The organism is Thioclava sp. JE_KL1 (assembly GCF_009296265.1).
Taxonomy (GTDB): Bacteria; Pseudomonadota; Alphaproteobacteria; order Rhodobacterales; family Rhodobacteraceae; genus Thioclava.
The window spans coordinates 225,928-337,119 of the sequence record NZ_WBJS01000004.1 but is presented as its reverse complement, the minus strand read 5'-3'; the positions used below and the strand labels follow the sequence as shown (position 1 = coordinate 337,119).

General features: G+C 64.9%; 111 protein-coding genes and 1 riboswitch (2 of these 112 cut by a window edge). Of the genes, 59 read left to right on the top strand and 52 right to left on the bottom strand.

What is annotated here, in order from left to right; genetic code table 11:
* A protein-coding gene (locus F8R15_RS09455) for a hypothetical protein (protein ID WP_078570942.1) crosses the window boundary here: on the top strand, positions 1–483 show its 3' portion. The gene continues 291 nt to the left of window position 1, outside the view; only the last 483 of its 774 coding nucleotides appear in the window; the start codon falls outside the window, past its left edge; it ends in the stop codon at positions 481–483.
* Between the two features lie 86 nt (positions 484–569).
* On the opposite strand, the gene F8R15_RS09450 is transcribed toward F8R15_RS09455, so the two are convergent.
* Positions 570–1,571 (bottom strand): Fe(3+) ABC transporter substrate-binding protein, encoded by a 1,002-nt coding sequence (locus F8R15_RS09450; RefSeq protein WP_253732504.1) that lies wholly within the window; start codon positions 1,569–1,571, stop codon positions 570–572.
* A gap of 231 nt (positions 1,572–1,802) precedes the next feature.
* On the opposite strand from F8R15_RS09450, the gene F8R15_RS09445 reads away from it, so the two are divergent.
* The 8 genes from F8R15_RS09445 (at position 1,803) to F8R15_RS09410 (ending at position 14,086) form a co-directional block, all read left to right on the top strand.
* On the top strand, positions 1,803–5,177 hold the full coding sequence (locus tag F8R15_RS09445) for a DUF2126 domain-containing protein (RefSeq protein ID WP_152844395.1): 3,375 nt from the start codon (positions 1,803–1,805) through the stop codon (positions 5,175–5,177).
* Between the two features lie 21 nt (positions 5,178–5,198).
* Complete coding sequence (locus F8R15_RS09440) at positions 5,199–7,634, top strand: circularly permuted type 2 ATP-grasp protein (protein WP_152844394.1); 2,436 nt, start codon at positions 5,199–5,201, stop codon at positions 7,632–7,634.
* Between the two features lie 4 nt (positions 7,635–7,638).
* The gene (locus F8R15_RS09435) at positions 7,639–8,517 is read left to right on the top strand and encodes a transglutaminase family protein (protein ID WP_152844393.1); all 879 of its coding nucleotides are present in this window, start codon (positions 7,639–7,641) and stop codon (positions 8,515–8,517) included.
* A gap of 220 nt (positions 8,518–8,737) precedes the next feature.
* Positions 8,738–10,336, top strand: a complete 1,599-nt coding sequence (locus F8R15_RS09430) for an ABC transporter substrate-binding protein (protein WP_078540627.1) — start codon at positions 8,738–8,740, stop codon at positions 10,334–10,336.
* A 160-nt stretch (positions 10,337–10,496) separates the two neighbouring features.
* Positions 10,497–11,504 (top strand): ABC transporter permease subunit, encoded by a 1,008-nt coding sequence (locus F8R15_RS09425; RefSeq protein WP_152844392.1) that lies wholly within the window; start codon positions 10,497–10,499, stop codon positions 11,502–11,504.
* Between the two features lie 5 nt (positions 11,505–11,509).
* Positions 11,510–12,409, top strand: coding sequence for an ABC transporter permease subunit (locus F8R15_RS09420; protein WP_152844391.1), 900 nt, complete (start codon positions 11,510–11,512; stop codon positions 12,407–12,409).
* 4 nt (positions 12,410–12,413) lie between these two features.
* Entirely contained in the window at positions 12,414–13,247 is an 834-nt protein-coding gene (locus tag F8R15_RS09415; RefSeq protein ID WP_078520872.1) for an ABC transporter ATP-binding protein, read from the top strand.
* Complete coding sequence (locus F8R15_RS09410; protein ID WP_078540628.1) at positions 13,244–14,086, top strand: dipeptide ABC transporter ATP-binding protein; 843 nt, start codon at positions 13,244–13,246, stop codon at positions 14,084–14,086. Before F8R15_RS09415 ends, F8R15_RS09410 begins: the two co-directional genes overlap by 4 nt.
* A gap of 367 nt (positions 14,087–14,453) precedes the next feature.
* Here the strand turns inward: F8R15_RS09410 and F8R15_RS09405 are convergent, their stop codons facing one another.
* From F8R15_RS09405 to F8R15_RS09385, 5 genes are all read right to left on the bottom strand, one after another.
* A complete protein-coding gene (locus F8R15_RS09405; RefSeq protein WP_152844390.1) occupies positions 14,454–15,221 on the bottom strand; it encodes a crotonase/enoyl-CoA hydratase family protein in 768 nt (255 codons plus the stop codon).
* Entirely contained in the window at positions 15,218–16,894 is a 1,677-nt protein-coding gene (locus tag F8R15_RS09400; protein ID WP_368731026.1) for an AMP-binding protein, read from the bottom strand. Before F8R15_RS09400 ends, F8R15_RS09405 begins: the two co-directional genes overlap by 4 nt.
* Positions 16,895–16,983: 89 nt before the next feature.
* Entirely contained in the window at positions 16,984–18,261 is a 1,278-nt protein-coding gene (arsJ, locus tag F8R15_RS09395; RefSeq protein ID WP_368731025.1) for an organoarsenical effux MFS transporter ArsJ, read from the bottom strand.
* Positions 18,258–19,256, bottom strand: coding sequence for an ArsJ-associated glyceraldehyde-3-phosphate dehydrogenase (locus F8R15_RS09390; protein WP_152844389.1), 999 nt, complete (start codon positions 19,254–19,256; stop codon positions 18,258–18,260). Before F8R15_RS09390 ends, arsJ begins: the two co-directional genes overlap by 4 nt.
* Positions 19,257–19,266: 10 nt before the next feature.
* Positions 19,267–20,106 carry a helix-turn-helix domain-containing protein gene (locus F8R15_RS09385; protein ID WP_152844388.1) on the bottom strand — a complete coding sequence of 280 codons (840 nt, stop codon included), beginning with the start codon at positions 20,104–20,106 and terminating at the stop codon, positions 19,267–19,269.
* A 474-nt stretch (positions 20,107–20,580) separates the two neighbouring features.
* On the opposite strand from F8R15_RS09385, the gene F8R15_RS09380 reads away from it, so the two are divergent.
* From F8R15_RS09380 to F8R15_RS09360, 5 genes are all read left to right on the top strand, one after another.
* Positions 20,581–22,521 carry a dynamin family protein gene (locus F8R15_RS09380; protein ID WP_152844387.1) on the top strand — a complete coding sequence of 647 codons (1,941 nt, stop codon included), beginning with the start codon at positions 20,581–20,583 and terminating at the stop codon, positions 22,519–22,521.
* Entirely contained in the window at positions 22,518–23,594 is a 1,077-nt protein-coding gene (locus tag F8R15_RS09375; RefSeq protein ID WP_152844386.1) for a dynamin family protein, read from the top strand. The genes F8R15_RS09380 and F8R15_RS09375 overlap by 4 nt, the downstream gene beginning before the upstream one ends.
* Positions 23,591–25,732 (top strand): dynamin family protein, encoded by a 2,142-nt coding sequence (locus tag F8R15_RS09370; RefSeq protein WP_078540636.1) that lies wholly within the window; start codon positions 23,591–23,593, stop codon positions 25,730–25,732. The genes F8R15_RS09375 and F8R15_RS09370 overlap by 4 nt, the downstream gene beginning before the upstream one ends.
* 13 nt (positions 25,733–25,745) lie before the next feature.
* Entirely contained in the window at positions 25,746–27,170 is a 1,425-nt protein-coding gene (locus F8R15_RS09365) for a GTPase (protein WP_152844385.1), read from the top strand.
* 206 nt (positions 27,171–27,376) lie between these two features.
* The gene (locus F8R15_RS09360) at positions 27,377–28,897 is read left to right on the top strand and encodes a bifunctional UDP-sugar hydrolase/5'-nucleotidase (RefSeq protein ID WP_152844384.1); all 1,521 of its coding nucleotides are present in this window, start codon (positions 27,377–27,379) and stop codon (positions 28,895–28,897) included.
* A gap of 278 nt (positions 28,898–29,175) precedes the next feature.
* Here the strand turns inward: F8R15_RS09360 and F8R15_RS09355 are convergent, their stop codons facing one another.
* Positions 29,176–29,643: an Lrp/AsnC family transcriptional regulator gene (locus F8R15_RS09355; protein WP_075774978.1), complete on the bottom strand. Its 468-nt coding sequence runs from the start codon at positions 29,641–29,643 to the stop codon at positions 29,176–29,178.
* Positions 29,644–29,757: 114 nt separating this feature from the next.
* Here F8R15_RS09355 and putA point away from each other — a divergent pair, with 114 nt between their 5' ends.
* Complete coding sequence (gene putA, locus F8R15_RS09350) at positions 29,758–33,177, top strand: bifunctional proline dehydrogenase/L-glutamate gamma-semialdehyde dehydrogenase PutA (RefSeq protein ID WP_152844383.1); 3,420 nt, start codon at positions 29,758–29,760, stop codon at positions 33,175–33,177.
* Between the two features lie 6 nt (positions 33,178–33,183).
* On the opposite strand, the gene modC is transcribed toward putA, so the two are convergent.
* The 7 genes from modC to F8R15_RS09315 all read right to left on the bottom strand — a co-directional run bounded on the left by modC (position 33,184) and on the right by F8R15_RS09315 (position 40,458).
* A complete protein-coding gene (modC, locus tag F8R15_RS09345) occupies positions 33,184–34,260 on the bottom strand; it encodes a molybdenum ABC transporter ATP-binding protein (RefSeq protein WP_152844382.1) in 1,077 nt (358 codons plus the stop codon).
* The gene (modB, locus tag F8R15_RS09340; protein WP_152844381.1) at positions 34,260–34,955 is read right to left on the bottom strand and encodes a molybdate ABC transporter permease subunit; all 696 of its coding nucleotides are present in this window, start codon (positions 34,953–34,955) and stop codon (positions 34,260–34,262) included. The genes modC and modB overlap by 1 nt, the downstream gene beginning before the upstream one ends.
* On the bottom strand, positions 34,952–35,701 hold the full coding sequence (modA, locus tag F8R15_RS09335) for a molybdate ABC transporter substrate-binding protein (RefSeq protein ID WP_152844380.1): 750 nt from the start codon (positions 35,699–35,701) through the stop codon (positions 34,952–34,954). Before modA ends, modB begins: the two co-directional genes overlap by 4 nt.
* Positions 35,702–35,839: 138 nt before the next feature.
* Positions 35,840–36,940, bottom strand: a complete 1,101-nt coding sequence (locus F8R15_RS09330) for a c-type cytochrome (protein WP_152844379.1) — start codon at positions 36,938–36,940, stop codon at positions 35,840–35,842.
* The gene (locus F8R15_RS09325) at positions 36,937–38,217 is read right to left on the bottom strand and encodes a c-type cytochrome (protein ID WP_172976195.1); all 1,281 of its coding nucleotides are present in this window, start codon (positions 38,215–38,217) and stop codon (positions 36,937–36,939) included. The genes F8R15_RS09330 and F8R15_RS09325 overlap by 4 nt, the downstream gene beginning before the upstream one ends.
* A 16-nt stretch (positions 38,218–38,233) precedes the next feature.
* Positions 38,234–38,887 (bottom strand): cbb3-type cytochrome c oxidase subunit II, encoded by a 654-nt coding sequence (locus F8R15_RS09320; protein WP_134332696.1) that lies wholly within the window; start codon positions 38,885–38,887, stop codon positions 38,234–38,236.
* Positions 38,884–40,458 carry a cbb3-type cytochrome c oxidase subunit I gene (locus tag F8R15_RS09315; protein WP_152844377.1) on the bottom strand — a complete coding sequence of 525 codons (1,575 nt, stop codon included), beginning with the start codon at positions 40,456–40,458 and terminating at the stop codon, positions 38,884–38,886. Before F8R15_RS09315 ends, F8R15_RS09320 begins: the two co-directional genes overlap by 4 nt.
* Before the next feature lie 630 nt (positions 40,459–41,088).
* Here F8R15_RS09315 and F8R15_RS21925 point away from each other — a divergent pair.
* Positions 41,089–41,418 carry a YidH family protein gene (locus F8R15_RS21925; RefSeq protein ID WP_368731024.1) on the top strand — a complete coding sequence of 110 codons (330 nt, stop codon included), beginning with the start codon at positions 41,089–41,091 and terminating at the stop codon, positions 41,416–41,418.
* 60 nt (positions 41,419–41,478) lie between these two features.
* Positions 41,479–42,324 (top strand): fumarylacetoacetate hydrolase family protein, encoded by an 846-nt coding sequence (locus F8R15_RS09305; protein ID WP_152844376.1) that lies wholly within the window; start codon positions 41,479–41,481, stop codon positions 42,322–42,324.
* Positions 42,325–42,385: 61 nt separating this feature from the next.
* On the opposite strand, the gene kdsA is transcribed toward F8R15_RS09305, so the two are convergent.
* The 3 genes from kdsA to F8R15_RS09290 are packed head-to-tail and all read right to left on the bottom strand — an operon-like array spanning position 42,386 to position 45,708.
* Positions 42,386–43,219, bottom strand: a complete 834-nt coding sequence (kdsA, locus tag F8R15_RS09300) for a 3-deoxy-8-phosphooctulonate synthase (protein WP_078570962.1) — start codon at positions 43,217–43,219, stop codon at positions 42,386–42,388.
* 37 nt (positions 43,220–43,256) lie between these two features.
* A complete protein-coding gene (locus F8R15_RS09295; protein WP_152844375.1) occupies positions 43,257–45,071 on the bottom strand; it encodes a capsule biosynthesis protein in 1,815 nt (604 codons plus the stop codon).
* Positions 45,055–45,708: an ABC transporter ATP-binding protein gene (locus F8R15_RS09290; RefSeq protein ID WP_078540654.1), complete on the bottom strand. Its 654-nt coding sequence runs from the start codon at positions 45,706–45,708 to the stop codon at positions 45,055–45,057. Before F8R15_RS09290 ends, F8R15_RS09295 begins: the two co-directional genes overlap by 17 nt.
* A gap of 155 nt (positions 45,709–45,863) precedes the next feature.
* Between F8R15_RS09290 and F8R15_RS09285 the strand changes: the two genes are divergently transcribed.
* Positions 45,864–46,445 carry a uracil-DNA glycosylase family protein gene (locus tag F8R15_RS09285; RefSeq protein WP_152844374.1) on the top strand — a complete coding sequence of 194 codons (582 nt, stop codon included), beginning with the start codon at positions 45,864–45,866 and terminating at the stop codon, positions 46,443–46,445.
* Positions 46,442–47,242 carry an SseB family protein gene (locus tag F8R15_RS09280; RefSeq protein ID WP_152844373.1) on the top strand — a complete coding sequence of 267 codons (801 nt, stop codon included), beginning with the start codon at positions 46,442–46,444 and terminating at the stop codon, positions 47,240–47,242. The genes F8R15_RS09285 and F8R15_RS09280 overlap by 4 nt, the downstream gene beginning before the upstream one ends.
* 21 nt (positions 47,243–47,263) lie before the next feature.
* Here F8R15_RS09280 and F8R15_RS09275 read toward each other — a convergent pair whose 3' ends face one another.
* The gene (locus tag F8R15_RS09275) at positions 47,264–48,172 is read right to left on the bottom strand and encodes a formate/nitrite transporter family protein (protein WP_152844372.1); all 909 of its coding nucleotides are present in this window, start codon (positions 48,170–48,172) and stop codon (positions 47,264–47,266) included.
* Between the two features lie 48 nt (positions 48,173–48,220).
* Complete coding sequence (locus tag F8R15_RS09270) at positions 48,221–49,198, bottom strand: Gfo/Idh/MocA family protein (RefSeq protein WP_152844371.1); 978 nt, start codon at positions 49,196–49,198, stop codon at positions 48,221–48,223.
* Positions 49,199–49,323: 125 nt separating this feature from the next.
* Between F8R15_RS09270 and F8R15_RS09265 the strand changes: the two genes are divergently transcribed.
* Positions 49,324–49,548, top strand: coding sequence for a hypothetical protein (locus F8R15_RS09265; RefSeq protein ID WP_152844370.1), 225 nt, complete (start codon positions 49,324–49,326; stop codon positions 49,546–49,548).
* A 97-nt stretch (positions 49,549–49,645) separates the two neighbouring features.
* On the opposite strand, the gene rpoH is transcribed toward F8R15_RS09265, so the two are convergent.
* From rpoH to F8R15_RS09250, 3 genes are all read right to left on the bottom strand, one after another.
* Positions 49,646–50,545: an RNA polymerase sigma factor RpoH gene (gene rpoH, locus F8R15_RS09260; protein ID WP_078520844.1), complete on the bottom strand. Its 900-nt coding sequence runs from the start codon at positions 50,543–50,545 to the stop codon at positions 49,646–49,648.
* A 178-nt stretch (positions 50,546–50,723) separates the two neighbouring features.
* Entirely contained in the window at positions 50,724–52,166 is a 1,443-nt protein-coding gene (gene cls / locus F8R15_RS09255) for a cardiolipin synthase (protein WP_152844369.1), read from the bottom strand.
* Positions 52,163–53,215: an RluA family pseudouridine synthase gene (locus F8R15_RS09250; RefSeq protein WP_152844368.1), complete on the bottom strand. Its 1,053-nt coding sequence runs from the start codon at positions 53,213–53,215 to the stop codon at positions 52,163–52,165. The genes cls and F8R15_RS09250 overlap by 4 nt, the downstream gene beginning before the upstream one ends.
* Here F8R15_RS09250 and F8R15_RS09245 point away from each other — a divergent pair.
* From F8R15_RS09245 to queF, 6 genes are all read left to right on the top strand, one after another.
* Positions 53,214–53,549: a DUF6476 family protein gene (locus F8R15_RS09245; RefSeq protein ID WP_152844367.1), complete on the top strand. Its 336-nt coding sequence runs from the start codon at positions 53,214–53,216 to the stop codon at positions 53,547–53,549. The genes F8R15_RS09250 and F8R15_RS09245 overlap by 2 nt on opposite strands.
* Positions 53,539–54,036: an rRNA maturation RNase YbeY gene (gene ybeY / locus F8R15_RS09240; protein ID WP_152844366.1), complete on the top strand. Its 498-nt coding sequence runs from the start codon at positions 53,539–53,541 to the stop codon at positions 54,034–54,036. The genes F8R15_RS09245 and ybeY overlap by 11 nt, the downstream gene beginning before the upstream one ends.
* Positions 54,037–54,224: 188 nt before the next feature.
* Entirely contained in the window at positions 54,225–54,965 is a 741-nt protein-coding gene (locus tag F8R15_RS09235) for a hemolysin family protein (protein ID WP_306461393.1), read from the top strand.
* Positions 54,966–54,983: 18 nt separating this feature from the next.
* On the top strand, positions 54,984–56,549 hold the full coding sequence (lnt, locus tag F8R15_RS09230) for an apolipoprotein N-acyltransferase (protein WP_152844365.1): 1,566 nt from the start codon (positions 54,984–54,986) through the stop codon (positions 56,547–56,549).
* 10 nt (positions 56,550–56,559) lie between these two features.
* A riboswitch (SAM-SAH riboswitch) is annotated at positions 56,560–56,609 on the top strand.
* A gap of 6 nt (positions 56,610–56,615) precedes the next feature.
* Positions 56,616–57,782, top strand: coding sequence for a methionine adenosyltransferase (gene metK / locus F8R15_RS09225; protein ID WP_078550123.1), 1,167 nt, complete (start codon positions 56,616–56,618; stop codon positions 57,780–57,782).
* 222 nt (positions 57,783–58,004) lie between these two features.
* Positions 58,005–58,466, top strand: coding sequence for a preQ(1) synthase (gene queF, locus F8R15_RS09220; RefSeq protein ID WP_152844364.1), 462 nt, complete (start codon positions 58,005–58,007; stop codon positions 58,464–58,466).
* A 99-nt stretch (positions 58,467–58,565) separates the two neighbouring features.
* Here queF and F8R15_RS09215 read toward each other — a convergent pair whose 3' ends face one another.
* Entirely contained in the window at positions 58,566–58,997 is a 432-nt protein-coding gene (locus F8R15_RS09215; protein WP_152844363.1) for a DoxX family protein, read from the bottom strand.
* Positions 58,998–59,192: 195 nt separating this feature from the next.
* On the opposite strand from F8R15_RS09215, the gene F8R15_RS09210 reads away from it, so the two are divergent.
* From F8R15_RS09210 to F8R15_RS09140, 15 genes are all read left to right on the top strand, one after another.
* Positions 59,193–59,639 (top strand): DMT family transporter, encoded by a 447-nt coding sequence (locus F8R15_RS09210; RefSeq protein WP_078570975.1) that lies wholly within the window; start codon positions 59,193–59,195, stop codon positions 59,637–59,639.
* A 33-nt stretch (positions 59,640–59,672) separates the two neighbouring features.
* Positions 59,673–60,419, top strand: coding sequence for a tRNA (guanosine(46)-N(7))-methyltransferase TrmB (locus F8R15_RS09205; RefSeq protein WP_078605546.1), 747 nt, complete (start codon positions 59,673–59,675; stop codon positions 60,417–60,419).
* Positions 60,420–60,478: 59 nt separating this feature from the next.
* Entirely contained in the window at positions 60,479–61,828 is a 1,350-nt protein-coding gene (gene aroA / locus F8R15_RS09200) for a 3-phosphoshikimate 1-carboxyvinyltransferase (RefSeq protein WP_078520832.1), read from the top strand.
* On the top strand, positions 61,825–62,334 hold the full coding sequence (locus F8R15_RS09195; protein ID WP_152844362.1) for a hypothetical protein: 510 nt from the start codon (positions 61,825–61,827) through the stop codon (positions 62,332–62,334). Before aroA ends, F8R15_RS09195 begins: the two co-directional genes overlap by 4 nt.
* Positions 62,331–62,939, top strand: a complete 609-nt coding sequence (locus F8R15_RS09190; RefSeq protein WP_078550135.1) for a d(CMP) kinase — start codon at positions 62,331–62,333, stop codon at positions 62,937–62,939. The genes F8R15_RS09195 and F8R15_RS09190 overlap by 4 nt, the downstream gene beginning before the upstream one ends.
* 9 nt (positions 62,940–62,948) lie before the next feature.
* Positions 62,949–63,515, top strand: a complete 567-nt coding sequence (locus tag F8R15_RS09185) for a hypothetical protein (protein WP_152844361.1) — start codon at positions 62,949–62,951, stop codon at positions 63,513–63,515.
* A 96-nt stretch (positions 63,516–63,611) separates the two neighbouring features.
* Entirely contained in the window at positions 63,612–64,217 is a 606-nt protein-coding gene (locus tag F8R15_RS09180) for a glutathione peroxidase (RefSeq protein ID WP_253732503.1), read from the top strand.
* Between the two features lie 196 nt (positions 64,218–64,413).
* Positions 64,414–66,093, top strand: coding sequence for a 30S ribosomal protein S1 (gene rpsA, locus F8R15_RS09175; RefSeq protein WP_078520828.1), 1,680 nt, complete (start codon positions 64,414–64,416; stop codon positions 66,091–66,093).
* A gap of 302 nt (positions 66,094–66,395) precedes the next feature.
* Positions 66,396–66,683, top strand: a complete 288-nt coding sequence (ihfB, locus tag F8R15_RS09170; RefSeq protein ID WP_075774953.1) for an integration host factor subunit beta — start codon at positions 66,396–66,398, stop codon at positions 66,681–66,683.
* A gap of 6 nt (positions 66,684–66,689) precedes the next feature.
* On the top strand, positions 66,690–67,046 hold the full coding sequence (locus F8R15_RS09165) for a lipopolysaccharide assembly protein LapA domain-containing protein (protein ID WP_152844360.1): 357 nt from the start codon (positions 66,690–66,692) through the stop codon (positions 67,044–67,046).
* Position 67,047: 1 nt separating this feature from the next.
* The gene (locus F8R15_RS09160; protein WP_152844359.1) at positions 67,048–67,728 is read left to right on the top strand and encodes a phosphoribosylanthranilate isomerase; all 681 of its coding nucleotides are present in this window, start codon (positions 67,048–67,050) and stop codon (positions 67,726–67,728) included.
* Between the two features lie 113 nt (positions 67,729–67,841).
* Entirely contained in the window at positions 67,842–69,074 is a 1,233-nt protein-coding gene (gene trpB / locus F8R15_RS09155; RefSeq protein WP_152844358.1) for a tryptophan synthase subunit beta, read from the top strand.
* A 139-nt stretch (positions 69,075–69,213) separates the two neighbouring features.
* Positions 69,214–69,747 carry a PepSY domain-containing protein gene (locus F8R15_RS09150; RefSeq protein ID WP_152844357.1) on the top strand — a complete coding sequence of 178 codons (534 nt, stop codon included), beginning with the start codon at positions 69,214–69,216 and terminating at the stop codon, positions 69,745–69,747.
* Between the two features lie 82 nt (positions 69,748–69,829).
* Positions 69,830–70,354 (top strand): hypothetical protein, encoded by a 525-nt coding sequence (locus tag F8R15_RS09145; protein ID WP_152844356.1) that lies wholly within the window; start codon positions 69,830–69,832, stop codon positions 70,352–70,354.
* Between the two features lie 30 nt (positions 70,355–70,384).
* Positions 70,385–70,942, top strand: a complete 558-nt coding sequence (locus tag F8R15_RS09140) for a LuxR C-terminal-related transcriptional regulator (RefSeq protein ID WP_083077119.1) — start codon at positions 70,385–70,387, stop codon at positions 70,940–70,942.
* Positions 70,943–70,946: 4 nt separating this feature from the next.
* Here the strand turns inward: F8R15_RS09140 and F8R15_RS09135 are convergent, their stop codons facing one another.
* Positions 70,947–71,840, bottom strand: coding sequence for a LysR family transcriptional regulator (locus tag F8R15_RS09135; RefSeq protein ID WP_152844355.1), 894 nt, complete (start codon positions 71,838–71,840; stop codon positions 70,947–70,949).
* A gap of 127 nt (positions 71,841–71,967) precedes the next feature.
* Between F8R15_RS09135 and F8R15_RS09130 the strand changes: the two genes are divergently transcribed.
* A complete protein-coding gene (locus tag F8R15_RS09130) occupies positions 71,968–72,372 on the top strand; it encodes a DoxX family protein (RefSeq protein ID WP_078520821.1) in 405 nt (134 codons plus the stop codon).
* A gap of 12 nt (positions 72,373–72,384) precedes the next feature.
* Positions 72,385–73,188, top strand: coding sequence for a VOC family protein (locus tag F8R15_RS09125; RefSeq protein ID WP_152844354.1), 804 nt, complete (start codon positions 72,385–72,387; stop codon positions 73,186–73,188).
* A gap of 44 nt (positions 73,189–73,232) precedes the next feature.
* Here F8R15_RS09125 and F8R15_RS09120 read toward each other — a convergent pair whose 3' ends face one another.
* The 3 genes from F8R15_RS09120 to F8R15_RS09110 form a co-directional block, all read right to left on the bottom strand.
* Entirely contained in the window at positions 73,233–74,297 is a 1,065-nt protein-coding gene (locus F8R15_RS09120; protein ID WP_152844353.1) for a 5-(carboxyamino)imidazole ribonucleotide synthase, read from the bottom strand.
* Positions 74,290–74,775, bottom strand: a complete 486-nt coding sequence (purE, locus tag F8R15_RS09115; RefSeq protein ID WP_078601327.1) for a 5-(carboxyamino)imidazole ribonucleotide mutase — start codon at positions 74,773–74,775, stop codon at positions 74,290–74,292. The genes F8R15_RS09120 and purE overlap by 8 nt, the downstream gene beginning before the upstream one ends.
* 101 nt (positions 74,776–74,876) lie before the next feature.
* The gene (locus F8R15_RS09110) at positions 74,877–75,095 is read right to left on the bottom strand and encodes a YdcH family protein (protein WP_078520817.1); all 219 of its coding nucleotides are present in this window, start codon (positions 75,093–75,095) and stop codon (positions 74,877–74,879) included.
* A 232-nt stretch (positions 75,096–75,327) separates the two neighbouring features.
* Here F8R15_RS09110 and F8R15_RS09105 point away from each other — a divergent pair, with 232 nt between their 5' ends.
* Both F8R15_RS09105 and F8R15_RS09100 read left to right on the top strand, forming a co-directional pair.
* Entirely contained in the window at positions 75,328–75,738 is a 411-nt protein-coding gene (locus F8R15_RS09105) for an Hsp20 family protein (protein WP_078540722.1), read from the top strand.
* A 23-nt stretch (positions 75,739–75,761) separates the two neighbouring features.
* Positions 75,762–75,989 (top strand): DUF1150 family protein, encoded by a 228-nt coding sequence (locus F8R15_RS09100; RefSeq protein WP_078520815.1) that lies wholly within the window; start codon positions 75,762–75,764, stop codon positions 75,987–75,989.
* A gap of 33 nt (positions 75,990–76,022) precedes the next feature.
* Here the strand turns inward: F8R15_RS09100 and F8R15_RS09095 are convergent, their stop codons facing one another.
* From F8R15_RS09095 to F8R15_RS09065, 7 genes are all read right to left on the bottom strand, one after another.
* A complete protein-coding gene (locus tag F8R15_RS09095) occupies positions 76,023–76,460 on the bottom strand; it encodes a paraquat-inducible protein A (RefSeq protein WP_152844352.1) in 438 nt (145 codons plus the stop codon).
* 36 nt (positions 76,461–76,496) lie between these two features.
* Positions 76,497–77,270 (bottom strand): DNA repair protein, encoded by a 774-nt coding sequence (locus F8R15_RS09090; RefSeq protein WP_216644118.1) that lies wholly within the window; start codon positions 77,268–77,270, stop codon positions 76,497–76,499.
* A gap of 127 nt (positions 77,271–77,397) precedes the next feature.
* Positions 77,398–78,144, bottom strand: a complete 747-nt coding sequence (locus F8R15_RS09085; protein WP_078520813.1) for an ABC transporter ATP-binding protein — start codon at positions 78,142–78,144, stop codon at positions 77,398–77,400.
* Positions 78,141–78,932 (bottom strand): ABC transporter permease, encoded by a 792-nt coding sequence (locus tag F8R15_RS09080; protein WP_078520812.1) that lies wholly within the window; start codon positions 78,930–78,932, stop codon positions 78,141–78,143. Before F8R15_RS09080 ends, F8R15_RS09085 begins: the two co-directional genes overlap by 4 nt.
* The gene (gene alr / locus F8R15_RS09075) at positions 78,929–79,978 is read right to left on the bottom strand and encodes an alanine racemase (protein ID WP_152844350.1); all 1,050 of its coding nucleotides are present in this window, start codon (positions 79,976–79,978) and stop codon (positions 78,929–78,931) included. The genes F8R15_RS09080 and alr overlap by 4 nt, the downstream gene beginning before the upstream one ends.
* 69 nt (positions 79,979–80,047) lie before the next feature.
* On the bottom strand, positions 80,048–80,776 hold the full coding sequence (locus F8R15_RS09070) for a hypothetical protein (RefSeq protein WP_152844348.1): 729 nt from the start codon (positions 80,774–80,776) through the stop codon (positions 80,048–80,050).
* Positions 80,777–80,796: 20 nt separating this feature from the next.
* Positions 80,797–81,552: an RNA methyltransferase gene (locus tag F8R15_RS09065; RefSeq protein ID WP_134332660.1), complete on the bottom strand. Its 756-nt coding sequence runs from the start codon at positions 81,550–81,552 to the stop codon at positions 80,797–80,799.
* A 100-nt stretch (positions 81,553–81,652) separates the two neighbouring features.
* On the opposite strand from F8R15_RS09065, the gene F8R15_RS09060 reads away from it, so the two are divergent.
* Positions 81,653–82,270: a thiamine phosphate synthase gene (locus F8R15_RS09060; RefSeq protein WP_078520808.1), complete on the top strand. Its 618-nt coding sequence runs from the start codon at positions 81,653–81,655 to the stop codon at positions 82,268–82,270.
* A complete protein-coding gene (locus F8R15_RS09055; RefSeq protein WP_152844347.1) occupies positions 82,270–82,944 on the top strand; it encodes an AAA family ATPase in 675 nt (224 codons plus the stop codon). The genes F8R15_RS09060 and F8R15_RS09055 overlap by 1 nt, the downstream gene beginning before the upstream one ends.
* Positions 82,945–83,052: 108 nt before the next feature.
* Here F8R15_RS09055 and F8R15_RS09050 read toward each other — a convergent pair whose 3' ends face one another.
* From F8R15_RS09050 to F8R15_RS09005, 11 genes are all read right to left on the bottom strand, one after another.
* A complete protein-coding gene (locus F8R15_RS09050) occupies positions 83,053–84,426 on the bottom strand; it encodes a cytochrome P450 (RefSeq protein WP_152844346.1) in 1,374 nt (457 codons plus the stop codon).
* Positions 84,423–85,697 carry a hypothetical protein gene (locus tag F8R15_RS09045; protein ID WP_152844345.1) on the bottom strand — a complete coding sequence of 425 codons (1,275 nt, stop codon included), beginning with the start codon at positions 85,695–85,697 and terminating at the stop codon, positions 84,423–84,425. The genes F8R15_RS09050 and F8R15_RS09045 overlap by 4 nt, the downstream gene beginning before the upstream one ends.
* A 56-nt stretch (positions 85,698–85,753) precedes the next feature.
* On the bottom strand, positions 85,754–86,446 hold the full coding sequence (locus F8R15_RS09040) for a M48 family metallopeptidase (protein ID WP_078521041.1): 693 nt from the start codon (positions 86,444–86,446) through the stop codon (positions 85,754–85,756).
* A 34-nt stretch (positions 86,447–86,480) separates the two neighbouring features.
* Entirely contained in the window at positions 86,481–87,101 is a 621-nt protein-coding gene (locus tag F8R15_RS09035) for a DedA family protein (protein WP_152844344.1), read from the bottom strand.
* Complete coding sequence (locus F8R15_RS09030; protein ID WP_152844342.1) at positions 87,098–87,472, bottom strand: hypothetical protein; 375 nt, start codon at positions 87,470–87,472, stop codon at positions 87,098–87,100. The genes F8R15_RS09035 and F8R15_RS09030 overlap by 4 nt, the downstream gene beginning before the upstream one ends.
* A complete protein-coding gene (locus F8R15_RS09025) occupies positions 87,469–88,650 on the bottom strand; it encodes a VWA domain-containing protein (protein ID WP_152844341.1) in 1,182 nt (393 codons plus the stop codon). The genes F8R15_RS09030 and F8R15_RS09025 overlap by 4 nt, the downstream gene beginning before the upstream one ends.
* Before the next feature lie 13 nt (positions 88,651–88,663).
* Positions 88,664–88,831, bottom strand: coding sequence for a hypothetical protein (locus F8R15_RS21445; protein WP_165756950.1), 168 nt, complete (start codon positions 88,829–88,831; stop codon positions 88,664–88,666).
* A gap of 52 nt (positions 88,832–88,883) precedes the next feature.
* Entirely contained in the window at positions 88,884–90,374 is a 1,491-nt protein-coding gene (locus tag F8R15_RS09020) for a DUF2927 domain-containing protein (protein ID WP_152844340.1), read from the bottom strand.
* A 374-nt stretch (positions 90,375–90,748) separates the two neighbouring features.
* Positions 90,749–91,735: a methyltetrahydrofolate cobalamin methyltransferase gene (locus F8R15_RS09015; protein ID WP_078540773.1), complete on the bottom strand. Its 987-nt coding sequence runs from the start codon at positions 91,733–91,735 to the stop codon at positions 90,749–90,751.
* Positions 91,732–92,625, bottom strand: coding sequence for a methylenetetrahydrofolate reductase (locus F8R15_RS09010; protein WP_152844339.1), 894 nt, complete (start codon positions 92,623–92,625; stop codon positions 91,732–91,734). The genes F8R15_RS09015 and F8R15_RS09010 overlap by 4 nt, the downstream gene beginning before the upstream one ends.
* 14 nt (positions 92,626–92,639) lie before the next feature.
* A complete protein-coding gene (locus F8R15_RS09005; RefSeq protein WP_078550182.1) occupies positions 92,640–92,951 on the bottom strand; it encodes a virulence factor in 312 nt (103 codons plus the stop codon).
* 315 nt (positions 92,952–93,266) lie between these two features.
* Between F8R15_RS09005 and F8R15_RS09000 the strand changes: the two genes are divergently transcribed.
* Positions 93,267–93,707 carry an EF-hand domain-containing protein gene (locus tag F8R15_RS09000; protein ID WP_152844338.1) on the top strand — a complete coding sequence of 147 codons (441 nt, stop codon included), beginning with the start codon at positions 93,267–93,269 and terminating at the stop codon, positions 93,705–93,707.
* A 54-nt stretch (positions 93,708–93,761) separates the two neighbouring features.
* Here F8R15_RS09000 and F8R15_RS08995 read toward each other — a convergent pair whose 3' ends face one another.
* Entirely contained in the window at positions 93,762–94,676 is a 915-nt protein-coding gene (locus tag F8R15_RS08995; RefSeq protein WP_152844337.1) for a LysR family transcriptional regulator, read from the bottom strand.
* A 373-nt stretch (positions 94,677–95,049) separates the two neighbouring features.
* On the opposite strand from F8R15_RS08995, the gene F8R15_RS08990 reads away from it, so the two are divergent.
* The 5 genes from F8R15_RS08990 (at position 95,050) to F8R15_RS08970 (ending at position 99,807) form a co-directional block, all read left to right on the top strand.
* On the top strand, positions 95,050–96,267 hold the full coding sequence (locus F8R15_RS08990) for an ABC transporter substrate-binding protein (RefSeq protein WP_152844336.1): 1,218 nt from the start codon (positions 95,050–95,052) through the stop codon (positions 96,265–96,267).
* A gap of 72 nt (positions 96,268–96,339) precedes the next feature.
* Positions 96,340–97,113 (top strand): ABC transporter ATP-binding protein, encoded by a 774-nt coding sequence (locus F8R15_RS08985; RefSeq protein WP_078540781.1) that lies wholly within the window; start codon positions 96,340–96,342, stop codon positions 97,111–97,113.
* Positions 97,114–97,124: 11 nt separating this feature from the next.
* Entirely contained in the window at positions 97,125–97,832 is a 708-nt protein-coding gene (locus F8R15_RS08980; protein ID WP_216644120.1) for an ABC transporter ATP-binding protein, read from the top strand.
* Between the two features lie 63 nt (positions 97,833–97,895).
* Entirely contained in the window at positions 97,896–98,792 is an 897-nt protein-coding gene (locus F8R15_RS08975; RefSeq protein WP_232621600.1) for a branched-chain amino acid ABC transporter permease, read from the top strand.
* Positions 98,793–98,802: 10 nt separating this feature from the next.
* Positions 98,803–99,807, top strand: coding sequence for a branched-chain amino acid ABC transporter permease (locus F8R15_RS08970; protein ID WP_152844335.1), 1,005 nt, complete (start codon positions 98,803–98,805; stop codon positions 99,805–99,807).
* Positions 99,808–99,890: 83 nt separating this feature from the next.
* On the opposite strand, the gene F8R15_RS08965 is transcribed toward F8R15_RS08970, so the two are convergent.
* Together F8R15_RS08965 and hpt are read right to left on the bottom strand one after the other, a co-directional pair.
* Positions 99,891–100,073, bottom strand: coding sequence for a hypothetical protein (locus F8R15_RS08965; RefSeq protein ID WP_078550189.1), 183 nt, complete (start codon positions 100,071–100,073; stop codon positions 99,891–99,893).
* Positions 100,070–100,618, bottom strand: a complete 549-nt coding sequence (gene hpt / locus F8R15_RS08960; protein WP_152844334.1) for a hypoxanthine phosphoribosyltransferase — start codon at positions 100,616–100,618, stop codon at positions 100,070–100,072. The genes F8R15_RS08965 and hpt overlap by 4 nt, the downstream gene beginning before the upstream one ends.
* An 84-nt stretch (positions 100,619–100,702) precedes the next feature.
* Between hpt and F8R15_RS08955 the strand changes: the two genes are divergently transcribed.
* Entirely contained in the window at positions 100,703–101,161 is a 459-nt protein-coding gene (locus tag F8R15_RS08955) for a type II toxin-antitoxin system RatA family toxin (RefSeq protein WP_152844333.1), read from the top strand.
* Positions 101,162–101,237: 76 nt separating this feature from the next.
* Here F8R15_RS08955 and F8R15_RS08950 read toward each other — a convergent pair whose 3' ends face one another.
* The 4 genes from F8R15_RS08950 to F8R15_RS08935 all read right to left on the bottom strand — a co-directional run bounded on the left by F8R15_RS08950 (position 101,238) and on the right by F8R15_RS08935 (position 104,707).
* Entirely contained in the window at positions 101,238–102,416 is a 1,179-nt protein-coding gene (locus tag F8R15_RS08950; RefSeq protein WP_152844478.1) for an ammonium transporter, read from the bottom strand.
* Between the two features lie 179 nt (positions 102,417–102,595).
* The gene (locus F8R15_RS08945; RefSeq protein ID WP_152844332.1) at positions 102,596–103,069 is read right to left on the bottom strand and encodes a CinA family protein; all 474 of its coding nucleotides are present in this window, start codon (positions 103,067–103,069) and stop codon (positions 102,596–102,598) included.
* Positions 103,066–103,575 carry a phosphatidylglycerophosphatase A gene (locus tag F8R15_RS08940; protein ID WP_152844331.1) on the bottom strand — a complete coding sequence of 170 codons (510 nt, stop codon included), beginning with the start codon at positions 103,573–103,575 and terminating at the stop codon, positions 103,066–103,068. The genes F8R15_RS08945 and F8R15_RS08940 overlap by 4 nt, the downstream gene beginning before the upstream one ends.
* A 4-nt stretch (positions 103,576–103,579) precedes the next feature.
* Positions 103,580–104,707, bottom strand: coding sequence for a bifunctional 2-C-methyl-D-erythritol 4-phosphate cytidylyltransferase/2-C-methyl-D-erythritol 2,4-cyclodiphosphate synthase (locus F8R15_RS08935; RefSeq protein WP_152844330.1), 1,128 nt, complete (start codon positions 104,705–104,707; stop codon positions 103,580–103,582).
* Between the two features lie 216 nt (positions 104,708–104,923).
* Between F8R15_RS08935 and dusB the strand changes: the two genes are divergently transcribed.
* From dusB to F8R15_RS08910, 5 genes are all read left to right on the top strand, one after another.
* Positions 104,924–105,904, top strand: a complete 981-nt coding sequence (gene dusB / locus F8R15_RS08930) for a tRNA dihydrouridine synthase DusB (RefSeq protein ID WP_368731023.1) — start codon at positions 104,924–104,926, stop codon at positions 105,902–105,904.
* The gene (locus F8R15_RS08925; protein WP_078520786.1) at positions 105,901–106,968 is read left to right on the top strand and encodes a nitrogen regulation protein NR(II); all 1,068 of its coding nucleotides are present in this window, start codon (positions 105,901–105,903) and stop codon (positions 106,966–106,968) included. The genes dusB and F8R15_RS08925 overlap by 4 nt, the downstream gene beginning before the upstream one ends.
* A gap of 3 nt (positions 106,969–106,971) precedes the next feature.
* Positions 106,972–108,342, top strand: a complete 1,371-nt coding sequence (locus F8R15_RS08920) for a response regulator (RefSeq protein ID WP_078550200.1) — start codon at positions 106,972–106,974, stop codon at positions 108,340–108,342.
* Positions 108,343–108,454: 112 nt separating this feature from the next.
* On the top strand, positions 108,455–110,698 hold the full coding sequence (locus F8R15_RS08915) for a PAS domain-containing sensor histidine kinase (RefSeq protein WP_152844476.1): 2,244 nt from the start codon (positions 108,455–108,457) through the stop codon (positions 110,696–110,698).
* Positions 110,695–111,192, top strand: the start of a protein-coding gene (locus tag F8R15_RS08910; RefSeq protein ID WP_078520784.1) for a sigma-54 dependent transcriptional regulator. It continues 903 nt past the right edge of the window; 498 of the gene's 1,401 nt are visible here — the first part of the coding sequence; its start codon is at positions 110,695–110,697; its stop codon lies beyond the right edge, outside the window. Before F8R15_RS08915 ends, F8R15_RS08910 begins: the two co-directional genes overlap by 4 nt.

The following is a 111,192-nucleotide window of genomic DNA, read 5'->3' as shown; positions in this document are numbered from 1 at the left end:
TATTACCCGGCGCTCTGGCGTGATCTCGCCGCGCGCCGCCCGCTCAAGCCCTTCGCAGAGCTGACGCCGCGCCTGATGGCGCGTCCGCGCCGCTGGGTGAACGTGGTGCGCGATCTGAAAGCCGGTCTCAACCCGCGCGAAATCATCGTGCTGCCGCATGGCTCGAAGATCGGCGAGGCGATGGCCGCGCTGGTGCCGGGCGCGTCGCTCGATCCCGCGCCCGATGCCGAGGCCGCGCATGCCGATACGGTGATCGCGATGATGCAGCGCCTGCACCATTCGGGCGTCGTGATCGGGCCGAAGCAGAAACGCCGTCTGGCGCGGTTCCATCACCAGCAGCCGCAAGGCACGCCGATCGCCGAGTTCGATCCGCTCGACCGGGCCTCGCTGCAGCGGCGCTACGAGCAGGATCTCGAACAGATGGCCGCCATCGACGGCGTGCGCATCGGCCCCGACGAGGCGCTGCAGATCGCAGCCCAGTAACCGCTGCGGTTGCGCTCCAATTCCGGACAATGAAAAAGCGGCGCCCGCTGGACGCCGCTTTCTGTTTTTTTGATGCGGGATTGCGATCAGCCGTCGAGATCGACCTCGTCGATCAGCTTCAGCGCGGTCGGGCGCAGCTCGGCCAGCTTCGCGAGGTCCAGCGTATCGGGCGTGAACTCGCCCCAGCTTTGCACCAGTTCGGAGCGCGCAACGCCCGGCTTGATCGGGAATTCGTGGTTGGTCTGGGCGTAGATTTCCTGCGCCTCGTCGGAGACGAGGAATTCCATCAGCTTGAGCGCGTCCTCGCGGTTCGGCGCGGATTTGGTCATCGCCATGCCCGAGACGTTCATATGGGTGCCGCCTTCCTCGAAGACCGGGAAGGTGATGCGCACGGAATTGGCCCATTGCGCCTGCTCGGGATCGGCGAGCATCTGGCCCATGTAATAGGTGTTGCCCAGCGAGATGTCGCATTCGCCCGCCCAGATCGACTTCACCTGGCTGCGGTCATTGCCTTCCGGCGTCTTGGCGAGGTTCGCCTTCAGCCCTTCGAGCCATTCCTTGGTCGCCTCTTCGCCGTGATGGGCGAGATAGGCCGAGGTCAGCGCGACGTTGTAATCCGAGGTGAAGGAGCGGGTGCAGATGCGGCCCTTCCATTTGTCGGAGGCGAGGTCTTCATAGGTCGTCACCTCGCCATCGGCCACGCGCTCTTTCGAGGCATAGACGATGCGGGCGCGCGAGGTCAGGCCGAACCAGTGGTTCTGCGGGTCGCGGAATTCGGCGGGGATCGCGTCTTGCAGCGCCGGGTCTTCGACCGCCTGCGTCACGTCCGCATTCACCACTTCGCTCAGCCGCGCGATGTCGACGGTCAGCACCAGATCGGCGGGGGAGCGGTCGCCCTCGGCTTTCAGGCGCTCGACCATGCCTTTCTCGACATAGGCGATGTTCACCGCGATCCCGGTCTCTTTGGTGAAAGCGTCGAGCACGGGTTGGATCAGTTCGGGCTGACGGTGGGAGTAGATGTTCACATCCGCAAGCGTCGGCGTGGCGAGGGCCGTGCCCATCAGGGCGAGGGCGAGGGTCCGGGTCATTGAAGTCTCCATTCGCGTTTTCGTGAGCGAAGAGGTAGCGGTCGCTCACGAACGCGTCAATGCCTGAGTGAATTGATCGGAAATATTTTGCCGCTGCCTGCCTGCCCGCTTTTTGGGCGTTCGATTGACCAATGGGCAGGGGCAGGGCGCATTTTTTGAAATTGCGGCTTTTACCGGAGCGCCGCCTCCGTCATCGTGAAATCGCGAAGACCTATTGCAGGAGCGAGACTTATGGCGATCCATGCCAGCATCTATCACCTGACCCATTACAAATATGACCGCCCCGTAACGCTCGGCCCGCAGATCATCCGGCTGCGACCCGCACCGCATTCGCGCACCCGGGTTATCTCGCATTCGCTCAAGGTCTCGCCCGGCGGGCATTTCGTGAATCACCAGCAGGACCCCTACGGCAACTGGCTGGCGCGCTTCGTCTTCCCCGAGCCGGTGACCGAGCTGAAGATCGAGGTGGACCTGACGGCGGACATGACCGTCTACAACCCGTTCGACTTCTTCACCGAGGAATTCGCCGAGGAATGGCCCTTCGATTATCCCGAAGAACTGCGTGACGACCTGTCGATCTACCGCACGCCAGAGCCGGAAGGCCCGCGTCTGGCGCAGTTCATCGGCGAGATCGACTACACGATAAAAGGGACCGTCAATTTCCTCGTCGCGCTGAATGCGCATATCTCGAAGGTGGTGGATTACACGATCCGCATGGATCCGGGCGTGCAGACGCCTGAGGAAACCTTGGAGATCGGGTCGGGGTCTTGCCGGGACAGCTCGTGGCTGCTGGTGCAGGTGCTGCGCCATCTCGGCTTCGCGGCGCGGTTCGTCTCGGGCTACCTGATCCAGTTGAAGCCCGATCTGGAGGCGCTCGACGGGCCATCGGGCACCGATCACGACTTCACCGACCTGCATGCATGGTGCGAAGTGTTCATCCCCGGTGCGGGCTGGATCGGGCTGGACCCGACGTCCGGATTGCTGACCGGCGAGAGCCACATCCCGCTGGCGGCCACACCCCATTTCCGCAATGCCGCGCCGATCTCGGGGGGCTTCTCCTCTGTCGGCAGCCCGGAGGTGAGTTTCGCTTTCGACATGACGGTGGACCGGGTGGCCGAACATCCGCGCATCACCAAGCCGTTTTCCGACGAGGCCTGGGAGCGGCTCAATGCGCTGGGGCGCAAGGTGGATGAAAGCCTGAGAGCGGGCGATGTGCGTCTGACGATGGGGGGCGAGCCGACCTTCGTCTCGATCGACGATTTCGAGAGCGACGAGTGGAACACCGCCGCCGTGGGGCCGCAAAAGCGCGCGCTGGCCGACGAGCTGATCCGGCGGCTGCGGGATCGCTTCGCGCCGGGGGGCTTTCTGCATTACGGGCAGGGCAAATGGTATCCGGGCGAGAGCCTGCCGCGCTGGACCTTCTCGCTCTACTGGCGGCGCGACGGCAAGCCGATTTGGCGCGACGAGGATCTGATCGCCAAGGAGGGCGACAAGACCGGCGCGGGGCCGGAGGAGGCCGGTACCTTGATGCGCGGCATCGCCGAGCATCTGGGGATCGAGCCCGAGCACGCCCAGCCCGCCTATGAAGACCCGGCCGAATGGATGCTGAAAGAGGGCAACCTGCCGGAGAATGTCACGCCCGATGACAGCAAGCTGAAAAACCCCGAGGATCGCGCGCGCTTCGCCCGGGTCTTCAGTCGCGGGCTGGAGACGCCGACGGGCTACATCCTGCCGGTGCAGCGCTGGCAGGCGAAGGCACAGCCGGGACATCGCTGGCGCTCGGAGAAGTGGAAGACCCGGCGCGGCAAGCTGTTCCTGATCCCCGGGGACAGTCCTGCGGGGTTCCGTCTGCCGCTGGGCGCGCTGCCCTATGTGCCGCCCGCGCAATATCCCTATCACTACGTCACCGATACCTCGCTGCCCAAAGGCGATCTGCCAGACTTCCATGCCGAGATGGAGGCGGCCGCCGAGAAAGGCCTCGTCGACAAGCCCACGGAGGAGCACAGCCAGCCCGTCTCCGAGGCGCAATCGGCCGAGCCGGGGCAGCGGATCGTCGAGCAGGATCTCGATACCATCGACGGCGTCGTGCGCACCGCGATCTCGGTCGAACCGCGCGATGGGCGGCTCTGCGTCTTCATGCCGCCGACCGAGGATCTGGAGGATTACCTCGAACTGATCGCCGCCGCCGAGGAAAGCGCCAAGGCGATGGGACTGCCGATCCATATCGAAGGCTACGCTCCGCCGCATGATCCGCGCCTCAACGTGATCCGGGTCGCGCCCGATCCCGGGGTGATCGAGGTGAATATCCATCCCGCCCATAGCTGGGAGGATTGCGTCGCCACCACCGAGGCGATCTATGAAGAGGCCCGCCAGTCACGGCTGGGCGCCGACAAGTTCATGATCGACGGGCGGCATACTGGAACAGGGGGCGGCAATCATGTGGTTGTCGGGGGAGAGACGCTTCTCGACAGCCCCTTCCTGCGCCGCCCCGATCTGCTGAAATCGCTGATCCTGATCTGGCAGCGGCATCCCTCGCTCAGCTACCTGTTCTCGGGCCTCTTCATCGGCCCGACAAGCCAAGCCCCACGCATCGACGAGGCGCGGCACGATACGCTCTATGAGCTGGAAATCGCACTGAGCCAGATCCATCCGCCTGAGGCAGGCAACGTGCCGCCGCCGTGGTTGGTGGACCGTCTGCTGCGCAACATGCTTACCGATGTGACCGGCAATACCCACCGGGCGGAGATCTGCATCGACAAGATGTATTCGCCCGACGGCCCCACGGGGCGCCTCGGCCTCGTCGAGTTCCGCGGCTTCGAGATGCCGCCGGACCCGCGCATGTCGCTCGCGCAACAACTCCTGCTGCGCGCCATCATCGCGCGGTGCTGGAATGCGCCGGTAGAGGGGCGTCCGGTGCGCTGGGGGACGGTGCTGCATGACCGCTTCATGCTGCCGCATTACCTGTGGGAGGATTTCACCGATCTTCTCGCCGATCTGCGCCGTCACGGTTTCGATCTCGATCCGCAATGGTTCGAGGCGCAATCGGAGTTCCGCTTCCCCTTCTGCGGTCAGATCGAGGCGGAAGGCGTGCATCTCGAGATCCGTCAGGCGTTGGAGCCGTGGCATGTGTTGGGAGAGACCGGGGCCATTGGCGGTACGGTGCGCTATACCGACAGCTCGGTGGAGCGTTTGCAGGTGAAGATGACCTCGCTCCATCAGGACCGCTACAAGGTGATGTGCAACCGTCGTCCCGTGCCGCTGGCGCGCACGCAGGAAAGCGGTGTCTCGGTCGCCGGGGTACGCTTCAAGGCGTGGCAACCTGCGGAGGCGCTGCATCCGACGCTGCCGGTCAATGCGCCACTGACCTTCGACATCTATGACGACTGGACGGGCAGGGCTATCGGGGGCTGCATCTATCACGTGGCCCATCCGGGGGGGCGCAACTACGATACCTTCCCGGTGAACGGCAACGAGGCGGAAGCCCGCCGATTGGCACGCTTCGAGGGGCATGGTCATACACCGGGGGCCTATCGCTCGGAACCGGAGACCCCCCATCCGGAGTTCCCCCTGACGCTTGACCTGCGACGTCCTGTCGGGCTGAGTTGATCCGAGCCTAACGGAGACCCGATGCAAAGCCCCAATACGTCCGACGCTGCGAGCCCGCTCGAACAGCACCCGCTTCTGGTGGGCTATGCGCCCGTGCCGGGCGTGGCCGACGAGCTGTTCGAACGCTCCGGTGCGATGCGGCGCGTCTGGCGGCCCTTCGTGGAGAAGTTCCTGAAGCTCGAGCCGGGAGAGATTCCGCAGCGCTTCGAACGCGCCAATCAGTATCTGCGCGATGCGGGCGTCTATTACCGGCAATATTCCAACGACGTGCTGGCCGAGCGCGAATGGCCGCTGAGCCATATCCCCGTCGTGCTGCATGAAAGCGAGTGGTCGGGCATCTGCGAGGGGCTGGCACAGCGCGCCGATCTGCTGGAGGCGGTGATGGCCGATCTCTACGGGCCGGGAAATCTCGTCTCGAACGGGCATCTGCCGCCCGAACTGATCGCAGGCAACGCGCATTGGATGCGCCCCATGGTGGGGGTGGAGCCCAAGGGGGGGAATTACCTGCATTTCCTCGCCTTCGAGATCGGGCGCTCGCCGGACGGGTCGTGGTTCGTGCTCGGGGATCGGACGCAGGCGCCCTCGGGGGCGGGCTTCGCGCTGGAGAACCGGATGGCCACGGGGCGCATCTTCCCCGAGAGCTTCCCGCGCGATCATATCCATAAGCTCGCCACCTTCTTTGGCGATTTCCGCGCCGCGCTGGAGACGCTTGCGGGGCGGGGCGAGGGCGATATGCGCCGCGCCGCGATCCTGACGCCGGGCCCGGCCAATGACAGCTATTACGAGCATACCTATATCGCGCGCTACCTCGGCCTGTCGCTTCTCGAAGGCGAGGATCTGCTGGTGCAGAATGGCGAGGCGATGGTGCGCACGATCGAAGGGCCGCAACCCTTGGGCGCGCTCTGGCGGCGGATGGATGCGGGTTTCGTCGATCCGCTCGAGATGGACCCCGACACCCAGATCGGCACGCCCGGCCTGATGGAGGCGGTGCGCGAGGGCAATCTCGCGATGGTCAATGCGCTGGGCGCGGGCGTGCTGGAGACCCGCGCGCTGATGGCCTTCCTGCCGAAGATTTCGCGGGTGCTGACGGGGCAGCCGCTCGCCATGCCCAATATCGCGACATGGTGGTGCGGCGGCGCGTCAGAGCGTGCTCATGTCCGCGCCAATGCCGAGACCATGATGATCGGCCCTGCGATGGCGGTGAACCTGCCCTTCGATCTGGATGCCGCGACCGCGCTGGGCGGGCAGTTCCGCTCGGGCGCGGAGGCGCCGATCGCGGATTGGCTGGAGGCCGAGGGTCGGCATCTGGTGGGCCAGGAGGCGGTGACGCTGTCCACGACACCCGCATGGCATGACGACGGGCAGGGCGGCGGCTCGGTCCGGCCCTGTCCGATGACGGTGAGGGTGTTTGCGGCGCGCACGCCGCAGGGCTGGCAGTTCATGAAGGGCGGCTATGCCCGGATCGGGCCGGAGGGCGATGCGACCGCGCTGTCGATGCAGCAGGGCGGGGCCGTCGCCGATGTCTGGATCGTCTCGGACAAGCCGGTGCCCTCGGCGAGCATGGCGCCGCGCCAGACCGGTACCTTCCGGCGCAAAATCCCCGGCACGCTGCCTGCGCGCGCCGCCGACAACCTCTATTGGCTCGGCCGCTATATCGAGCGCTGCGAGGACTCGATCCGGGTGATCCGCGCCTATCACCTGCGCCTCGCCGCGACAGGCAGCCCGGAAGACGAGCGGTTGGCTCGTCTGGCGGAGTTCCTCGGCGCGCACGGGTTCGATATCTCGCAACCCGTGCCCGATGCGCTTTTGCAGCGGCTCGATGCGGCGCAGGCCTGCGCGTCGAAAGTGCGCGACCGGTTCTCGACCGATGGCTGGCTCGCGCTGAAGGACCTGTCGAAGACCGCCCGCGGTATGGTAAGCACCGCGCGCCCCGGCGACGATACGGCGCGCGCGATGGGGGTGCTTTTGCGCAAGATCACCGGGTTCTCCGGTCTGGTGCACGAGAACATGTATCGCTTCGAGGGCTGGCGCTTCCTGTCGATCGGGCGGGCGCTGGAACGCGCCGACGGGATTGCCGCGCTGCTCATCCGTTTCACCGCCGAGGATGCGCCGGAAGGCGCGCTCGATCTGGCGGTGGAGGTGGCCGACAGTGTCATCACCCACCAGCGCCGCTACCGGGTGCGCACCAATCTGGAGACGGTGCTGGACCTGCTGGTGCTCGACGCCGCCAACCCGCGCGCAATTCTGTTTCATCTCAATCGGTTGAAGGGTCTTCTTGATGAGCTTCCCGAGGCGGAGGTGGCCGGGCGTCCGGGCGATCTGCTGCGCGCGCTGATGCCTCTGCGCACGCAGCTCTCGGTGATCGAACCCGAGGAGGTCACGCCGCAAATGTTGCAGCAGATCCGGTCCGACCTGTTCCGGCTCTCCGATCTCGTGTCGCAGAAATATCTGAGGTAATTCGATGCGTTACGAGGTTAAGTTAAAGCTGAGCTACCGGTATAACGCGCCCTCCGATCACGCGCGGACCTTGCTGCGGGTGCTGCCATCGGACATCGCGGGCATGCAGACGGTCACGTCGCGCCTGCTCAGCTTCGATCCGCCGCCCGATGAGCGCCACGACTCGCGCGATTTCTTCGGCAATACGATGACCTCGGCGGTCTGGCACGCGCCGATTGCTGAGATCGGCGTGACCCTCAACGCCAAGATTGACCGGGGGCTCGCGGAGCCGGGGCTGGACCTGTCCTCTCCGCGCGAGGAGCTGGCGCAGGAGATCGCCCAGTTCCGCAGTCTGGCGCCCAATGCACCGCATCATTTTCTCGCGGCCTCACGCCGTGCGGCGCCGACGAAAGAGATGACGGAGTACGCTCAGGCGCAGTTGCAGCCGGGCCAGACCGCGCGCGGCGCGATCGAGGCCGTGGGCCGCGCGTTGCATCTTGAGATGCGTTTTGATGCGGGGGCGACCGATGTGAACACGCCCGCAGCCGAGGCTTTTGCGAACCGCCACGGCGTCTGTCAGGATTTCAGCCATATCATGATTTCCTGCCTGCGCGGGGTGGGGATCCCGGCGGGCTATGTCTCGGGCTTCCTGCGCACCTATCCGCCGCCCGGCCAGCCCCGGCTGGAAGGCGCGGACGCGATGCATGCCTGGGTGCGCGCCTGGGCGGGCGCCGAGACCGGCTGGGTCGAGTTCGACCCGACCAATAATCAATATGCGGGCGAAGATTACATCACCGTCGGCTACGGGCGCGACTATGACGACGTGCCGCCTTTGCGCGGGGCGATGCGCGGCGCAGGCGGTCAGCAAAGCGCGCAGGCGGTGGATGTGATCCCGCTCGATTGAGGCCGCGCAACTCCGGCGCGCCATCGTGCGGCGCGCCGATGGATTCGCACGAAAGCTTCACTGGCTCGTGACCCGCGACGTCGCGGCATTCATTGACCACGTGATCAAAGCACGATTTACTCTTCACCAGTTTGTGTTTGAACCGTCCCACGATGTCGCCCACGCGACCGGAGGGGGCGGCAGCACTCACGAAAAGACCAACCAACAGGAAGGACAGACCATGACCATTCGCTCGATGCTTTTGGCGGGGGCTGCCGCGGTGATGATGACCGCAGGCGGAGCCGGCGCCAAGACGCTCGTTTATTGCTCGGAAGCGTCGCCGGAAGGCTTTGATCCCGCGCCCTACACCTCGGGCACGACGTTCGACGCCTCGTCGCACCCGGTCTACGACCAGCTCGTGGAATTCAAGCCGGGCACGACCGAGATCGAACCGGGCCTCGCAGAAAGCTGGGACGTCTCCGACGACGGCCTGACCTACACGTTCAACCTGCGTAAGGGCGTGAAATTCCACTCGGTCGAAGGCTTCACCCCGAGCCGTGATTTCAACGCCGATGACGTGATTTTCTCGTTCGACCGTCAGGGCAACAAGGACAACCCCTATTACGCTTACGCGCCGGGCGTTTCCTATGAATACTATGCCGGCATGGACATGCCGACGATCATCAAATCGATCGAGAAAGTCGACGATTACACGGTGAAGTTCACCCTGTCCGAGCCGAACGCGCCGTTCCTTGCCGACCTCGCGATGGACTTCGCGTCGATCATGTCGAAGGAATATGCCGACAAGCTCGCCGGCGAAGACCGCAAGGCCGACATCAACAACGTGCCGGTCGGCACCGGTCCGTTCTCCTTCGTGGCTTACCAGAAGGACGCCGTGATCCGCTACAAAGCGAACCCGGACTACTTCAAGGGCAAGACCCCGGTCGACGATCTGATCTTCGCGATCACCCCCGATCCGGCGGTGCGCATGCAGAAGCTGCAGGCGGGCGAATGCCAGATCATGCCGTACCCGTCGCCGGCCGACATTCAGGCGCTCAAGGACGACTCGAACATCAAGGTCGACGAGCAGCCCGGTCTGAACGTGGCTTACCTCGCCTACAACACCACGCAGGCGCCGTTCGACAAGCCGGAAGTCCGCAAGGCGCTGAACATGGCGATCAACAAGGACGCGATCATCGATGCGGTCTTCCAGGGCGCTGGCCAAGTTGCCAAGAACCCGATCCCGCCGACCATGTGGTCCTATAACAAGGACATCAAGGACGACGCCTACGATCCTGAGCAGGCTAAGAAAATGCTCGACGAGGCTGGCGTGAAAGATCTCGAGATGAACATCTGGGCGATGCCCGTGCAGCGGCCCTACATGCCGAACGCACGCCGCACCGCGGAACTGATGCAATCGGATCTCGCCAAGGTCGGCGTCACCGCGAACATCGTCTCCTACGAGTGGGGCGAGTATCTGAAGAAGTCGAAAGATCCGACCCGTGACGGTGCGGTGATCCTCGGCTGGACCGGCGACAACGGCGACCCGGACAACTTCCTCGCGGTTCTGCTGGGCTGCTCGGCGGCTGAAAGCGGTGCGAACCGTGCCTTCTGGTGCGATCAGAAATTCGACGATCTGATCACCAAGGCGCGTCAATCGAGCGATCAGGCCGAACGTACCAAGCTCTATGAGCAGGCTCAGGAAGTCTTCAAAGAGCAGGCGCCGTGGGACACCATCGCCCACTCGACCGTGTTCATGCCGATGTCGACCAAAGTCAGCGGCTACGTGATGAGCCCGCTGGGCGGTCACGACTTCTACGGGGTGGACATCTCGGAGTGATCCTGAGAATACCCGCGTGATTGGGGCGTCCGGGAGACCGGGCGCCTCGCAATACTTTTAGGGGCCAAACATCGGAGACCGATGACCGCTGGCGCAACTGGGTGCGGCGGGCAGGGGCTCCCCACAGGTTCCGAAGAGAACCGCAAACAGGACCGGTGACATGTTACGTTTCATACTCGGCAAGATCCTCTGGCTGATCCCCACGCTGATCGGCATCACGATCGTGGCCTTCGGGTTCGTTCGGGTGCTGCCCGGGGACCCGGTGCTGCTGATGGCAGGCGAGCGCGGGCTGAGCCCCGAACGCCATGCCGAGCTGGCGCATCAGCTCGGCTTCGACCGCCCGCTCTGGCAGCAATATCTCGATTTCATCTGGCAACTCGCCCATGGCAATCTCGGCGACAGCCTCGTGACCCACAAGCCGGTGCTGGGCGAGTTCTTCGCGCTCTTCCCGGCCACGCTGGAGTTGGGCGTCTGCGCGATGTTCCTCGCCGTCGTGATCGGCGTGCCGATCGGCGTGCTGGCCGCAATCAAGCGCGGCTCGTGGTTCGATCAGGCGACGATGGGTACGGCGCTGGTGGGCTATTCGATGCCGATCTTCTGGTGGGGCCTGCTGCTGATCATCCTGTTCTCGGGCATCCTGCAATGGACGCCGGTCTCGGGGCGCATCTCGCTGATGTATTACTTCCCCAACGGCACGGGCTTCATGATCTGGGACGCGCTGATGTCGGGGCAGTCCGGCGCGCTGACCTCGGCGCTGAGCCACCTGATCCTGCCTGCGGTCGTGCTCGCCACGATCCCGCTCGCGGTGATCGCGCGCCAGACCCGCTCGGCGATGCTCGAAGTGCTGGGCGAGGATTACGTGCGCACCGCACGCGCCAAAGGGATGCCGCCGCGCCGCGTCGTGGGCGTCCATGCGTTGCGCAATGCGATGATCCCGGTGATCACCACGATCGGCCTGCAGGTCGGCATGCTGATGGCGGGCGCGATCCTGACCGAGACGATCTTTTCCTGGCCGGGCATCGGCAAATGGATGGTCGATTCGATCTCGCGGCGCGACTACCCCTCCGTGCAGGGCGGTCTGTTGATGATCGCGCTGATCGTGATGTTCGTGAACCTGATCGTGGACCTGCTATACGGTCTGATTAACCCGCGTATCCGGCATAGGTGAGTGACATGTCCGAAGTGACCGAAACCGATATTCCGGCCGGCACGCGCCGCGCGCAATTCGCCGAGTTCTGGTTCTATTTCAAAGAAAACCGTGGGGCCGTGATCGGTCTGGTGGTGTTCGCCCTGATCGCGCTGGCCGCGATCGCGGCACCGCTGATCTCGCCCTTCGATCCCGACACGCAGTTCCGCGACGCGCTTCTGGCGACGCCGCTGACGCATGATGCCAACGGCAACTTCCTGATGGGCACCGATGCGGTCGGGCGCGATATCCTCTCGCGTCTGCTGTTCGGTGCGCGCTTCTCGCTGTTCATCGGCGTGATGGTGGTGCTGCTCGCGCTCTCCGTGGGCGTGATCCTCGGCCTGCTCGCCGGCTGGTTCGGCGGCTGGGTCGATACCGTGATCATGCGGGTGATGGATATCATCCTCGCCTTCCCGTCGCTGCTCTTGGCACTCGTCTTCGTGGCGGTGCTTGGCCCGGGGCTGATCAACGCGATGATCGCCATCGCCATCGTCTACCAGCCGCATTTCGCGCGTCTGACCCGCGCGGCCGTGCTGTCGGAGAAGAACCGCGATTACGTCATGGCGGCCCAAGTGGCGGGCGCGGGCCATATGCGCCTGATGTTCCGCACGGTGCTGCCGAACTGCCTCGCGCCGCTGATCGTGCAGGGCACGCTGAGCTTCTCGAACGCGATCCTCGACGTGGCGGCCCTTGGCTTCCTCGGCATGGGCGCACAGCCGCCGACCCCGGAATGGGGCACGATGCTGTCGGAAGCGCGCGAGTTCATCCTGCGCGCCTGGTGGGTCGTGACCTTCCCGGGTCTCGCGATCCTCGTGACCGTGCTGGCGATCAACCTGATGGGCGACGGCCTTCGCGACGCGCTCGATCCGAAACTGAAGCGGAGCTAAGCCAATGTCCTTGCTGAAAATCCGCAATCTCACCGTCGAATTCGACACCGCTCAGGGCGCGTTCCGTGCCGTGGACGGGATCGATGTCGAAGTCTCGGGCCGCGAAGTGCTCGCCATCGTGGGCGAATCCGGCTCGGGCAAATCGGTCTCGATGCTCGCGGTGATGGGGCTCTTGCCGCCCACCGCGACGATCACCGCCGACGAGATCACCTATGACGGGCGCGACATGCTGAAAATGTCGGGCCGCGAACGTCGCCAGATCATCGGGAAAGAAATCTCGATGATCTTCCAGGAGCCGATCTCCTCGCTCAACCCCTCCTTTACCTGTGGTTATCAGGTCGAGGAAGTGCTGACGCGCCACCTTGGCCTGAAGGGCAAGCATGCCCGCAAACGCGCGCTGGAGCTGTTCGAGCAGGTGGGCATCCCCGATCCCGAGCGGCGGCTGAACAGCTATCCGCACCAGCTCTCGGGCGGGCAGTGTCAGCGCGTGATGATCGCGATGGCCATCGCCTGCAAGCCGCGCCTGCTGATCGCCGACGAGCCGACCACCGCGCTCGACGTGACGATCCAGAAGCAGATCCTCGATCTGCTGATGAGCCTGCAGGAGGAGTACGGCATGGGGCTGATCATGATCACCCATGACATGGGCGTCGTGGCCGAGACCGCCGACCGCGTCTCGGTCCAGTTCAAGGGCCGCAAACTGGAGGAGGCCGACGTGCTCTCACTCTTCGAGAACCCGCAGCATCCCTACACGCGCGCGCTTCTCGCCGCGCTGCCGGAGAACGCGACCGGTGACCGTCTGCTGACCGTCGCCGATGGCTGGGAGGGCGTGCAATGAGTGTGATCCTCGAAGGGCGCGACATCACGCGCGACTACATCGTCTCGGGCGGGTTTCTGCGCGGGGCGAAGACGATCCGGGCGCTGCACGGCATCTCCTTCTCGCTCGAGCAGGGCAAGACGCTGGCCATCGTCGGCGAATCCGGCTGCGGCAAGTCCACGCTGGCGCGCATCCTGACGCTGATCGACCCGGCCAATTCGGGCGACCTGTACATTCAGGGCGAGAAGATCGACATCAAGGAAACCAAGGTGACCTCCGCGTTGCGCGCCAAGGTTCAGATCGTCTTCCAGAACCCCTATTCGTCGCTCAACCCGCGCCAGAAGGTGGGCGAGGTTCTGACCGAGCCGCTGATCATCAACACCGACATCCCCGCCAAGGAGCGCCGCAAGCGCGCCGAGGAGATGCTGGAGAAGGTCGGCCTCGAGCGTCAGCACTACAACCGCTACCCGCATATGTTCTCGGGCGGTCAGCGCCAGCGGATCGCGATCGCGCGTGCGCTGATGCTGAACCCGCAGATCCTCGTGCTGGACGAGCCGGTCTCGGCGCTCGATCTGTCGGTGCAGGCGCAGGTGCTGAACTTGCTCAAAGACCTGCAGGACGAGTTCGACCTGTCCTATATCTTCGTGAGCCACGATCTCTCGGTCGTGCGCTACTTCGCGGATGATGTGATGGTGATGAATGCGGGCGAGGTTGTGGAATATGCCTCGCGCGATCAGATCTTCGCCAATCCGCAGCACGAATACACCAAGACTCTGCTGGCGGCGACGCCGATCGCCGATGTCGAGAAGATCCGCGAGCGGGTCGAGCGCCGCAAGGCGTTCTTGGCTGCGGAGAGCTGAGGGCAGGGCGGCGCCTTAGGGCGGCTTGGAGTTAAGAAGTATGCCCGGGGCGATGCGCCTCGGGCCTTTTCGTTTTGTGCGGGGTTTGTGGCCCATACCTTGGCCCGGGCGACCAGCCCGGGCCGCGCCCGAGCCTCCCCCCGGGAGGGCGCATTGGCGACGACTTCGCAGAAACAGCCGGCATACGGGCTTTAGAGATAAAGCGCACAGCCACAAGCGTATAAACGCGCCCACCCAAGGCTCGGGCCCGTCCCTATTCGCCAAACAAAGACGCACCCTGCGCCGCGACGCGCGGCGCGTTCGCCGCTGAAGCCTTCCACTGGAAGCCTTCCGAGGCGCGGCTCACCCCAAGGCTCGGGCGCCGCCCTTATCTCCCCGACCACGCCGGCGCGCGCTTCTCCAGGAAAGCCCGCGCGCCTTCGGCTGCGTCCTCGCTCGCCATCACGGCTTTCAAGGTCCGCGCGTTCTCCTCCCAAAGCGGGTCGACCGCGCGGCGCTCGATTTCGCGCGACAGGCGCAGGGTCTCGCGTAGGGCCAAAGGCGCGTTCTTCGCGACCTCCTCGGCCAGCGCCAGCGCCGCGTCAAACGCCTGTCCGGCCTCGGCGCGGCGGGCGATCAGGCCCAGATCCCACGCTTCCGCCGTGTCGAACAGCCGCCCCGTCAGGAGCAATTCGCGCGCCCGGGCCGGGGGGATGAGGCTCGCCAGCCGCAGCGCGCCGCCCGCGCCCGCCACCAGACCGCGCAGCACTTCGGGCAGGCCGAAGCGGCAGCCCTCTTCGGCGACGATCATGTCGCAACCCAAGGCGAGTTCGAACCCGCCCGCGAGCGCGGCGCCATGGCAGGCGGCGATGAGAGGTTTGCTGCGGTGGGATTCCGTCAGGCCGCCGAAACCGCCTTCAGCAAATAGTAACTCCTCGACCTTACCTTCGGTGAAAGCGGCGAGGTCCATCCCTGCGCAGAACACCGCGCCTTCGCCGCGCAGGATGCCGATCTGCAGTGCGTCATCCGCTTCCAGACCGGCCACCGCCTCGGCCAGGGCGTGGCCAGCCTCGGCATTGATCGCGTTGCGCCGCTCAGGGCGGTTGAGGGTGATGATCGCGATCTTGCCGCGGGTCTCGAAGAGGACGGGGCTCATAGGGCGGGCTCCTTGGGTAGGCGGGCGCGTAGCGCGTTGCGGATGATCTTGCCGGTGGTGGTCACGGGCATGTCGTCGATCACGTAGATGGCGCGGGGATATTCGTATTTCGCGAGCCGCGCGCGGACATGGGCGGCAAGGTCTTCGCGCAGCGCCTCGGTGTCGGTGTGACCGGGACAAAGCGTGACGAAGGCCGCAACGATCTCGCCTCGCAGCGGATCGGGCTGGCCCACGACGCCCGCCATCTGCACGGCCGGATGCGAGATCAGGCAGTCCTCGATTTCGGCGGGGCCGACGCGGTAGCCGCCGGTCGAGATGATATCGTCGTCGCGCCCCTTGAAGCGCAGCCTGCCGCCTTGGCCGCTGACGCCCCGGTCGCCGGTCAGCAGCCAGCGGCCCTCGGGGCCGGTCACGAATTTCGCCTCGGTCGCGGCGGGCTGGTTGAAATAGCCCAGAAACATCACCGGGTCGGGCGCACGCACCGCGATCGCGCCTTCTTCGCCATCGGGCAAGCGTTCGCCCGTGGCGCTGTCGATGATCGCGACCTCATGGCCTGGCACCGGCCAGCCCATCGCGCCGGGTTCGGGCGCATCGAGGCTCGCGGCGGAGGACACCACCATGTTGCACTCGGTCTGGCCGTAGAATTCGTTGATCGTGACGCCGAGCGCCTTGCGCCCCCAGTCGAGGAGTTGCGCACCCAGAGGCTCGCCCCCCGAGGCGACCGAGCGCATGTCGAGGTTCCACGTCAGGCTCTCGGGATCGGCCTTCATCATCTTCAGCGCGGTGGGCGGCAGGAAGGCATTGCGCACGCCCAGCCGCCGGATCAGATCGGCGGCCGCCTGCGCCGAGAACTTGCGGAAACGGCAGGCCACGACCGGCACGCCGTGATGCAGCGCGGGCAGCAGCACGTCCAAGAGCCCGCCGATCCATGCCCAATCGGCGGGCGTCCATATCCGGTCGCCCTGCTGTGGCAGGAAATCATGGCTCATCTCGACGCCGGGCAGGTGGCCCAAAAGCACGCGGTGGGCATGGAGCGCACCTTTCGGATTGCCCGTGGTGCCCGAGGTGTAGATCAGCACGCCGGGGGTCTCGGCGCTGGTATCGACGGGGGTGAAGTCGGGCGAGGCCTCGGCGAGGGCTGCGTTGAAATCGGCCACGCCTTCCGCGCCGGTCCCGCCGTCATCGGTGACGAAAACGGTCTCAAGATCGGGCAATTCGGAGCGGATCGCGGCGATTACCTCGTAGCTCGCCGGGTCGGTCACCAGCACCCGCGCGCCGCTGTCGCGCAGCCGGTGCAGCAGCGCCTCGGGGCCGAACAAGGTAAACAGCGGCAGAGAGACGCAGCCCGCCTTGAAAGCCGCGATATGGGCGATGGCGGTCTCGCGGCGTTGCGGCAGCAGGATCGCCACCCGGTCGCCGGTCTCACGCCCGTCGCCGCCCACGCCTAGCCCGGCCAGCACATTGGCGAAGCGGTTGGACGCCTCGCGCAACGCGCCGAAACTTGTCTCGCGCACCGCGCCGTAGCCGTCCTCTTCGACCTCGATCAGCGCGACGCGGTCGGGTTCGCGCGCGGCCCATTTGTCGCAGGTGTCGACGCCGATATTGTAGCGCTCGGGTATATCCCATCGAAACGCAGCCCGTGTGGCCGCGTAATCCTTGCCGCGTGACAGCACCGGCTTTCCTCCCAATTTGCAAGCGGCGCGGGGGCCGCTCTCCTCCGCGCGCTACCAAAGCGCGCAGAGCCGGGAATGTCCATCTCTGCTCACGGGCTCGTGAGGGTCGCATCGGGCCCAAGCCGCCCCGCCGCCAGCGCGCTCAAACCCACCATCACCGTCGCGGTGATCATCACGGCCGGCAGCCCGCCCATCTGGTAGCTCAGCCCCGACAGCAGCGTGCCGATCAGCCGCCCGCCCGCATTGGCCATGTAGTAGAAGCCCACATCCATCGTCACCCGCTCGGCCTGCGTGAAGGCGAGGATGAGATAGGAGTGGAGCGACGAATTCACCGCGAAGATCGCGCCGAAGGCCAGCAGACCCACGACCAGCACGGTGCTGAGCCACAGCGACGGCGTCGGGTCGATCAGCACGGCGGCGCTGAGAAGGGCAGGCACGGCAAGCAGCGCCAGCGCCCAGTGCCGCGCGGCGCCCACCAGCGCGCTCTCGGGGCGGGATTTGGCCTTCAGGATGCGCGGGGCGGCGGCCTGCACCGCGCCGTAAAGGATGATCCAGAGCGCCATGAAGGTGCCGACGAGGAAGAAGGCCGCGCGGTCGCCCGCGTGTGTGCCGTCCGACAGGACCGCGTAGAAATAGATCGGGATGCCGACGACGAACCAGACGTCGCGCGCGCCGAACAGGAAGACCCGCGCCGCGGAGAGCCAGTTCACATTGGCCGATTTCGAGAAGACTTCCGAGAATTTCGCGCCCTTGCGCCCGCGCGGCAGGCCCGGCGGCATCGTCACCACGATCGCGGCGAGGATCAGCGCGAGCACCACTGCCATCGCGACCACCGCGTAATCGAAGCCGAGCGCGGCCAGCAGCGCCGCGCCGAGCAGGAAGCCTACGCCCTTTACTGCGTTCTTCGATCCGGTCAGCACCGCGACCCATTTGAAGAGCCCGCCCTTGCCGGTCGGCGCCAGCAGCTTCACCGCCGATTTCGAGGACATTTTCGCAAGGTCTTTGGCGACCCCGCTGAGGCCTTGCACCACCATCACATAGGTCACTGACGCGCCAATCGCCCAACCCGGGTTCAGCTGCGCCAGCGCGATCAGCGCCACGACCTGCAGCGACAGCCCAGCATAAAGCGTCGAGACCAGCCCGAACCGCGCCGCGATCCAGCCCGCCGAGAGGTTCGTCACCATCCCCGCCACTTCATACAGGATGAACAGGTAAGCCAGCTGCACCGGCGAGAAGCCCAGCGTGTGGAAATGCAGCAGCACCAGCATCCGGAGTGCGCCGTCGGTGAGCATGAAGGCCCAATAGGCCGCCGTCACCGCGATATAGGCGGAGAAGCCCTCGGGGCGGCTGGCGGGGTTGTCGGTCACAGCGACGCCCCCACCATCAGCGCGACATCGGCCAGTCGGTAGGCATAGCCCATCTCGTTGTCATACCACGCATAGACCTTCACCTGCGTGCCGTTCACCACCATCGTCGAGGGCGCGTCGATTATCGAGGAGCGGATGTCGTTGGTGTAATCCGACGACACCAGCGGGCGCGTCTCGTAGCCGAGGATACCGGTCAGATCGCCCTCAGCGGCGGATTTGAACAGTGCGTTGACCTCTTCGGCGGTCGTTTCGCGTTCGACCTCGAAGACGCAATCGGTGAGCGAGGCGTTGAGCAGCGGCACGCGCACTGCGTGGCCATTCAACCGCCCCTTCAGCTCGGGATAGATCAGCGTGATCGCGGTGGCCGAGCCGGTCGTGGTCGGGATCAGCGAATTGAGCGCCGAGCGCGCGCGACGCAGGTCCTTGGCGGGGCGATCCACGATGGTCTGGGTGTTGGTCACATCATGGATCGTCGTGATCGACCCGTGTTTGATCCGCAGGTTTTCGTGGATGACCTTCACCACCGGGGCAAGGCAATTCGTGGTGCAGCTCGCCGCCGTCACGATGCTATGCGCAGCCGGGTCATAGGCGTCATTGTTCACGCCATAGACGATATTCGCGGTCGGGCCGTCCTTCACCGGGGCGGAGACCACGACCTTCTTCACGCCGGCTTCGAAATAGGGGGCGAGCGCGGCTTCGGATTTGAACACGCCGGTGCAGTCGATCACCACGTCGACCCCGTCCAGCGGCAGGTCTTCGATCTTGCGCGTGCCGATGAAGGGTAGGCGGGTGCCGTCGATGGTGACGCTGTCCGCGTCGCTCGCGAACTCCGCGTCCCAGCGGCCATGAACGGAGTCGAATTCCAGCAGATGCGCCTGCATCGCAGCATCGCCCACCGCATCGTTGATCCATGCGATCTTCGCGCCGCGTTCCAGAAGCGGCTTCAAGGCGAGTTTCCCGATGCGGCCGAGGCCATTGAGGGCGTAGGTGGTCATGGTCGTTCCTTCAGTTGCGGCCGATGTCATCGACGGCGGATTGCAGCGCGATGCGGTCGAGCGTGGTCAGGGGCAGGGCGGCGAAGGCCTCGATCCGGCGGTGAAGCGCGCCATAGGCCTGCTGGAAGGCCAGCGCGCGCTCGGCCTCGGTGCCGGTCGCCTTTACCGGGTCGGGCATCCCCCAATGGCCGCTGATCGGCTGGCCGGGCCAGGGTGGGCATTCCTCGTTGGCGGCGAGATCGCAGACGGTGAAGACGAAATCGAGCGGGGGCGCGTCTTCGCCCTGAAACTCCGCGATGGTCTTGGCCCGCAGGGGGGTGACATCATGGCCCTTGTCGCGCAGCACCTGCATCGCGAAGGGGTTCAGCTCGGAATAGGGTTTCGTGCCCGCCGAATAGGCGTTGAACCGATCGCCCGCGCGGTCTCGCAGGATCGTTTCGGCGAGGATGGAGCGCGCCGAGTTGCCGGTGCAGATGAAGAGCACGTTAAATTTCCGGCCCGCCGCAGATCGCGTCATAGCGGTGTCTCCACTTGGATCGGGTTGCGTGAGAGGGGAGCAGATATCGGGGCGGCCCTGACAGCAGTCGATCAGCAGCGCGTCGAAGAGGCTGCGCACGGTCTCCATCTCGATCCCGTAGCGCAGCGAGGTGCCCGCCCGCGTCTGACCGATCAGCCCGACTTCGCTCAGCGCTGCCAGATAGGCCGAGAGCGTCGAGGGTTTCAGCTCCAGCGCCGCGCCGATCTCGCCGGCGGGCAGCCGGTCGGGATACCGGCGCATCAGGAGCCGGAAGATCGCAAGGCGTTGCGCATGGCCCAGCACGGTGAGCCTCTGAGGTGTCATCTGATCCATATTTCGAGGTTTTACGAAATAAGAGAGTCGGATCAAGTGAAGCTTTGATGACAGAGAGCTATACGCGCATAGGTTGTAGACAATCCCCTCAAAACTCCCGTGATATCAACGCACCCGGAAACACTCACAAATTCGTGAAGATTCAACAAAATAGGGCCGAAACGAGACTGCCCTAACGTCATGCGAATGCAGAATCCCCAGCAAAGCAAAGAGAATAAACGAGAATTCGCGTCGCGCGCGAAAGGGCAAACGGCACTGAGAACGGCAATTATGGTCGGTCTGCCATAATTTCTGCCGCATTTCGGACATGACTGGGCAAGAGAACTTTAAGCACGAACCGACCCAGCCGGTGCGTCGCCAAGAAGGGGGCGCGCGCCGTCCCTGTAACATTGGTGGTCGCGGTCGGCATGGGCGTGCCGGACCGTGTGTCACCCAAAAATCCGCATCGCCCCTGCGGAAAAGGAGAGCTCCCTCGTGTATGAAGCGAATTCCATCTTTGATTGGCATCGCCGTGGTTTCGAGGCGCTCAATTCTTACTGGGAGACGCTCGACCAGCTTGAACAGGCCGTAAAGGACGTCTCGGACGCCGATCTGGGGTTCGTCGAAGATCAGCTCGACACCGTTCTCGAGATGATCGACGCGTTCGAGCCGACCGTCAGCGTCATCGGCCAGGTCAAAGCGGGAAAAAGCACCCTTCTCAATGCGTTGATCGGCAAGCCGGGGATGCTGCCCTCGGATGTGAACCCGTGGACCTCGGTGATCACGGCGCTGCATCTGAACGCGCGCCACCGCCCGATGGACACGCGCGCGCTGTTTCGCTTCTTCGACCGCCACGAATGGGATCGGCTTGTGGCGACGGGCGGGCGTCTGGGCGAGATGGCCAACCGGGCGGGCTTCGAGACCGAGGCCGAAAGCGTGCGCAAACAGGTCACCGCGATGCGCGACGCGACCGAAGCGCGGCTTGGGGAGCAATTCGAAGAGCTTCTGGGCACCAGCCGCGCGTTCCCGACGCTCGATAAGGCGGTGCTGGATCAATATATCTGCTACGGCGATCCCGACGATCTGGCCGAGGGGGCCAGCGAGGGCACCTATGCCGATCTGACGAAATCCGCCGATCTCTATCTCGATCTGCCGCATCTGCCGCGGGGCCTGTGCCTGCGCGACACGCCGGGCGTGAACGACACGTTCATGATGCGCGAGCAGATCACGCTGAACGCCATCGGCGACAGCCGCGCCTGTATCGTCGTGCTCTCGGCCCATCAGGCGCTGACCACGATGGATCTGGCGCTTTTGCGCATCATCTGCGCGATCGACGCGCGCGAGGTGGTGATCTTTGTCAACCGCATCGACGAGCTGGAAGACCCGCGTGGGGCGCAGACCGCGATCCGCAACTCAATCCGCAAGACGCTGGGCCGGATGGGGCTGGGCGAGGAGATCGAGATCCTTTTCGGCTCGGGCTACTGGGCCAATTGCGCGATGGGCGATGTGAGTGAGATGGCGCCCGCCAGCCGCGCCGCACTGGAGAAGATGACCGGCGCCACGCCCAGCAGCGAGACCGAGCTGCGTCAGCGCGCGATGGAAGCGTCCGGGATCGGTGCGCTGATGCAGGCCGTCGTCACCCGCATCGTCGACGGGCCGGGGCAGGCCGTGCTGGGCGATGTGCAGGACGAGCTGGAGCGCATCATCGAACGCGCCGAGACCGTCGATAGCGTCGCCCGCGTCGCCGATCCGTCCACCATTCTCAGCGAGTCGAAATTGATGCTCCGCCTCGCCGAGATCGAGGAAGAGGCGGTCTCTGCCTTCAATAACGAGGCGGCGGGGCTGCGCGCAGAGCTGCGCGAGCGGCTCGACCGCGCGCAGGAGCAATTCGTGGCCTCGGCGCTGGAGGCCCTGCAATCGCATATCGACACTTATGGCGAGATCGGCGCGTGGACCCATGACCCGACCGCGCTGCGCATGGCAATGAAGACGGCTTTCGCGTCCAATTGCGCGCGGCTGCGGCGCAAGGGCGAAGCGGCGCTCGATATGGTCAGCGACGGGATCGATACCTTCCTCGCCGCCGAGTTCGGCGTGATCCGCGAGGCCGATGTGAGCCGCTTCCCCGAACAGCCGCAACATCGCGCGCCGACCGTGCTGGCGCGGATGATCACGCTGGATATGCAGGGTGCGTGGTGGCGCCGTTATTGGCGGTTCAATCGCAAGGGGGCGGCGCAGGCGCGCTACCGCGAGGTGATCATCGCAGAAACCACGCCGCTGATCGAAGACCTGATGACCGAGTATTTCGACCCCGCCATCGTGCGCAGCCGCGAGATCGTGGAGCGCTTCGCCTTCGATCAGGGGCAGTTCTGCAAAGCGGTGCGCGAGCGCTGCCTGTCGGGCGCGTCCGGTCACGATAAGGAAAGGCTCTCGGCATGAACTCGCTGCGCAAACGTGAACGCCCCGACTTGCCGGACCTGTCGAAAGCGCAGCTTCCGCAGGCCACTCCGAAACCGCGCAAGCTGCGGGTTCTGGTCGCGGGCGAATTCTCGGCCGGGAAAACCAGCCTTATCAACGGGTTGCTGGGCGAGAAAGTGCTGCCCTCGCATGTCACCGCGACCGCGTTACCGCCGATCTGGCTGGTGCGCGGCGGGGACCGGGCGCAGCTTTGGATCGACAAGGAAGAGGTCGCGCGCCCGCTCTCCGATCTGGCGCAGCTCAATCTGGAGAAGGCGCGCTATTGCGTGATCGCCCATAACGCGCCGATCCTCGAGCGGATCGACATCATCGACACGCCCGGTTCGTCGGACCCGAACATGCCGATGGAAAGCTGGCAGCGGATGCTGCGCTATGCCGATCTGGTGATCTGGTGCACCAACGCGACGCAGGCGTGGCGGCAAAGCGAGAAGGCGGTCTGGGACGAAATGCCCGAGGCGCTGCTGGAACACCCGATGCTGGTGGTGACCCATGGCGACCGTCTGCCCGACGAGCGCACCCGCGCGCGACTGATGCGCCGGGTCGAGCGCGAGGCGGGGGAGGTCTTCCCGACGATCCGTCTGGCCGCGCTGACCGAGCCGGGGGATGTGGCGCAGATCGCGCGCGAGATCGAGCGGCTGGTCGGGCAGATCGATCAGCCTTCGGGGGCCGCGAATGAGACGGTCGCGAAATTCGTGGGCGAGCGTGACGTGATCGCCTTCCCGAAACCGCGCACGCCGGTCAAGCCGCGCCGTCTGCGCTCGGCGCGTCTGATCAAGGCGGAAAGCGCGGAGCTGCCCGAGGTGACGGATGCCGAGCCGCTGATCCTCGACTCGCCGCTGCCCGACTATCCGCCTGCCGAGATCGCCCCGATGCCGGGCCCGGCCCGCGCGCTGTGGGAGGAACTCACTGCGGGCCACGCCTTCACGGATGCCGCGGATGTCCTCGCCCATGTCGAACATCTGCTTGATCGGCTGGATGCCGAACCCCCGACCGAATTCGAGCCAGCCTACGCGAGCAAGAGGACCAAGCCATGAAGATTGCCCCGCAACTGCGTAAGGAACTCGACTTTCTCAACGGCGCGCTCGACCGGATCGAGGCCTCCGTCGAACGCAGCGCCCGTCCGCGCATCCGCGATCTGCGCTTGCGGCTGCATGACTGGGCGGCGCGCGTGGCGGTGATCGGGCAGGTGAAGGCGGGCAAGTCGACCTTCCTCAACGCCTTCCTGCACCAGCACGATTTTCTGCCCTCGGATGTGAATCCGTGGACTTCGGTGGTGACCAATATGCGCATCAACCTGCCCGAAGATCCGGTGACGGGCGCGCGGTTCGAGTTCTTCTCGGAAGCCGATTGGGACGAGATCATCAATGGCGGCACCCGCATCCGCAAGCTGACCGAAGAGCTGCTGCCGGGGTTCGATACCGACATCCTGCGCGAGCAGTCCGAGCAGATGCGCCGCCGCGCCCAGAGACGTCTCGGCAAGCATTACCAGATGCTGCTGGGTCAGCATCACGATTACGACTTCCTCGCACCCGATCTGCTGCAACGCTATGTCTGCGCAGGGCCCGGGGCAGATGACGGGTTGGAGCGCGAGGCCCTTGGCCGCTATGCCGCGCTCACGAAAAGCGCCAATATCTACATGCGCTTGCCCGAGTTTCAGGTACCCACGATCATCACCGACACGCCCGGCGTGAACGACCCGTTCCTCGTGCGCGACGAGTTCACCTGTCGCTCGCTCGACCGCTCGGACGTGTTCATCATGGTGCTCTCCGCGCATCAGCCGCTGACCGATGTCGACCTCGCCCTGATCCGCATTCTCGCCAAGCAGGACGACAAGGATGTGCTGATCTTCCTCAACCGGATCGACGAGCTGGACGATTACGCGGTCGAAGTGCCGCGCGTGATCGCCGATGTGTCGCGCCGTCTGCGCGCCGCGATCCCCGATATCGATTTCAAGATCGTCGCGGGCAGCGCCTATCTCGCCGATCTGACGCAGCGCTCCGACGAGGAGGCCGCCTGGGCGCGCGCCGAGATGGATTCGATGGAGCTGGCGCAGTACCTGTATTCGCGCTTTGGCCGCGTGCCCGAGGACCCGATCGACCGGCTGCTGCTGGCCTCGGGCGTCGAAGAGGTCAAACATGTGCTCTCTGCCGTGATCGACGGCGGGGTCGGGCGTCAGCAGCTCGCCCAGCTGCGCGGCGATCTGCGCGCGGAGCTGTCGGGGATGCAATTCGTCGCCCGCCGCGAACGCGACACGCTGCAGATGCAGATCGAGAGCATCCGCTCGGACGTGGCGGAGGCCGCGATCGAGGAAATGAGCGGCGAGATCGCGGCGACGGAATCGCTGCGCGGTGCGCTCGAAAACCATGTCGAGAGCGCCGAGCATCAGATCGAAGCGGTGCTCAACCGCGGCTGGTCGGCGCTGGAGACGCGGCTCAACAAGAGCATCGAGGATTTCGTCCTGAGCCAGCGCGATCGGTTCGAGGATGTCCTGCGCACCAACCGGATCCGCGACGGCCGTCCGCCGCGCAGCTTCGAGACCGACACGACCGCGCTGCAGATCGCGCTCGAACGCGAGGTGACGAAAAGCTACGCCCGGTCGCGTGCCGCGATCGACGTGCTGCTCGACAATGCGATCCATGCCTGCCGCACCACGGTGGCGGACCGGTTCGACGATCCCAGCGAAGAAATCGACCTGTCGGATATGCCGCATGACACTTTCACCTCGACGCTGACGCTGACCCGGCGCGCGCTGCGCATCAACTTCGCGCTGGAGCGGGGCTGGGCCTTCTGGCGCGGTCCGACCGTGAATATCGAGAAGACCCTCGACGGGTTGCGGATCGTGGCGGCGGAAGAGCTGCGCCCGGCGGTGGAGAAGATCCTGCAGGCCTATGGCGAGGCGCTGGTAGAACGCGCCAGCGCAGGCGGGTCGCGGCTGCGGGTGATGGTGCGGATGATGGAGATGATCGTGCGCGAGCGGACCTTGCAGCTCAAACAGGAGCGGGCCGAGTTGGAACGGCTGGCCCGTGATCCGCAGATGCAAAGCCGCCTGGCGTCCCGAATCCAGAGCAAGCTGGAAGTTCTCGAACGGCGTCTGATCAATCTCGGCGCGATCGAGAGCGCCGTCAGCAGCACCATGATGCCGCGGCGCAAACCCGCGACGCGCGCAGCGTAAGGGCGAAAGGGCAATGATTTTCAAGCAAGAGCTCAACCGCGAGGACGCGCCGCCCGATCCACATCGCGCGCCCCTTCGGGTGGCGATTTGCGGCGAGGTCAATTCCGGCAAGTCCACTGTGCTCAACGCGATTTTGCGCGCGCGCAGCATCGGCGACAATCTGGGCCGGACCGAGCGTCCAACGGTCGTCGCGCGCTACCGCGCGATGCCGGGCGTGGTGATGCGCGACGCGACGGGGCGCGAGATCGACGAAGCGGAGGTCGAAGAAGGCTGGGCGGTGCCGTCCGAGATTTACGTCTATTCCGCGCAGCCGCATTTGCAGGGCTTCGAATTCGTCGAAGTGCCGCTGAGCCGCCCCGAAGACGTGAACGAAGAGCAGATCGGCCTGATCGCGACCTGCGACGTGATGATCTGGGTGACGATCGCCTCGCAGGCATGGCGGCTGACCGAAAAGACGATGATCGAGCGGCTCGGGCCTGCGCGCCCGTCGGATTGCCTGCTTGCGATTTCGCGCGGCGACAAGCTGCGCAACGACCCCGACCGGGCGAAGCTGAAAGCGCGGGTTCAGCGCGAGTCGGCGGCCTATTTCTCGCGGGTCGCCTTCCTGTACGGGGCGCGCGATCTTTTGCGCGAGGCCGAGACCTCGGATGAAGCCTTCCAGCGCAGCGGCGGTGCGGCGCTGATCGCGGCGCTCGGGGCGATGACGGGCCGCGCGGTGGTGGGGCTCGACTCGCTCGATCCCGAGACCGAGGCCGATCTGGCGATCGGCACACATGACGCGCCCTCGCCGCTGCTCTCCGAACATGGGGGCGCGGTGCTGCCGTTCCGCGCGCGCAGCGTGGGTAAACGTGCTTCGCAACCGGCAAATTCCGGCGCGCCCGTCGCGCCACCTGGGGCCGAACCCGAGTTCCGGCCTGACCCGCATCCCGTCGACCGCACGCCCGAAGTGTCGCCGCGACGGGTCACACGCTCGTCCAAGCCGGGCCGTGACGCGGAGCGTGAGCCCGGTCGCGAGCCGGGGCCGAATGTCACCGGGTCCGAAATGCCCGAAACCGAAGCCGAGATAGAAACCAAGCAGGACAGCCCGCTGCTGCTGGCCACCACGCGGCTCAGGCTCGGTATCGAGCTGCCCGAAGGCTTGCAGCTTGCCGGGCGGATCGGCCCCAGAGACCGGATTCTGCGGCCCGTCAAAGGGTCGTCGGACGAGATCGTGGCCTGCGCCAAGGCGCTGGAGAACCTGGTGGCCGGGTTCGCCGGGAACTACACCACCGTGTTCGGAGGCCAGCTCGACACGATCACGGAAGCCGGCGACGATGTGCGCATCATGTTCGCGAGCGCGCCCGAGACCGGCCTGACCTTCGCGCAATTCACCGTCGATCTGATCGACGAGCCATCGGCGCATGCGCTGTTCGCACGTTTGGCGGGCACCTTGGTCTGACAGGGGTGGCCGGTCGCGTCCGCGCGCTTCTACCGCCTGCGAAGTGACGCGAAAACAGGCGCTGCCTATCACGAGAACGCAAGGTCATCCGACTATCGGTTTGCGCCGTGGCAGAGTGCGGCTAATCTTTCTCTCACGCCTCGGCGCGCCGATAACTGCGGCCGCTCGGGGTCTATGAAAAAAGATTATTCCGCAGGGAGACCGAAATGTCCGATTTCAAGCGCCGTCTGGCTGCCTTCATGCTGGGCGCCGCCTCGACCGGGCTTCTGGCCGCAGGGCCCATTCAGGCCGAGACGGTGAAGCTCACGATCCTCGGGGTCGGCGATATTTACAATTTCGACGGCGATGGCGAGCGTGGCGGTTTCGCGCGGCTCAACGCGGTCGCCAAGAAGGAGCGGGCGGACAATCCCAACACGCTCTATGTCTTCGATGGCGACATGCTCTCGCCCTCGCTTCTGTCGGGGATCGACGAAGGCCAGAACACGATCGACCTGACCAATATCGTGCCCTTCGACATCGCAGTGCCGGGCAACCATGAGTTCGATTTCGGGCCGGAGAATTTCGAGAAGAAGATGGAAGGCTCGAAATACCCCTGGGCCGCGATCAACATCACGCAAGCCGATGGCTCGCCCATTCAGGGGCTCGGCGGCGTGATGATGAAGGAGATCGCAGGGCTCAAGGTCGCGCTCGTGCCGGTGGCCCAAGACACCACGCCCGAGGTCGCCAATTCGGGCGATCTGAAATTCCAGCCGACCGTCGACACGGCAATCGCGGCCGCCAAGAAGGCCCGTGAGGACGGTGCGGATCTGGTGATCGGCGTCGTGCAGACCGACCAGTCGAACGACCGCAAGCTGATCGCGAGCCAGGATTTCGACGTGATCATGTCGGGCGACGACCACCTCAACGCGATGTTCTATGACGGGATCACGGCTTACGTGGAGACCTCGATCGACGCGCGTTATCTGCAGCCGCTCGATCTGACCGTCGACATCTCCGAGAAGGACGGCAAGCGCAAGATCAGCTGGACCCCGAATTTCCGCTGGATCGACACCGCGAACGTCACACCGGACCCGGAATCGATGGATCTGGTCAACGGGTTCAAAAAGCAGCTCGACGACAATCTCGGCCAGCAGATCGGCACGTCGGAGACCGAGCTGGACTCGCGGCGCAATGTCGTGCGCTCGCAGGAGAGCACGATGGGCGATCTGATCGCCGATGCGCTGCGCGATGCGACGAAGGCCGATGTGACGCTGATCAATGGCGGCGGCATCCGGGGCGACACGACCTATGATGCGGGCCACAAGATCACCCGCAAGGACGTGCTGACCGAGCTGCCCTTCGGCAACAAGACGGTGGTGACCGAGATCCCCGGCTCGCAGCTGCTGAGCGCGCTGGAGAACGGCTTCAGCCAGGTCGAGAACGGCGCGGGTCGTTTCCCCCAGATATCGGGCATGAGCGTGGTCTATGATCCGAGCGCGCCGGCCGGTTCGCGCGTGGTCTCGGTCGAGGTGGGCGATGAGCCGCTCGACAAGGACAAGGTCTACAAGGTCGCGACCAACGATTACATGCTGGGCGGCGGCGATGGGTATGGCGCGCTTGGCGGTGGCAAGGTCATCGTGAACGCGGGCAATGGTAACCTGATGGCCAATGACGTGATGACCTATGTCGAGAACAAGGGCACGGTCGCGCCCAAGCTCGACGGGCGGATCAAGAAACAGGGCGAGTGAGTTCGGCCTTATCGGAATGAGAGGCGGCGGGGAGACCTGCCGCCTTTTTCTATTGCGCTGAGGGACGGGCGCGGCCCGGGGCTGGTCGCCCCGGGCCAAGTGGAGCCTACGCCCGGAACAGCCGCGAAGCGGCCCGGGCAGCGCCCGACCGCCCCCTCGGGCGGGCGCTTGGGGGGCAAAGCGCGCGGGTCGAGGTTATCCGGATTTCGCCGCGATTAAGTGCAGACCACATGGCGAGGGACGCCCGCCCGGCGATCGGGCGCTGCCCTGCGTTGCCCTCACTCCAGCGGCGGCGCGCTCGCCTCCACAACGGTCTCCATCGCGACATAGCTCGAGGACGAATGGACATGGGGCAGGGTGGACAGCTCCTCCGACATGATCCGCCGGTAATCGGCCATGTCGCGGGCGCGGATCTTCACGAGGTAATCGAAGCCGCCGGCGATCATGTAGCACTCTTCGACCTCGGGGATCGCGCGCACCGCAGCGTTGAACGCCTTCAGCGCCGTCTCGCGCGTATCGCTCAATTTCAGCTCGATATAGGTCACATGGGTCAGCCCCAGCTTGATCGGCGAGATCATCGCCCGGTAGCCCTTGATGAGGCCGGTTTCCTCCATCTGGCGGATGCGCGCGGCCACTGGCGTCTTCGACAAGCCGACCCTGCGCGCTATCTCAGCCACGGGGAGGCGTGCATCGGCGATGAGCTCGTTGAGGATTCGCCTGTCGATCGCATCGATCTCTTCACTCATGGGCTGCAGAGTCTCCAAAAATAAGTCTTAGAGACCATCGCTTAGCAAATCTTTGAGCCAATCGCCTAGGGGAAATCGCATAATATCGGACAATCAGATTTAAGGGAGGATCGCATGGGCGACACGTTCGATCAGTTCACAACGCAGGCGAAATTCGCCGATGAAGCCGCACTTCTGGAGCGCCTGAAGGGCCAAGCCGAACTGAGCGAGAGTGATCGCACGCAGATCTCTGCCCGCGCGGCGAAGCTCGTGCGCCGGATCCGGACCGAAGCCAAACCGACGCTGATGGAGCATTTCCTCGCGGAATATGGCCTGTCCACGCAAGAAGGCGTGGCGCTGATGTGTCTGGCCGAGGCGATGCTGCGCGTGCCCGATGCCGAGACGATCGACGCGCTGATTGAAGACAAGATCGCGCCGTCCGACTGGGGCAAGCATATGGGCACGGCCTCGTCCTCGATGGTCAACGCCTCGACCTGGGCGCTGATGCTGACGGGCCGCGTGCTCGAAGACGAAAAGCCCGGCATGGCAGGCGTGCTGCGCGGTGCCGTGCGCCGTCTGGGTGAGCCTGTGATCCGCGCAGCCGTCAGCCGCGCGATGAAGGAGATGGGCCGCCAGTTCGTTCTCGGCGAGACGATCAAGGACGCGCTGAGCCGCGCCAAGAAGCTCGAAGATCGCGGCTATACCTACAGCTACGACATGCTGGGCGAGGCCGCCCGCACCGCGCGCGACGCCAAGCGCTACGCGAAGGATTATGCCGACGCGATCGCTGCCATCGCGAAGGTCTGCAAGGACCGCCCCGTGGCCGAAAACCCCGGTATCTCGGTGAAGCTCTCGGCGCTGCATCCGCGCTACGAGGTCGCCAAGGAAGAGCGCGCCATGGCCGAGATCGTGCCGGTGCTCAAGGATCTGGCGAAGGCCGCGAAGGCCGGGAACATGGGCCTCAACATCGATGCCGAGGAGCAGGACCGTCTGGTGATCTCGCTCAAGATCATCAAGGAGGTTCTGTCCGACCCCGAGCTTGCCGGCTGGGACGGGTTCGGCGTCGTCGTGCAGGCTTACGGCAAACGCGCGAGCCTCGTGATCGACTGGCTGGGTGCGCTGGCGGAAAAGCTCGACCGCAAGATCATGGTGCGTCTGGTGAAGGGCGCCTATTGGGACACCGAGATGAAGCTCGCGCAGGTCGAAGGCCTGCCGGACTTCCCGCTGTTCACCACGAAGGCCGCGACCGACGTCAGCTACCTTGCCAATGCGCGCAAGCTTTTCAGCTATACCGACCGCATCTATCCGCAATTCGCCACCCATAACGCCCATTCCGTCGCGGCGATCCTCGAGATGGCCGAGGGCCGTCCCTACGAGTTCCAGCGCCTGCATGGCATGGGCGAGCGTCTGCACGAGATCGTCCACCGCGAGGAAGGCACCCGCTGCCGCATCTACGCCCCCGTCGGCGCGCATCGCGACCTGCTGGCCTATCTGGTGCGTCGCCTGCTGGAGAACGGTGCGAACTCCTCCTTCGTGCACCAGATCGTCGATGAGGACGTGGCGCCCGAGACCATCGCGGAAGACCCGTTCGTGCAGCTTGCGAATGCCGAGCGTTCGGCGATGCTCAAGCTCCCCTCGGAAGTGTTCGCCGAGTCCCGCGAGAATTCCACGGGCTTCGATCTGACCGACGAGGGCACGCTTGCGTGTATCGATGCCGCCCGCAATGTCGCGATCCCGGATGCGGGGCCGCTGGTGGCGGGCGAGGCAACGGGCGCGGCCGTGGCCGTCATCAACCCCTCGACCGGCGAAGAGGTGGCCAAGGTCACCGAGGCCGACGAGGCCTGCGTCGCGGCCGCCATCGACGCCGCGCGCCCTTGGCAGGCGCCGGTTGCTGAGCGCGCCGCCGTTCTGCGCCGCGTGGCGGAGCTTTACGAGGAGAACTTCGGGCCGTTCTTCGCGGTGCTCGCGAAAGAGGCGGGCAAGAGCCAGCTCGATTCCGTGGGCGAATTGCGCGAGGCGGTCGACTTCCTGCATTACTATTCGGCGCAGGCCGAAGAGAGCGACCCGACCGCGCGCGGTATCTTCGCGGCGATCAGCCCGTGGAACTTCCCGCTGGCGATCTTCACCGGGCAGATCTCGGCGGCGCTGGCTGCGGGCAATGGCGTGATCGCGAAGCCGGCCGAGCAGACGCCGCTCGTTGCCGCCATCGCTGTGCGCCTGATGCATGAGGCGGGTGTGCCGCGCGACGTGCTGCAACTGCTGCCCGGTCAGGGCGAGACGGTGGGCGCGGCGCTGTCGTCCAATCCGAAGATCGCGGGCATCGCCTTCACCGGCTCGACCGAGACGGCGAAGATGATCCGCCGGTCGATGGCCGACAATCTCGATCCGACCGCGCCGCTGATCGCGGAAACCGGTGGTCTGAACGCGATGATCGTGGACTCGACCGCTCTGCCCGAACAGGCCACGCGCGACATCATCGCTTCGGCCTTCCAGTCGGCGGGTCAACGCTGCTCGGCGCTGCGCTGCCTCTATGTGCAGGAAGACGTGGCCGAGGGGCTGATCTCGATGATCAAAGGCGCGATGGACGAGCTGTCGCTGGGCGATCCGTGGTATCTGTCGACCGATGTCGGCCCGGTGATCGACGGCGAGGCGCAGGAAGACATCGCCGCCTATATCGCGACTGCCGAGAAAGAGGGCCGCGTGCTGCACAAGCTCGACGTGCCGTCCAAAGGGCATTTCATCGCGCCGACGCTGGTGAAAGTCTCCGGCATCGAGGCGCTGGAGCGTGAGGTCTTCGGCCCGGTTCTGCATATCGCGACCTATCGCGCCGAGGATATCGAGAAGGTGTTCGCCGCGATCAACGCCACCGGCTACGGGCTGACCGCCGGTCTGCACAGCCGGATCGACAACCGCGTGCAGGAGGTCTCGGACGCGCTGCATGTCGGCAACCTCTACGTCAACCGCAACCAGATCGGCGCGGTCGTGGGCTCGCAGCCCTTCGGCGGTGAAGGTTTGTCGGGCACGGGGCCGAAAGCGGGCGGTCCGCTGTATCTCACGCGCTTCGCGATGGCGCCCGAGGCGTCGTCGAAGAATGGCGAATGGGGCCACAAGGCCGATCTCGATGCGCTGCGCAAGAAGCTCGCGAAAGCGGCGGCGAAGGCCGAGGCAAGCGAGCCGATCGAGGCGCTGGAACTGCCGGGGCCGACGGGCGAGGCGAACACGCTGCGCCGCTATCCGCGCGGGCCGATCCTGTGCCTCGGCCCGGGCGAGGCTGCGCAGGTCGCGCAGATCAAGGCGGTCGAGAAGCTGGGCGGTGTGGCCGTCGGTGCCGATGGCAAGATCGCCCCGGAAGTGCTTGAGACGCTTGAGGATATCGCGGGCGCCATCTGGTGGGGCCACGACACGCGCGCGCTCGTCAAGGCGCTTGCCAAGCGCGAAGGGCCGATCCTGACGCTGACCACCGGCGCGGTGCAGAAGGCCGATGTCCTCCACGAGCGGCATCTGTGCGTCGACACCACCGCGGCAGGCGGCAATGCGGCGCTGCTGGCGGGGTAAACCCCGCTAGCCCACATCCTCGGAGGCCACCGACATCGCCTTGATGATCGCGTGGCACGCCATCCCCTCGGTCAGGCGAAGTGCCTCGACCGAGCGGGTGGTGAGCCGGGCCAGCAGATGCTCGTCACCCATCTTCAGGCGCACGTAGACGCTGGGCGGACCCGCGGGGCGCAGCTCCGCGACCGTGACAGGCAGGATATTGAGCGCGGACAGCCCCTCGGGGTGCCCGACTGCCAGTGTCACGTCGCCCGCATGGATGCGCAGCCGCAGCGATTGGCCGGGCTGGCCCGCCGGATAGGGCAGCAGCACTGGCCCGCCCGCGGTCTCGATCCGGGCCAAGCCGTCTGCTTCTTGCTCCATGACACGCCCCGAAATGACTGCACCCGCTTCGCGTTGCCCAAGCGCCGGGGCGAGCGTCGGATCGGACAGAATCTCGCGCGCGGGGCCGAAGCCGCGCAGGCGTCCGGTCTCGATCAGCGCGATCGAGGTCGCAAGCCGCGCGACCTCGGCGGGGGCGTGGCTGACATAGAGGATGGGCAGTTTAACTTCGTCCCGTAACCGCTCGATATAAGGAAGAATTTCCGCCTTCCGCGCGGCATCCAGCGCGGCCAGAGGTTCGTCCATCAGAAGCATCCGCGGGTTCGACAGGATCGCGCGTCCCAAGGCGACACGGCTCTTCTCGCCGCCCGAAAGTGCGGCCGGACGGCGCTCCAGCAGTGCGCCGAGACCGAGCATGTCGATGATGCGGTCGAACTCCGGCGCGGTCTTGGTTTTGTTGAAACGTTGTCCGTAGAGCAGGTTCGATTTCACGCTGAGATGTGGGAAAAGCCGGGCGTCCTGAAAGACATAGCCGATGCGGCGCTTGTGGGGTCGCAGGCAGATGCCGGCCTCGGTATCGAGCAGCACCTCGCCATTCACCACGATCCGCCCCCGGTCGGGACGCAGCAGCCCGGCGACCGCGTTCACCACCGTCGTCTTGCCCGCGCCGGACGGGCCAAACAGCGCGGTGACGCCTTCGGGCGCGGTGAAATTGACGTCCAGATCGAGCGCGGGCAGGCGATGGCTGAGCGAGATTTCCAGCATCAGTTATGCCCCGCGATCCGCGCCGCGATCCGTCGCGCCAGCCACTCCGAGACCAACAGCGCGCCAAGCGCCAGCGTGACCGAGATCACCACCAGCCGCGCGGCATCCGCCTCGCCGCCCGGCACCTGCAATTGCGAATAGATCGCGAGCGGCAGGGTCTGGGTCTGGCCGGGGATGTTCGACACGAATGTGATCGTCGCGCCGAATTCTCCCATCGCCTTGGCGAAGGCGGTGATGGAGCCCGCGAGGATTCCCGGCAGGATCAGAGGCAGGGTGATCGTTGCGAAACTGGCGATGCGCGAGGCCCCGAGGGTTGAGGCCGCCTGTTCCAGCTTCGGGTCCACCGCCTCGATCGCGAGCCGGATCGCGCGCACCATCAGCGGAAAGGCCATGATCCCGGCGGCCAGCGCCGCGCCGCGCCACGAGAAGGCGACCGTGACCCCGATCTTCGCCAGCGCCGCCCCAATCACTCCGTTCGGCGCGAAGCCGATCAACAGCAGGTAGCCGGTGACGACGGGCGGCAGGATCAGCGGCAGATGCACCAGCCCGTTGACGAGGCTGCGCCCGGGAAAGCGCCAGCGGGCCAGCGCATAGGCCACGAACAGACCCGGCGGCAGCGACAGCAGCGTCGCCCAGCCCGCCACTTTCAGCGACAGGACAACCGCTTGCCAGTCGGAGGGCGACAGCCAGCTCATTTCAGCGTCTCGAAGCCTTGGTCGTGGAAGATTTTTGCGGCTTCATCGGATTTCAGCTCGGCGTAGAAGCTTTTGGCCGCGTCGCTCTGGGTGAGCCGGGCCGCGGGGTAGCGGATCGGCGGGTGGCTGTCCGCGGGGAAGGTCGCCACGACATGCACGCGCGGTTCGGCCACGGCATCGGTCGCGTAGGTGATCCCGTAAGGAGCGGCGCCAAGGGCCACCATCGCCAGCGTCGCGCGCACGTTGTCGGCCTGCGCGACCTCGGGCTCCACCTTGGTCCAGAGGCCGTAATGCTCCAGCGCCGCCTTGCCGTATTGCCCCGCAGGCACCGCGTTCACCAGCGACATCGCGAGCTTGCCGCCCTGCAGGAGCGCTTTGATGTCCAGATCCGCAGAGATCGTCACCGGCGCGGCCTTCGGGTCATGGGCGATCAGGACGAGGTGATTGGCCAGCAGGTCCTCTTGCGCCTCGATGCGGCCCGTCCTCGCGACCGTCTCCATCCAGCACGGATTGGCGGAGATATAGATGTCGGCCGGTGCCCCGGCGGCGATCTGACGAGCCAGCGCGCCCGAGCCCGCGTAGGAGATATGCGCCACGTCGCCGGTCTGGGCTTCCCATGCTTTCGCCACTTGATCGAGCGCGGTCTTCATCGAGGCGGCGGCGAAGATCGTGACGTCCTCGGCGCGGGCGGGCAGCGCGAGGCTCGCCGGGATCAGCGCAAGGGCGAGGATGCGGGGCAGGGACATGGGGCCTCCTTCGATATGTTCCGCCATACATATTGCAGCGCAGGCCGCCAAAGGCAAGCGCGCGGAGGGTTCAAAGGGGCGCAAAAAAGGACCGGCGCATCGCTGCGCCGGCCCGTTCGGGTCGTCTAAGGGAAAGGCTTAGCCGCCCGAGTTTTCGTTTTGCGCGGGCACGGAGGCCTGATCGCCGGACGGGTAGCCCGGCCCCATCAGCTCCCCATCGACTTTCTTGCCGTAGAAGCCCTGGTGCTTGTGGTGCCATTTGTCGAAGGCGTCCTTCACCGTCACGTCGCCGATCTGGCGCGGGTCGTTCGGGCGCGGATGGCTGTCGACGAAGGCGGCCACGTCCCAGGCTTCCTGCACGCTGAGCTTGTTCGGCTCCGACAGCGGCATGTTGTGCTTGATGAAGGCGGCGGCGGCGTCGACCTTGTGCATGCCCGCGCCCCAGTTGAAGCTGTGCGGCCCCCAGAGCGGCGGGAAGACGACCTTGCCGTTGATGTCTTTCTGACCCTGACCGTCGGCGCCGTGGCAGACCGCGCAGTTCTCGGCGAAGACCTCTTCGCCGCGCTGGCGCGAGGGCTCTTGCGCGGGCTTGTCGATCTTGCCGAAGCCTGCGCCTTCCGGCTTCTCGCCCGTGGGCAGGCCCTTTGACATCCAGAAGAAATAGGCCTGCAGGTCGCGATAGACATCCGAGCCATAGGGCGGCGGGCCACCCGAGGGCGAGCCTTGCGCGTTCATCGAATAGGTGAAGCAGCCCTTGATGCGGTCCTCCATGGTGTTCACCATTTTGTTCTTGCCGCGATATTTCGGATAGACCGGGTAGGCCGCCCACATCGGCGCGGAATAGGCCTGACGGCCCGCATCGAGGTGGCAGTTCGAACAGGACAGGTCGTTGCCCACGAAGTCATGCGCGTTGGTGCCGGTGTCGTTGAAGATCGCCATGCCGCGGCGCACCGATTTGCCGAAATCGTCATCGGGGATGGTGCTTTCCGCAGGCGGCTGGAACAGCGCGGCCTGCTTGGTCTCGCCGCCGCTTTGCGCCGCGGCGGTCTCGGCTTCGCTCTGGTCGCGGGTGGCGCCGGTCAGCCAGCTGGGGGCGAGGCCGAAATCGACGAGGAGCGAGCCCAGCACGACCAGCACGAGGCCGCCGCCCACCGCGAGGATCGCCCGCAGCACGGTTTGCCCGCGGGAGGATTTGGTCTCTCCGCGCGGAGGAATATCGGACGGGTGCTTGTTACTCATTGATCCACTCCTTCACGGACCGGGATGTTGCTCTCCATCGCGGCCAGTTCGGTTTTGTCCATCGCCGGCATCGGTGCGAGCGAGGCGAGGTAGTCGGCCACGGCGCGGCGATCGGAGTCGTTCAGGGCCTTGCCGATCCCCGCCATCAGGCCGAGTGGCGAGTTATGGCGCGCGCCGCCCGCCCACATCGCGAGCTGATGCGCGACATAGCTGGGCTGCTGCGCGGCGATCCCGGGGAAGTTCGGTGCAACGCCGACGCCCGAGGGCCCGTGACAGGTGAAGCAGGCGGGAACGCCGATCGACCAGTCGCCTTGCTTGGCGAGTTGCGCGCCGCGCTTGAGATCGCCCTGCAGCGACGGTTTCGCGCCCGAGGGGCTGCTCATGCTCGCGTAGTAATTGGCCAGCTCGCCGATCTCGCGATCGCTGAGACCCTTGGCGACATAGGCCATCGAGTCGTTGAACCGGGTGCCTCTCTGGAAGTCATGCAGCTGCTTGGCCAGATAGGGCGCCGGAAGGCCCGCCAGGCGCGGCACGGTCTCGATGCCTTCGCCCTTGTCGCCGTGGCAGCTTGCGCAGGCCCAGACGGTGTCGGTGCCTTTGCCCACGAGCTGGGCGACACGCTCGGAATCGGCGCCCTGATCGGCCGCTTCCGAGTTCGGCTGCGCGGGCAGGTCGTTGATCAGCCCGGCAAGCCCGGCCCCGCCATCGAACGGATCTTTGTCACCGGCGACCTTGCGGATATCGGCCACCTCGGGGGCGCTGATCGTCTTGGCGTCGTCGTTGAGCCCGGTCGCGACATAGGACGCGATTTCGGAAATCTCGGTGTCGCTGAGTACCGAGCCGAAGGCGGGCATCTGGCCTTCATAGCCGTCGCCATTGACGTTGAGCTTGCCGCCGATGCCGCGCATCACGATATGGGTCACGGCTTTCGCGCCGCCCAGCTTCACGACATCCGAGCCGTGCAGCGGAGGGAAGGCGCCGGCCACGCCTTCGCCCGCATCGCCGTGGCAGGTGGCGCAATTGTCGGCAAACAGCGTCTTGCCCGCGTCCAGATCGGGCGCGGCGGCCTGAGCGAGTTTGGTGCTATCCTCCTTGGTCACCTCTTCTTGCGTCTTGTCGGCAACCTGAACGGCGGTGCTGGTCTGGACCAGCATGATCACCCCCCAGATCGCGAGCGCGATCGCGATCGAATAGACGGGCCACGGGATGCGGCGGGTTTCCTCGAACGGCTCGAAGGTTTCGTCGGGACGCCGGGGATCGGGTTTCTTATCGGTCATTCTTGTCTCCCTGGTCTCAGTTCGAGGCCGTGGTGGCATCGGTCGCGTCGCGTTGCTTTTCGGCGATCAGCGCGTAGCCGTTGTCGCGCAGACCGTCCTTCGGCGGGGCGTATTGGCGCTTCATGCCCTGCAGATAGGTCACGAGGTCGAGCGCATCCTGCTTGGCCACGATCACGCCGGATTTCGGCGCGTATTTCGCGGGCAGCTTGACCACCACATCGTCGGGCCCGGCCTTGTCCTTATGCTCGAAGAGGTAGGGATAGGCGGGCATGATCGACCAGCTCGCGATGGCGCGGGGCTGGTAGAGGTGGGTCAGCTGCCAGGCCTGCGAGGGCAGGCGGTCGCCGATATCCATCAGGTCCGGCCCGGTGCGCATCGTGCCCAGCTGGTGGGGGTCGTCATAGGCATAGTCGCCCGCGACCGAGGCGCGGCCCCAGCCGCGCTCGGCATCGGGGGCCTGCGCCAGCGAGCGCGGCTGCTGCGAGTGGCAGTAAAGGCAGCCCATCGAGACATAGACGGCACGTCCGCGCGCCTCGGCCTCGGTGTAGGGTTTGAGCCCCTGCGACGGGCCTTGCGCGCTGATCTGCATGCCCGGCGCGATCACCAGGAACAGGGTCGCGAGCGCAAGGATCGCCAGCGCCGTGATTGCGAGAGGAAGATAGCGGTTCATTCTGCAGCCACCATGTTTTCGGTTTCGGTCTCACGGGTCTTCTTGGCGAAGCCGATCGCGATGAGGTTGATCGCCAGCAGCACATGGCCCAGCGTCATCAGCCCGCCGCCGAGCGAACGGCCTTCGAGATAGGGCTTGAGCAGGATCACGCTGTCGGCGAAGGGCTTGGTCGCATCGAGCTGGGCGAGGCCCTGCAGGATGCCGCCGATGGTCAGCGAGAAGAAGTAGACGGCAAAGCCGATCACGTTCAGCCAGAAATGCCATGCGATCATGCGCGGGAAGGGCCAGTATTTGCCCGTTGCGCGCGGCACGATCTGGTAGATCGCGCCCATCAGCACCAGCGACACGAAGGCATAGGCACCCAGATGCGCGTGCGCCACCGTGTAATGGGTGAAGTGAGTGATCGAGTTGACCGAGCGCAGCGCCTCGATCGAGCCTTGGAACGAGGCCAGCGTGTACATCACCGCCCCGAAGGAGATGAAGCGCAGCGGCATCGACTCCTTGAGCGCCCAGAGGTTGCTCGCCACCGTGACGTGCTGGTTGATCGCCACCGCGATGACGGGGACGAACATCATTACCGAATGCACCACCGAAAGCGTCACCAGCCAGGTGGGGACCGGGCCGCCGATCAGGTGGTGGATGCCGACCTGGCTGTAGAACAGCGCCAGCGCCCAGAAGCCCACCAGCGACAGCGCGTAGGAATAGACCGGTTTGCCGATGATTTTCGGGATGAAGTAATAGGCCGTGCCCACGCCCAGCGGCGTCAGCCACAGGCCCAGCACGTTATGCGCATACCACCAGTTCATCGTGGCCTGCTCGACGCCGTGATGGACGCCGGGGATGTTGGCGACGATGAACAGCACCGGGAACCACAGCACGCCCGCGAGGAAATACCAGCCCGAGACATAGATGTGATGGACGTTGCGGTTCTTCGCGGTCGCGATCAGCGGGGCCACGAAGCACGCCGCGCCGGCGGCGAGGATGATGTCGATCTGCCACGGGATCTCGAGCCACTCGAGGCCGTCGGTCCAGCCGTTCGCGATGGCCAGCACGCCAGCCGCCAGACCGATATTCCACAGCACGATCCCGACCTTCAGAAGGCCCGTCATACGCAGGTTGGTGCGGAAGATGCGCGGGATGATCCAGCACACGGCCGCAAGCCCGCCCTGGCTCGCCCAGCCATAGGCGACCGAGTTCAGGTGAACGGTGCGCATCCGCCCGAAGGTCATCTGCGCGGTCCCCGACATCAGGTCGGGCAGGTGGAGTTCGAGCGAGGCGGCCAGCCCGTGCAGCGAGCCGTAGATCAGCCAGAACACCGCCGCCGCGATGAGCCACATCACGACGCTGGAGGAATTCGCGTCGATGCCGCTGCGGGCCGTGTCGAAATGGTGGGGCTTGTCGGGATAATCGATATCCGCGCCCTCGCCGGGCTCGAAAATGGTCCGCGCGTCATCGGCGTCTGGCGTATGGACCTGCTTGTTCGCGATCGCCCAGATCAGGATCGTCAACGCCAGAAGCGAGATGACGAAGCTGAGCGCGAGCAGCAGGCCGAGCGTTTCGGTGATTTGCATAGGCTGGCTCCGGTGTCAGACTTGACCCGGGCCGAGCCGGTGCGACGCGTGGATGCTCGTCACTGTTCCATTCTCCCTTTAGCCCGGTTGGTCGGTTTGTTTTCATGTCTCTTTCACGAACAATGCACGGCAGCGTGATCAGTTCCAAACATGCATATGTTTGCAGATGTCGGGCGCACCGACGCCCGCGCAGGGACGATCACGACCATGTGGCGCGGGGCCGTATGTTCGCGAACGCTAAGGATGATGCAGTCACGGGGGCGCGACCACCTCACCTCACGCGATGATGAATTTGGTTGAACGGACCCTGCGGCATGCTTTCCTGCGCGGAAGGCGCACGCGTCCGGGTGTGTCATATTTTTAACGCGGAAAGCCGTCGTTGGGGCGCTCGCAATGTGCTCCCGCGGTGCTGATCGGGGCAACGAATGCGTGATCCGTGCCTCACGTTTGCCGTGAGACGGGTTGAAGCGTGGGCCGAAGTTCCAAGGGGAAGGGCGGCGTGCCGATTTGCGGGGCCCGGGAACCGGGCGGGGCCTCGGCGCGATTCTGGTGCAGGAACGGCGACAAGGGCGGCCTCTCGGACCCGCCCACGGCGCGCCGCGACGGGGGCGATGGAAAGGCAGGACGACAGTGGCCACGAAGGAGAATTTCAAGGACCACGCCGCGAACGAGCGGACCTTTCTGGCCTGGCTGCGCACGGCCATCGCGATCGTCGGCGTCGGGCTGACGGCCGCGAAGCTGACCCGGGCGGATATTCCTGGCTGGTCCGATCTCGCGATGGTGCTGAGCGGCGGGGTGGTGGTGATCCTCGCCTTCGTGCGGATGCGGATGCTGCGCGCGCTGATCGACGCCGAGGAAGCGCCGGACGAAAGAGGCACCAACTGGCCCGATCTGCTGCTCTTCGCGCTGGTGATCGCGCTCATGGTTCTACTCGGGATTTTCATCCTGCATGTCCGCTGACGCCCTTGCATCTTCGCCGCTGCGCGGGCTTGATGCCGCCAAAATGAAGGAGGACATCACATGAAACTTCTGCGTCATGGGCTGATCGGGGCCGAGAAACCGGGGCTGATGGACGATCAGGGCGTGATCCGCGACCTGTCGGGGCAGGTTGCCGATATCGGGGGCGCGGTGCTCTCGGATGACGGACTGGCCGCGATCGGCTCGCTCGATGCGTCGGAGCTGCCTGTCGTGCCCGAGGGCACGCGTCTGGGCGCGCCGGTGGCCGGGATCGGCAAGATGATCTGCATCGGGCTGAACTATGCCGATCACGCCGCGGAATCCGGTGCGCAGGTGCCGCCCGAGCCGCTGATCTTCATGAAGGCCACCTCCGCGATCCAAGGGCCGAACGATCCCATCGTGCTGCCGCGCGGCTCCGAGCAGACCGACTGGGAGGTCGAGCTGGGCATCGTGATCGGCAAGCCCGCGAAATACGTCTCGGAAGAGGATGCGATGGATTACGTCGCGGGTTTCGTGCTCGCCAATGACGTCTCCGAGCGCAGCTATCAAAAGGATCGCGCGGGCCAGTGGACCAAGGGCAAGAGCTGCGACAGCTTCGGCCCGCTCGGTCCGTATCTGGTGACCCGCGACTCCGTGGCCGATCCGCAGAAGCTGGCGATGAAGCTGAGCGTGAATGGCGAGGTGATGCAGAACGGCTCGACCGAGACGATGGTCTTCGGTGTGAAGAAATTGGTGAGCTACCTCAGCCAGTTCATGACGCTGCATCCGGGCGACGTGATCTCGACCGGCACCCCGCCGGGCGTCGCGATGGGGATGGAGACGCCGCGCTTCCTGCATCCGGGCGACGTGGTGGAACTGGAGATCGAAGGTCTGGGCAAGCAGCGCGCCGAGGTCGTGGCCGACGCCTGATCCGATCGCAAAGAACAGGGCAGGGCGCGCGGGTCTCTCGCGTGCCCTTTTCTATGGGCGCTTACAGCCGGATCGGGTCGTCCTTGGCGATCCGGTCGAACTCCATCAGAGTCTGGACCAGCTTCGGCATCTGGTTCAGCGGGATCATGTTCGGCCCGTCCGAGGGCGCGGTATCGGGCGCCTCGTGGGTCTCGATGAACACGCCTGCGATGCCGAGCGAGACGGCGGCCCGCGCCATCACCGGGGCGAATTCGCGCTGACCGCCCGAGGAACCGCCCTGACCGCCGGGCTGCTGCACCGAATGGGTCGCATCCATGATCACCGGGTAGCCGGTCTTGGCCATCTCGGGCAGGCCGCGCATATCGGCGACCAGCGTGTTGTAGCCGAAGGAGGTGCCGCGCTCGGTCAGCAGGATCTTCTCGTTGCCCGTCGAGGCGACCTTGTCGGCCACGTTCGGCATGTCCCACGGCGCGAGGAACTGGCCCTTCTTGATGTTCACGACACAGCCGGTCTCACCCGCAGCGAGCAGAAGATCGGTCTGGCGGCACAGGAAGGCCGGGATCTGGATCACGTCGACCACCGCGCCCGCGATGCGGGCCTGTTCGGCGTCATGGATGTCGGTCAGCACCGGGCAGCCGATCTCGGCGCGCACCTCTTCGAGGATCTTCAGACCCGCGTCGATTCCGAGGCCGCGCTTGCCCTTGAGGCTGGTGCGGTTGGCCTTGTCGTAGCTCGCCTTGAAGATGAATTGCGCGCCCGCCTGATCGCAGGCACGGGCCATTTCCTTCGCGATCATCATCGCATGGTCGCGGCTTTCCAGCTGGCAGGGCCCCGCGATCACCGTCAGCGGGCGGTCGTTCGAGACGGTCAGCCCGCCGATTTTCACGTCTTTCATATCTCTCTCCGCAGCCTCGTGACGGGCCGCTCAGGGGTCAGCTCGAGACCTGCTCGCGCAGGACCGAAGCTGTGAGCGACAGCATCAGATAGATGCCCGAGAAGATCAGGAAAGCCAACAGCGTGTTCTCGAAAGCGCGCGGATAGGTGGGCTCGTCCGGGGCGACGGGGCGCACGCCCATCTCCAGATAGCGCACCTGCTTGTTCGCCTCGATGCGGGCGGTTTCCATCTGCTGGGCCGCCGCCGACAGCAGCATCTGCCGGGTCTGCAACTCGCCCTGAGCGATCTGCAGCTGGCCGGTGACGGCGGCGAGCGACTCGCCCCCCGTGGATTGCCGTGCGGTCGTCAGCTGGCTGCGCGTGGTGTCGAGAAGCGCCTGAATGCGCTTGATGTCGCCCTGCACGCCCGCGACCCGCGCCTGATTGGGCCGCGGATTGTCGAGCAGCTGCCCCAGTTCGAGACGCTTCTGCTGCAACTGGTTTTCCAGATTGGCGACCTGACCCATCACCATCGAATTTTCGCTGACGGGATCGAGCACGCCGACCTTTTCCTGCAGCTGCTGCACCTTGGATTGCGCCGCGAAGACCTTGGCCTCGGCATCCTCATAGCTTTCGCGCGCGCCCTTCATCTGGTCGTCGCGCAGCCGCGAAGTCAACTGGTCCACCTGCTGTTCGGCATAGGAGATCAGCGACTCGGAGAATTTCTGCGATTTCGCCGGATCGGGGGCGACCACTTCCATCTTCACGATGCCCTCGGAGGGGTCGTAGCCGATCTGCACCATCTTGGAATAGAGCCGGTAGGCCTGCTCGTCGGTCGCGTTTTCCGGCAGCCGCTGCAGCGGGTCGATGCTCTGGTCCTCGAAGATCTTCTTGAACCCCTGATCGCGGTCGAGCCGCTTCATCGCATCGCGCGATTGCAGATAGGACTGCACCGTGACCGAGTCCTGATTGGTGGCGAGCTGCGTGCCCGAGAACAGCGAGCCCAGCCCGGAATTGCCCATCCCTTCGGCTTTCTGGATCACGAAGGCCGATTTCGTCGCATACATCGGCGTGGCCATCGCGAAGTAGTAATAGGCGGCCATCAGCGTCGGCAGCACCACGAAGAAGCCCAGCCGCGCGCCCAGCAGCATCAGCTTGCGGCGGCGTCGTTTGGCGATGTCGCGCTGGATGCGCAGGATTTCGGCGGCGCGGCGGTCCGCGTTCATCACCTCGGTGGAGGGGACCTGACCCTGCTTGATCGTCTGCGGCAGGTTCACGCGGGTATCGGCGCCCGGCCCATCGGTGCGTGCCAGCGCCCGCGAGGTCGCCTCTGCCTCGCCGGGTTTCACAAGCGCCACGATATTCGAGCGGTCGAACGGGTCGATCCCGCGGCGGCGCAGAAGCAGCACGGCCTCGAAATCGGAACTGGCCTGAACGCCGTGTTTCTGGGCCATGCGGCGCGCGAGGCGCAACTGGCGGCCGGTTAGCCCCTCGGCGCGGATCGCGTCGATTTCTTCCTCGGGGGTGCGCTGGCCCGCGTCGATCACCTCGGAGTCGGTCTGGTCTGCGGTCGGGAATTTATGATCGCCGAACCCGTCGTCCTGCGGCTCGAACAGGTTGGACGGATCGTCCGGCTGGCGCTGCGGTTGCGGCTTGCGCTGCCGTTGCGGCTGCGGCGCCTCCGCGGAGGGCGCGCTTTGCGCAGCGGAGGCCGCCGAGGCGTTCGAAGCGCGCGGCGTGGCAGGTTCGGAGGCGGCGTAGCCCGCGCCCGATTGCAGCGGCATGGCGCCCAGTTGCAGCGAGCCATCGCTCCCCGTGATCACCGGACCATCGCGGCGGATACGGAATTTCGGGGCCTTAGGACTGGTAGTCATACAACCGCTTCGCTTCTTCCAGAGTGTCGAACTGATAAAGTTGGCCGTCGCGCAGCACCGCCGCGCGATTGCAGAATTTCTCGATCGTGGCGGGCTGGTGCGAGACTACGACCACGGTGGAATCGCGCAGCCGGTCGCGCAGGATCGAACCTGCCTTTCGGTTGAACTCCACATCGGTGGTCGAGGGCATCCCCTCGTCGATCAGGTAAATGTCGAATTCCAGCGCCAGAAGCAGGGAAAACGTGAACCGCGCGCGCATCCCCGAACTGTAAGTGCCCACGGGCTGGTCGAAATATTCCGCGATGCCTGTCAGCCAGCGCGAGAAGGCTTCGACGTAATCGGGGTCGAGCCCGTAGAGCCGCGCGATGAAGCGGGCGTTTTCGCGCGCCGAGTGTTTCGAGACGACGCCGCCCATGAAGCCCAGCGGGAACGAGACGCGGCTGGTGCGGCGAATGTCGCCCTCGTCGGGCTTTTCCAGCCCTGCCATCATGTTGATGATCGTAGTTTTTCCGGTGCCGTTGGGTGCGAGAATGCCGAGGCTGTGGCCCAATTCCACACGGAAGCTCGCGCGTTCTAGGATCACCTTGCGCTGCTTACCGGTCCAGAAGGATTTGGAGACGTTCTCGAATACGATCATAAGCTCTCGGTCCGGGTCTCCAATTATACGCGCCTTGCCACTAAATCACGGGGGGCGCAGGCTGAGAACCCACCTAACCTTGGATTTGGGCAGGATTATGTTCACTTGGAGGAGGGTTATGCAACGAGGAACACATTGACACCAGAGAGGAAACTATGACCCGACCCGTGCAAGAGGACATCCGGGCCTGTCGCATCTGCGCGGCGCGGTTCCGGGCGACGGCCACGGGGCATTCTCCGCGACCCGTCGCGTGGTTCGGGGCGGGGGCGCGCGTTCTGATCGTGGGGCAGGCGCCGGGGCTTCGGGTGCATGAGACGGGCGTGCCGTTCAACGACCGCTCGGGCGATCGCTTGCGCGACTGGATGGGCGTGGATCGCGAGACCTTTTACGACACGTCCCGCATCGCGATCGCGCCGATGGCGTTCTGCTTTCCGGGCTATGACGCGAAGGGCTCGGACCTGCCGCCGCCTGCGATCTGCGCCGAGACATGGCGCGAGCGCGTCATGGCCGAGATCGGCCCGGTCGATCTGACGCTTCTGGTGGGCGGTGCCGCGCAGCGCTGGCATCTGGGCACGCGCAACGTGACCCAGACCGTGATGGGGTGGCGAGACCACGCGCCGCGCCTCTTCCCCTTGCCTCATCCGTCCTGGCGCAATACGGGATGGCTGAAGAAAAACCCGTGGTTCGAGGCCGACCTGCTGCCGGTCCTGCGCGCGCGGGTGAAGGAGTTGACATGACCCCCTATGACCGCGCCCATGCCGCGATGGAAGCCGAACCCGAGAACGAGGCCAAGCGCCTCGCCGTGTTCGACCGTCTCGCCGATGCCGAGCTTTTCCTGCTTCTCGAGGAAGAACCCGAGGACGAAAACATCAAGCCGCAGGTGTTCTCCACCGAAGAGGGCGATTTCGTCCTCGTCTTCGACACCGAGGATCGTCTGGGCGAATTCGCCGACGGCCCGCAGCCCTATGCGGCGCTGCCGGGCCGGGTGATCGCGCAGCATCTGGTGGGCGAGAATATCGGGCTGGGCGTCAATCTCTCGGTGGCGGACTCGGCGATGCTTCTGCCGCCCGAGGCGCTCGACTGGCTGACCGAGACGCTCGCGCATACGCCGTCCGAGGCGCAGGGTCGCCCGGTGGAATTCACCGCTCCGGGCCTGTCGCCTGCGGTGATCGCGCTGCTGCTGCCCGCGTTCGAGGCGAAGCTGCATCAGCTCGCTGGCATCGCGCAGGCCGCCGTGCTGGGCGGCGTGACCTATGAGGACGGCCACCGGGGCCATGTGCTCGCGGTGATAGGCGCGCATGAGCATTTCCGCGCCGGGATCGCCAAGGCGATGGGCGAGGCGCTGACCTTCTCCGGGCTCGATGCGGGGGAGCTGGACGTGACTTTCCTCGAGCCCGAGGAAAAGGCCGCGCAGCTTCTGCTGGACAAAGGCCTCGTGCTGCATGTGCCCGAGCCGGAAGAGGAAGAGGTGCAGGAGATCGTCCCCGGTTCGGCCCCCGGCATGGACCCGAGCAAGCCGCCGAAGCTGCGCTGAGGCGCGCCCGGCGGCGCTCGCTTATCGGTCGGACGCGGTCTCTGCCTCGTCCTGTTCGCCCGTCACCTCGTTCTTCACCTGACCCCATGTGAGCAGTGTGAAGACCGCCGTGCCGCCCGCGACATTGCCTGCGAGCACCGGCAGGAAGAACCGGCTGAACGCCTCGGCAAGGCTCATCTGGCCTGCCCAGACCAGCAGCCCCGCCTCGACCGAGCCCGCGATGACGTGGGCCGAGCCCGAGGCGGCGAGCAGCCATGTCATCGCGAGGATCACGAGGAAGGAACTGCCCTGCGCTGCGGGCATGATCCACACAACGGCCGCGATGATGATCCCCGCGGGCATCGCGCGGTAGAAGTTCTGCCCCATATCGCCATCGGTCGCGTGACGCGCCACCGCGAGAAGACTGTCGGTCATCTCGTCGGGGATAACATGCGGAATGCTCAGGAATCCCGAGGCGATCGCACAGCCCAGCACGTTGGAGGCGAGCACGATCGCCCAGAGCCGCAGCATCTTCAGCAGGCAGGTCAGCGAGCGGTCCGCCACCACCGGCAGCACGGTCGTGATCGTGTTTTCGGTAAACAGCTGCATCCGCCCGAAGATCACCACCATGAACCCGGCCGAATAGCCAAGCGACTCGACCAGTATCCGCCAGTCCTCATCGGGCAGACGGGCATGCAGGCTCGCCTGCGCGATGACCGAGAGGCTGATGAGGATGCCCGCGGCGAGACCCGACCAGACGAGCGAGATCAGCGGGCGGTTAAGCTCCTCGTCGCCGTCATGGCGGATCACGGCATAGATCAGCCGCGCCGAGAGGCGCGACGCCTGCATCACCGAGCGCTTTTCATGCCTTTCGCGCACGGCGTTGGAGGCTTTCGCGCTCTCGTCGTCGGACTGGTTTTGATCGTTACTCTGGGAACCATGTGATTTCATAAATCCAGAACACCGCCAGGCGTTCTTTGTTCCCGAGGCGCGACCGCATCATCCCTGTTCGCTGGCGAACACCTTGTCGATCATCGCCTGCGTGCCGCGCGCGTCTTCGAGCGTCCACATATAGGGGGCGCCCTCGGTGACGTGGCGCACGAAAGCCTCCACCTGAATCACATATTGATTCACGCCCGGATAGCGGATCACCTCGTCCGGTTTGCCCTTGCGGATCAGGGTGACCTCGGCCTGATCGAAGACATTCGCGTTGAACGGGCAGGTGAGACGGATCAGCCCCTCGGAGCCCTGAAGCACCGCTTCCTGACGCGGATGCAGCCGGGTCGAGGTCATCGCGCCATAGGTGAAGCGGCCCTTGTCGGAGATCATCTCGCCGGTGACCTGTGCGAAGGTGTCGACATCGTTCTCGCGATGGATGACGGCGCGCAGATCGCCCGGTTCCGCCCGCGCGGCGAAGCGTACGCAGGAATAGGCATAGACGCCGATATCGGGGATCGAGCCGCCGCCCATCTCCGGCTTGTTGCGGATATTGGTCGGGTCGGGGTTGTTGAAGGTGAAGGCCACATCGGCGTGACGCAGTTCTCCGATCGCGCCCGCATCGAGCCAGTCGCGCACCTGCTGCCATTGCGGGTGATGCACGATCATATAGGCCTCGGTCGCGAATTTTCCGGCCGCGTCGCGCGCGTCTATCAGCCCGTCGATCTCGTCGGCCTTCATCGCGATCGGCTTTTCCGTCAGCACATGCTTGCCTGCCGCCAGCGCCTTCTTCGTCCATTCGACATGAAGCGTGTTGGGCAGCGGGATATAGACCACGTCGATCTCGGGGTCGGCGAGCAGCGCGTCATAGCTGTCATGGACCTTAAGATCGGGCGCGAAGGCCTTGAACGGATCGGCTTTTTCGGGGCTCGACGTCGCGAGCGCCGCCAGCCGCGCGCCCTCAGCGGCGTGTATCGCCCGGCCCATATGTTCGCGCGCGAATTTCGCAGCCCCCAGAATGCCCCAGTTCAAAACGGTCATGTGATAGCCTCCCTTTCTCGCCGCGATGGTAGCGCAATCAGGACCGGGTGCAACGGGGGCGCGTTGACCGGGTGTCGCACATCGCTACGCTGGGTCGAAACGGAAGGGGGCTGCCAGAGATGCGCGTGATCAGTATGCTTCTCAGCCTCGGGCTGACGCTTGCCTTCGGCTATGCCTATTACGCGCAATATTTTCGCTGGCGGAGCCGCTTCAACGAAATGGGGCGCTGCTTAGATCCGGCGGAGGGCGTGGTCTATCATGCGCAATCCGGCGCGGTCTGGCTGGCGCTCACCTGCGTGACCTTCGCCGTTTTCCTTTACCAAATGCGGCAAAAGACGCGGGAGACGTGAAAGCGATCGGCGCTGCCCGAAGAAACGCGGCGCAAAGAAAATCGCCGCCCCCAATTGGGAACGGCGAGATACTTCGAAACTCATTACCAGTTGCGCGTCAGTCGGGCACGTTCATACCTTTTTCGCGTGCCAATTCGGTCATGCGCTTTTGCAGCTTCTCGAAGGCGCGGACCTCGATCTGGCGGATACGCTCGCGCGAGACGTCATAGACGCCCGAAAGCTCCTCCAGCGTGACCGGGTCGTCGCGCAGGCGGCGCTGCATCAGGATGTCCTTCTCGCGATCGTTGAGGACGTCCATCGCGTCCATCAGCATCTCGCGACGGGCTTCCATCTCTTCGGTCTCGGCGTAAGCCTCGGCCTGATCGGCATCCTCGTCTTCGAGCCAATCCTGCCACTGCGCGGCCCCGCCTTCGTCACCGGCGCCGATCTGCGCGTTCAGCGAAGCGTCCGAGCCCGACATGCGCCGGTTCATCGAGATCACTTCTTCCTCGGTCACGTTCAGATCGGTCGCGATCTGCTTGACGTTCTCGGGGCGCATGTCGCCGTCTTCATAGGCGCCGATCTTGGACTTCGCCTTGCGCAGGTTGAAGAACAGCTTCTTCTGCGCCGAGGTGGTGCCCAGTTTCACGAGGCTCCACGAGCGCAGGATGTATTCCTGAATCGCAGCGCGAATCCACCACATCGCGTAGGTCGCGAGGCGGAACCCCTTTTCGGGATCGAAGCGCTTCACGGCCTGCATCAGACCGACATTGGCCTCCGAGATCACCTCGGCCTGCGGCAGGCCATAGCCGCGATAGCCCATCGCGATCTTCGCGGCGAGACGCAGGTGCGAGGTCACCATCTGGTGCGCGGCCTCGGTATCCTGATGATCGGCCCAACGCTTGGCCAGCATGTATTCTTGTTCCGGCTCCAGAAGCGGGAACTTCCGGATTTCCTGAAGATAGCGGTTCAGCCCCTGCTCAGGACTCGGGGCCGGAAGGTTTGTATAGCTCGTCATCGTCTCCCATGTCTCCCTTTTGGCGGCTGCTCAATATGGGGATATCTCCCCGTTCTTTCAAGAAACGCAGGGCAGTGGCGATTGGTTCACCGAAAGCCGCCCTGACGCAGTCGCATAGAAAGATCAACGTATCGTAACGGGATTTCCGTCGCGCATGTGTAAAAAAACATCTGACGCCTCACAAGATCGGGGCGAGGACCGACATCAGATTGTTGATGATTTTCCAGTGAAGGGGCCATTCCGCGATGCGTTCCGGGCCGATCCGGCGGGCCTGCGCGATCCAGTGACGCTGGCGTTCGCCAAGCGCGAGCCCCAGTTCGTTATCCTCGATCAGCACGCAGTTCTCGTAATTCAGCTCGAAGCTCCGCCGGTCGAGATTGGCCGAGCCGAGGATCGCGACGCGGCCATCGGCGAGCAGCGTCTTGGCGTGGAGCAGGCCCGGCCCGTGCTCCCAAATCTCGACGCCTGCCTCGGCCAGCACCGGATAGAAGCTGCGCGCGGCATGGGCGACGAAGCGCGAGTCGTTGCGCCTTGGAACGATCACCTGCACCCGCACGCCCCGGCGCTTGGCGGCGCGCAGGGCGGAGGCGATTTCCTCGCCCGGCACGAAATAGGGGGTCGAGAGCGTCAGCGTCTCGCGCGCGGCCCCGATCACCGCAAGGAACACATCCGGCACCCCGCGCGTGTCCAGCATTGGCCCCGTCGCGAAGGCGACCGCTGTTCCGGGCCGCGCGGTCGGCGCGGCGGGGGTCGGGAGCACGAGGTCCGAGATTTCCTCGTGGCTATGCGTCACCCAGTCGGTCGCGAAGATATGTTGATGCTGGGCGGCGAGCGGCCCCTCGATCCGGAGCATCACATCGGTCCAAGGGGCGAAGCGCGCCTTGATGCGGAATTCCGGGTCGGCAATGTTGCGCGAGCCGGCATAGGCCACATGCCCGTCGATTACGGCGAGCTTGCGGTGATTGCGCAGATCGATCCGCATCGTCGCGAGCTTGAAAAGCGGCCAGCGGAAGGAAAAGGCGATTGCGGTCTTCACACCGGCCTTTTTCATCGCCTTCCAGTGCCGCGACTTGATGAAGGCGCGCGCGCCCAGCCCGTCGACGAGGACGCGCACTTTCACGCCGCGTTCCGCCGCGCGGGTCAGCGCCTCGGCCATGGCGATGCCGGTCAGATCGCTCAGCCAGATATAGGTGATGAGGTGCACGCTCTGGGTGGCGGCGTCGATATCGGCGATCAGCGGTTCGAGCTGGTCGGACGGGTCGGGCAGGAAGGTGATCGCATCGCCGGTGCTGGGCGCATAGCCGTTGATGGCGGCGGCACGTGCAAAAGCCGCGCGATATTCCGGTGTGACGGGCGCGAGGTCTTCGGGCTCGACCGGATCGGGGGCGGGCAGGGCGTCCACCGTCGCCTGCAGCTTGCGCGCGATGCGCTGGTTGAGCCGCGTCTCGCCGATCAGGATGTAGAGGATGACGCCCAGAAACGGCACGGACAGGATCAGCACGGTCCAGCTTGCGCGCACCGCAGGCGGTTTGTCGGGACGGGTGAGCACCCGCAAAAGCGCGAGCACCTGAGAGCCGAAGTGAATCAGCAGCGTCAGAAGCTCGGCCCACCAGACGTTCACGGGCCCGTGCCGCCGGTTGGGGGCGCGGAGGCGGCGCGCAATGCGTCGATCAGCGCGGTCATGTCCTCGGGCAGGGGCGCCTCGAAGGACAGCTCCTCCTCTGTGACCGGATGTATGAAGCCCAAAGTCGCCGCATGGAGCGCCTGACGCGGGAAGGCACGCACGGCCTCTGCCGCCGCAGCGCCCACCGCTTTTTCCGAGATCTTGCGCTTGCCGCCATAGGTTTGATCCCCGATCAGACCGTGGCCCGCATAGGCCATATGGACGCGGATCTGGTGCGTACGCCCGGTCTCCAGCCAGCAATCGATCAGCGCCGCGGTGCCGTTGAAATCCTCGATCGTGCGGGCGCGGGTGACGGCGTGACGGCCGCCATTGGCGACCACCGCCTGTTTCTGCCGGTCGGTTTTGTGGCGCGCAAGCTGGGTGACGATCTTCAGCACGCCGCCTTGCTCGAAGCTGACGCCCTTAAGCCCGCGCAGACGCGGATCGGAGGCCTGCGGCACGCCATGGCAGAGCGCGCGGTAATGGCGATGCACCGTATGTGCCTCGAATTGCGCGGCCAGCCCGTGATGCGCTCGGTCCGATTTCGCGACGACCAGCAGCCCGGACGTGTCCTTGTCGATGCGATGCACGATGCCGGGGCGCGCCTCGCCGCCGATCCCTGAAAGATTGCCGCCGAAATGGTGCAGCAGCGCGTTCACGAGCGTGCCTTCGGGCGTGCCCGGCGCGGGGTGGGTAACCATGCCCGCAGGCTTGTTCACAACGATCAGGTCGTCGTCCTCCCACAGCACTTCGAGCGGAATGTCCTGCGCGACCGTCTCGACCTCTTTCGGAGGCTCCAGCGCGATCTGATAGACCTCGCCCTCGGCGACCTTGGTCTTCTGATCGGTCACGGCGACACCCTCGCGGCTGACCGAGCCCTCCGCGATCAGTTTCGCCAGACGCGAGCGCGAGAGCGCCGCTTCCTCTGGCACAGCCGCCGCCAAGGCCTTATCAAGGCGGGGACCCATGCCGGGTCCGATCTCGATGCTGAGGATTTCCTTATTCATGTCCGACCTGCCTGACGAAGAGCCTGCCACCACGCTGCCACCCGATCTTCGCTTTCTCAAGATACTGGTGACCACGCTTGCGGCGGTGATGATCGTCGGGCTTGTAGCGATCGTGGCGCTGCTTGTCATCCGCTTGCAGCAACCCAATCCGCTGCCGCAGTTGCCCCCTGCGATCACGCTGCCTGAGGGCGCGCTGGCCGAAGCCGTGACCTTTGCGCGCAACTATACGGTCGTGGTGACCGATGCGGGCCAGGTGCTGGTCTATGACAAGGCCGGGCAGAAGGTCGGCGATCTGACGCTTGGGGCTGAGGGCGGAATGACCGATGGAAATTGATCTCGAGATCGAAGACGCCCGCTGGGAGACTGTGGGGCTGGAAGAGCTGATCACCCGTGCCGCAACGCTGGTGCTGGAGGATCGCGGGATCGAGGCGGAGCTCTGCCGCCTCTCGGTTCTCGCCTGCGATGACGCGCGCATCGCCGAGCTGAACGGCGAATATCGCGACAAGGCGAAACCGACGAACGTACTCAGCTGGCCTGCCGAGGAGCGCGGCGCGGAAGACCCCGGTGCGCATCCCGAACCGCCCGCGCCCGATGTCTTCGGCGAAATCGAGCTGGGAGACCTCGCGATCGCCTATGAAACCTGCGCCCGAGAGGCTGAAGAACAAGGCAAAAGCGTCGAAGATCACACGCTGCATTTGCTCATCCACGCGGTGCTGCATCTGTTGGGCTATGACCATATTCGCGACGAAGATGCGCAAGTAATGGAACAAATCGAAATCCGGCTTCTTGAAAGCGTAGGAATTCGTAACCCATATGTGTAAGACTAGGCGCATTCCGCGTCATCTTTCGGAAAGGAACAATGGGACAGGTCGCCGACGGAGTTACCTCCGCCAATACCGGTAGTTCGGAAAACGCAGAACCCGGTCAGTCTTCGGAGCCCGCTTCGCGCGGGTTGCTCAGCCGCTTTTTCGGGCAACGCCCCATGGAAGAAGAGGCCCCACAGGTAGAAATGCCGCCCAAACCCGCGCCAGCGCCGCTGGGGCTCGGGAACCTGCGCAAGATGCGGGTGGGCGATGTTGCCATTCCCAAAGTCGAGATCGAGGCCGTTCCGGTCTCCATCACCCGCGACGAGCTGGTGGAGAAGTTCCGTCAGCACGGCTATTCGCGCCTGCCGGTCTTCAAGGAAACGCTCGATACGCCGCTGGGCCTTGTTCACCTTAAGGATCTGGCGCTGGAATACGGGTTCGGATCGGGCAATGGCCGGTTTTCGTTGCGCAAACTGATCCGTCCGCTTCTCTATGTGCCGCCCTCGATGCCGATCGGTGTGCTCTTGCAGAAGATGCAGGTGCAGCGCACCCATATGGCGCTGGTGATCGACGAATATGGCGGGGTCGACGGTCTGCTCACGCTTGAGGATCTGATCGAACAGGTGATCGGCGAGATCGAGGACGAGCACGACGAGGCCGACGACGCCTATTGGCGCGAGGAAAAGCCCGGCCAATGGGTCGTGCAGGCCCGCGCGCCGGTCAACGAGTTCGAAGCGCAGATCGGGATGCGGCTCTCCGACGAAGAGGCTGATGACGAGATCGATTCGATGGGCGGTCTGGTCTTCATGCAGCTTGGCCGGGTGCCCGCCCGTGGCGAGGTCGTGGTGACCGAGAACGGCGTCGAATACGAGGTGGTCGATGCCGATCCGCGCCGGATCAAACGTCTGCGCGTGCGTCTGCCGGGAGTGGCGCCCGCCGAGTGAGCGGGCTATGACGCGCCCATGATCGCGACCCTCCGAGACGGCTTTCGCGCACCGTTGCGCCCGCGCAGGCAGAGCTTGGCTCTGGCAGCGCTTTTCGGTGTGTTGTTCGCCGCAGGACAGGCGCCCTTGGGGCTTTGGTGGATCGCGTTGCCTGCGCTGGCGGCCTCCGTCTGGTTCGCCTCGGCCGAACGCTGGCGGGCCTCCACGATCTGGATCGGGTTCGCCACCGGCTTCGGCTATGCGCTGGCCGCGATGTTCTGGATCGTCGAACCTTTCATGGTCGAGGCCGATGTCTATGGCTGGATGGCGCCGTTCGCGCTGGTCCTAATGGCCGCAGGGATGGGCGTCTTCTGGGCGATCGGCTACGGGCTCGGGGCCTATGCAGGGCAGGGGCCGCGCTCGCGCGCTTTGGGAATAGCGATTGGCATGGCGGCCTCGGATGCGCTGCGCTCCTACGTCTTCACCGGGTTTCCATGGGTGCTGGTCGGCCATATCTGGATCGGCTCGCCCGTCGCTCAGGCGGCGGCGTACATTGGCCCGCTTGGGCTGAGCCTGATCACGATGCTGATCGCGGCGGCGCCCGCGATGACGCGCGGGATGCGGATGCCTGCCGCTCTCGGGATCGTGGGCGCGGCGCTGGCCGTGCTGGTCGGGCTGTGGCTCGGCGGGGTGGCGCGGCTCAACGCGCCGGTGGCGCCGAGGCTCGAGCCGATCACCCTCCGTCTGGTGCAGCCCAACGCACCGCAGAACCTGAAATGGCTGCCGGAATACCGGATGAAGTTCTTCCAGCGGCTGCTGGACCTGACGAAAGCCGATCCTGCGCCCGGCCAGCCGAAACCCGACCTGATCGTCTGGCCCGAGACGGCGGTGCCGTTCCTGCTCGACCGTCCGATGGGCGGGCTGGAGATGTCGACCGAGGCGGCGAATGGCATCCCGCTCGCCATGGGGGTGCAGCGCAGCCAGGGCAGCCGCTATTTCAATTCGCTGGCCGTCATCAGCCCTGATGACCAAATCGAGGCCCTTTACGACAAATCCCACCTCGTGCCCTTCGGCGAATACATGCCCTTCGGCGATGCGCTGGCGAAGATTGGGATCACCGCCTTCGCCGCACAGGTCGGTAACGGCTATTCCTCGGGCCCGGGGGAGAAACTGCTCGATCTTGGCAAGCTCGGCCATGTCGCGCCGCTCATTTGCTATGAGGCGATCTTCCCGCAGGACCTGCGCGGATTTTCGCAGCGCCCCGACTGGATCTTGCAGGTCACCAACGACGCGTGGTTCGGCACGCTCAGCGGCCCCTATCAGCATTTCGCGCAGGCGCGGCTCCGCGCGATCGAGCAGGGCCTGCCGCTTGCGCGCGATGCCAATACCGGCGTCACCGCGATGGTGGACGCGAAGGGGCGGATCACGGCGAGCCTCGGGTTGGACAAAATGGGCAAGCTGGACGTCGAATTGCCGCCGAGCTTGCCGCCGACGCTCTATTCGAAGCTGGGTGACGCACCGTTCATCGCGCTGATTGTTGCAGCGTTAGCGCTTCTTTCAATCTTTGCGCGTATTTCGATTGACCCGACCGGCAGGCGCTCCTAGCTAGAAAGCCGAACCACCCCAACGGCTTCCTGACGGGGTGGGGATATCAACAACGGAGCACCCTTCATGGCACGCGCGAATTACGTCTTCACCTCCGAATCCGTTTCGGAGGGGCATCCCGATAAGGTCTGTGACCGGATTTCGGATGCCGTTCTCGATACTTTCCTGGCTGCAGAGCCCAACGCGCGGGTGGCCTGCGAGACCTTCGCGACGACCAATCAGGTCGTGGTCGGCGGCGAGGTCGGTCTGGCCGACAAAACCAAGCTCGCCGAATATCTCGAAGGCATCGACAAGATCGTGCGCGAATGCGTCAAGGATATCGGCTACGAGCAGGACGAGTTTCACTGGGCGACGCTGAAAGTCGCGAATTTCCTGCACCCGCAATCGGCCCATATCTCGCAGGGCGTCGATAAGGACGGGGCTGGCGATCAGGGGATCATGTTCGGCTTCGCCTCGGACGAGACGCCCGAACTGATGCCCGCACCGATCCATTACTCGCACGCGATCCTGCGCCGTCTCGCCGAGGCGCGTAAATCCGGCGCCGAGCCCGAGCTGCGCCCCGACGCGAAATCGCAGCTGTCTGTGCGCTACGAGAATGGCCGCCCCGTCGGCGTGAGCCAGATCGTGCTCTCGACCCAGCACGCGCATGAGCATCAGACCTCGGACGATATCCGCGCCATCGTCGAACCTTACATCCGCGAGACCCTGCCCGAAGGCTGGATCACGCCGGAGACCGAATGGTGGGTGAACCCGACCGGCACCTTCGTGATCGGCGGTCCGGATGGCGATGCGGGCCTCACCGGGCGCAAGATCATCGTGGACACCTATGGCGGCTCGGCCCCGCATGGCGGCGGTGCGTTCTCGGGCAAGGACCCGACCAAGGTGGACCGCTCCGCCGCCTATGCGGCACGCTATCTGGCGAAGAACGTGGTCGCTGCCGGCATGGCGCGCAAATGCGTGATCCAGGTGTCCTACGCGATCGGCGTGGCGAAACCGCTGTCGATCTATGTCGACACGTTCGGCACCGGAGAAGTGCCTGACGAGGTGATCGAAAAGGCCGTGGCGCAGGTGATGGACCTGACGCCGAAAGGCATCCGCGACACGCTCGATCTGTGCAAGCCGATCTACGAGCGCACCGCGGCTTACGGCCATTTCGGCCGCGCGCCCGAGGCCGATGGCGGCTTCTCGTGGGAGAAGACCGATCTGGTCGAGGCGCTGAAGAAGTCCGTGTAAGGCGTGCTTTTCTGGAATGTGCGACGGGCAGGGGGGAAACCTCTGCCCGTTTGCATTTTGCGTGGATGGTGCTGAGGGTCGCGCCCTCCCGGGGGAGTTCGGGCGCGGCCCGGGCAAGCCGCCGGGCCATTAGTTAGAAGCCCCACCGCAAGGTTTGATTTGACCTCGGGGCCTGCGTGGCCTTAGTGCCGCGCGAACGCTTCTCGACGGAAAGACCATCCCATGAGCACCGATACCTCCGGCCTGACCCAGCTGGGCCAATCGACCGACCTGCCGCAAACGCCCGACGACGCCGTGCTGGAGCGCGTGCCCCAACCGCGCGAAGGCGAGCGCTATCTCGTGCGGTTCACAGCACCCGAATTCACCTCGCTCTGCCCGCTCACCGGCCAGCCCGATTTCGCGCATATCATGATCGACTACGTCCCGCGCGAATGGCTGGTGGAGAGCAAATCGCTGAAGCTCTTCCTCGGCGCGTTCCGCAATCACGGGGCGTTCCACGAGGATTGCTCGGTGATGATCGGCCAGCGTCTGCGCGATCTGCTGGAGCCCGAATGGCTGCGCATCGGCGCCTATTGGTATCCGCGCGGCGGCATTCCGATCGACGTCTTCTGGCAAAGCGCGCCGAAGCCCGAGGATATGTGGATCCCCGATCAGGGCGTGCCGCCTTATCGCGGGCGTGGCTGAGCTGATCTTGCAATGAGAAAGGCCCCGCATCGGCGGGGCCTTTTCCGTTTTTCGGAGCGTGGGGCGCTGCCCTTGGCTCGTCGCCTCGGGCGTTGTCGCTTACGCGGTGACCCGGCCGCTGTGCTGGGTGTTTTCGCGGGCATCGAGCGACCATTTGCCCGCGCCTTGCGCCACGATCATCAGCATGCCGCCCGCGATCGAGATGTTCTTCATGAAGTTGATCATCTGGCCCTGCGCTTCCATGCCGGTCATGCCGAGGCTCGGGACGTAGTGGAACAGGAAGCCCGAGATGAGGCTGAAGCCCGCGAGCAGGAAAGCCACGACCCGCGTCTTCCAGCCAAGCAGCAATGCGATGCCGCCGCCCAGTTCGGTCAGGATCACGAGCGGCAGAAGCGCGCCGGGCACGCCCATCGCTTCCATGTAGCCTTGGGTCCCGGCATAGCCGGTGATTTTTTGAAAGCCCGCGATGATGAAGATCTGGGCGAGGAGGAGGCGGCCGAGCGGGGCCGCGAGGTCGGTGAGTTTCGTCATGGAATCTATCCTTTGTGTCGTCGTCTAATGGGCCCGGAGGCGATGGCGACAGGGTCTACATTGTGCGGAAAAATTTGGAATACCGATAAAATTACAGAATATGCGCAAAAACGAACAGAACTAGCGCTTTGCGATCCACCTTGCGCGCCAAGACCTTCCGCGCCACTCTCCGCCGAAAACCGGAGGAGAGAGACCATGCCCGACGCCCTGCGCTACGCCGCGATCATGCTTGCTGCCGGGATCGGCATTCCGGTGCTCGCCGCGCTCAACGCCCAGCTTGGCAGCCGCATCGGCTCGCCCGCGGTGGCGGCGGTGGTGCTGTTCTCCGTGGCGCTTCTGGGCGCGGTGCTGGCCGTCGCGGTCACGACAGGGCCCTCGGGCTTCGCGCGCATCCCCGATCAGCCGAAATACCTGTTCCTCGCAGGCGTGCTGATCGCCTTCTACGTGCTCTCGATCACCTTCATCGCGCCGCGTTTCGGGGTCGGCAATGCGGTGTTCTTCGTGCTGCTGGGACAGATGATTTCGGCCGCGGCGATCGACCAGTTCGGTCTGTTTGGTGCGCTCGTGCGGCCCATCACCTTGATGCGCGGGGCGGGGATCGGCTTCATGTGCCTCGGGCTGTTCCTCATTCAGAAGGCTTGAACCTTTCGAGCGACGCGGCTAGAGGCCCCTCCCATGAGCGAGAATGACACCCCCGAACAGCCCTGGCGCAACTTCTATGGTCGCCGCCACGGCAAGACGCTGAACAAGGCGCAGAAGGAATATCTGCGCGAGGACCTGCCGGGCCGTCTGCCCGGTCCCGTCGGTTGGGACGTGAACCCCGACCGCGAGCCGCTCGACATGGAGACGCGGTTCAAGGGCAAGCCGGTCTGGCTCGAAGTGGGCTTCGGCGGGGGCGAGCATCTGGCGCATATGGCGCAGACCTATCCGGAGGTGGAGTTCATCGGCTGCGAGCCTTTCGTGAACGGCGTCGCGATGCTTCTGGGCAAGCTGCGCCGCGAGAAAATCCCGAACGTCGCGGTGCATCCCGGCGATGCGCGCGACCTGATGGACGTGCTGCCCGCGGGCTCGATCTCGAAGGCGTTTCTCCTCTATCCCGACCCGTGGCCGAAATCGAAGCACCACCGCAGGCGCTTCGTGACGCAGGAGCATCTCGAGCCACTGCACCGCGCGCTCAAACCGGGATCGGAATTCCGCGTGGCGACGGACATTCCCGATTACGTCCGCCAGACCGTCGAGGAAGTCCCGCAGGCCGGATTCGAGCCTCTGTTCGACGTGCCCGCCGCTTTCGATTTCGACGATCCGCAGCCGGTTTCGGGCGATTGGGATACGCCGTGGGAGGACTGGCTCTCGACGCGCTACGAGCAGAAAGCGCTGCGTGAGGGCCGCAAGCCGCATTACCTGACCTATCGGCGGATCTGAGCCCTTCCGCCTCCCGCCAGATCGCGCTAACAGGGGCGCGTTGAAATAAGGGAGGCACTATGTCCGGCCACGGCACTCCGATCAAGATGACTTCGCGCAAATGCGGGCCCCTCAAGGGCACGGCGGAGGTTCCCGGCGACAAGTCGATCAGCCACCGCGCGCTGATCCTTGGCGCGCTCTCGGTGGGCGAGACGAAGATCACCGGCCTGCTCGAAGGCGAAGACGTGCTCGACACGGCCAAGGCGATGCGCGCCTTCGGGGCCGAGGTCACGCAGCACGGTCCCGGCAGCTGGTCGGTGCATGGCGTGGGCGTGGGCGGCTTTGCCGAGCCCGAGGACGTCATCGATTGCGGCAATTCCGGCACCGGCGTGCGTCTGATCATGGGCGCGATGGCGACCTCGCCGATCGTGGCGACCTTCACCGGCGACGGCTCTTTGCGCAAACGCCCGATGGGGCGTGTGACCGATCCGATCCGACTATTCGGGGCTCAGGCTTTCGGGCGTCATGGCGGGCGTCTGCCGATGACCATCCTCGGCGCGCCGAGCCCCGCGCCCGTGCGCTACGCGACGCCGATGGCCTCGGCGCAGGTGAAATCGGCGGTGCTGCTGGCGGGTCTGAACGCGCCGGGCCAGACCGTCGTGATCGAGAAGACCCCGACCCGCGATCATACCGAACGGATGCTGCGCGGCTTCGGTGCCGAGATCACCACCGAGGTAACCGATCAGGGTCATGTCATCACGTTGCAGGGGCAGCCGGAACTGAAGGCCCAGGAGGTCGCCGTGCCGCGCGACCCGTCTTCGGCCGCTTTCCCGGTCTGTGCTGCGCTGATCGTACCGGGTTCGGAGATCGTGGTGCCGGGCGTCAGCCAGAACCCGACGCGCAACGGGATCTTCATCACGCTGCGCGAGATGGGCGCCGATCTGACCTTCGAGAACGAGCGCGAAGAGGGTGGAGAGCCGGTGGCCGATCTGCGTGTGCGCTATTCCAAGCTGCACGGGATCGACGTGCCCGCCGAGCGCGCTTCGGCCCAGATCGACGAATATCCGGTGCTCTCGGTCGTCGCAGCCTTTGCCGAAGGCGTGACCCGGATGCCCGGCGTGCATGAGCTGCGCGTCAAGGAAAGCGACCGGATCGACGCGATGGCACGTGGGCTGGAAGCCAATGGCATCAAGATCGAGGAAGACGAGGACACGCTGATCGTGCATGGCTGCGGCCCCGAGGGCGTTCCGGGCGGCGGCACCGCCGTGACTCATCTCGACCACCGGATCGCGATGAGCTTCATGGTTCTGGGCATGGCCGCGCAACAGCCGGTCTCCGTCGATGACGGCTCGCCCATTGCAACCTCCTTCCCGATCTTCGAGGACCTGATGGCCGGGCTTGGCGCGGAGATCGTCCGGGCGGACCGGTGAGCCGGGCGCAGGTCGGCTTTATCCTGCTCGCGGCCCTGACGGGGGCCGTCTATCTTGCGATGACGCTCGTTACCTTGCCGCATCTTCGGGATGCGGCGGGCGGTCTGGCGCCGTTCGATTTGCGTCCGGGTGGCTACAGTGCTGCGCAGGCCCGCGCGCTCCTCGATTCCTTAGACGCACCGGCGCGACAGTATTACCTCTCGGTCCAGCAGCGGCTCGATCTTGTCTTTCCGGCCCTGGAGGCGGTGACCCTGATTGTCGCCTTCCGTACCCTTGCAAAGGGCTGGCTTGTCGTGGTGTTGTCGATCGTGGCGGCTCTTGGTGCTGTGTTTGACTATCTCGAAAATCATGCCGTTGCCGCATTGTTGCGGACCGGCACGGTCACGGATGACATGATCGCCTTTGCGAGCAGATGGACGCTTCTGAAGAGCGTCGCAGTCACTTTGAGCCTGACGGCCCTGGCGCTATTGATCCTGCGGGTAGTTTATTTGCGGATGAAAAGATGAAATTTACAGTTGCCATCGATGGCCCCGCCGCTGCTGGCAAGGGCACGATCAGTCGGGCCGTGGCCGAGCGGTTCGGGCTGGCGCATCTCGATACGGGTGCGCTCTATCGCGCGGTCGGCATGAAATCCGAGACCGAGGGGCTGGAGCCCATCGCGGCGGCCAAGGCGCTTTGTCCCGAGGATCTGGAGCGCGACGACCTGCGCACGATGGAAGCGGGGCAGGCGGCCTCAATCGTGGCCGCGATCCCCGAGGTGCGCGCGGCATTGGTGGCGTTTCAGCGCGACTTCGCGGCGCGCGAGGGCGGTGCGGTGCTCGACGGGCGCGATATCGGCACGGTGATCTGCCCGCAGGCAGAGGTGAAGCTGTTCGTGACCGCCTCGCCGGAGGTGCGCGCCCATCGGCGCTGGCTGGAGCTGGGCGGCGACGAGGCCGACGTGCTGGAGCAGGTGCGCGAGCGCGACGCCCGCGACATGGGCCGCGCCGACAGCCCGCTGCGCCCGGCAGTCGATGCGCTGGTGATCGACACGTCCGAGCTAAGCATCGAGGAGGCGGTCGCCCGCGCCGCCGATCAGATCGAGGCCCGCCGCGCGGGCGATCTGGACTAGGGGGCGGGCATGCTGCGCTGGGTTCTCCTCTCGCTGGTTCTTGCAACGCAGGCCACTGCCGAGGGGCGCCCGCAGGGCCTGCTGTGGAGCGAGACCGACCTGCCGCGCACCATGCCGCTGCAGATCAAATCCGCCCCGGATCGCGATCTCTATATCGTGCTGCGCGATGTCACGACCGGGCAGGATGTGATGGGCGCCTATGCGCAGGGCGGTGAATTCTTTCGCCTGCTGGTGCCGCCGGGACGGTTCGAGGTGCAGGTGGCGCTCGGGCCTGCGAAGGACTGGGAGGGCGGCGCTGCGCTGTTCGGCCCCGAGACGGAAAGGCTACGCCTCGACCCGCCGCTCGATTTCGGGGTGACCGGCTACGCGCGGAAGGGCGGTCATCTGATCGATCTGCGCGATCTCGGCGATATCGGGCAGAAAAGCCTTGGAATCTGTCAGCGCCTCGCGCTCGATTTCGACAGCGTGAACACCGCGCCGGAGGCGGTGCGTCCGGGCGTAAAACCCCGTGATCCCATGGAAATACCGGAGTTCCCGGAGCCGAAATACCGCCGCGTCGACCGCATTTGCGATTGAAGAAAAGGGACGCGTGAAATATATCTTCACGAAGTGGTGAACTTTTTCCCCGACTCTCGCGTTGGGTATTGGTGGATGTATTTCGAGGGTGGACCGATGCGCTTGTCCCTGATTTTGGCCTGCATGCTGTCATGCGTGTCCTTTGCGACCGTTCCGGCACGCGCCGACGGCCCGGCGGCGACGCCCGAACCGATCGCGGTGAAAGCCCGGCCCGCGATGCCAGTGCCGGGGGATTTGTCCTTCGATCTGGTGGAGGGCGAGACGGTCTCGCTCGCCGATTTCCGTGGCAAGGTTGTGCTCGTGGTCAACACCGCCTCGAAATGCGGCTTCGCCCCGCAATTCACCGAGCTGCAGGAAATGTCCGAGACCTATGGCCGCGAGGGTCTGGTGATCCTCACCGTGCCGTCGAACGATTTCCGGCAGGAACTCTCCAGTGCCGAGGAAGCCAAGCGCTATTGCGCGCTGACCTTCGGGGCCGAATTGCCGATGGCGCAGCTCGCCAAGGTGAAGGGGCCGCAGGCGCATCCGTTCTATCGCTGGATGCGCGAAACCGAGGGGTTCGAGCCGAGCTGGAACTTCAACAAGGTGCTACTGGGCCGCGACGGCTCGGTGATCGCGACCTATCCCGCCAGCGCAGAGCCCCTTTCGGCCTGGATGCTGGGCGACGTCAAAGCCGCTCTCGCAACCGCGAGCCGAGGCTGAGCGAAAGGCCTCGCGCCCTGTCTATGACTCAATAAATGCTTGCGATACTGGCTGATCGCGCCTATATGGGCGCGGTCTGAGACAGGTTGGGACTCACCCGACCCGTATGCTATTGCAGCACAGACATTCCAACGAAAGACCGGCGGAGCCAACCGCAAGGCCAGAAAACCGAAGATGAAAAGGAAAATCTGAACGCATGTCGCAAAATGCAACCATGGACGAATTCGAAGCCCTTCTGAACGAGAGCCTCGAAATCGACACCCCGAACGAAGGTTCGGTTGTTAAAGGCAAGGTCATCGCCATCGAGGCGGGCCAGGCCATCATCGATGTCGGCTACAAAATGGAAGGCCGCGTCGAACTCAAAGAATTCGCCAACCCCGGCGAGGCTCCGCAGATCGAAGTCGGCGACGAAGTCGAAGTGTATCTCGACCGTGTCGAGAACGCTCGCGGCGAAGCCGTGATCTCGCGTGAGAAAGCCCGCCGCGAAGAGGCATGGGATCGTCTCGAAGCAGCTTACGCCAAAGAAGAGCGCGTCGAAGGCGCCATCTTCGGTCGCGTCAAAGGCGGCTTCACCGTCGATCTGGGCGGCGCTGTCGCGTTCCTGCCCGGCTCGCAAGTTGACGTGCGCCCGGTGCGCGACGCTGGCCCGCTCATGGGTCTCAAGCAGCCGTTCCAAATCCTCAAGATGGACCGTCGTCGTGGCAACATCGTTGTCTCGCGTCGTGCGATCCTCGAAGAGAGCCGCGCCGAACAGCGCGCCGAAGTCATCGCGAACCTCTCCGAAGGTCAGGTCGTCGATGGTGTGGTCAAGAACATCACCGAATACGGTGCGTTCGTTGATCTGGGCGGCGTCGACGGTCTGCTGCACGTCACCGACATGGCATGGCGCCGCGTGAACCACCCGTCCGAGATCCTGTCGATCGGCGAGACCGTCAAGGTCCAGGTCGTCAAGATCAACAAGGAAACCCACCGCATCTCGCTCGGCATGAAGCAGCTGCAGTCGGATCCGTGGGACTCGGTCGAGTCGAAGTTCGCTCTGGGTTCGGTCCACACCGGCCGCGTGACCAACATCACCGACTACGGCGCGTTCGTCGAGCTGGAGCCGGGTGTCGAAGGTCTCGTGCACGTGTCCGAGATGTCCTGGACCAAGAAGAACGTCCACCCCGGCAAGATCGTCTCGACGAGCCAGGAAGTCGACGTCATGGTCCTCGAGATCGACACCGCGAAGCGCCGCGTCTCGCTTGGCCTCAAGCAGACCATGCGCAACCCGTGGGAAGTCTTCGCAGAGACCCACCCGGTTGGCACCGTCATCGAAGGCGAAGTCAAGAACATCACCGAATTCGGTCTGTTCGTTGGCCTCGAGAACGACATCGACGGCATGGTGCACCTCTCGGACCTCAGCTGGGAACAGCGTGGCGAGGATGCGATCCAGGACTACCGCAAAGGCGACATGGTCAAGGCCGCTGTCACCGAAGTGGACACCGACAAGGAGCGTATCTCGCTCTCGATCAAGGCGCTCGACGCCGACACGTTCTCCGATGCCGTTGACGGCGTGAAGCGTGGTTCGATCGTGACCGTGACCGTGACCGCGATCGAAGACGGTGGCGTCGAGGTGGAATACAACGGCATGAAGTCGTTCATCCGCCGTTCGGACCTCGCCCGCGATCGTGCCGACCAGCGCCCCGAGCGCTTCCAGGTTGGCGATCACGTCGATGTCCGCGTGACCAACGTCGACTCCAAGACCCGCAAGCTGGGTGTGTCGATCAAGGCGCGTGAGATCGCTGAAGAGAAAGAAGCCGTGGAACAGTACGGTTCGTCGGACTCGGGTGCGTCGCTGGGCGACATCCTGGGTGCCGCGCTCAAGGGCGACCAATAAGAGATCGAGCCGCTTGGCTCAACGAGAGGCCCCGCCGTTTGGCGGGGCCTTTTTCGTTCCGCAAAAGCTTGGCGATCTGCGACGACGATTCGCGCAACGGGTGACGCGTGGGCGGGCGAAGCGCTGAATTTCTGCGTTTGCGAAGGCGCTTCCGTCGGCGGCAGACCGCTAGGGGCTCGATTTTACGTGGATTTTCCGGGTCTTTGCTGTTCCGCGCTGCAACGATTGGTCCTATAATTGGGAAATGACGCATGTAAGAGCCGGGGGGACACCCGGCCAAGCCCGTGGGGGGAGATAACAAGATGATCCGCTCTGAGTTGATCACCAAGATTGCCGAGGAGAATCCGCATCTCTACCAGCGGGATGTCGAAAAAATCGTAAATACGATCTTCGACGAGATCACCGAGGCGCTGGCCTCGGGCGACCGCGTCGAGCTTCGTGGGTTCGGGGCCTTTTCCGTCAAGAAGCGCGACGCGCGCACCGGTCGGAACCCGCGCACCGGCGAAGCGGTTGAGGTCGAGGAAAAACACGTACCCTTCTTCAAGACCGGTAAGCTGCTGCGCGACCGGCTGAACGGGAAAGAGGAATAAGAGCTAATGATTCGAGCGCTTCGGCTGCTGTTTCTCGGTCTGCTCGCCGTGGTCCTGATCGGGCTGGCGCTGGCCAATCGTCAAATCGTCACGCTGCGGGTGCTGCCGCTCGAGGCGGGCAGCTTCCTTGGCTGGGACTGGGCGGTTCAGGTGCCGTTGTTCCTCGTGATCCTCGCGGGCGTCCTGCTGGGCCTTCTGATCGGCTTCGTCTGGGAATGGGCGCGCGAGTCGCGTCTGCGCCGCAATGCCCGCCAGTCGGACCGCAAGGCGCGCAAGCTCGAAGCTGAAGTTCAGACGCTGCGCCACGACAAGACCGGCCCGAAGGACGACGTGCTGGCGCTGCTCGAACAGCCCTCGCGCTGAGATGCCCACCGTTGCCATAGACCGCAATGCGCAGGGTCTCGCCCGCGTCAAGATTTGCGGGCTGCGCAAGGCCGAGGATATCGCCGCCGCCGTCGAGGCGGGCGCGCGGTATGTGGGCTTCGTCTTCTTCGCCAAATCCCCGCGCCATCTGGAAATCGCCGAGGCGCGCGCGCTGGCCCAGGAGGTCGAGCCCGGCATCGCCAAGGTCGGTCTGGTGGTGAACCCGAGCGACGAGCTGCTCACCGAGATCACCGACGCCGTGCCGCTCGACATGATCCAGCTTCACGGTTCGGAGACGCCTGAGCGCGTGACGGAAATCCGCACCAAGTTCGGTCTGCCGGTGATGAAGGCCGTCGGCGTGGCCGATGCCGCCGATCTTCCGAAGATCGCGGAGTATGAGGCAGTGGCCGACCAGATCCTGCTCGACGCCAAGCCGCCGAAAGAGGCGGAGCTTCCGGGCGGCAACGGGCTTTCCTTCGACTGGCGGCTGATCGCCGGGCGCACCTGGGAGAAGCCTTGGATGCTGGCCGGGGGGCTGACGCCGGACAATGTGGCCGAGGCGATCCTGCTGACCGGCGCGCGGCAGGTCGATGTCTCCTCGGGCGTGGAGAGCGCGCCGGGCGTCAAAGACCCCGAGAAAATCCGCGCGTTCATTCAGGCGGCCCGTCAGGGCGCGGCCTGAGCGGCGCCGGACCCCACGCAGACGCGAGTATTTTTAGCCAGATGCCGGGGCGGGGATTTATCTCGCCCCGCTTTGACGCTAGACCGATCCTCACGAATAGCGCGAGGTGTGCCATGGCTGACGATCTGATCAATTCCTTCATGAATGTGCCCGACGAGAACGGGCGGTTCGGCATTTTCGGTGGCCGCTTCGTGTCCGAGACGCTGATGCCGCTGATCCTCTCGCTCGAAGAGGAATACGAGAAAGCCAAGACCGATCCCGATTTCTGGGCGGAGATGGACGATCTCTGGAAGCACTATGTCGGTCGCCCGTCGCCCTTGTATTTTGCGCCCCGCATCACCGAAGAGCTGGGCGGCGCGAAAATCTATCTCAAGCGCGACGAGCTGAACCACACCGGCGCGCACAAGATCAACAACGTGCTGGGGCAGATCCTGCTGGCGCGACGCATGGGCAAGACCCGCATCATCGCCGAGACCGGCGCTGGCCAGCATGGCGTGGCCACCGCGACCGTCTGCGCGAAGTTCGGCCTCAAATGCGTGGTCTATATGGGCGCCACGGACGTCGAGCGTCAGGCGCCGAACGTCTTCCGGATGCGCCTGCTGGGCGCCGAAGTCGTCCCGGTCAAATCGGGCCGCGGCACGCTGAAGGACGCGATGAACGACGCGCTGCGCGACTGGGTGACCAATGTGCGCGACACGTTCTATTGCATCGGCACGGTGGCGGGGCCGCATCCCTATCCGGCGATGGTCCGCGATTTCCAATCTGTCATCGGCAAGGAAGTGCGCTGGCAGCTTGAAGAGCAGGAAGGCGAGGGCCGTCTGCCCGATACCGTGATCGCGGCGATCGGCGGGGGCTCGAACGCGATGGGCCTGTTCCATCCGTTCCTCGACGACAAATCGGTGCGCATCATCGGCGTCGAAGCTGGCGGTCATGGCGTCGACGAGAAGATGGAGCATTGCGCCTCGCTCACCGGCGGGCGTCCAGGCGTGCTGCATGGCAACCGGACCTATCTGCTGCAAGACGAGGACGGGCAGATCCTCGAAGGGCATTCGATCTCGGCCGGGCTCGACTATCCGGGCATCGGGCCGGAGCATAGCTGGCTGCATGACACCGGCCGCGCGGAATATGTGAACATCACCGACAAGGAGGCGCTGGAGGCGTTCCAGTTCTCCTGCCGTCTCGAAGGGATCATCCCCGCGCTCGAGCCGTCGCACGCGCTGGCCCATGTGATGAAGATCGCGCCCGATCTGCCCAAGGACCATATCATCGTGATGAACATGTGCGGGCGCGGCGATAAGGACATTTTCGCGGTCGCGAAGCATCTCGGATTCGACATGGACGCATAAACTCAGGTTTACGGCGTACAACCTGAGGTTTATTGCTCCTCCATAACCCAATTGGCAATGGACCGGCGGGCGTTGTCCGCCGACCCTTTGCTCCGACGTCGCAGCCCGCGGCGGACAATTGTTCCGGAGGAGATAGAAGATGAAAATGAAATCCACCCTCGCCGCGCTGGCGGCTCTCGCGGTCTCGGCGCATATGGCACAGGCTGAAGTGTCCACGGACGGTATCGCTGCCGATCTGCAGGCCAATGGCTTCACCAATGTCGAGATCAAGGTCGGCCCGACGCAGGTGAAGGCCGAGGGTTACAACCCGAACGGCACCAAGATCGAAGTGGTCTACGACCGCGCCACCGGCAAGATCCAGAAGCAGGAAATGTCGCGGACGCGCGCCGGCTATGACATGACGCAGGGCGTCAGCGTCCGTCAGCAGTCGGAAGATTTCTACGACGGCAGCGACGACGACCATATGGACGATCACGGCGACGACCATTCGGGCAGCGGCGATCACATGGATGACAGCCACGACGACGACCACACCACGTCCGATTCCGATCACGGCTCGGATGACGGCGGCTCGCATGAGAGCGGCTCTGACGATGGCGGTTCGCACGACAGTGGTTCCGACGGCGGCGGGTCGCATGACAGCGGCGGCGACGACGGCGGCGACGACGACTGATCCGAACGGACTTGCCCGGTGCCATGTGCGCCGGGCATAATCCTCTGAAATGCCGCGTTCGCGCGCGGGAGGAGTTTTGCCGATGAGACTGCGCAGAGATCTGGCGATAGCCGCGTTGATCGGCGCGCTGAGCGTGCCCGTGGCGCCAGGGCTCGCGCGGGCCGAGACCGCGAGCGAAGCGGTCACCCGGCAGCTCAAATCCTACGGCTACCAGAATATCGACGTGCACCGGACCTTGCTGGGCCGCGTGCGCATCACTGGCACGCGCAAAGGCGTCGAGCGCGAAATCGTCCTCGATCCGCGCAGCGGCGAGATTCTGCGCGACCTGTCGCGCTCCAGCCGTACGCCGATCCTGAACAATAGCCCTCTGGGCGGCACCGCCTCGGGGAGCTATTCCGGGACGTCCACCTCCGACCGCACAACGACGACCTCCGATAGCGACTCGTCCGATCACGACTCCTCCGACGATTCCTCGGACGATAGCAGTAGCGCGTCGGGCAGCGACGATGGCGGAAGCCATGACAGCAGCGACAGCGACAGTAGCGGTGGTGGCGGCGGCGACAGCGGTGGCGGCGACGATGGCGGCGGGGAAAGCGGCGATGATTGACGCCTCGGACCGACCGGCGGGAGCGGCGCTATGACGTCGCGGCTGCGCCGTGCGGTGCTTGTCGGGGCGATCTTGCTGTTTCAGGCGGTCTGCGCGCTGTTTTTCATCTCCGATATCCTGCTCTCGGTCTTTGGCCTCTATCCCGCGCCGATCAGCTGGCAGAACCGCGAAATCCTCGAACTCGGAGCGGCGCTTGGCCTCATTCTGGGGCTCGCGCTTGGCGCCTTCGCCTTGGCAGGTGCGCTGCGTGAGGGGGCACGGGCGAAGGCGCGTCTACGCCGGGCGACCTCGGCTTTCGAGGACCTGCTGGAAGAGCGTTTCTCCGACTGGGGCCTCACGGCGGCAGAGCGTGAGGTCGCGCTTTTTGCGATCAAGGGGCTGAGCACGGCGGAGATCGCAGCGCTCCGCGAGACCTCCGAGGGCACCGCGAAGGCACAAAGCGCCGCGATCTACCGTAAAGCGGGGGTGAACGGGCGCGGCGCGCTTCTGAGCCTTTTCGTCGAAGACATGATGGACCAGCGCGCCGAGGCGGCGCAGCGCGAAGACACGGCGACGAAGCGCGGTGTGACGGCGGTGGCCAAGGGTTGAGCGGTCAGCCCCTGAGGCCGCGCGTATCCTCATAGGCGAAATCGATCAGCGCGCGCAGCTTTCGCGGCAGGCGCGGCCCGTCGAGATAGACCGCATGAAGCGGGATACGCAGCAGCGTCTCGGGCGGGAAGAGCGAGACCAGCCGCCCCGCCACGATCTCCGGCTCCAGCACAAATTCCGGCCCATAGGTGATGCCATGCCCCGCCAGCGCAAGTTCGCAGGCGGCGCGCCCGCTATTGACGCGGATCTGCGCGGGGACGGGCAGGGCGGCGATCTCTTCACCCTCGCGATAGCGCCAATGCGGGATTGCGCTGTGATTGGTGTCATGGATGCAGCGGTGATCGGCCAGATCGGCGATCTGGTCCGGGCGGCCCGCGCGTTCGAGATAGGCGGGCGCGGCCACGACGCGCATCCCGATCTCACCCAGCTTGCGCGCCCGCAGCGCCTGATCGCGCAGCTGCCCGATCCGAAAGGCGAGGTCGATCCCTTCGGCGGCCAGATCGGTCGCCGCATCCGAGAGCGTCAGGTCGATCACCAGATCGGGGTGGGGGGCTGCGAAGCGCGCGAGCATTTCCGCCAGATAGACCTCGCCGAAAGTGACCGGCGCGGAGATCCGCAGCACGCCCGAAAACCCGCGAGATTGCTCCGACACCGCGCCCAGAAGGTCGTCGAGCCCGTCGAGCACGCTTGGCGCCTCGGCCAGCAGACGCTCGCCCGCGGGCGTCAGCCCGATCCGCCGCGTCGTGCGTTGCAGCAGTCGCGTGCCAAGGCGGTCCTCCAGCTCGGCCACGTATTTCGAGGCGAGCCGATTGGAGATGCCCAGCTGCTCTGCCCCCGCGGTGAAAGAGCCCGCACGGGCGGTGGCGACGAAGGCGCGGAGCTGTTCGGTGATGTCCATCGCTATTCAGAACAAAATGGTAAAAGTCATTCCTGATAATATCCATTTTATTCGCTAACGGAATGGCTAATTTCCTCGCTGTAACGCGAACACACCGCACAGAGAGTGCGGGTACAGGAGATAGACCATGATCGACACCAAACTCGCCCCTTACGGCATCCTCGTCCTGCGCCTTCTGACCGGCGCTCTGTTCCTCGTCCACGGGCTGACGAAGCTGTTCGTCTTTACCCCGGCCGGCACGATGGGCTTCTTTGAATCGCTGGGCCTGCCCGGCTGGCTCGGCATCCTCACGATGGCGGCGGAGATCCTCGGCGGTATCGCCTTGATCACCGGCATCTATGCGCGGATCGTATCCTTCGGGCTCGGGTTCATCCTGCTCGGCGCGGCCTTCACGGCACACTGGGGCAACGGCTTCGGCTTCTCGAACCAGGGCGGCGGCTGGGAATACCCGGTGATGTGGGCCATCGTGCAATTCGCGCTCGCGGCTCTGGGTGACGGCCTCTATGCGCTGCGCCCGACCAAACTGAAGTGACAGGAGGAGACGATGGCTACCAGTGATGCAAATGTCGAAATCGGCCATGTGACCCTCGTGGTCCATGACCTCCCGGCGGTGGGTGCGTTCTACGAGGGCGTGCTCGGGCTGGAGCGGATAGCGGGCGACGCAACCGAGGCGCGCTACGGCGTCGATGGCAAGGTCCTCGTGATCCTCAAGGCCGACGCATCGGCGCGCAAATCAAGCCGGTCGGAAGCGGGGCTGTTTCACACCGCCTTCCTGCTGCCCGAGCGGGCCGATTTGGGCGCGTGGCTGACCCACGCCGCAGAGAAAAGTATCCGGCTCGGCGGGGCGTCCGATCACCTTGTCAGCGAGGCGGTCTACCTGCACGACCCCGAGGGCAACGGCATCGAGATCTACCGCGACCGCGCCCGCGAAGACTGGCCGCGCAAGGACGGGATGATCGCGATGGTGACCGATCCGATCGACCTGCGCGACGTGATGGCAGAGGCCCGTGGCCCATGGCGCGGCGCGCCGAAAGGCACGGTGATCGGCCACGTTCACCTTCAGGTGGGCGCGCTCGATCCGGCGGAGCCGTTCTATGCCGAGACGCTCGGCGCGGATGTGATGGCCCGCTATCCGGGGGCGAATTTCCACGGCTGGGGCGGCTATCACCACCACCTCGCCACCAATGTCTGGAATAGCCGCGGGGCCAAAGAGCGTCACCAGCCCGCGACCGGTCTGGTCGAGGTGGGGCTGAAGGCGGACGCCGAACCGCTCGCCGCCTTCCGCGAGGCCTATGGCGACAGCGTGGCCGACCCGTGGGGCACGCGCTTCACATGGTCCGCGAAGTGATCGCGAGATAAGAGAAAGGCGCCCGCGATGGGCGCCTTTTTCGCTTACAGGATGTGGTTCACATGACCCATCTTGCGGCCCGGTTTCACCTCGGCCTTGCCGTAGAGATGCACCTGATACCGCGCGAGCTTCGCCAGTCCCGGCACCCGGTCCATGTCGTCGCCGATCAGGTTCTCCATCTCGACATCGCAATGGCGCGAGCCGTCGCCCAGCGGCCAGCCGGTGACGGCGCGGATATGCTGCTCGAACTGATCGACCGCGCAGCCTGCCTGCGTCCAGTGGCCCGAGTTGTGCACGCGAGGCGCGATCTCATTCACGATCAGCGCGTCGCGGGTGACGAAAAGCTCGACCCCCATCACGCCGACATAATCGAGCTTGTTCAGGATCTTGGCCGCCAGCAGAACCGCATCGGTGCGCTGGTTGTCGGTGATCGCGGCGGGAACCAGCGTGGTGCGCAGGATGCCGCCCTCATGCTTGTTCTGGCCCGGATCGAAGCAGGAGATCGCGCCATCCTCGGCGCGCGCGCCAATCACGGAGATCTCCTTGAAGAACTCCACGAAGCCTTCGAGGATCGCAGGCGCGCCTTTCATATCCTCCAGCGCGGCGGCGGCCTCTTCGGGCGCGTTGATCACAACCTGACCCTTGCCGTCATAGCCGAAGCGACGGGTCTTCAGGATCGCGGGGCAGCCGATTTCGGCGATTGCCTCCTGCAGATCCTCGAGATCGTCCACGGCGGCGAAAGGCGCGGTGGCGAGGCCCAGATCGTTGAGGAAGGCTTTCTCGACCAGACGGTCCTGGCTGACGGCCAGCGCCTTGCGGTTCGGGCGGATCGGCTTGAGGCTTTCCAAGAGATCGAGCGCCGAGGTCGGCACGTTCTCGAACTCGTAGGTGATGACGTCCACGGCTTCGGCGAAGGCGCGCAGCGCGGCCTCGTCCTCGTAGGGCGCGGTTGTCACCGCATGGGCCACGTCGCCTGCGGGCGGGTTCGCGCCCGGCTCGAAGATATGGGTCTTATAGCCCAGACGCGAGGCCGCGACCGAGAGCATCCGGCCTAGCTGACCGCCGCCGAGGATGCCGATCACCGATCCAAAGGGCAGGGGCTCACTCATCTTCCGGCTCCTCCTTGATCGAGGCTGAGAGTTTCTCGCGCCAGTCGTCGAGCCGCTTCGCCAGATCCGCATCCGACACGGCCAAGATCCCCGCCGCCATCAGACCGGCATTGGCCGCGCCCGCAGCCCCGATCGCCATGGTCGCAACCGGGAAGCCCTTGGGCATCTGCACGATGGAATAGAGGCTGTCGACGCCCGAGAGCGCCCGGGTCTGCACCGGCACGCCGATCACCGGCACGCGCGTCTTCGAGGCCATCATGCCCGGCAGGTGCGCGGCGCCGCCAGCGCCTGCGATGATGACGTGCAGCCCACGGTCCACCGCGGTCTTGCCATAGGACCAGAGCCTGTCGGGAGTGCGATGCGCCGAGACGATCTTCGCCTCGTATTCCACACCGAGTTCGTCGAGAATTTCCGCCGCCTCTTTCATCGTGGACCAGTCGGACTGGCTGCCCATGATGATTCCCACTTTCACGCTCATGACGCCCCCTTTTCAGATGGAGCGCGCACTATAGGAATCTGTGCCGTCGCGGCAAGCCCCGGAGGCGTGCAGGCGCCGATCGGATTGATCGGAGGTCAGGTTCAGGCGATGATGTCGGGGGTGAGCTGGTCTTCGATCCGCGCGATCTCGTCTTTCAGGGCCAGCTTTTGCTTTTTCAGCCGCACAAGGCGCAGCTGATCGGAATGCACCGCCTGCGTGAGCGCCAGGATCGCCTCGTCCAGATCGCGGTGTTCGCGGCGCAGTACTTCCAGTTTTACCCGCAGCACTTCTTCATGATCCATCTCGAGATGGGCGTTCATATCCGTATCGTCCGGTTCTGGTTGCGCAAAAGATCATCCGCCCGACTCGGCCAAGGCGGTCAGGTGGGAGGGTCAATATAACAGGTTTCGAACGGGTTAGGAGAAAATTTGCCGTCAGCGTAAATGGTCGGCGGGGTCTTGCAGGGGGCTTCCACGCCGCCCATATTTGATCAGTGGGCTGCCGAAGATCGGGGCCCGAACTTGCAACGTCGCTTGATCAAGGGCTTGCCGAATGACGAAACTGAGTTTTGGCGCACATCCCTACCTGCTGGGCTTCGACCAGTTGGAACGGCTGGTGGAACGCACCGCCAAGGGATCGGATGCCTATCCGCCGTATAACATCGAACAACGCGGCGAGGATGCGTTCCGCATCACGCTCGCAGTGGCAGGCTTCCGCGAGGAAGACCTCGCGATCACGCTCGAAGACCGGGCTTTGGTGATCCGCGGCCGTCAAAGCGAAGAGGACAGCGAACGCCTGTTCCTACATCGCGGGATCGCCGCACGGGCCTTTCAGCGCAGCTTCGTGCTCGCGGAAGGGGTCGAGGTCGCAGCCGCGACGATCGAGAACGGTCTTCTGCATGTCGATCTGAACCGGGCCCCGCCCGAGACGATCGTGCAGACCATCCCGATCGAGCGGAAATGAACAGGCAGGAAAGGAAACGCGCAATGAATACGGAATATGATTTCGGCGATAATGCCGAGCATCCCATCGTCTATGTCCGCGAAGTGGCGGTCGTCGATCTGCCCGAGGAAATCCGGGCCGAGCTGGACGATGTCGATCACCTCTATGCGGTGCATGACAGCGATGGCGAACGGCTCGCGCTGGTGAAGGACCGCAAGCTGGCCTTCTCGCTGGCCCGGCAGAACGATCTGGACCCGGTTTCGGTCCATTGATCGGCTGAAAGGACGCGAAAGGCGCCCGGGGGGTCACCCTCGCGGCGCCTTTTTCATTTCCAGATGCGAGATCGCGAATGAGGCCGCGACGCATCCGGTAAACAGGTACAGCCCCCAAGCCGTCTCGAGGCGCCCGACGCCCACGCCCTTCGCCACCACGATATAGATCGCGATCAGGAAGATATCGGCCATCGCCAGCTTGCCTAAGACGTTCAGCGTCGGCAGCAGGCGTGGCGAGGCCAGATCGAACTGGATCAGCGCAACGCCGATCACCTTCAGATAGGGGGCAAAGAGGGCGAGGAAGCTGACGAGCAGGGCGAGGAACACATCCGTCCGCCAAAGGGTCTGCAACCCGCTGAGCACCGAGATTTCCTCCAACCCGAAGAAGGGCAAGAGCCCCGCGCGCAGAAGCGGCGCGGCCCAGGCGAGGGGGAAGAGAAGCAAGAGCGCCAGATTGGCGTATTTCAGCATCGACCGGCGCTCACCCCTAGGGGCGCTCAGACCCCGTTACGACTTAGATTCTTTCTTCGCGATCGGCACCACATTGGGCTGCGGGCCGTCTTCGATTTCGTAGCCCAGCAGCGGCAGGATGTCACGCAGGTCGCGCTCCAGCAGGCTGAACTCGGCGCTGACCTCGCGCTCTTCGGTCTCGACATCGGTCAGCCATTCGCGCAGCTCCGAGCAGGTCCGGCGGGCGACAGAAATCTGATCGCTCAGCGTCTCGGCCTCTTGCTGGCGCTGTTCGAGGAAGGCGCGCGCGCGTTTGACTTTCTCGGCGGAATAGACCTCAGCGAGATCGCGCGACTGCAGGCTCATCTGCGCGGCCAGTTCCAGAAGTTCGGGCTCCAGCCCGCCCAGATCGGGATGCTGGCGCAGATGGGTGATCCGCTCGCGTACGGCGTCGAATTCACCCGAGAGCGCGAAGACGCCCGCGCGGTCGGACTCGTGGGCGCTGCGATAGGCGCGGGCCACGTCATCCATGCCGACATGGAAGCGGCGGTGGCTGCCTTCGAGCTTGGATACGCGGGAACAGGAGGGCAGATAGAGCAACAGGATCAGCGCCAGCAATGCCGCGCCCACCTGCAGCCAGACACCGAAATCGGGCAGGGCGGTTTCGCCGAATTGCGCCTCGAGGCTGAGCCACGGGATCAGCCCGAGCGAGGCGGCTGTGACCGCGCCGATGGCGGCAAGCGCGGTGATTGCGACAGTGACGGTGAGCGTTTGGCCAATCGCCGTGTTGAAACGGTCTAGATTGGCGCTTCCTACCTGTTCGGTTTGCATGATGTGACCTCCCCCCGGTTCCCATATTGAAGATAGCGGCCAGTTCCGGTCCGAGATTGAGTCTCGTTGGCGGATCAAGCACTTGGGGAGAATGCGCGGAAATTCGCTTGGTTCCGCAGCCTGTGTGTTAACGAAGCGTTTCGATCGGCCCTTCGGCGCGTCCGTGGATGAACTGCTGGACGTAAGGGTCTGAAGTTTCGTCCATTTCCGCGATCGGGCCTTCCCAGCGAATTTTGCCCGCATGAAGCATTGCGACCCGGTCGGCAATCGCCCGGACCGAGGACATGTCATGGGTGATCGTCATCGCGGTCGCGCCCATCTCGGTGACGATCTCGCGGATCAGCTCGTTGATGACGCCCGCCATGATCGGGTCGAGCCCGGTCGTGGGTTCGTCGAAGAAGATGATCTCGGGCTCGGCGGCGATGGCACGGGCAAGGCCCACGCGTTTCTGCATCCCGCCCGACAGTTCCGCCGGATACAGGTCCGCCACATCGGGCGACAGCCCCACCCGGCGCAGCTTCTCGATGGCGATCTCGCGCGCCTCCGCCTTGGGTCGTTTCAGCGCGCCGCGCAGCAAGCGGAAGGCCACGTTCTCCCAGACGGAAAAGCTGTCGAACAGCGCGCCGCCCTGAAACAGCATTCCGAAGCGGGCGAGGAAGGCGTCGCGCTCGCCCTCATGCACGTCGACCCCGTCGAGTGTGATCTTGCCGCCATCGGGCTCGATCAGCCCGAGGATGCATTTCAGCAGCACAGATTTGCCGGTGCCCGAGCCGCCGATGATGACGGTGGATTGCCCCGTCGGCACCACGAGATCGACGCCGCGCAGGACGTGTTTCGATCCGAAACTCCGGGTTATGGCGTCGAGGGTGATCATGCCGAGAAGAAGGCCTCCGTCAGCACGTAATTCGCGGCGAGGATCGCGACCGAGGCGGCGACCACCGCGGATTTCGTGGCCCGGCCCACGCCCTGCGCGCCGCGGCCCGAATTCATCCCGTGATAGCAGCCCATCGTGGCCACGATGAAGCCGAAGGCGGCGCCCTTCACGAGGCCCGATCCCACGTCCCAGAACTCGAGGAAATCCCATGTGTTCTTGAGATAGGTGGCCGAGTTGAAGCCGAGGCGGTTCACGCCGACCATCCAGCCACCCATGATCCCGATCACGTCGCCTACGCCCACGAGCATTGGCACGCAGAGCGTCGCAGCCAGCACGCGCGGCACGGTGAGATATTTCATCGGATTGGTCGAGAGCGTGGTGAGCGCGTCGATCTGCTCGGTCACTTTCATCGTGCCGATCTCGGCGGCGATGGAGGAGGCCACGCGCGCGGCCACCATCAACCCGCCGAGGACCGGGCCCAGCTCGCGCACCATGCCGATTGCGGTGATCGAGGGCACGACCTGTTCGGCCGAGAAGCGCGCGCCGCCCGCGTAGATCTGCAGCGCCAGCGCGGCGCCGGTAAACAGCGCCGTCATTCCCACGACCGGCAGCGACAGCCAGCCGATATTGAGGCACGCAAGCCAGAACTCGCGCAGGTAGAAGGGCGGGCGGAGCAGGTGGCTCAGCGTCTCGCCCACAAAGAGCGACAGCCGCCCCGTCGCCGCCATCAGCGCGAGCGTAGCCCGCCCCAGCGCGGCCAGCGGTCGGCTGAGCGCCGCTGCATTCATGCGGTGGGCTCCGCGTAATTCCGGGCGTAGCGAGGACCGAGCGAGGTCAGGATCTCATAGCCGATCGTGCCCGCCAGATCGGCCAGCGTATCGACGCCCTGATGAGGCCCCAGCAGATCGAGCGTGTCGGGCACCGTATCCAGATCGGTCACATCCACCGTCAGCAGGTCCATCGAGACACGCCCGCGCAGCGGGCAGGGCGTGTCGCCTGCGTAAAGCGCGGTGATGTTCGACAGCACGCGGTGAATCCCGTCGGCATAGCCCGCCGAGAGCGTCGCGATTTTGGTCTCGCGCTCGGCGGTCCAGGTGTTGCCGTAGCCCACGGTCTCGCCGGGTTGGACCACGCGGGTCTGGATCACCGGCAGCGACAGGGTCGCAACATGGCGTGCGTCGTCAAAGGGGCGTCCGCCATAGAGGCCAATGCCGGGCCGCGTCACGTCGAAATGATAGTCCGGCCCCAACAGGATGCCGCCGGTCGCCGAGAGCGAGCGGCTCAGCCCCATCCCGTCGGTCATCCGTTTGAACTCGGCCAGCTGCTTGGCGTTCATCTCGTGGTCGGGCTCGTCGGAACAGGCGAGGTGGCTCATCACCAGCTCGATTCCGCGCTCCATCAGCTGCGGGGCGGTGGCCTGCCACTCGGCCGCCTCCATCCCGAGCCGGTTCATCCCGGTATCGAGCTGCACGCCCACCGGGCTCTCGGGGATCGCCTGCAGATGCCGCTGCGCCTGTTCGGCGGAGTTCAGCATCGGGATCAGCCGCGCGTCGCGCAGGAAACCCGCATCGCCCGCCATATGACCGCCGAGGATGAAGATCCGCGCGTCCTCACCCAGATGCGGGCGCAGCCGCGCGCCTTCCTCGGCCAGCGCGACGAAGAAGTCCCGCGCACCCGCCTGATACAAAGCCGGTGCCACGCGCCCTGCGCCCAAGCCGTAGCTATCGGCTTTCACCACCGCCGCCGTGCGCGTCGCCGCGCCCGATTGCGCATCGAGAGCGCGCCAATTGCTGACCACTGCGTCGAGGTCGATATGAAGATTTGCCTGTGCCATGGCCCCTTTTTCTGCGCACACGGCCTCAGGTCAAGGGCAATCCGCGCAAGCCGCGCGCATGGCTGCGTTTCAGGGAAAGCTGCGCCCGTCTTCCAGCCGCGCAAGGATGGCCTCCGGCCCGCCCTGATGCGCCTCCCAGATCAGCACGGCGCAGGCGGCCTCGGCATAAAGCCCGTTGTCGCGCCCGGCCTGCGGCGCCCAGTCGAAAGGCGAGCCGGGCAGGTCGGCGCGCGGCAGCGCCTGACAGCGCTCGATGCCCGAGCCCGACCCGAGATAGCGCGGGTCGTTCGAGACCAGCACCGAGAGTCCCTCGTCGAACCACGCGGGCATCCGATCGCGCACCTGTCCCAGCACGCCCAGCCGGGCATGGGTCTCGGTATGGGTCAGCTCATGGGCGAGGATCGTCTCGGTCAGCCCGCGCGGGGCCACGCGCACGACGGCCCAAGCCCCGAGCGAATAGGTCACCGCCGCAGCGCCCCGTCCGCCAAGGCGCCTGTCGCAGGCGTCGCTCGTGCAGGCGAGAATGCGGGTATGGGCTTCGCGCGTGGGATAGAATTGGCCGACGGTGTCGCGCGCCGCATCGACCGTCTCGACCAGATCGCGCCGCTCTGCGCGGCTCATCTCATGTTCGACGAAAATGCCCGGCGCGGCCCGGTCCATCCCGAAACAGCGCGGGCACAGCCCCGCTGCCAGCACCGGGTAGAACCACAACAGCGCGAGCAGGCCCAAAAGCCCACCCGCCAGAAGTGCCAATACTGAGACCCGGATCACGCGCCACATGCTCTCAAGATGGCGCAAGCCGCGTCTTTGACCAAGCGTCAGTCGCGCGGGCGGAGAATTTGTCGCAGAGCGCCGTGCAGCGTCTGCACCTCCGAGCGCGTCATCGCGAAACGCGTCCACATGTTGCGCAGGTTGCGCTTCATCATCGGCGCCTTCGCGGGCGGGTGGAAGAAGCCCGCCTCCTCGAGCCGCTGCTCGAAGTGATCGCCCAGCTTCTCGACCTCGACCGCGCTCGCCGGATCATGGCCCGCAAGCCCCGGATCGACCGGCACCGAGTCGAGCGTGTGGCGCGAATATTCATAGGCAGACAGCAGCACCGCCTGCGCAAGGTTGAGCGAGAAGAATTCCGGGTTCACCGGGACCGTGATGATCGCATTGGCGCGCAGGATGTCGTCATTTTCCAGCCCCGTCCGCTCGGGCCCGAAAAGCACGCCGACCTTCTGGCCCGCGACGATGCGTTTGCGCGCCTCCTCCATCGCCGCCTCGGGCGTGTAGATCGGTTTGGGCAATTCACGGCCCCGCGCGGTGGTGGCGAAGACGTAATCGCAATCGGCCACGGCGTCCGCCACGCTGTCATAGACGCCCGCGAAATCGAGCACCTGACCGGCAGCTCCCGAGGCCATCGCCACCGCTTTGGGGTTGGGCCAGCCGTCGCGCGGTTCCACCAACCGCATCTTGCGCAGCGAGAAGTTCAGCATCGCGCGCGCCGCCGCCCCGATATTCTCGCCCATCTGGGGACGCACGAGGATGAAGGCGGGCTGGGCGGGATCGGGAATTTCGGGCGTGTTGGGCATGGGCGGTCCTTTCGCGCCTCTCCTAGTCGCGCAAGCTGGCACTGGCAAGGCCGCGCCGCTTGCGTTAATAGGCGGCCAAGACCCGCAAAGGAGCCTGCCCATGGCCGAAGACCGCCCGCAGATTTACCTGATCACGCCGCCCGCTTTCGACGCCGAGGAATTCGCGCCGAAACTGGCCTCGGTGCTCGATGCGCATGACATCGCCTGCATCCGCCTCTCGCTGGCCAGCCGCGACGAATACGAGATCGGTCGGATCGCCGATGCGATGCGCGAAGTGGCCCATGCCCGTGACGTGGCGCTGGTGATCGAATCCCATGTCGCTCTCGTGGAGCGCCACGGGCTTGACGGGGTGCATTTCACCGACGGTGCGAAGCAGATCCGCTACGGCCGCAAGGAGCTGGGTGACGACGCGATCGTCGGAAGCTACTGCGGCAATTCCCGCCATGAGGGGATGAACGCGGGCGAGGCTGGGGCCGACTATGTCTGCTTCGGCCCGATCGGCGAGACCAATCTCGGCACCGCCGAACCCGCCGAGCACGAGCTGTTCGCCTGGTGGTCGGAAGTGATCGAAGTGCCGGTGGTGGCCGAGGGTGCGCTGACCGAAGAATTGGTCACGAAATTCGCCCCCGTTACCGACTGGTTCGCCTTCGGCGACGAGGTCTGGCGCGAGGACGACCCGGCCGCAGCTCTGGGACGGTTCATCAAGGCGATGTCGTGATGCCGGATTGGCTCGGCGATAGCGACGGCCCGATGGGCGATCACGGCGCTTTCATGGAGAGCGAGCTGCAGGTGCCGCGCGCCGATCTGGCCTCGCATATCCGCCAGCTTCCGGGCGAGCGGCTGCTGATCGGGCTGGTCGGCGGCCCCGGTGCGGGCAAGTCGCATCTCGCGCATGAGCTGGCCGAGGCGCTCGGGGAGCAATCGGCCATCGTCGCGATGGACGGGTTTCACCGCGACAATGACTGGCTCGACACGCGCGGCTTGCGCAACGTGAAGGGCGCGCCGGAAACCTTTGACACAGAAGGGTTTTCGCAGCTTCTTGCGCGACTGAAATCGAGCAGCCAGGACGAACCCGTGCCGACCTTCGACCGCGATCTGGACGCTACCGTTCCGGGCGGCGCAAGCGTGCCGGGCTCGGCGAAATATCTGATCGTCGAAGGCAATTACCTGCTGCTGACGCGGCCCGGTTGGAGCGATCTCTACCCGCTCTTCGATCTCACGATCCGCATCGATCTGCCCGAAGAGGTGCTGCGCGAGCGGCTCACTCAACGCTGGCGCGATCAGGGCTGCGATCTGGCCGAGACGCGCCGCCGCGTCGAGGAAAACGACCTGCCCAATGGCCGCACCATTACGCGCGAAAGCCGCGCCGCCGATCTGGTCGTGCGCGACTGATCTCTTCGGCTTGGCCGAAATATCCCGGGGGGCTGGCAGGGCCAGCGGGGGCAGAGCCCCCTCTTTCTTTTAGGATTGTCGTCCTCCGGAGACGGGGGCAGTGCCCCCTCAACGCTCGGAAATCCTGAGGTAAATGCCGTCCTTACCGCGCACCGTCAGGTGCGCGACGGGGGCCGGTTCGCGGCCCTCGACAGCCTCGAACCGAAACGCCCGTAGCAGCATTGCAAGCACAAGCGGCCCCTCCGCCATGGCGAACCCCGCGCCGGGGCAGACCCGCGCGCCGGAGGAGAACGGGATATAGGCGCGGCGCTGGCAGGCCTTGCCGTTTTCGGTCTCCCAGCGGCTCGGGTCGAACCCGTCGGGGTTGTCCCAGAGCCGCACGTGGCGATGTAGGTGCCACGGTGAGATCACGACCTGACTGCCCGGTTTGACGTCGCGGTTGCGGAAGGTTTCCGGGCAGGTCGTCTCGCGCACGAACATCGGCACGGGTGGATAAAGCCGCATCGCTTCGCGAAAGGTGGCGCGGTTCAACTTCAGCTTGGAAAGCACAGAAAAGTCGGGACTTTCCGCCAGTGCAGTCGTTGCCTCTTCGGCCAGCCGATCCTGCCAATCGGGATGCGTCGCCAGCAGATAGAGCGACCATGCCAGCGCCGAGGCGGAGGTCTCGTGGCCCGCGAGAAAGAAGATCGCGACCTGATCGACCATCTCGGCGGTGCCGAACCGCTCACCGGTTTCGGGATCGGCGGTGGTCATGATCTTGGTCGCGAGATCGTCGGGCGCGATGCCGGCAGCGATCATGGCGGCGCGCTCTGTCGTCAGACGCTCGATCAGTGCGCGGATATGGGTCGCGGTGCGCTTCGTTTCGGGCGCGTGAAACCGCGGAAACCAGCGCGGCAGCGGCAGCAGCGCACCGAGATTGACCACCGGCGAGGCGCGTTGATGACGCTTGAAGGCGGCGAACACGGTGCTGGCGGTCGCATCCTCGATCGGGATCGAGAACAGGGTGCGGAAGATGATATCGGCGGCGACGTGAGAGGTTTCCGTTTCAATATCAATCGGTTCGGCGTCGGTCTTCACCTTCATCCGATCGACGCAAGCCTCGCCCGCCGCCCACATCGCCGGGAAGGTCTCGCGCAGTTTGCCGCCTTCGAAGGCCGGGTCGATGATCCGGCGCTGGCGCTGCCATTGCGCGCCATTGGTGATGAAGACGCTCTCGCGCAGAAGCGGTTTGAGCCCCTCACGCACGCGGTCGGATTTCGGGAAATCCATCGGGCGCTTGTTGAGCACCAGATCGACCAGATCGGGGTCGTTGCACATATAGGAGCGGAAGAACGGCGTGCGGAACTCGGCCATCCAGGCGCGATAAAGGCGCGCGGGCTGGGCCGAGAGGATGTCGGATTTGAACAGCCGGAAATAGCGCCAGAGCGACACGCGATCAGGGCGCGGGGTCGGTTTCGGGGGTAGGCGGGACGGCTGGCTCATGTGACGCTCGTGAACCGGCTCGCGGGCGTCGTGATCCGGCTTTTCGACGGGGCGCGGCCGTGGAAGCGGTCGGCCAGCGTCAGCGGCCCGGCGGTCAGGCGGAAATAGTCGTAATCTCCGGGCCGGTCGAAGGCGCAGAGATATTGAAAATGCAGCCGGAAGAAGCGCCAGCGGAGGGTGCGCCACCGCTCGGGGCTCAGCGTCTGGGTGAAGGCGGCGGAGATCACCAGCGGGTGGATCTGGCCCTCCGGGGCCACGCCCGAGACCGCAACCGGATCGCAGAGCGCGAAGGCGCAGCCATCGCCCGGCGCGGTGACGTCGAGCCAGAACAGCTCGGGCCGGGTGGCGAGGTAGGCGAGATCGGCGCGCAGGCGGGTCGCGCGGGGCAGGTAGCTCACCATCGGGACCACCTGACCGAGCGAGAGGAAGGCGAGCGCCGGGGGCGCTGCCCCCCGGCCTGACGGCCTCCCCCCGGGATATTTTTGCCAAGAGGAAGGGGGGAGGCGGTTTTCGCGGATCAGGTCGGCGAGGATCGAGACGGCGAGATGGGCGCCCGAGGAATGGCCGACGATCAGTACCTCGTCCCAGTCTTCGCGCATCGCTTCTTCGATGCGGGCGGCGAATTCGGCCATGCGGGCCTCCAGCTCGGGCGGGTTCGCGCCGCCCCAGCGCGCGGTGAATGCGTAGTCATGCATCAGGTAATAGGCGAAGAGCTTGCCGTCTTTGGCCCGGAACCAGCGTAGGGTCAGCGTGAGGATCGCGGCGCCGAGGATGAGGCCCGCGAGCCAATCGAGCGGGAAGCCGGGCAGCAGGGCCAAGGCGAGTGCGGCCGCAGCCCAGCCGAGGCCGATCCCGATCAGCGTCTGCGCGATCAGCGCCACGATCGGGTAGAGCGCGGCGATCACCGGGCCTTTGCGGAGCCGCATCAGCCGGAACAGCGCGCCGGAGGCGATATAGGCCCAGGCCGTGCGGATCAGTTGCGCGTAGGTCGCGGGGATCGATTTGCCCATCGATGAGCGCACGATATCCGACCAGACCAGCACCTCGACATCGGCTTCGACGTCGGTGCCGTCCTGGGTGGAGGTGACATGCCAGCCATAGGGGCTGCCTGCGCGTTTCGGGGCCAGCGCGATCTCGTAGCCGGAGATGCGGGCCTGGTCTGCGCCTTCCTTGCGGTAGAGCTCGCGATAGCGGCGGGGATGAATCGGGTCGTAGCCGGGAATGTAGAACACCCGGCGCCTGTGCACCCGCGCTAGAGACCCGCTTGTCATTCACTGCCCTTCCTCGCGGGCAGATTAGCGGCCCTGCGCGGCGAAAGTAAGGAAAATCAGTGCTCTGCGCGCGACCAGCGCAGCTGGTTCGCCTCAATGGCGGCGATGCGCTTTTCGGTCTTGGGGTGGGTCAGCAGCCAGGCGGGCGTGGTCTGGCCCGCGTTCTTCGTCAGCGCGTCGAGCTTGTGGAACAGCGTGACCTGCGGCTCGGTGCCGAAGCCCGCCTTGATCATCAGGGCGGAGGCGAATTCATCGGCCTCGAACTCGTCACGCTGGCTGAGGCGGGCGGCGAGGGCTGCGGTGATCAGGTTGGCGATCCACGGGCCGATGAAGGGGATGAAGCGGCCCAGCACGGTCATCAGCACGGCGCGCAGGGCGTTCTGGCCCGAGAAGTCGATCATGCGACGGCGCGAATGGCCCAAGGCGACATGGCCCAGCTCATGCGCGATCACCGAGGTGAGTTCCTCCGGGGACACTTCGCCGCTGCGATATTTGCGCATGAAGCCTTCGGTGATGAAGACGCGGCCATCGGGGGCGGCGAGGCCGTTCACCGGTTCGATCTGGTAGACATGGACCGGGATTTCCGAGACTTCGAGCGCGGCGGCGAGCCGGTCGAGATAGGGCTCCAGCTTGCTGTCGCGCAACCGGCGCGAATTCCCGTTCAGCTGGCGTTTGAGTTGCCAGGTCGAGAAATGCCACATGGCGAAGCCGTAGAGGACCAGCAGCAGGATGGGGAGAAGGCGCAACAACATGGGATGGATATGGCGGCTCGCAGGCCTGTGATCAAGCGTCGGATTTGGGGGCTTTGGGCGCACGCTTCGCCGCGTGCCACAGCCACCAGCCGAAGGCGAAGGCGGCAGCACCCGCGCCCATCAGCCCCAGCGCGTTGCCCGCAAGCTCGGCAGCGGCGTCCAGATTGGCCCCGAAGGTGATGCCGAGGCCCACATAGGTGGTGACCCAGACCGCTTCGCCGGCGAGATCGGCCAGAGTGAAGCGCCGATGCGCGAAGCCGGACGCGCCGGCGGCGAGGTTCACCCAAGGCCCGAGCGCGGAGAACATCCAGCGGGTGAAGAACACTGTAACCGCGCCGCGTTTGCGCAGGGCGGCCATCGCTTTCGCGACCAGTGCGCCGCGTTTCGTGTCGGGATGGGGTAGGAAGCGCTCGGCCCGGCGGCCCAGCTGGAAGCCCACCTGATCGCCGATCACCGCGCCGGTGAAGGCCGCGCCGCCGACGGTCGCGAGGTCCAGATCGCCCGAGGCCACGAAGGCTCCGCTTGCGATCATCATCAGCGAGGAGGGGGCCGGGATCGCGAGGCAGCTCAGGAAGGTCGTGAGGCCCAGAAGCCACGGCCCGTAGAGCGGCACCTGCGCGAGCAGCCAATCTGAGAGGTCGGAGAAGCTCATTGCTGTGGCTGCGCCTCTTTATCGGCGATCGTCTTGGGCAGGCCGAGCGAGAGTTTGCGGATCAGATCCTGCAGCGGCTCGCCTTTGGCCTTGGCGATACGTTCCAGGGTCGGGCGGCCCGCGCCGACCAGCGCACGCCCATCCTCGATGCCGAGGATCGCGTCGACCTCCTCGATCTCCAGATGCCAGCTGCGCGCGATATAGCCCGGCGTCATCCATTCCTCGGGGCTTTGGTGCAGATGGGCGGGGTCGGACCAGTAGATCGCGCGCGAGACGAACCTTGCGCCGAAGAACAACGACAGCGCGACCGCGAGGATGAAGCCCAGCGAGGCGATCTTGTGATGCCCCCAGAGGTAGCGCAGCCGGTTCATCCGAGCTCCTTCATCGCGGCGGTGATCCCCTCGAGGGTCAGCGGATGCATCCGGTTCTCGAAGATCTCGCGGATGATCTGGATCGACTGCGCGTAGCCCCAGCAGCGTTCCGGGATCGGGTTGAGCCATGTGTGATCGGGCCATTGCTCGCGCGCGCGGGTCAGCCAGACATGGCCCGCCTCGTCGTTCCAATGCTCGTTGGCACCGCCGCGATGGGTGATCTCATAGGGCGACATCGAGGCGTCGCCCACGAAAATGCATTTGTAATCGGGACCATAGCGGTGGAGCACGTCCCAGGTCGGCGTCGCCTCGTTCCAGCGGCGCTTGTTTGATTTCCAGACGCCCTCATAGAGGCAATTGTGGAAATACCAGTGCTCGAGATGCTTGAACTCGGACTTGGCCGCGGAGAACAGCTCTTCGACCAGCTGCACATGGGCGTCCATCGAACCGCCCACATCTAGGAAGAGAACCACCTTCACCGCATTGTGCCGCTCGGGCCGGGTTTTGACGTCGATATAGCCCGCCTCGGCAGAGGCGCGGATCGTGCCGGGCAGGTCCAGTTCCTCATTCGCGCCATGCCACGCCCATTGGCGCAGGCGCTTCAGCGCCACTTTGATGTTGCGGGTGCCCAGTTCCACCGTGTCGTCGAAATCGCGGAACTCGCGCTTGTCCCAAACCTTTACGGCGCGCTGGTGGCGGCTCTCTTTCTGGCCGATGCGGACGCCTTCGGGGTTGTAGCCGTAAGCGCCGAAAGGCGAGGTGCCTCCCGTTCCGATCCATTTATTGCCGCCCTGATGGCGGCCCTTCTGTTCCTCGAGCCGCTTTTTCAGCGTCTCCATCAGGTTGTCGAACCCGCCAAGCGCCTCGATCTGCGCTTTTTCTTCCTCGGTGAGGTGTTTCTCCAGCTGTTTGCGCAGCCATTCCTCGGGCAGATCGACGGCGTTGAGCACATCGTCCGGGGTGATCGCCTCCAACCCCGAGAACGCCTCGGAAAACGCCCGGTCGAACCGGTCGAGGAAACGTTCGTCCTTCACCATCGCGGCGCGGGCGAAATAGTAAAACCCGTCGATATCGTAGGTGCAAAGCCCCGCAGCCAGCCCTTCGAGGAAGCTCAGATATTCGCGTAAGGAGACGGGGACACCGCCGCGCCGCAGAGCATCGAAGAATGGCAGGAACATCGCCGCCCTCCGATTATGCCCAGATGCGGTTGATGATCACGGTGACGAAGAGGCCCACCAGCGCCAGCCCGATCGCATGGACAGCGGCATATTGCGCCCGGTCGAGCTTGTTGCCGCCGCGTTTGCGGGCCTTCCAGTCGCCCCAGATCAGCCCGATCACGACACCTGCCAGAACATACATGCTGCGCCCCCTTACAGTCTTGGTCCGGGCGCGCCCGGTCCGCCTTTTGCGGTCAGTTCACGTGAGCGCCCGCATTGGCGAGGGCCGCCACCTCATCCGCGCGGCGTTTCACCGCCGCGTCAGAGCCAAAGCCATAGCGCGCCCATTGCTGCATGTCGAGACGGGCCTGATGTTCCTTCGTCGCGTCACCCAGTTGGCCATAGGCCTCCGCGCGGATCATGTAGAGCGTGGCCATCAGCGAGGCGTTCTCGCTCGACACATCCGAGGCCAGCGCGCGGTTCACCAGCGTCACCGCCTCCTGCGCGCGGCCCGTGCCAAGCGCGTAGGCCGCCAGCTGCATGTCGATATGGGCGGCCTGAATTTCCGCGCCGGGCGTCGCGCGATAGATCCGGCCCGCTTTCTTATAGGCCGCGACCGCTTTCTCGGGGTCGGTCTTCATCGTCAGCCGCCCGACCGCGAACCACGCAAACGCCGCGCGGCTGTCATGCCAGCCCCGGCTGGTGGCGATCTTGGTGGCGCGTTCGGCAGCGGCGCGGCGGCGCTTGTCGTTCGCCCCTTGGCCGAGCGCGGTGGTGATCGCCTTCACATAGGCGCGCGGCGTCGGATCGGCGGGCAGGGCGTGCATCGAACCGCCCGACGGGTGGATCTTCGACAGGATCGCGGGCAGGGCTGCGCGCACTTCGGCGGGGCTCATGCCGGTATGCAGCGCCGGATCGTAATAGGCGCGCAGGATCGTCATGTCGAATTTGGTCAGGACGGTGTGGAAATTGTCGTCGTTCCAGACCGTGTCGGGCAGGCGGTAGAGATCGTTCACCGGCCCGAGCGCCTGGCTGACCTCCTCATGCAGGCAGTCGCGGATTTCCTGCGGCGTGGAGTCGGCGGGGATGAACACGGTGGCGGATTGGCGCTGCGTCAGCTTGGCCCAATCGCTGGCCTCGTCGCCATGCGAATTGCGGTAATCCGTCCAGCTCTCTACATTCGGCACCACGAAACAGGCGACGTTGGGAACCTCTTGGCGCATCTGTCGTTTGGGTACGAATTGCACAGAGATCGTGTTGGCATTGCCCGGCTCGGTCGAGACGTTCAGCCCCGCCTCGCTCTGTAGCCGGTGGACCAGATGGCCGAGCTCGGTCTGCGCCACGGGCGGCGCGTTGCCTGCGAGCGTGATCGAGACCGGGCCTTCGAACCGGGTGAAACGCGGCAGGGCGCGCCCGGATTCGAGGAAGAAGCTGAGCTCCATGAAGTCGGCGCCCAGATGGCTGTTATCGGGGAGCCGCTCAGAGGGGGGGGCGTTCTTGAGCCCCGGCGCCAGATCGGTCGCGGACAGATCGAGCAGCTGGGCCGTGCCGCGGGCCGTCGTCACTTCAGGGCTGTTGGTCGAACAGGCGGCGAGGGCGCCCGCGATGATCAGCGCAGCAAGCGTGCCCGCCCGCGCCGCAGCACGTCCGGGGGACGCGCCTTTCAGCAGGCCTGAGCGCGGTGCCGTCCCGAGGCGCGTCGGCGCCGGGGAGGCCGCGCTGAGCGGTTTGAATGCTAAGCGCATGGCAGCGTGTGATCCCTGTTCGTTGCCGCAAAGGTACACATACGGGTTTAAGCCCGACCAGTAAATCTTTGCCTTGTAATCGGAATTTTGAGCCTGCGCGCCCTGAAGCGGCGACATCCCGCCGGTTTGCTGCACAGCCAAGGCTGCAAAGCGCTGAGTGAGAGGGTTTCTGTGCGTGGGCGCTCGCATTGATCACGGATCCGCGAATCGCGCGGTGATCATCGCCATTGTCGTGGATTTGCGGACGATTTGTGCCTGCTTGCGCAACAATCGCCGCTGAAACGACCGCAACTCCGGGCTGGAAGAAACGCGATGCGCAAAATGCGAAACGCCCGGAGCGAGCCCCGGGCGTTCGACTGTCTTCGAGGGTCGGATCAGGCGCGGCGACGGCGCCCACCGCGACGCCCACCGACCGAGGAGGTCGCAGCGGCGGCGGAGGCTTCGGCGAAGCTGAGGCCGCCCTCTTTCATCGCGTCGAGCGTCTTCGACAGGCGGATCCACTCCATCCCGTTCGGGTCGTGGTTCATCAGCAGGTTGGCGGCGCGGATCGCCTCCATCTCCTGATTGCGCACCGGGTTCATGATGGCCGAGGTCATGCCAGCGCCGATCGCCATCGGCAGGTAGGCCCCGTTGATCCCGTGGCGGTTCGGCAGGCCGAAGGAGATGTTCGACGCGCCGCAGGTGGTGTTCACGCCCAGCTCGTCGCGCAGGCGGTTGACCAGCGTGAAGACCTGACGGCCCGCGGAGGCCATCGCGCCCACCGGCATCACCAGCGGATCGACGACGATGTCATGCGCGGGGATGCCGAAATCGGCGGCGCGCTCGACGATCTTCTTGGCCACGGCGAAACGCACGTCGGGATCTTCGGAAATCCCGGTGTCGTCGTTCGAGATCGCGACGACCGGCACGTTGTATTTCTTCACCAGCGGCAGAACCAGTTCCAGACGCTCTTCCTCGCCCGTGACCGAGTTCAGAAGCGGGCGGCCTTCGGCGGCTTCCAGACCCGCCTCGAGAGCCGCCGGAACCGAGCTGTCGATGCACAGCGGCACGTCGATCACGCCCTGCACGCAGTTGATCAGGTCGCGCATCAGCGAGGGTTCGACGAAGTTGTTGTCCGCATAGCGCGGGTCTTCGGCCATCTTGTTCGAGAACACCGCGCCCGAGTTGATGTCCAGAACCGTAGCGCCGCAGGCGACCTGCTCGAGCGCGTCTTTTTCGACGGTCGAGAAATCGCCTTGCTCCAGCTCGGCTGCCAGCTTCTTGCGGCCGGTGGGGTTGATCCGCTCACCGATGACGCAGAAGGGCTCGTCAAAGCCGATCACGACGGTTTTGGTTTTGGACTCAAGGACGGTGCGGGTCATTCATGGCCTCTCTGTTCGGCGATCCAATTGGCTGTGGCGGTGATACCGCCCAGCGGGAAGAAATGCACGGCTTCGATATTCGACGGGCAATCGGCGGCCAGATCGGCCAGCAATTCGGTCGGCTCGAAGGGCATGAGCAGCTTGGTCACGTCGCGGGCGCGCTTTTGCAGCACTTTCAGCGAGGGGCCGACGCCGCAGGCGATGGCGAATTTCAGCAGTGTCTGCAGTTTCGCGGGGCCCGCGATGCCCAGATGGACCGGCATTTCGATGCCGTTGGCTTCCAGACGCTTGGCCCAGTCGCGGATCGGACCGGCCTCGAAGGCGAATTGCGTGGCGATCGCCATATCCGCATCGGTGCGGTTCGCGAAATCCTGCTTGAGCTTCAGCGCGGCCATCACCTCGGCCTCGCCGCCATTGGGGTCGATGTCGCGGTTGCCCTCGGGGTGGCCGGCGACATGGAGACGGGCGAAGCCGTCGAACGCGCCGGTTTCGATCATCTGCATCGCGCAGTGGAATTCGCCCTTCGGCTCGGCCACGCCGCCACCCAGCAGCAGTGCCTGCTCGACGCCTGCCTCGCCGCGATAGCGCGCGACCCAGTCGTTGAGCTGCGCCTCGTCGCGGATGATGCGCGCGGGGAAGTGCGGCATCGGCTCGAAGCCTTCGTCACGCAGACGCTTGGCGGTGGCGAGCATCTCCTCGATCGGGGTGCCGTCGATATGAGCGATATAGACGCGGGAGCCCTTCGCGAACAAAGGCGCGAAGCTTTCCACCTTGGCGGCGGTGCGGGGCATCACCTCGACCGAGGCACCCTCCAGCAGAGCCGTCATCTTGCCGTTCACCGGCGGACGAGCCGGGGTCTTGGCCTCGCGGCGGAAATTCACAAGAGCCATGCGCCTATTCTCCCTTACGCGTCGGGCTGGGTGTTCCAGCCGTCATTGGCAATCAACGCACGCAACCGCGCGTCATCATAGTCAGAGAGAATACGCGCCAGCACGGCCTCGGCCGCTTCGGCATCGTCGCCGGGCTCCTCGCCCTCGGGCACTTTGCGCCACTCGGCCAGATAGGCGTCGCTGTCGCGGGCGCCGATCTTCATGGCCGCGCGGTCGATCGCCTGCTCGAACCGTTCGGGCAGCGGTTTCTTGACGCCACGCCGTCCCTTGCCCGCAATGATTTGGGCCGGGATGTCACGCCAATAGACCAAGGTGATCTGTGCCATGCGAATCTCTCCTCGTATGCGCAGAATTGCCCGAAACCGACGCGGGACAGGGTGGATTTTCGACATTCCGTCGCGGCTGAGCGACGTGCCGGTGACTGTGGGGCAGGTGATAGCAGCCGGGCAGGGGGCTGGGCCACCTCTGTGCATCGGAATAATTCGCGCCAAGATCATGAGCGCGGCTCAAGCTGCCTGCGGCACAAACGCCGCGCGGCGATCTGGCACATTCTGTGACGCGCCGCACTGTCTACATCCTCCGGGCAACCCGAAAACAGGCCGCCCCTCTGCTGTGTGGCCAAGACAGAGAGATGATCCGAGATGACCAAGGCCCCCATTCTGATCGCAGCGCTGTTCACCGCGCTTCCCTTCGCCGCCCAGGCCGAGACCCCCGGTGAGCAGTTCATGTCCACTTGGGATCTCGATGGCGACGGCACCGCGACGCTGGCCGAGCTGGAGCAGATGCGCTCGGATGTCTTCGCCTCTTTCGATGCCAATGAAGACGGCAAGCTCGACGCCGAGGAACACGCGGTCTTCGACGAGGCGCGCGCCAATGACGTGGCGGGCTATGAGGGTCAGCAGCGCGCGCAGATGCAGAAGATGGCAGATGGCATGACGATGGCCGCGACCGATGCCGATGGCGACAAGCTGGTGACGCTGGCCGAGTTCCAGACCAGCACGGCCAAGTGGTTCGCCCAACTCGACAAGAATGGCGATGGCGGGATCACCATCGACGATTTCGCGCGCAAGCCCGCACAGTAAGGTCCGCACAGGAATGACAGCACCATGACGCCCGGTCGCCTTGTGATCGGGCGGTCAGGTGCCGGGGGCTGTGACCCGGGGCAGGAACTCGGCGCGGTTCTTTGCGACCTCCTCGGCGATGAAACGCATCGCGGCACGAACGCGGGCGATTTCGTGCAGGTCTTCATGGGTCACGAGCCAGAAGGTGCGGCGGATCTCGATCTCGTCGGGCAGGATCGGCACCAGCTTCGTCGAGTGGCGGGCGAGGAAATCGGGCAGCACCGCGATCCCGCGTCCGGCCTCGGCGACATGCTTATGCGCGAAGAGATTGGTCGAGGACAGGCGCGGCGTGTGATCGCCCAGCGTGACCGAGAGGTAGTCCAGCTCCGGCGTGTAGATCAGCTCGGGGATATAGCCGACCAGCGGGTGCTTCAGCAGATCCTCCTTGCGGTTGATCGCCGAGTTGCGGGCGAGGTAGTCGGGGGAGGCGTAGAAATGCAGCGTGTATTCGGTGAGCTTGCGCGACACGAGCCGACCCTTTTCGGGCCGGGACAGGGTGATCGCGATATCGGCCTCGCGTTTGGACAGCGAGAACAGCCGCGGCGTGGCGACCAGCTGCGCCTCCAGTTCGGGATTGGCCTTGATGAACTCCGCCAGACGCGGCGCGAGGAAGAACGCCCCGAACGCATCGGGCGCGCCGATCCGCACCGTGCCGGACAAGGCATAGAGCGTGCCCGACAATTCGTCCTGCACGCGGGCTGCGACATTCTCGATCTGCTCGGCCTTCGCCAGAAGCCGCTCGCCATGTTCCGAGAGCGCATAGCCGCGCGGGCTGCGCTCGAACAATTGCGCGCCAAGCTGGGTCTCCAGAGATTTGACCCGACGTGATACAGTGGCATGATCGGTGCCCATCGCACGGGCTGCGACGGTCAGGCGACCGGCCCGGGCCACCGAGAGAAAGAATCGGAGATCGTCCCAATCGAAGCTCATTGACGGTCCTTTTTGCGGTCTCGTGTCGGAAAAACGGGTAATATGGGCATTTTCGCACATGCGTTTGGCAATACGTGGCATGGTCGCGTGCATTTTCCCACCTAGCCTTTTGCACATGGCCGGTTTCTGCCTAAGGTGCGTGCACTGACAGGAAGTTTATCGGGTCATCGGGAACCGCGGCGGCGCAAGCACTTGAATGTCCGCCCGTTTCCACGCTGAATTCACTGGCGGCCGCGTTGAGGAGCAGGGACGGCCGCACGAGGAGAAACACAAGATCTTATTCCGGCAGGGACCGCAAAGGCGTCCCGTCGGTGTGCTCTCATGGCGCCGCGCGCCGGGGAGCCAAATCTATCAACCAACGGGAGGAATGTTGATGAAATCAGCTATTTACGCAGGTGTGAGTGCCGCGGCGCTGAGCTTGGCCGCAGGCGGCGCGATGGCGCAGGACGCGATCTCGAACGGCTCCGTGAAAATCGGTGTGCTGGGCGATATGTCCGGCGTCTATTCGACCGGTTTCTCGGGTAAGGGCGCGGTCGACGCGGTCAAGATGGCCGTGCGCGACTTCGGCGGCGAAGTTCTCGGCAAGCCGATCGAAGTGATCTCGGCCGACCACCAGAACAAGGCAGATGTCGGTTCGGCCACCGCTCGCGAGTGGATCGACCAAGAGCATGTCGACATGATCGCCGACCTGACCAACTCGGCAGTGGCGCTTGCCGTGCAGCAGCTCGCCTCCGAGAAGAAGACCATCACCTTCGCCACCGGCGCTGCCACCGCGGCCCTGACCGGCGAGAACTGCTCGAAATACGGTATCCACTACGGCTACGACACCCACGCGCTGCCGGTCGGCACCGCGACGGCCGTTGTGAAGAATGGCGGCGACAGCTGGTACTTCATCACCGCCGACTACGCCTTCGGTCACGCGCTGCAGGACAACACGTCCTCGGTCGTGGAAGATCTGGGCGGCTCGGTCGTGGGCAGCTCGGACGTGCCGCTGGCAACCACCGACTTCTCCTCCTATCTGCTTCAGGCGCAAAGCTCGGGCGCGAAGGTGATCGGTCTCGCGAATGCGGGTCAGGACACCGTCAACGCCATCAAGCAGGCGCATGAATTCGGCATCGTCGCAGGCGGCCAGCAGCTCGCTGGTATGCTCGTGCTGATCTCGGACGTGAAGTCGCTCGGCACCGACGTCGCCAAGGGCCTCCAGTTCACCAGCGGTTGGTACTGGAACATGGATGACGAGAGCCGGAAGTGGAAAGCGGAGTACGAGAAGTTCTCGGGCGGCGAAGCGCCGACCTTCGTGCACGCAGCCGACTACTCGCTGACCATGGCCTATCTCGAGGCGATCAAGGCAGCTGGCACCGACGACGCCGACAAGGTGCGTGAGCAGCTTGGCAAGATGAAGATCGACGACTTCTTCGCCAAGGGCGGCTCGATCCGTTCCGACGGTCTGCTTGAGCACGACATGTACCTGCTCAAGGTGAAGGACGGCGGCGAAGATCCGTGGGATGTGGCCGACGTGGCGCGCACGATTCCGGGCAACGAGGCCTATGCCTCGCTCGAAGCGGGCGGCTGCAAGCTGGTCAACAAGTGATCTGAACAAATCCTTGGCGCAGGGCGGCATTGCGACCGCCCTGCGCCTGCGTATCAGTCCGAAAGCGAGACCATGAGCGACGATATCATTCTCGAGGCCAAGAACCTGACCAAGAGTTTCGGCGGCTTCGTGGCCGTCAATGACGTGAACCTGCGCATCAAGCGCGGCGCGATCCACGCGATCATCGGCCCGAACGGCGCGGGTAAGACGACGATGTTCAACCTGCTGACGAAATTCATCACGCCCACTTCGGGCAAGATCCTCTTCAACGACCGCGATATCACCAATCGCAAACCCGCAGAGATCGCCAATATGGGCATCGTGCGGTCGTTCCAGATTTCCGCCGTTTTCCCGCACCTGACGGCGCTGGAGAACGTGCGCCTCGCGCTGCAGCGCTCGCTGGGCGTGAGCTACCAGTTCTGGCGTTCCAAATCGGTGCTGCATGACCTCGACGCGAAAGCGGTCGCGGCGCTCGATCAGGTGGGCCTGAAGGAGTTCGCCCACCTCAAGGCGGTGGAGCTGCCCTACGGGCGCAAACGCGCGCTGGAGATCGCGACGACGCTGGGGCTGGAGCCCGAGCTGATGCTGCTCGACGAGCCGACCCAAGGCATGGGCACCGAGGACGTGGGCGCCGTGACCGAGCTGATCGGCCGTGTCCGCGAGGGGCGCACCATCGTGATGGTGGAGCATAACCTCGGCGTCGTGGCCGAACTGGCCGACACGATCACCGTGCTTGCGCGCGGCGAAGTGCTGGCCGAAGGGCCCTATTCCGAAGTGTCGAAGAACCCGGCTGTCATGGAGGCCTATATGGGCGTCTCCGCCGACGAGCAGGAGGAGGTCGCATGAGCACCGAAACGATGATCAAACCGATGCTCAAGATCGAGAACCTGCATGCATGGTATGGCGAGAGCCACGTCCTGCACGGGATCAATCTCGAACTGGGCGAGGGGCAGCTGATCACCCTTCTGGGCCGCAACGGCGCGGGCCGTTCGACCACGCTGCGCTCGATCATGGGCATGGTCGATCGCCGCGAAGGCTCGATCAAGATCAATGGCGAGGAGTTCCTGACGAAACCCACGCACAAGATCTCGCCCGATGCGCGGATCGGCTATTGCCCCGAGGAGCGCGGCATCTTCGCCTCGCTCAATGTCGAGGAAAACCTGATGCTTCCGCCGAATGTGGGCGAGGGCGGCATGTCGGTGGAGGAACTCTTCGAGATGTTCCCGAACCTCGCCAATGTCCGCAAGCGGATGGGCACGCGGCTTTCGGGCGGCGAACAGCAGATGCTGGCCATCGCGCGCATCCTGCGCACCGGCTCGCGGCTGCTGCTCCTTGACGAGATCACCGAGGGTCTTGCGCCCGTGATCGTGAAAACCCTCGGCCGCGTGATCCGCGACCTGAAATCGCGCGGCTATACGATCGTTCTGGTGGAGCAGAACTTCCGCTTCGCCGCCCCGCTCGCCGACCGCCATTACGTCATCGAACATGGCGAGGTGATCGACGTGATCGAAGCCGATCAGGTCGAAGCCTCGATGGACCGGCTGAACCATTACCTGAGCGTGTAACGAGAAACCGGGCCGGGCTCAGGCGCCCGTGACCCGACAGGGAGGACAACCCCGATGGATCCGATGATCCGACTTATTCTTGCCCAGGGGATGCTGGGCCTAAACAACGGCGTGTTCTACGCGATGCTGAGCCTCGGGCTCGCGGTTATCTTCGGCCTCTTGAACGTGGTCAATTTCGCGCATGGCGCGCTCTATATGCTCGGCGCGTTCCTCGCGCTGATCCTGTATTCCTACGTCGGTCAGTGGATTGGCATGGCGGACCTGCATATCGGCTTCTGGCCGGCGCTGATCCTCGCGCCGATCCTGGTGGCCTGTTTCGGGATGCTGATCGAGCGCTTCTTGCTGCGCAGGCTCTATAAACTCGACCCGATCTACTCGCTGCTGCTGACCTTCGGGATCACGCTGGTGCTGCAAGGCCTGTTCATCAACTTCTTCAACGCGTCGGGTACGCCCTATCCGGGGATGCCGGAGAGCATGAAGGGCGTGACCAATCTCGGCTTCATGATGTTCCCGAAATACCGCCTCTTCGTGATCGTCTTCTCGATCGTGGTCTGTTTCGTGACCTGGTTCGTGATCGAGCGGACCCGGATCGGCGCACGGCTGCGCGCGGGCACCGAGAACCCCGAGCTGGTGAAAGCCTTCGGGATCAACGTGCCGCTGATGGTGATGCTGACCTTCGGCTTCGGCACCGGCCTTGCGGGTCTCGCAGGGGTGCTGGCGGCGCCGATCTACTCGGTCAGCCCGCTGATGGGCGCGAACCTGATCATCGTGATCTTCGCGGTCGTCGTGATCGGCGGCATGGGCTCGATTGCGGGGGCGGTAATCACCGGCTTCTCTCTGGGTCTGATCGAGGGCGTGACCAAGGTCTTCTATGCGCCCGCTGCGAATACGGTGATCTTCCTGCTGATGGTGATCGTGCTTCTTGTGCGCCCGTCGGGCCTCTTCGGACGTCAAGGGTGAGGGTGAAGACATGAGCAATACGACAAGTACGACGAGCGAAATCGGCGAATTCGAACAGGAAGACGTCAGCCCCGAGACCCATAAGCGCGGCCGCATTGTGCAGGCGGTGTTCTGGGTGGTGCTGCTGGGCTTCCTCGCAGTCGCCCCGTTCTTCCTTTACCCGGTTTTCGTGATGCAGCTGCTGTGCTTCGCGCTGTTTGCGGCGGCTTTCAACCTGCTGATCGGCTTCACCGGCCTGCTCAGCTTCGGCCATGCCGCTTTCTTCGGGGGCGCGGCCTATGTGGCAGGCCATGTGCTGAAGGTCTGGGGTTTCCCGCCGATCCTCGGTATCATCGCGGGCACGCTCGCAGCCGCTGCGATGGGCTGGGTCGTGGGCTCGCTCGCGATCCGCCGGCAGGGCATCTACTTCGCGATGATCACGCTGGCGCTTGCGCAGATCGTGTATTTCTTCGCGCTGCAAATGCCCTTCACCGGGGGCGAGGATGGCCTGCAGGGCATCCCGCGCGGCAACCTGCTGGGCATCTTCAACCTCAGCGATCCGATCACGATGTATTACTTCGTGGCGGCCGTCTTCATCGTCGGCTTCCTCGCGATCTACCGCATCGTGCATTCGCCCTTCGGCCAGGTGCTGCAGGCGATCCGCGAGAACGAGCCGCGCGCGCTGTCGCTCGGCTATAATGTCGACCGGTTCAAGCTGCTGGCATTCGTGCTATCGGCGGGTCTGGCCGGGCTCGCAGGCTCGACCAAGGCGCTGGTGTTCCAGTTCGCCTCGCTGACGGATGCGCATTGGCAGATGTCGGGCGAAGTGATCCTGATGACGCTGCTGGGCGGCATGGGCACGATCTTCGGTCCGGTCGTGGGCGCGTTCATCGTGGTCACGCTGCAGCACTTCCTGTCGGGCATTGGCTCGTGGGTGCAGGTCGTAATCGGCGGCACCTTCATCGCCTGCGTGCTGCTGTTCCGCCGCGGCATCGTCGGCGAGATCGCGCGTCTGCTGCGCATTTCGTCGCTGTAAAACTGGCGTGGCGGGGGCTTTGCCCCCGCTCGCTTCGCGAGCCCACCGGGATACTTTCACAAGCCCGAAGAGAGGCCGCGACTTTAAGGTCTGGGCGCGCGCAGGGCGCGCGGGTTCACCGTCGCCCAATCCGGCCAGTACCCCAGCTTTTCAATGACAACGATCGCGATCACGGCCAGCGCCACGACGGCCACGATCTTCACCTGCGTCATCGACGGTGGGCGACGTGCCCACCGCGCCATGCGCAGCAGCCACGTGTAATTCACGAAGCATCCTTGGTGAAGCGCACCTTGCCGATGAAGGGCAGGTTGCGATTGCGCTGTGCGAAGTCGATGCCGTAGCCCACGACGAATTCGTCGGGGATCTCGAACCCGGTCCAGGTGGCGCGCACATCGACCTCGCGCCGCGAGGGTTTGTCGAGCAGGGCGCAACATTCGATGCGCCCCGGTTTGCGCGCACGCAGCATGCCCATCACGTGATGCAGGGTGAAGCCGGTATCGACGATGTCCTCGACCACCAGCACGTCGCGCCCCTCGATGCCTGCGCGCAGGTCCTTGAGGATGCGCACCTCGCGCGAGCTGGTCATCGCGTCGCCGTAGCTGGAGGCTTCGAGAAAATCGACCTCAACCGGCAGGTCGATCTCGCGCACCAGATCGGCGATGAACACGAAGGAGCCGCGCAAGAGGCCCACGACCACCAGCTTGTCGGTGCCCTTGAAGGTCCGGGTGATCTCGGCTGCCAATTCCTCGACCCGGGCCGCGATCTGCTTGGCCGAAATCATCTGGTCGATCACATAGGGGCGCTGCGTCATGATGTCGGGCCTCGAAACGGGTTGTAGGGCTTGAACTCGGGCTTAGCTTTAGCGCATCAAGAGGCGCAAGAAAACGGGAGAGACATGCCTAAGCATCACGAGAACCGGGTCATGCCCTATAGCGCGCAACAGATCTACGATCTGGTGGCCGATGTGGGGAGCTATCCGAAATTCCTGCCGTGGAATTCGGCAGCCCGCGTGCGCACGCGCGAGGAACGCCCGGACGGCTCTATCCTGATGCTGGCCGATCTGGTGATCTCGTTCAAAGTGTTCCGCGAGAAGTTCGGCTCGCGCGTGGTGCTGCATCCCGACGAGCATCACATCGAGACCGAATATCTCGACGGGCCGTTCAAATACATGCACAGCCATTGGCGGATGAGCGATCGCGACGATGGCTCCTGCGAGGTCGATTTCCATGTCGATTTCGAGTTCAAGAACGCGATCCTGCAGGGCGTGATCGGGGTCGTTTTTAACGAGGCGATGCAGCGGATCGTGCGCGCCTTCGAGAAGCGCGCCGAGGAGTTGTATGGGCCGAAGGGCTGAGGGATCCTCGCCTAGGTGCCACGAAAAAGGCCGCCCGTCGGGGCGGCCTTTTCCATTCCGGGTCAAACCCCTGCGATCAGGAGTTCATGTCATAGGCGCGCTCGCCATGGGTGGAGAGGTCCAGCCCGTTGGTCTCGTGCTCGTCGCTCACCCGCAGCGGGAAGACCAGCCGCACCAGCATCGCCAGAACCCAGCTGCCCGCGACGGTGAACACGCCGACGACGGCCAGCGCGCCGAGTTGCGCCACGAACGACCCATGGCCGAAGACCGCGATCATGATCGTGCCGAAGATGCCGCCTACGCCGTGGACCGCGAAGACGTCAAGGCTGTCATCGACATGCAGCCTTTCACGGATCAGCACGACGAATTCCTGACAGATGATCCCGGCGGCGAAGCCGATCACCAGCGCTTCGATCGGACCCACGAAGCCAGAGGCCGGGGTGATCGAGGCCAGACCTGCGATCGTGCCGGTCACGAGGCCCACCATCGAGGCGCGGCCGAACTTGATGCGCTCCCACAGCGCCCAGCTCAGCGAGGCGGCGGCGGCGGAGATATGGGTGACGGTGATCGCCCTGCCGGCTACGCCATCTGCCGCCAGCTCCGAGCCGCCGTTGAAGCCGAACCAGCCGACCCACAGCAAGCCTGCGCCCATCGCGACCATGCCGGGGTTATGCGGCGGCGTGGTGCGCTTCACCCGCGGGCCGATCATCAGCGCCAGCACGAGGGCTGCGAGGCCTGCGGTTTCGTGAACCACGATGCCGCCCGCGAAATCCTTGGTGCCGACCGCACCCCAGATGCCGCCATCGGACATGATGCCACCGCCCCAGATCCAATGCGCGACGGGGGCGTAGATCAGCAGCATCCAAAGGCCGGTGAAGACCATCACGAAGCCATAGTTGATCCGCTCCACGAAGGCGCCGACGATCAGCGCGGGCGTGATGATCGCGAAGGTCATCTGGAAGGCGAAGAAGACGATTTCCGGGATGGAGCCCGACAGCGTGTCCGGCGTGATGCCCAGCAGCGCGAATTTACCCAAGCCGCCCCAATAGCCATTGGCGTCCCCGAAGGCGATCGAATAGCCGAACAACAGCCACAGGACGCTCATCAGCGCCGCGATCGAGAAACATTGCATGAAGATCGACAGCACGTTGCGCGCTCGCACGAGCCCGCCGTAAAACAGCGCCAGCCCCGGCAGCGTCATCAGCAAAACCAGTGCCGTCGCTACCATGATCCACGCGGTATCGGCCGCGTTCATCCCCGCTTCCATCTCGACAAATCCTCCTCGAAATTCCCTCTGGAGGGCAGGGGCCATAAGCGCCACGCGCAATAAAGAGACATTTTGCGCAAAACCCGCCTATTCGCGCGTCACTTTTGTACCTGCGCGAAAAATGGGCGATGCGAGGTGCGTATGCTTATGACGTGGGCGGTTTGGAGTCAGGCTTGCGCCGCGGACAGCAGCAGGACGAGCGCGCGATCGCGGGCCGCTTCGCGCACCTTGTCGCGGCCGAGCGCGCCGAATTCGACCGTCTCGACTTGGGTTTCGGCGCCCTCGCGCGCGAGGCCGAAACAGACCCGGCCTTCGGGTTTGAACTCGGATCCACCCGGTCCCGCGATGCCGGTGATCGCGACGGCGATCTGGGCGTGGGAGTGGCTCAGCGCGCCCTCGGCCATCTCGCGCGCGACCGGCTCGGAGACCGCGCCATGGGCGTCGAGGCTTTCCGCGCTGACGCCCAGCATCTCGCGTTTGGCGTCATTGGTGTAGGTGACGAAGCCGCGTTCCACGACCGCTGACGATCCCGGAATATCGGTGAGGGCTGCGGCGACCATCCCGCCGGTGCAGCTCTCGGCGGTCGCGACCATCAGGCCGCGCGCCTTGCAGGCGTCGAGAACGTCGGACGCGCGGCTCATCCCATCATGCCCAGAAAGACGATGTGGTAGAGGCCTGCGAGGATGATCGACACGATCCCGGCGAAGACCCCGGCCCAGATATCGTCGAGCATCACGCCTGTCGCGTCATGGCGGCGATCGGCGCGGCCCACGAGCCACGGTTTCCAGATGTCGAACAGCCGAAACAGCAGGAACGCCGCGACCGGGCCGGGCCAGACCATATGCAGATCGACGCCCGTGGAGAGGCCGCGCTGCCAGAATCCGAAGGCCGGGAAGAGTAGTGCCACCCATTGGCCCGCCACCTCGTCGATGACGATCTCGGAGGGGTCGTCTTCGCTGTCGCCCAGCTGCGCGCGCACCGACCAGAAGCCAAGCGCGGTGACAGCGATCGTGGCGATCACCAGCGGGATGAAGCCCAGCCAATGCTCGATCGCCCAGCCGACCAGTACCGCGACCAGCGAGCCCCAGGTGCCCGGCGCGGGTTTCAGCAAGCCGACAAATCCGACCGTGTTGATGGCGCGCAGCATGGGATTACTCCTTGATCAATGTGGCGGTGGCGATGGCGGCGATGCCTTCCTCGCGCCCGGTGAAGCCCAGACGCTCGGAGGTGGTGGCCTTGACCGAGATCCGGCCCGGCTCGATCCCGATGATGCGCGCGAGAGCCTGCGCCATTTCAACGGCATGCGGGCCGATCTTGGGGCGCTCGCAGATCAGCGTGACATCGGCATTGCCCAGACGAAAGCCCCGCGTCTCGGCCAGTTTTACGGCGTGATCGAGGAAGATCTCCGACGCGGCGCCTTTCCACTGCGGGTCCGACGGCGGGAAATGCCGCCCGATATCGCCCTCGGCCAGCGCGCCATAGATCGCATCGGTCAGCGCGTGCATGCCCACATCGGCGTCGGAATGGCCCTTGAGCTTCTTGTCATGCGCCACCGTGACCCCGCAGAGCGTCACATGATCGCCCGGCTCGAACGCGTGCACATCGTACCCATGGCCCAAACGGATATCCATCTTGTCTCCCAACAGTCTCTCGGCCCGGGCGAAATCCTCGGGGTAGGTGATCTTCAGATTGTCTTCCGAGCCGCGCGTGATCGCAACCGAAAGACCGGCCGCGCGGGCCACTTCCACGTCATCGGCAGCCCCGCCCGGATGGGCGCGATGGGCGTTGAGGATCGCGTCGAAATCGAAGCCCTGCGGGGTCTGCGCCCGGTAAAGCCCGCTGCGATCCTGCGTGCCGGTGACCTGACCGTTTTCGCCGATCCAGAGCGCATCCGACACGGGCAGGGCGGGCGCTGCCGCCTGTGCGCTGTCGAGCGCCTCGAGCACGCCGTCGATCACCGCGCGGCTGACCAGCGGGCGGGCGCCGTCATGGATCAGCACCTTCTCGACGCCCGAGCCTTCCAGCATCTCCAGCGCATTGCGCACCGAGGCATCGCGGCTCGCACCGCCCGCACATAGCGCGACTTCGCCCTGAAACTGCGCGATGCCGCGCGTCATGTCCTCGGGATGCAGAACGACCACGATCCGCCCGATGCCTTTGAAAGCGGCAACGGTATGGGCCAGCACCGGCTGCCCCGCGAGGCTCTGCCATTGCTTCGGGGTTTCTCCGCCAGCGCGGGTGCCACGCCCGGCGGCGACGATGATGATGGCGTTGCTCATGTCGGCTCCCTGATCGCCCAAGGGCTTAGGCGAAGACGCGGCTCTGCGCAATCGGTGCCGCTGGACGCGATACGTCGCGCGATGTGACAACTGGCCACAGTTAGGTGATTAAAAAATAGGCGGATGCTGATTTTCCCACCTAAAAAGGGGTGGACGCAATTGTGATTCTTTGGTCAAACGCCTAATTCGAAGGAAGACGAGTGACAGGACACCTCCGTGCCGAAGATTTTGGTTCTCGACGACATCACATTGACCCCTCCGGTCTTTCTCGCGCCCATGGCCGGGATCACCGACCTTCCGTTCCGGCGGATGGTGGCGCGTTTCGGCGCGGGTCTCGTCGTGTCCGAGATGGTGGCCTCGGGAGAGATGCTGACCGCGAAACCCTCGGTGCGCGCGAAAGCGCGGGTCGAGATGGGGCTGGAACTGCCGACCTCGGTGCAGCTTGCCGGGCGCGAGCCCGAACCGATGGCGGAGGCCGCAAAGATGGTCGCCGACATGGGCGCGCGGATCATCGACATCAATATGGGCTGCCCGGCCAAGAAGGTGACGGGCGGGGCCTCGGGCTCGGCGCTGATGCGCGATCCCGATCATGCGCTGCGGCTGATCGAGGCGACGGTGGGCGCGGTCGACCTGCCGGTGACGCTGAAGATGCGGCTGGGCTGGTGTGACGACACGCATAACGCGGCCGAGATCGCGCGCCGGGCCGAGGCCGCGGGCGTGAAGATGATCGTCGTGCATGGGCGCACGCGGATGCAGTTCTATAAGGGCAGTGCCGATTGGGAAGCGATTGCCGAGACCGTCGACGCGGTCTCGATCCCGGTGATCGCGAATGGCGACGTGGTCGATGCGAGCTCCGCGCGCGCAGCGCTTGCGCAATCGGGCGCGGCGGGTGTGATGGTCGGTCGCGGGGCGCAGGGCGCGCCGTGGCGGCTGGCTGAAATCGGTCATGAAATCTTCGGATCGTTGAAGCCGCAGGTTCCTTATGGAAATGCGCTTTGCGATTATATTTCAGAGCATTACGAGGCGATCTTGAGTTTCTACGGACGTGATCTCGGGCTGCGTCTCGCGCGCAAGCATCTGGGCTGGTATTGCGAGGCGGCGAATGCGCCGCTGCGCGCCGAGATGATGGTCAGCCAGACGCCGGAGGCGACCTTGGCGCTGATCGAGCGGGCTTTCGGGGAAAGGTGCGCCGCATGAACCTTCCGGCCCCCGGCATCATCTGGACCTCGCTTCCTACCCCGGCTTTGCTGATCGACGGCGATGATCTTGTCGACGAGGTGAACCCCGCCGCCGAGCTGTTTCTTAACCTCTCCGCCAAGGCGCTGCGAGGGAAGGCGATCGGCGAAAGGCTCGCGATTTCCGCGCCTTTGGAGGAAATCTTCTACCGGGTCCGGAAGAACCGCGCCTCGCTCTTCGTAAACGATGTCGAGCTGACAACGGGCGAGAAAGCCCCGGTGCAATGCAATCTGCAAGCCGCCCCCGTGGGCGAAGATCCCGACCGGGTGCTGCTGCTGATCGAGCCGCGTGAACTCGCTGATCGGCTGGGCCGCGCGAGCCTTGTGAAATCGGCGGCGCGCTCGGCCATCGGCATGGCGGAGATGCTCGCCCATGAGATCAAGAACCCGCTCGCCGGAATCGCCGGGGCGGCCCAGCTTCTGAGCATGAACTTGTCCGGCGAAGACCTTGAATTGACCGATTTAATCGTCGATGAGACGCGCCGAATCGTGAAGCTGCTCGAACAGGTCGAACAGTTCGGAAACGTCCGCGCGCCCGAGAAGAAAGCGGTCAATATCCATGACGTGCTCGACCGCGCGCGCAAATCCGCAGGCGTTGGCTTCGGTGCGCATATGACGATCAAGGAGGATTACGATCCTTCGCTGCCGCCGACACTGGGCGATGCGGATCAATTGACTCAAGTCTTCCTGAACCTGTTGAAGAACGCTGCAGAAGCCTCGGAAGGGAATGGGGAAATCAAGATCCGTACCTTCTACGAACACAGCCTGCGTCTGCGTCGTGCCGATGGATCGGGGCAGCCTCTGCCGCTGCAGATCGAGATCATCGACGACGGCCCCGGCATCCCGCCGGAAATCTCCAACGAAATCTTCGAGCCCTTCGTTTCGGGGCGTGAGAACGGCACGGGGCTTGGTCTCGCGCTTGTCTCGAAGATCATCAACGATCACGACGGCTGGGTCACGCTCGACTCGGTCCCGGGAAAGACCCGGTTTCGCATTTCACTTCCCGTTGCGCCAAAGGAGGCCTGATCCATGGACGGCACCGTACTTGTCGCGGATGACGATCGCACAATCCGCACCGTTCTGACCCAGGCCCTGACCCGTGCGGGCTGCAAGGTTCATGCCACTGCCTCGCTCGTGACGCTGATGCGTTGGGTCGAAGAGGGCAAAGGCGATCTGGTGATCTCGGATGTGATCATGCCCGATGGAAACGGGCTCGAGGCTTTGCCGAAAATCTCCGAGGAGCGCCCCGGCCTGCCGGTCATCGTGATCTCGGCGCAGAACACGATCATGACTGCGATCCAGGCGGCCGAGGCCGAGGCTTACGACTATCTGCCCAAACCGTTCGATCTGCCGGACCTGATGAAGCGCGCGCAAAAGGCGCTGGAGCAGAAGCGGCGCAGCCCGACCGCCCCGCGCGAGATCGAAGGCGGCGGCGATGCGGGCGACCTGCCTCTGGTCGGGCGGACGCCGGCGATGCAGGAGCTTTATCGGCTTGTCGCACGGGTGATGAATGCCGATCTCGCGGTGCTGATCGCGGGCGAGAGCGGTACCGGCAAGTCGCTGATCGCGAAGGCTATTCACGACTTCTCCGACCGTCGGACGCTGCCCTTCGTGGTGGCGCAGGCGGGCGATCTGCAGGGGGCGGACGGCCCGGCGGCGCTGGTGGCGAAGGCCAAGGGCGGCTCGCTCGTCTTCGACGAGGTTGGCGATTACGACGACGACACGCAGGCGCGGATCGTGCGGATGCTCGACGCGCTGCCCGATCCCGCGCCGCGGATCATGGCGACGACGCAGATCGACCTCGCGGGGCTGATGGAGGCGGGTAAGTTCCGTCAGGACCTGTTCTACCGCCTCGGCGGCGTGACGCTGAACGTGCCGAGCCTGCGCGAGCGCGTCGAGGATATCCCGCTTCTGGCCGAGCATTTCCTCGCCCGGGCCGAGCGCGACGGGCTGGGCCTGCGCCGATTCACGCCGGAGGCGCTGCAACTCGTGCGCGCCTATTCCTGGCCCGGCAACGTGCGCCAGCTGGAGAACACGATCCGCCGTCTCGCGGTGACCTCGCCCGAGGAAGAGATCACCCGCGCCGAGGCCGAATTCGTGCTGGGCAACCAGCCCGCGATCGAGCCGCTGCGTCAAGGCGGCGAGGGCGAGAAGCTCTCCGCCTCCATCGCGCGTCATCTGCGGCGCTATTTCGACCTTCACGGCGGGACGCTGCCGCCTCCGGGCCTTTACGACCGGATTTTGAAGGAAATGGAGGCGCCGCTGATCGAAATCGCGCTCGATGCGACCGGTGGCAACCAAGCCAGATGTGCCGATCTGCTCGGCATCAACCGCAATACGTTGCGTAAAAAGATCACCGATCTGGATATTCAGGTGACACGCCGCCGCAAACTGATGTAAACCCGCAACAGGGGGCTGTGGCTTTTCCGTTCACACGGATTCGCGAGCCACGGTCTGGAATGAGGGGGCATTAGTGCAGGGCAGCACGGCATATCGCTCAGGCTGGGACCGTTTGGCGCGCTTTCGCCGCCAAAAGCGGGTGCGCAACCTGTTTACCTTCGGTCTGGTCGTTCTGGGCCCGGCGCTCGCGATTGCGACCTTCATAGTCCTCGGGCCCTTGGGACAGGGGGCGGACAGCACCGCGCTGCGCCTGATCCTGCTCGCCGATTTCGTCTATTTCCTGCTGCTCGCCGGTCTGATCCTGATGCGGCTGGTGCAGATCATCGCCGCAAGGCGTGCGCATTCCGCCGGGTCGCGACTGACCCTGCGCCTGACTGGCGTTTTCGCGGGCATCGCGCTGGTGCCAACGATCCTCGTCGCGGTCTTCGCGTTCCTCACGGTGAATATCGGTCTCGAGGGCTGGTTCTCGGATCGCGTGCGCTCGGTCGTGGGCACGTCGCTTCAGGCCGCCGAGGCCTATCAGTCAGAGCATAAACGCGATCTTGTGCAGGACAGCCGGGCGCTCGCGAATTTCCTCAATCTGCGGCGGCAGGCTTCGACCTTCATGTCGGATGGCGAGCTGCGCGAATTGCTGATAACCGGGCAGGCGGGTATCCAGCGCGGCGTGAAAGAGGCCTATGTGATTGACGGCACGGGCCGGATCGTGGCCCGCGGCGATCGCTCCTATCTCTTTGATTACGAAGAACCTTCTCCGCGCGACATCGTCGAGGCGCAGAAGGGCGAGACGGTGCTGATCGAGGATTGGCCGAACTCGGAACTGCGCGCGCTGATCCGGCTCGATGCCTTCGTGGACCGCTATCTCTATATCTCGCGCAAGGTGGACGGGCAGATCCTCGCGCTGCTCGATAAGACGCGAGAGACAGTGACGCTCTATCAGCAATTGGAGAGCGCGCGCGGTCGGGTGATTTTTGAGTTCGGGCTGCTGTACTTCGGCTTCGCGCTGATCCTGATCCTCGCCGCGCTCTGGATGGGGCTGTGGTTCGCAGAGCGCCTGTCGCGCCCCATCGGGCGGCTTGCTGCCGCGGCAGAGCGTGTCGGCTCGGGCGATCTGGATGCGCGGGTGATCGAGGCCGAAGGCGACGACGAAATCGCGACACTCGGCGAGGCGTTCAACCGGATGACCGGGCAGCTGAAGGGCCAGCGCATGGCCCTGATCGAGAACCACCGCGAGACCGAGGAGCGTCGTCGGATGTTCGATTCCGTGCTGTCTTCGGTGACTTCGGGGGTGATCGGGCTGGATGCCGATGGGCGCATTGACTTCGTGAACCGGGCGGCGATGACCTTGCTGGCGCTTGATAGTGCGCGTGACAATGCCCGCGAGCTCTCGACCGCTGTTCCGGAATTCGTCGGTCTTTACAATCGATTGCAGGACGGTCTTAACGAGGTCGCGCAAGAGGAAATCCGGGTCTCGCGGGGCGGACGGCTGGAAAGCCTGCTGGTGCGCATGGCGGTGCGGCGCAACGATCTGGGCACGCCCGAGGGCTATGTGGTGGCTTTCGAGGATGTGACCGATCTGGTCTCGGCGCAGCGCATGGCGGCGTGGGGCGATGTTGCGCGGCGCATCGCGCATGAGATCAAGAACCCGCTCACGCCGATCCAGCTTTCGGCCGAGCGGATCAAACGCAAATTCGGCAAGATGACCGAGGGCGAAGATCTTGAAACGCTCAATCAGCTTACCGGCGTTATTGTGCGGCAAACCAATGACTTGCGGCGCATTGTCGATGAGTTTTCGCGCTTCGCCCGGATGCCGGAACCCGACCGTGCCGATCACGATCTGGCACAGCTGGTGCGCGACGCCGCGACCCTGCAGCAAGACAGCCTGCATGGCGCGAAACTGGTCACGGATGTCCCGAGCGAGCCGGTGATCGTCGAACTGGACGCGACGATGATCTCGCAAGCGGTGACGAACCTTGTGAAGAACGCAGGCGAAGCGATTGAATCCTATACGGAAAAAGGGGGCGTGGAAGAGGGCTTCGTGCCCGAGGTTCGCCTCGATATGCAGGTCGCGCCCGAGCATGTGACGATCCATATCGCGGACAACGGGATCGGCCTGCCGCCCGACCGCTCGCGGCTGTTCGAGCCTTACGTGACGACGCGCGAGAAAGGCACCGGGCTGGGCCTTCCCATCGTCAAGAAGATCATTGAGGAACATGGTGGAACGCTGACCCTGAGCGATGCGCCCGCCTTTGCAGAGGGTGCCCATCGCGGGGCGCTCGCCGAAATCAGGCTCCCACGCGCCCGAGCAGCGCTCAGAGCCATCAAGGAGAGGGGCGAAGCCCCCGGGGAAGTGACATGAGCGACATTCTGATCGTCGACGACGAGAAAGACATCCGCGAGCTGATCGCCGACATCCTGCGCGACGAAGGCTTCAAGACACGCCTCGCGGCGAATTCCAACGAGTGCATGGACGAGATCAACGCCCAGGAACCGGCGCTGATGATCCTCGATATCTGGCTGAAGGACAGCAAGATGGACGGGATCGACATCCTCAAGACGGTCAAGCGCGACAACCCGGACGTGCCTGTCATCATCATCTCGGGCCACGGCAATATCGAGATCGCGGTGGCGGCGATCAAGCAGGGCGCCTACGACTTCATCGAGAAGCCCTTCAACATCGACCAGCTGATGGTGGTGATCTCGCGCGCGATGGAGACGGCGCGGCTGCGGCGCGAGAACTCGACGCTGAAGCGCCGCGACATGTCCTCCGGCGAGATGATCGGCGACTCGGCGGCGTTCCGGCGGCTGAAGGATCAGCTCGACAAGGTCACCAAGTCCAATGGCCGGGTGATG

What these genes read in the sequence shown, in the direction of transcription:
- aroA (WP_078520832.1), top strand. Translation starts at nt 60,479, where the DNA reads ATGTCCGGCCACGGCACTCCGATCAAGATGACTTCGCGCAAATGCGGG.
- F8R15_RS09275 (WP_152844372.1), bottom strand. Translation starts at nt 48,172, where the DNA reads ATGAAATCACATGGTTCCCAGAGTAACGATCAAAACCAGTCCGACGAC.
- rpsA (WP_078520828.1), top strand. Translation starts at nt 64,414, where the DNA reads ATGTCGCAAAATGCAACCATGGACGAATTCGAAGCCCTTCTGAACGAG.
- F8R15_RS08990 (WP_152844336.1), top strand. Translation starts at nt 95,050, where the DNA reads ATGAAATCAGCTATTTACGCAGGTGTGAGTGCCGCGGCGCTGAGCTTG.
- F8R15_RS09235 (WP_306461393.1), top strand. Translation starts at nt 54,225, where the DNA reads ATGCCGCCCAAACCCGCGCCAGCGCCGCTGGGGCTCGGGAACCTGCGC.
- F8R15_RS09140 (WP_083077119.1), top strand. Translation starts at nt 70,385, where the DNA reads ATGACGTCGCGGCTGCGCCGTGCGGTGCTTGTCGGGGCGATCTTGCTG.
- F8R15_RS09405 (WP_152844390.1), bottom strand. Translation starts at nt 15,221, where the DNA reads ATGAGCCCCGTCCTCTTCGAGACCCGCGGCAAGATCGCGATCATCACC.
- F8R15_RS09095 (WP_152844352.1), bottom strand. Translation starts at nt 76,460, where the DNA reads ATGCTGAAATACGCCAATCTGGCGCTCTTGCTTCTCTTCCCCCTCGCC.
- F8R15_RS09325 (WP_172976195.1), bottom strand. Translation starts at nt 38,217, where the DNA reads ATGACCGATAAGAAACCCGATCCCCGGCGTCCCGACGAAACCTTCGAG.
- F8R15_RS09430 (WP_078540627.1), top strand. Translation starts at nt 8,738, where the DNA reads ATGACCATTCGCTCGATGCTTTTGGCGGGGGCTGCCGCGGTGATGATG.
- F8R15_RS09055 (WP_152844347.1), top strand. Translation starts at nt 82,270, where the DNA reads ATGCCGGATTGGCTCGGCGATAGCGACGGCCCGATGGGCGATCACGGC.
- F8R15_RS09010 (WP_152844339.1), bottom strand. Translation starts at nt 92,625, where the DNA reads ATGGCTCTTGTGAATTTCCGCCGCGAGGCCAAGACCCCGGCTCGTCCG.
- metK (WP_078550123.1), top strand. Translation starts at nt 56,616, where the DNA reads ATGGCACGCGCGAATTACGTCTTCACCTCCGAATCCGTTTCGGAGGGG.
- F8R15_RS09290 (WP_078540654.1), bottom strand. Translation starts at nt 45,708, where the DNA reads ATGATCGTATTCGAGAACGTCTCCAAATCCTTCTGGACCGGTAAGCAG.
- F8R15_RS09445 (WP_152844395.1), top strand. Translation starts at nt 1,803, where the DNA reads ATGGCGATCCATGCCAGCATCTATCACCTGACCCATTACAAATATGAC.
- F8R15_RS09085 (WP_078520813.1), bottom strand. Translation starts at nt 78,144, where the DNA reads ATGATCACCCTCGACGCCATAACCCGGAGTTTCGGATCGAAACACGTC.
- F8R15_RS08985 (WP_078540781.1), top strand. Translation starts at nt 96,340, where the DNA reads ATGAGCGACGATATCATTCTCGAGGCCAAGAACCTGACCAAGAGTTTC.
- F8R15_RS09305 (WP_152844376.1), top strand. Translation starts at nt 41,479, where the DNA reads ATGAAACTTCTGCGTCATGGGCTGATCGGGGCCGAGAAACCGGGGCTG.
- hpt (WP_152844334.1), bottom strand. Translation starts at nt 100,618, where the DNA reads ATGACGCAGCGCCCCTATGTGATCGACCAGATGATTTCGGCCAAGCAG.
- kdsA (WP_078570962.1), bottom strand. Translation starts at nt 43,219, where the DNA reads ATGAAAGACGTGAAAATCGGCGGGCTGACCGTCTCGAACGACCGCCCG.
- F8R15_RS09360 (WP_152844384.1), top strand. Translation starts at nt 27,377, where the DNA reads ATGTCCGATTTCAAGCGCCGTCTGGCTGCCTTCATGCTGGGCGCCGCC.
- ybeY (WP_152844366.1), top strand. Translation starts at nt 53,539, where the DNA reads ATGGAAATTGATCTCGAGATCGAAGACGCCCGCTGGGAGACTGTGGGG.
- F8R15_RS09320 (WP_134332696.1), bottom strand. Translation starts at nt 38,887, where the DNA reads ATGAACCGCTATCTTCCTCTCGCAATCACGGCGCTGGCGATCCTTGCG.
- F8R15_RS09435 (WP_152844393.1), top strand. Translation starts at nt 7,639, where the DNA reads ATGCGTTACGAGGTTAAGTTAAAGCTGAGCTACCGGTATAACGCGCCC.
- F8R15_RS09190 (WP_078550135.1), top strand. Translation starts at nt 62,331, where the DNA reads ATGAAATTTACAGTTGCCATCGATGGCCCCGCCGCTGCTGGCAAGGGC.
- F8R15_RS09410 (WP_078540628.1), top strand. Translation starts at nt 13,244, where the DNA reads ATGAGTGTGATCCTCGAAGGGCGCGACATCACGCGCGACTACATCGTC.
- F8R15_RS09385 (WP_152844388.1), bottom strand. Translation starts at nt 20,106, where the DNA reads ATGGATCAGATGACACCTCAGAGGCTCACCGTGCTGGGCCATGCGCAA.
- F8R15_RS09270 (WP_152844371.1), bottom strand. Translation starts at nt 49,198, where the DNA reads ATGACCGTTTTGAACTGGGGCATTCTGGGGGCTGCGAAATTCGCGCGC.
- F8R15_RS09105 (WP_078540722.1), top strand. Translation starts at nt 75,328, where the DNA reads ATGACGAAACTGAGTTTTGGCGCACATCCCTACCTGCTGGGCTTCGAC.
- F8R15_RS09020 (WP_152844340.1), bottom strand. Translation starts at nt 90,374, where the DNA reads ATGCGCTTAGCATTCAAACCGCTCAGCGCGGCCTCCCCGGCGCCGACG.
- F8R15_RS09250 (WP_152844368.1), bottom strand. Translation starts at nt 53,215, where the DNA reads ATGAATAAGGAAATCCTCAGCATCGAGATCGGACCCGGCATGGGTCCC.
- F8R15_RS09420 (WP_152844391.1), top strand. Translation starts at nt 11,510, where the DNA reads ATGTCCGAAGTGACCGAAACCGATATTCCGGCCGGCACGCGCCGCGCG.
- F8R15_RS09160 (WP_152844359.1), top strand. Translation starts at nt 67,048, where the DNA reads ATGCCCACCGTTGCCATAGACCGCAATGCGCAGGGTCTCGCCCGCGTC.
- queF (WP_152844364.1), top strand. Translation starts at nt 58,005, where the DNA reads ATGAGCACCGATACCTCCGGCCTGACCCAGCTGGGCCAATCGACCGAC.
- F8R15_RS09280 (WP_152844373.1), top strand. Translation starts at nt 46,442, where the DNA reads ATGACCCCCTATGACCGCGCCCATGCCGCGATGGAAGCCGAACCCGAG.
- F8R15_RS09030 (WP_152844342.1), bottom strand. Translation starts at nt 87,472, where the DNA reads ATGAACCGGCTGCGCTACCTCTGGGGGCATCACAAGATCGCCTCGCTG.
- F8R15_RS09125 (WP_152844354.1), top strand. Translation starts at nt 72,385, where the DNA reads ATGGCTACCAGTGATGCAAATGTCGAAATCGGCCATGTGACCCTCGTG.
- F8R15_RS09135 (WP_152844355.1), bottom strand. Translation starts at nt 71,840, where the DNA reads ATGGACATCACCGAACAGCTCCGCGCCTTCGTCGCCACCGCCCGTGCG.
- F8R15_RS09165 (WP_152844360.1), top strand. Translation starts at nt 66,690, where the DNA reads ATGATTCGAGCGCTTCGGCTGCTGTTTCTCGGTCTGCTCGCCGTGGTC.
- F8R15_RS08925 (WP_078520786.1), top strand. Translation starts at nt 105,901, where the DNA reads ATGAACCTTCCGGCCCCCGGCATCATCTGGACCTCGCTTCCTACCCCG.
- putA (WP_152844383.1), top strand. Translation starts at nt 29,758, where the DNA reads ATGGGCGACACGTTCGATCAGTTCACAACGCAGGCGAAATTCGCCGAT.
- F8R15_RS08975 (WP_232621600.1), top strand. Translation starts at nt 97,896, where the DNA reads ATGATCCGACTTATTCTTGCCCAGGGGATGCTGGGCCTAAACAACGGC.
- F8R15_RS09210 (WP_078570975.1), top strand. Translation starts at nt 59,193, where the DNA reads ATGCCCGACGCCCTGCGCTACGCCGCGATCATGCTTGCTGCCGGGATC.
- F8R15_RS09130 (WP_078520821.1), top strand. Translation starts at nt 71,968, where the DNA reads ATGATCGACACCAAACTCGCCCCTTACGGCATCCTCGTCCTGCGCCTT.
- F8R15_RS09390 (WP_152844389.1), bottom strand. Translation starts at nt 19,256, where the DNA reads ATGACCACCTACGCCCTCAATGGCCTCGGCCGCATCGGGAAACTCGCC.
- modC (WP_152844382.1), bottom strand. Translation starts at nt 34,260, where the DNA reads ATGCTGGAAATCTCGCTCAGCCATCGCCTGCCCGCGCTCGATCTGGAC.
- F8R15_RS09295 (WP_152844375.1), bottom strand. Translation starts at nt 45,071, where the DNA reads ATGACTACCAGTCCTAAGGCCCCGAAATTCCGTATCCGCCGCGATGGT.
- lnt (WP_152844365.1), top strand. Translation starts at nt 54,984, where the DNA reads ATGATCGCGACCCTCCGAGACGGCTTTCGCGCACCGTTGCGCCCGCGC.
- F8R15_RS09045 (WP_152844345.1), bottom strand. Translation starts at nt 85,697, where the DNA reads ATGACAAGCGGGTCTCTAGCGCGGGTGCACAGGCGCCGGGTGTTCTAC.
- purE (WP_078601327.1), bottom strand. Translation starts at nt 74,775, where the DNA reads ATGAGCGTGAAAGTGGGAATCATCATGGGCAGCCAGTCCGACTGGTCC.
- F8R15_RS09100 (WP_078520815.1), top strand. Translation starts at nt 75,762, where the DNA reads ATGAATACGGAATATGATTTCGGCGATAATGCCGAGCATCCCATCGTC.
- rpoH (WP_078520844.1), bottom strand. Translation starts at nt 50,545, where the DNA reads ATGACGAGCTATACAAACCTTCCGGCCCCGAGTCCTGAGCAGGGGCTG.
- F8R15_RS09375 (WP_152844386.1), top strand. Translation starts at nt 22,518, where the DNA reads ATGAACTCGCTGCGCAAACGTGAACGCCCCGACTTGCCGGACCTGTCG.
- F8R15_RS09080 (WP_078520812.1), bottom strand. Translation starts at nt 78,932, where the DNA reads ATGAATGCAGCGGCGCTCAGCCGACCGCTGGCCGCGCTGGGGCGGGCT.
- F8R15_RS09035 (WP_152844344.1), bottom strand. Translation starts at nt 87,101, where the DNA reads ATGAGCTTCTCCGACCTCTCAGATTGGCTGCTCGCGCAGGTGCCGCTC.
- F8R15_RS09370 (WP_078540636.1), top strand. Translation starts at nt 23,591, where the DNA reads ATGAAGATTGCCCCGCAACTGCGTAAGGAACTCGACTTTCTCAACGGC.
- F8R15_RS08940 (WP_152844331.1), bottom strand. Translation starts at nt 103,575, where the DNA reads ATGCTGCGCGCCATCAACACGGTCGGATTTGTCGGCTTGCTGAAACCC.
- F8R15_RS09090 (WP_216644118.1), bottom strand. Translation starts at nt 77,270, where the DNA reads ATGCAAACCGAACAGGTAGGAAGCGCCAATCTAGACCGTTTCAACACG.
- F8R15_RS08970 (WP_152844335.1), top strand. Translation starts at nt 98,803, where the DNA reads ATGAGCAATACGACAAGTACGACGAGCGAAATCGGCGAATTCGAACAG.
- F8R15_RS09415 (WP_078520872.1), top strand. Translation starts at nt 12,414, where the DNA reads ATGTCCTTGCTGAAAATCCGCAATCTCACCGTCGAATTCGACACCGCT.
- F8R15_RS09330 (WP_152844379.1), bottom strand. Translation starts at nt 36,940, where the DNA reads ATGAGTAACAAGCACCCGTCCGATATTCCTCCGCGCGGAGAGACCAAA.
- F8R15_RS08980 (WP_216644120.1), top strand. Translation starts at nt 97,125, where the DNA reads ATGATCAAACCGATGCTCAAGATCGAGAACCTGCATGCATGGTATGGC.
- F8R15_RS09215 (WP_152844363.1), bottom strand. Translation starts at nt 58,997, where the DNA reads ATGACGAAACTCACCGACCTCGCGGCCCCGCTCGGCCGCCTCCTCCTC.
- F8R15_RS09015 (WP_078540773.1), bottom strand. Translation starts at nt 91,735, where the DNA reads ATGACCCGCACCGTCCTTGAGTCCAAAACCAAAACCGTCGTGATCGGC.
- F8R15_RS09050 (WP_152844346.1), bottom strand. Translation starts at nt 84,426, where the DNA reads ATGAGCCAGCCGTCCCGCCTACCCCCGAAACCGACCCCGCGCCCTGAT.
- F8R15_RS09285 (WP_152844374.1), top strand. Translation starts at nt 45,864, where the DNA reads ATGACCCGACCCGTGCAAGAGGACATCCGGGCCTGTCGCATCTGCGCG.
- F8R15_RS09180 (WP_253732503.1), top strand. Translation starts at nt 63,612, where the DNA reads ATGCGCTTGTCCCTGATTTTGGCCTGCATGCTGTCATGCGTGTCCTTT.
- modB (WP_152844381.1), bottom strand. Translation starts at nt 34,955, where the DNA reads ATGAGCTGGCTGTCGCCCTCCGACTGGCAAGCGGTTGTCCTGTCGCTG.
- F8R15_RS09450 (WP_253732504.1), bottom strand. Translation starts at nt 1,571, where the DNA reads ATGACCCGGACCCTCGCCCTCGCCCTGATGGGCACGGCCCTCGCCACG.
- F8R15_RS09440 (WP_152844394.1), top strand. Translation starts at nt 5,199, where the DNA reads ATGCAAAGCCCCAATACGTCCGACGCTGCGAGCCCGCTCGAACAGCAC.
- F8R15_RS09120 (WP_152844353.1), bottom strand. Translation starts at nt 74,297, where the DNA reads ATGAGTGAGCCCCTGCCCTTTGGATCGGTGATCGGCATCCTCGGCGGC.
- F8R15_RS21445 (WP_165756950.1), bottom strand. Translation starts at nt 88,831, where the DNA reads ATGTATGTTCTGGCAGGTGTCGTGATCGGGCTGATCTGGGGCGACTGG.
- F8R15_RS08935 (WP_152844330.1), bottom strand. Translation starts at nt 104,707, where the DNA reads ATGAGCAACGCCATCATCATCGTCGCCGCCGGGCGTGGCACCCGCGCT.
- F8R15_RS08945 (WP_152844332.1), bottom strand. Translation starts at nt 103,069, where the DNA reads ATGAGCCGCGCGTCCGACGTTCTCGACGCCTGCAAGGCGCGCGGCCTG.
- trpB (WP_152844358.1), top strand. Translation starts at nt 67,842, where the DNA reads ATGGCTGACGATCTGATCAATTCCTTCATGAATGTGCCCGACGAGAAC.
- F8R15_RS09245 (WP_152844367.1), top strand. Translation starts at nt 53,214, where the DNA reads ATGTCCGACCTGCCTGACGAAGAGCCTGCCACCACGCTGCCACCCGAT.
- F8R15_RS09315 (WP_152844377.1), bottom strand. Translation starts at nt 40,458, where the DNA reads ATGCAAATCACCGAAACGCTCGGCCTGCTGCTCGCGCTCAGCTTCGTC.
- F8R15_RS09205 (WP_078605546.1), top strand. Translation starts at nt 59,673, where the DNA reads ATGAGCGAGAATGACACCCCCGAACAGCCCTGGCGCAACTTCTATGGT.
- ihfB (WP_075774953.1), top strand. Translation starts at nt 66,396, where the DNA reads ATGATCCGCTCTGAGTTGATCACCAAGATTGCCGAGGAGAATCCGCAT.
- F8R15_RS09185 (WP_152844361.1), top strand. Translation starts at nt 62,949, where the DNA reads ATGCTGCGCTGGGTTCTCCTCTCGCTGGTTCTTGCAACGCAGGCCACT.
- F8R15_RS08995 (WP_152844337.1), bottom strand. Translation starts at nt 94,676, where the DNA reads ATGAGCTTCGATTGGGACGATCTCCGATTCTTTCTCTCGGTGGCCCGG.
- F8R15_RS08920 (WP_078550200.1), top strand. Translation starts at nt 106,972, where the DNA reads ATGGACGGCACCGTACTTGTCGCGGATGACGATCGCACAATCCGCACC.
- modA (WP_152844380.1), bottom strand. Translation starts at nt 35,701, where the DNA reads ATGTCCCTGCCCCGCATCCTCGCCCTTGCGCTGATCCCGGCGAGCCTC.
- F8R15_RS09365 (WP_152844385.1), top strand. Translation starts at nt 25,746, where the DNA reads ATGATTTTCAAGCAAGAGCTCAACCGCGAGGACGCGCCGCCCGATCCA.
- F8R15_RS09110 (WP_078520817.1), bottom strand. Translation starts at nt 75,095, where the DNA reads ATGAACGCCCATCTCGAGATGGATCATGAAGAAGTGCTGCGGGTAAAA.
- F8R15_RS09145 (WP_152844356.1), top strand. Translation starts at nt 69,830, where the DNA reads ATGAGACTGCGCAGAGATCTGGCGATAGCCGCGTTGATCGGCGCGCTG.
- alr (WP_152844350.1), bottom strand. Translation starts at nt 79,978, where the DNA reads ATGGCACAGGCAAATCTTCATATCGACCTCGACGCAGTGGTCAGCAAT.
- F8R15_RS09060 (WP_078520808.1), top strand. Translation starts at nt 81,653, where the DNA reads ATGGCCGAAGACCGCCCGCAGATTTACCTGATCACGCCGCCCGCTTTC.
- F8R15_RS09150 (WP_152844357.1), top strand. Translation starts at nt 69,214, where the DNA reads ATGAAAATGAAATCCACCCTCGCCGCGCTGGCGGCTCTCGCGGTCTCG.
- F8R15_RS09005 (WP_078550182.1), bottom strand. Translation starts at nt 92,951, where the DNA reads ATGGCACAGATCACCTTGGTCTATTGGCGTGACATCCCGGCCCAAATC.
- F8R15_RS08955 (WP_152844333.1), top strand. Translation starts at nt 100,703, where the DNA reads ATGCCTAAGCATCACGAGAACCGGGTCATGCCCTATAGCGCGCAACAG.
- F8R15_RS08950 (WP_152844478.1), bottom strand. Translation starts at nt 102,416, where the DNA reads ATGAACGCGGCCGATACCGCGTGGATCATGGTAGCGACGGCACTGGTT.
- F8R15_RS09355 (WP_075774978.1), bottom strand. Translation starts at nt 29,643, where the DNA reads ATGAGTGAAGAGATCGATGCGATCGACAGGCGAATCCTCAACGAGCTC.
- F8R15_RS09000 (WP_152844338.1), top strand. Translation starts at nt 93,267, where the DNA reads ATGACCAAGGCCCCCATTCTGATCGCAGCGCTGTTCACCGCGCTTCCC.
- F8R15_RS09025 (WP_152844341.1), bottom strand. Translation starts at nt 88,650, where the DNA reads ATGTTCCTGCCATTCTTCGATGCTCTGCGGCGCGGCGGTGTCCCCGTC.
- F8R15_RS09425 (WP_152844392.1), top strand. Translation starts at nt 10,497, where the DNA reads ATGTTACGTTTCATACTCGGCAAGATCCTCTGGCTGATCCCCACGCTG.
- F8R15_RS09065 (WP_134332660.1), bottom strand. Translation starts at nt 81,552, where the DNA reads ATGCCCAACACGCCCGAAATTCCCGATCCCGCCCAGCCCGCCTTCATC.